The organism is Aurantimonas coralicida DSM 14790, assembly GCF_000421645.1.
GTDB lineage: Bacteria > Pseudomonadota > Alphaproteobacteria > Rhizobiales > Rhizobiaceae > Aurantimonas > Aurantimonas coralicida.
In genome coordinates this window covers 166921-279991 of sequence record NZ_ATXK01000005.1, presented here as the reverse complement: position 1 = coordinate 279991, position 113071 = coordinate 166921, and the positions used below count along the sequence as shown (strand labels likewise).

The window sequence follows — 113071 nt, the reverse complement described above, 5'->3', positions numbered from 1 at the left end:
CTGGGCGAAGAGCTCGCGGGTCAGCCGGATCGCCTGGCGGAACTCGGGAAAGTCGTCCGGATGCGTCATGTAGTTGAAGCGGATCGAGGGCGCAGCGCCCGGATCGTCGCTCTTCAGCCGAATCCGGCCGCGCGACTTGGAGCGCATCGGTCCGACATGGGCCTGGAAGCCGTGGCCGGGGGCCGCGGCCTGGCCGTCATAGCGGATCGCGCCGGGCAGGAAATGATACTGGATGTCGGGATATTCGATCCCCGGTGCCGAACGGATGAAGCCCGCCGCCTCGAAATGGTTGGTGGCGCCGTAACCGGTGTGCATCAGCATCCATTCCAGCCCGACGCGGCCCTTGGCGAAGAGATGCAGATAGCCGTTGAGGGTGATCGGCTGGGTGCAGGATTGCTGGATATAGACCTCCAGATGGTCCTGCAGGTTCTGGCCGACGCCGGGCCGCGCCACCCGGGTGCGGATGCCGACGCGCGACAATTCGGCCGGATCGCCGATGCCCGAATGCATGAGGATGGTCGGGGAATTGATGGCGCCGGCCGCCAGCACCACCTCGCGCCGGGCCCGCACGATGCCGGTGCGCCGGCCCCGCCGGCCGATCTCGACGCCGACGGCGCGGGTGCCCTCGAAGGCGATGCGCGCGACATTGCCATGCACCAGCCGGCAATTGCCGCGGGCCATGGCGGGACGCAGATAGGCATTGGCGGCCGACCAGCGCCGGCCGCGCCAGATCGTCTGCTGCATCGGGCCGAAGCCCTCCGGCTTTTCGCCGTTGTAATCGTCGGTCAGCGGATAGCCGGCCTGTCTGCCGGCCTCGATGAAGGCACCGTAGAGCGGGTTCTCCATGGCGCCGCGCTGGACATTGAGCGGGCCGGACATGCCGCGCCACGCCGGATCGCCGGCCGGCAGCCCGTCGGCACGGGGCTCGGTGCCGCCGCCCTCGAAGCATTCCATCCGCTTGAAATAGGGCAGGACGTCGCCGTAGCCCCAGCCCGCCGCGCCGCTCTCGGCCCAATGGTCGAAATCCTTGGCGTGGCCGCGCACATAGACCATGCCGTTGATCGAGGACGAGCCGCCGATGACGCGGCCGCGGGGCGTCGCCAGCCGGCGGCCGGCCAGCGTCTCTTCCGGCTCGGCCCGGTAGCCCCAGTCGTAGCGCGCCATGTTCATCGGGAAGGACAGCGCGCCCGGCATCTGGATGAAGGGGCCCGCATCGGTACCGCCGGCCTCGACCACGACGACGTCGTAGCGTCCGGATTCCGACAGGCGGTAGGCCAGCGCCGAACCGGCCGAGCCGGAGCCGACGACGACGTAGTCGGCTTCGTCGAGGGTCTTCATGGGGCAATCTCCGCATCGATGACCCGCTCGATCATCCGCACGGCGGCGGCGCGATCGGGCGCGGTGAGGGGTGTCAGGGCCTGGCGCAGCCAGACGCCGTCGATCATGGCGCCGGCGGCAGCGGCGACGGAGACCGCGGCGACCGGGCCGACCAGCGGCTCCAGGCCCGAGATGAGATTGGTCTCCAGCCGCCGGAAATAGACGCGCAGCAGGCGCGCCGCTTCCGAGGAGCGCCGGGCGTAGACGTAGAAGACCAGCCAGGCGCTGATCGCCTCGCGGCGGAACTGGCTTTCGTCGAAGGCCGCCTCGATCACCGCCGAGACGCGCTCGCGCGGCGTGCGCGAGGCGATCAGCCGCCGGGTGACCTCGGCGCGGAACTCGCGCAGCAGCTGGCGCATGGCGGCGATCAGCAGATCGTCCTTGGCGCCGAAATAATGGTGGGCGAGGGCGGGCGAGACGCCGGCCCGCGCCGCGATGTCGGCCATGGTCACTTCGATCGAGCCGGCCTGCTCGACGGCGCCGATCACGGCACCGATCAGCGCCTGGCGACGCTCGGTCTCGATTCCGCCACGGCCGAGGCGGGGCGTTTTCAACTGGGTCATGCCGTAAAGATAATGATGTTGATTGATCAGTCAATCAATTGTGGCGAGGTCCTTGCCCCAGAGGTGGGGGAAGCGGCTGCGGAGCCTGTCCGCCACCCTGTTCAAACCGCCTCTCCTCTGCCTATCATCACGGATGCGCGGCACGCCCTGCGATCCGCCCGGCCTACTTCGGGATCCTGGCATCCCCCAGCGAAAGAGATGTGACATGAGGCTACTGACAGGGGTCGCGGCGATCGCGCTGACGGCGGCAATGGCGGGCCCGGCGCTCGCCGATTACACGCTGACGATCCTGCACACCAACGACATGCACAGCCGGATCGAGCCGATCAACAAGTACGATTCCACCTGTTCGGCCGACGAACTGGCGGAAGCCAAGTGCTTCGGCGGGTCGGCGCGGCTCCTGTCGGGCATCCGGGCGGCGCGCGAAGCCCATCCCAACACGCTGCTCGTCGACGGCGGCGACCAGTTCCAGGGCACGCTGTTCTACACCCGCTACAAGGGCAAGGCCGCCGCCGAGATGATGAACACGCTCGGCTATGACGCGATGACCGTCGGCAACCACGAGTTCGACGACGGTCCGAAGGTGCTGCGGGCCTTCATGGAAGAGGTCGAGTTCCCGATCCTGCTCGCCAATGCCGACATCTCGGCCGAGCCGGAACTGGCCGATACGCTGAAGCCCTCGGCGGTGATCGAGAAGGACGGCGAGACGATCGGCCTGATCGGCGTGACGCCGGCCGACACCGGTGAGTTGTCGAGCGCCGGCCCCAATGTGCGCTTTTCCGATCCCATCGAGGCGGTCCGCGCCGAGGTCGACCGGCTGACCGGCGAGGGCGTGACGAAGATCGTGCTCCTCAGCCATTCCGGCTACGCCGTCGACCAGCGCATCGCCGCGGCCGTCAGCGGCATCGACGTCATTGTCGGCGGCCACTCCAACACACTCTTGTCCAACACCGACGAGAAGGCCGCCGGTCCCTATCCGACCATGGTGCCGAACCCGGACGGCGTCGACGTGCCGATCGTCCAGGCCTACGCCTATGGCAAGTATCTCGGCGAACTGACCGTGACCTTCGACGATTCCGGCGTGGTCACCGCCGCGGTCGGCAATCCGGTGATCATGGATGGCGAGATCGCCGAGGACAGCGATCTCAAGACGCGCATCGAGGAATTGGCCAAGCCCCTGCAGGAGATCCGCGAGAAGGTCGTCGGCCGCACCGAGGACCCCATCGACGGGTCGCGCGACACCTGCCGGGCGCAGGAATGCGAAATGGGCAATCTCGTCGCCGACGCCATGCTGGCCCGTGTCGCCGACCAGGGCACGGCGGTCGCCATCGTCAATGGCGGCGGCCTGCGCGCCTCGATCGACGCGGGCGAGATCACCATGGGCGACGTGCTGACGGTGCTGCCCTTCCAGAACACCCTGTCGACCTTCAAGCTGACCGGCGCCGACATCAAGGCGGCGCTCGAGAACGGCGTCTCCGAGGTCGAGGAGGGCGGCGGCCGCTTCCCGCAGGTGGCGGGTCTCAGATACAGCTGGTCGCGGGCCGGCACGCCGGGCGAGGACCGCATCCGCTCGATCGAGATCCGCGAGGGCGACGGCTACGTGCCGCTCGATCCGGAGAAGACCTATCTCGTCGTCTCCAACAATTTCATGCGCGGCGGCGGCGACGGCTATGGCGTCTTCGCCGAGAAGGGTACCGAGGCCTATGATTTCGGCCCGGCGCTGGAAGAGGTGGTGGTCGAGTATCTCGCCCGCGACAACGCCGCCTATGCCCCCTTCACCGAGGGCCGCATCACCGAGATGCAGTAGGCGCGTCCCGCGCGCCGCGCTATGGGGAAAGGGCCGGCGCCAGCGCCGGCCTTTTTGCGTGAGGGGCGTCGATGACCGAGAGACTGAACAGGATCGGCTGGATCGAGGGACTGGCCGCGCTGGCGATCGTCGTCGCCACGGCGGCGATCCTTCTGGCCATGGGCCGCACGCCGATCTGCGAATGCGGCACGATCAAGCTGTGGCACGGCGTCGTGGTCAGTTCGGAAAATTCCCAGCATCTGTCCGACTGGTACTCGCCGTCGCACCTGATCCACGGCTTCCTGTTCTTCTTCGCCGCCTGGCTGGTCCTGCGCCGCGCCAGCTTCGGCACGCGGCTCATCCTGGCGCTGGTGGTGGAATGCGCCTGGGAGATCGCCGAGAACACCGATGCGGTGATCCAGCGCTACCGCGAGGCGACGATCGCCCTCGACTATTACGGCGACAGCGTCCTGAACTCGGTGGCCGACATCGGCTTCATGGTGCTGGGGTTCTGGCTGGCGAGCCGGCTGCCGATCTGGCTGGCCGTGACCATCGCTTTGGGGCTGGAGATCTTCGTCGGCTGGATGATCCGCGACAATCTCACCCTCAATGTCCTGATGCTGCTGTGGCCGCTGGACGCGGTGAAGGCCTGGCAGGGCGGCGCCTAGGCGCGGCCGGGCAAAAGGCAGCAGTTCAGATAAGTCGGGCAGCGGCGCGTCCCTCGAACGCGCCGCTGCCATCCGTTCGTCTCAGGCCGCGGTGGCGGGTGCCGGTTCGAGCCGTGCGCCGAGCGACTTGGCGGCATCGCGGAACGACACCAGCCGGCGGGCGCTCTCGTCCCACAGGACCAGCTTCACGCAGTTGAAGCTCTGGCGAATGGTGATGCGGCCGAGCCCGTGCAGCTCGGGAAATTCGCGCAGCACCTCCGGCAGGCGGTAGAACGGCACCGTGCTCGACAGGTGATGCACGTGATGGATGCCGATATTGCCGGTGAACCAGCGCAGCACCGGCGGCAGGTCGTAATGCGACGAGCCGTGCAGGGCGGCGTGCTGGAACTTCCACTCGTCGCTCTCCGACCAGTGGGTCTCCTCGAACTGGTGCTGCACGTAGAACAGCCAGACGCCTGCCGTGGCGGCCATAAGGGTGATCGGCAGCTGCACCGCCAGGAAGGGGACGAGGCCCATCGCCCAGATCAGCAGCGCCGCCGGAATGGCAATGCCGAGATTGGTGGCGAGCGTCGAGGTCCAGGGCTGCACGCCGGCGCGCATCAGGCCGACCGGCAGGCGGTACTGGCAGATGAACAGCCATGCGGGCCCGAGGCCGAACATCACCGCCGGGTGGCGGTAGAGCCGGTAGCGGATGCGGCCCCATTTGGTCAGGGCATTATACTCGGCGACCGTCAGCGTATCGACGTCGCCGATGCCGCGCTGGTCGAGATTGCCGGTGGTGGCGTGGTGCACGGCATGGGTGCGGCGCCAGTAATCATAGGGCGTGAAGGTGACGACGCCGATGACCCGGCCGGTCCAGTCGTTGACCGCGCGGCGGGCGAACAGCGAGCCATGGCCGCAATCGTGCTGCAGCATGAACAGCCGCACCAGGAATCCGGCGGCCGGCACGGTGAGGATCAGCCCCCACCAGTGGCCGTGGGTGACCGCGACGGCGGTCAGGGCCCACAGGGCCACAAAGGGGATGGCGGTGACGGCGATCTCCCAGACGCTGCGCGCGGTATCCGGCTTGCGGTACCGTGCAAGCGCTTTGGTCCAGGAGATGGTCTTGGCGTCGGCTGCGGTGCCGACCGTATCGGTGGAGGTCAAGGAGTATCCAAGCTGGGGTGCCCTCGCCGACCGAGCGCCATCGACCGATCGCGGATCGGGCGGCTGGCGGGAAAACGAGGAGAGATGCGGGAGCGAACCGGCTCGCGCTCCTCCGAGGGCAGGGGGTATTCCCTGCTGACGTGTCTATCATCATGGCGCATTGAGGCAAGGTTGCGACGCGTCCGGCCGATCAATTTCCCCGTGACTCGTGTTGCCGCCCTCACGCTGCCTCGGCGGACAGCCCCCGGTGGTCGAGCAGGAACCGCGCGAAGAACGGCAGGCTCGCCGAGCCGATCTCGCGGGCGCTGGCGCCCATCGTCCCGGCGCGGATATCGAGGGGCGTCAGGCCCTGGCGCCTGAGCCGCACCATGGCCCGCCGGGTCGCCTCGACCAGCCGTGCCCGCACGTTCTCGGGAAAGCCGCCGTCGATGACGGCGCATTCGAAATCATAGACCGCGCTGGCGGAGACGATGGCATAGGCGAGGCCGCGCGCGGCGATGCCCAGCCAGTGGTCGAGGACGGTGCCGAGTTCGTCCCAGGCGCCGGCATCCTTCCACAGGACCAGCGGATCGCCGCCCTCGGCCGCGATCATCTTCTCCAGGACATGGATCGAGGCAAAATTGATCAGCTGCTCGAAGCCGTCCAGCCGGACGCCGGCCACCCCTTCGCGGGCGGCGCGCGGCACCGGCATCGAGCCCAGCGCGCCGGCATTGCCGGTGCGTCCCGTGACGAGGTCGCCGCCCATGACGATCCCGCCGCCGACGAAGGCGCCGACGAAGAAATAGACATAGTCCAGCGACGTCGTTGCGCCGAAGACGTTCTCGGCGGCGCAGGCCGCCGTCGCGTCATTGGCCAGATTGACCGGCAGGCCGGTGATCGCCACGAGTTCGGCGACGATGTCGACCCGGCGCCAGGCGTCCATCCGTTCGGCCGGCGCGCCGATCTCCTCGGCCCAGGACCACATTTCGTAGGGCATGGCGACGCCGAGGCCGACGATCCGCAGGCGCAGCCGGGCGTCGATCGCGCTGGCGACCCGCGGCTGCGCCGCGCGCACGAAATCGAGGACGAGGTCGACGTCCGGGTAGGCATAGGTCAACCGTTCGCGCGCCCGCACCACGCCGAGGAAATCCATCAGCACGAGTTCGACCGAGCGGCGGCCGATCTTCAGGCCGAAGGCGAAGGCCCCGGAGGGATTGAGCCGCATCGGGATCGAAGGCTGGCCGACCCGGCCGCGCCGCGGCATGTCCCGCAGCACCAGTTCCTCCGCCTCGAGCGCCCGCATGATGACCGATGCAGTCTGCGCCGAAAGGCCGGTGCGGCGGGCGATCTCGGCCTTGGCGAGCTCGCCGTGCTGGCGGATCAGGCTGAGGACGGTGCGCTCGTTATGGGCGCGCAGCCCGGACTGGTTGGATCCCCGCATGCGGCCGGAGATCGGCGGAAAGTCGGCGGGAACGCCGTCGGCCTGGGGGTCCATGCATCCTCCCTGCGTGCGCTGCGATGGCGCCGCCCGGTCGACGCGACCGTACGGCGACCCATATTCCCACATGGCGCGCAACGGCCGGAGCGTTGCATCGATCCATGCCGCCGTCAATAAATAAATCAACGTGATTTATTATCGTTGACAGCGTTCTCGGCTTGGTGTTTCGTAAGGTCGACGGGGCTGGCGAGGAGGCCGGCCCGCCGCGTTTCACGGCGCGCAATGTCGGCATCGGCCGACGGTTCTGGGAGGTTCTCAACGTGACATTCCGTACGCTACTCGCATCCACCGCCATTGTCGGCCTCGCGGCCCTCGCCACGCCGGCCGCCGCGCAGGACGCCAAGACCAGCGCCTGCCTGATCACCAAGACCGACATCAACCCGTTCTTCGTCAAGATGAAGGAAGGCGCCTCGGCCAAGGCCGAGGAACTCGGCATCGAGCTGTCCAGCTATGCCGGCAAGGTCGATGGCGACCATGAGACCCAGGTCCAGGCGGTCGAGAGCTGCATCGCGGCCGGCGCCAAGGGCATCCTGATCGCCGCCTCCGACACCAAGGCGATCACCGACGTGGTCAAGCGGGCTCGTGACAACGGCGTTCTGGTGATCGCCCTCGACACGCCGCTGGAGCCGATCGACGCGGCCGACGCGACCTTCGCCACCGACAATTTCAAGGCCGGCCTGCTGATCGGCCAGTGGGCCAAGGCGACGATGGGCGACAAGGCCGCCGACGCCAAGATCGCGCTGCTCGACCTTTCGCCGGCCGCGCCGTCGGTCGACGTTCTGCGTGACCAGGGCTTCCTCAAGGGCTTCGGCGTCGACGTGAAGGACGAGGCGACGATCGGCGACGAGGACGACCCGCGCATCGTCGGCCACGACGTGACCGCCGGCAACGAGGAAGGCGGCCGCACCGCGATGGAGAGCCTGCTCCAGAAGGATTCGGGCATCAACGTCGTCTACACGATCAACGAACCGGCCGCGGCCGGCGCTTATGAGGCGCTGAAGTCCTTCGGCATGGAGGAGAACGTCCTGATCGTTTCCGTCGACGGCGGCTGCCCGGGCGTCAAGAACGTCGAAGAGGGCGTCATCGGCGCCACCTCCCAGCAATATCCGCTGGACATGGCGGCCAAGGGCATCGAGGCGATTGCCCAGTATGCCAAGGACGGCACCGTGCCGCAGCCGACCGAAGGGCTCGACTTCTTCGACACCGGCGTCAACCTGGTGACCGATGCGCCGGTGGACGGCGTGGAGTCGATCAGCGTGGCGGAAGGCCTCGATCGCTGCTGGGGATGATGGACGAGCGGGCGGCCTTCGGGCCGCCCCTTTCCATCCCTGCAAACCCGCTTCCACCTTCGCCGAGCCGGCCCGATGCAGGGGCATGGCAGGGCCGACCGGAGTGAGACGACATGAGTGATCCGACCAGCCGGGGAGCGGATTTCGAATCCTCCCTGAAGGACAGCGACGTGACGGTCGCCGCCTTCGAGCGCCGCTCGCGCGGCCCGCTCGACGCGGCCCAGCATTTCCTTCACGGCGCACCGACCATGGTGCCGGTGATCGTGCTGCTCCTGTCGGTCGCCGTCTTCGGCGTGGTCTCCAACAATTTCTTCTCCGCCTTCAACCTGTCGCTGATCATGCAGCAGGTGGCGATCGTCGGCATTCTCGCCGCCGCCCAGAGCCTCGTCATCCTGACCGCCGGCATCGACCTGTCGGTCGCCGCGGTGATGGTGATGATCTCGGTGATCATGGGACGGCTCAGTGTCGAGGCCGGGCTGCCGGTGCCGCTCGCCATCCTCTCCGGCTTCGTCGTCGGCACGCTGACCGGCCTTCTGAACGGCATCCTGGTGACCAAGGTGCGGCTGCCGCCCTTCATCACCACCCTCGGCACCTGGAACGTCTTCCTGGCGCTGAACTATTATTTCTCCAATCGCGAGACGATCCGCAGCCAGACGCTGGATGCCGAGGCCCCGCTGCTGAAGCTGTTCGGCGAGCGCTTCAACATCGGCGGCGCGGTCCTGACCTGGGGCGTCGTCCTGATGGTCGTGATCTTCGTGGTGCTCTGGTTCGTCCTCAACCGCACCGCCTGGGGCCGGCATGTCTACGCCATCGGCGACGACAAGGAAGCGGCGGAACTGTCGGGCATCCGCACCGACCGAACGCTGATCTCGGTCTACATGGTCTCGGGCTTCATCTGCGCCCTGGCGGCCTGGGCCTCGATCGGCCGCGTCGGCTCGGTCAGCCCGACCTCCTTCTTCGAGGCCAATCTGGAATCCATCACCGCCGTGGTGATCGGCGGCATCTCGCTCTTCGGCGGACGTGGCTCGATCATCGGACCGATGATCGGCGCCCTGATCGTCGGCGTCTTCAATTCCGGCCTGCGCCTCGCCGGCGTCGACGTCCTGTGGCAGCTCTTCGCCACGGGCTGGCTGATCATTCTCGCGGTCGCGATCGACCAGTGGATCAGGAAGGTCTCCGCATGAGCACGTCCCAGACACCCGTCCTCTCGGCCCGCGGCATCGTCAAGAACTACGGCCGCGTCACCGCCCTCGATCACGCCGATTTCGATCTCTATCCCGGCGAGATCCTCGCCGTGATCGGCGACAACGGAGCCGGCAAGTCCTCGCTGATCAAGGCGATCTCGGGGGCCGTCAGCATCGACGAGGGCGAGATCCGCCTGAACGGCGAGCCGGTGCGCTTCACCTCGCCCATGCAGGCGCGCGATGCCGGCATCGAGACCGTGTACCAGAACCTCGCACTCTCGCCGGCGCTGTCGATCGCCGACAACATGTTCCTCGGCCGCGAGATCCGCAAACCCGGCTTCATGGGCAAATATCTGCGCATGCTCGACCGCACCGCCATGGAGCGGATCGCCCGCGACAAGCTCTCCGAACTCGGCCTGATGACCATCCAGAACATCGGCCAGGCGGTCGAGACCCTGTCGGGCGGCCAGCGCCAGGGCGTCGCGGTGGCGCGCGCCGCCGCCTTCGGGTCCAAGGTGCTGATCCTCGATGAGCCGACGGCGGCCCTTGGCGTGAAGGAATCGCGCAAGGTGCTGGAGCTGATCCAGGACGTGCGCTCGCGCGGCATGCCGATCGTCCTGATCTCGCACAACATGCCGCATGTTTTCGAGGTCGCCGACCGGATCCATGTCCACCGTCTCGGCAAGCGGCTCTGCGTCATCGACCCGAAGACGGCCTCGATGAACGACGCCGTGGCGCTGATGACCGGCGCCAAGACTCCGGAATCCGACATGATCGCGGCCTGACGGCCGCTACCCTCGTCGGGACGTGCAGCCCTACAGCGCGCCGGCGATGACCCGCGCCAGCCCGAAGGCCCGCTGTTCGATCAGGATCGGCACCTCGCAGACATAGGTCAGCGACTCCCGGCGCTCGTTGAAGATGCGCGTGTCCCACAGCAGCGCCTGCCGGGCGTTCTCGATGTCGTTGTTGCTGGATGCGGGATCGCGCTGCACCTCGGCGAAGTCGGCCGACTGCGCCCGCAGCTTGGCCGCCAGCGCCTTCTGCTTGGCGCCGTAGCGCTCGATGCCGCCCATCACCTCGCTGCGCTCGTTGTTCAGCCGCGCCAGCATGTCGACGAACAGCGCGGTGGCGACGGCCTCGCGCTCGGCCTCCGGCAGGTCGGCGACATGCGCCCGGACCAGCGCTTCGGCCTCGTCCAGCGGCAGGCGGCGGGCCACCACCCGGTCGATCAGCGCCCGCATCTCGGTTGTCCGTTCGACCGTGTCGGCCAAAGCGAGATCGGGTCCCGCCCAGATCTGCGCCGGGGTGATCGATTCCACCCGCCGCTGGACGCAGGGCCAGTCGGTGGTGCCCTTCTCGCCGCCGCGCGCAAAGCTCATCGGATCGGCCGGCGCGCCGTCGCCGGCAGCCGGCTCCCCGTCCGTCTCCGCGGCGTTACCCTCCGGCGCCGCTGCATCGGCCGGCGGGGCATTGGTGGGGGCGGGGCCGGGCACGACGAAGCCCTCCGGCACGGCGCGCGGCGATGCGCCGTCCTGCGCCGCTGCGGTGCCGGCGCCGATGGCGGTCGCGAGGGCCAGCAGCGACACGGTGGCAATCGCGAAGTGACGGGCGGTGAGACGGACGAACATGGGGATCCTCCCTTTATCGCGGCGCGCAATGGCGGCCCGGCATCGGCGGCCGCCGGATGCTGCCTATTGCTGGCGCTTGCGGCTGATCAGCCCGCGCTGTGGGTCGTAGGAGATGATCGCGCCGCCGAGGAAGACGATCGTGCAGCCGACGACGATCGCCAGCGCCGGGGCGTTGAGCTGGCCGTACAGCGCGAAGCGCACCAGCTCGACGGCGTGGGTGAACGGGTTGAACAGGCAGATCTGGTAGAGCAGCGGGCTCGATTCCTGCACCCGCCACAGCGGGTAGAGCGCCGAGGAGGCGAAATACATCGGGAAGATCACGAAGTTCATCACCCCGGCGAAATTCTCCAGCTGCTGCACCAGCGACGACAGGAGCATGCCCAGCGAGCCGAGCATCAGGCCGCTGATGATCAGCGCCGGCAGCACGTAGAGATAGCCCGACCAGTGAGGCTGCACCTCCCAGAACCAGGCGATGGCGAAGAACACGTAGACCTGCAGAATGCCGACGGCGACGCCGGCGCCGAGCTTGGCGACCAGCAGGAACCAGCGCGGCAGCGGCGACACCAAGAGCGTCTTCATCGTCCCGGTCTCGCGGTCGTAGACCATCGAGAGCGACGATTGCATGCCGTTGAACAGGAGGATCATGCCGACCAGTCCCGGCGTGATGTAGACCTCGTAGAGAATATAGGTCTGGTAGGGCGCGGTGATCGACACGCCGAGCACCTGCCGGAAGCCGGCGGCGAAGATGAACAGCCACAGGAGCGGGCGCACCAGGGCCGAGACGAAGCGTTCGCGCTGATGCAGGAAGCGCAGCGCCTCGCGCCCGACGATGCCGCGCAGGCAGATCGCATAGGCCGCGAGCGGAAAGCCGCGGGCCGGCTCGCGGCCGGCCATGTCGGGCGTGGCGCTCATGGCATCGTCTCCGGTTCCACCTTCGGCGTCGCCAGCCCGGTGAGCCGCGAGAAGGCGTCGCGGATCGAGCCGGCGCTTTCCGCCGCCACGACGTCCGGCACCCGGCCTTCGGCCAGCGCCTTGCCGTGATGCAGAACGACAACCCGGTCGCTTTCGTCGATCTCGTCGATCAGATGGGTCGCCCACAGGACGCTGACGCCCTCGTCGGCGACGAGCCGGCGGACCTCGGCGACGATCTCGGCGCGCGAGCGGATGTCGAGCCCGACCGTCGGCTCGTCGAGCAGGATCAGGCGGGGCCGATGCATGAAGGCGCGCACGATCTCGACGCGGCGCAGCTGGCCGCCGGACAGGCTGCGGGCCTTGTCGCCGAGCCGGTCGATCAGCTCCGAGCCCTGCAGGATCTCCGCGATGCGCTGCCGGGCGGCGGCGCGGGACATGCCGTGCAGCGCGGCGTGATAGGTCAGGTTCTGGCCGATCGACAGTTCCAGATCGAGGGTGCGCGCCTGGAATACCACGCCGAGACGGCGCAGCGCCTCGCCGGGATGGCGGTCGAGCGGCCAGCCGAGAATGTCGATCCGGCCCTCGCGCACGTTGAACAGGCGCGTCACCAGCGAGAACAGCGTCGACTTGCCGGCGCCATTGGGGCCGAGCAGCGCGGTGAAGGAACCCTGCGGCACCGTGAAGGACACGTCCTCGAGCGCCTTGCGGGCGCCATAGGCATGGCTGACATGGGCGACGGAAAGGGCAGCGACCCCTGGCTCATGCGGCTTGGTGGCTGAAACCATCGTCATCCGTTGCAATCTGTGCGCCCGCCCGACCTTACCGCGAGGGCTCGGAGAAAACACCCGCCAAAACACCGGCAACCCGCCCGCCGGACCGGCGGGGCGGGCTGCCCGTGATCGTTTGGAAAGTTGCGGATCAGGGAACGACCGTGATCGTGCCCTTCATGCCTTCCTTCTCGTCCAGCCCCTCGACATACCAGTCGTAGCGGCCAGGACGGATGGTCTGGAACTGCACGGTGATCGGGCCCTTGGCGTCGAATTCCAGCCAGGCCGGCGCGCCGTTCATGTGGATCTCGCGATCCTCGATGACGATCTGGTTGTTCCAGACGCTCCGGAAGAAGGCCGGGGCATGGAACTTGTACTCGACGCCGCCATCCGAGACGATGTCCCAGCGATAGGGCTGGCCCGCGCGCAGGACGAAATCCTTGGCGCTGACCGCATAGGGATCGTCACTGGAGCCGATCGTCAGGGGCGTGATGATCTGCGAGGAGAGCGACAGCGGCGGCAGGCCGATCTGGTCGCCGTTGAGGGCGCTGGCCGGCATCATTTCCGAGCCCGGCATCATCTCCAGTTCGCTGGCCGGCGGCACCATGGCGCCGCCATGGGCGTCGTCATCGTCATCGTCGTCATCATCATCATCGTCGTCATCGGCGGTGACGGACGCATTGCCGCTGTCCTGCGCGGCGGCGACGGTCGCCGGCGCAAAGGCCAGGAAGGCCGCCATCAGCGATAGCCAGACTGGTTTCATTCTCTCTCTCCCCAAAACACGGCTGCGGGACGCAGCCCTTCAGATCCTCCCCGCGACGCGCGGCCGGCTATTCGTCCCCCGCCACGGCCACGCCCCAGGGCTCGCGTCCCACCTGCACCGACTTGATGACCTTGTCGGCTGCCACGTCGATGATCGAGATGTCGTTGGAAATGCCGTTGGTGGTGAACAGATGCGTCTGGTCCGGCGAGAAGGCGAGCTGCCACACCCGCTGGCCGACCAGCAGATAGTCCAGCACCTCGTAGGTGTTGCCGTCGATCACCGCGATCCGGTTGGCGGGTCCGAGCGCCACATAGGCCTTGGAGCCGTCGTCGGTGATCCGCACGCCCACCGGCTGGATCGCCTCGGAGCGGATGCCGGGAATCTCGAAGGTGATCTTCTTCTTGATCTCCTTGGTGTCGGCGTCGATCACGCTGACCGTGCCGCCGATCTCGGCGGTCACCCAGACCTCCGACCCGTCGCTCTTGTACTGGGCGAAGCGCGGCCGCGAATCCACCAGCACATTGGCGACGATGCGGTGGGTCTCCCGATCGATGAAATGCGCCATGTTGGTGGTTTCGGAGGTGTTCACGATGATCGCGCCGTCGGGCGAGATCCCCATGCCTTCCGGCTCGACGCCGACCGGGATCTCGGCCAGCCTTGCCCCGGTTTCCAGATCGATGACGGTGACGAGATTGTCGTCCTCATTGGCCGCATAGAGCCGGTCGCCGGTCGCCGAAACGACCAGGAGCTCCGGGTCGGGGCCCGACGGCAGGGTGCGGATGAATTCGTAGGTCTCGGTGTCGTAGACCTGGATCGTGTCGCTGTCGCTGGCGCAGACATAGAGATGCTTGCCGTCGGGGCTGACGGCGATGCCGCGCGGCCGCTGGCCGACCTCGAAGGTGTCGACGACGGCGAAATCGGCCGAGTCGAGCACCGTGATGTCGTTGCCCTTCTCGTTCGACACGAAGATCTTGTAGGCAAAGGCGGGGCTCGCCGACAGAGCGAGCGTGGCGGCGAGCGCCGTCAGGGTCAGTCGTCTCATCTTTCCTCCCGGCGGGGCTGGCCCCGTCTGCGTCTGTCTCGGCGGCCCTCAGGGGCGGCCGACCATACGCCATGCCGACCCGTCCTCGCGAGCCGTGTTTTTCCCGTCGCCCGCCGATCCGTGGCGCGCCGGTCCGTGCCCGTCTGACCGGGCCGTCGCAACCGGCGATGGACGGATGACCCGCGGATCGGCCTCCATTCCGGGACCGCGGGAAAACTGGACCCGGTCGCCCCGGCCCCGCTGCCTTTGGGAGGGGCAGGAAGCCGGGAGACGACCGTTGCAGTGACGCTAGCCCGGCGTCCTTACGGTCGGCAACGGGACAAGTTCCCGTCTTTGTCGCAGGCGGCTTTTACGGTCTTCATGGGGCGTTGGACGATGCCATCCATTGCCGCCTGTCACTGCGGGTCAGCGTTCGGCAGGCCGGTCAGGTGGCGGCGGTCGGGGCCGATTTCTCGATCACGAAGACACTGCGCTCGCCCTCGCGTTCGGTGGTCGCGAGCCGGTAGCCCATCTCGGCGACCAGATTGGGAATGTCGATCACCGCCAGCGGATCGGTGCAGCGCACCTCCAAGAGCTCGCCCGGCGCGATGCCGCCGAGCGCCTTGCGGGTCTTCAGGGCCGGAAGCGGGCATTTCAGCCCGGTGAGATCGAGGATCGTGGTCATGCGGGCGACGATGGGCGAGCGGCGACGGCCCGTCAATCGCCGCGATGGCGCCCGGCGCCGATGACCCCAGCCGGGCCGGGCAAAGAGGCTGATCCGGTATGATATGGCAATCTTGCTTTTACGCTTGTCTGCGAAGCTCGGCGCAGGAGACATCACCAATGTGCCGCGCATGACCGTTCCGCCCGCGTCCGTTCCGAAGCGACGATCCGGCCCGCTTGCGCGCGTCCGGTTCTACGGCTCGCGGCCCGTGATCACCGATGTCGAGCAATTGCTGGCCATGCGGACGCGCGACATCCGCCTGGACGGCGAGATCGGCAAGCTCTTTCGCGATCGCATCTGGTCCCAGTCCGCCAAGATCATCCGGGCCTGGATGATCTGGGTCGCTCTCCTCAACGTCCTGATGCTGACGCTGTCCTGGTTGACGCTGCCGCCGGCGGTGACCCTGTCGATGCTCGTGCCCGGCGCGGTCCTGTCGCCAGTGGCCATCGCGGTCTTCCTGATCTGGCGCAAGCCCCGCGCCCAGCGCCTACAGCGCGTCGCCCTGGTCGTCGGGATGGGGGTCATCCTCCTGGGCGTCGCGCTGATCGGCGAGGCGGCGGGCGGCGGCTATCACGAACGCTATCTGAACATCATGATGGTGGTGGCGATCTCGGCCATCATCATCTTCGGCATCCCGCTGCGCTGGACGGCGGCGATCGCGGCCATCACCGTCTGTCTCTACTGCATCTTCCAGCTCCGCAATCCGGATCTGGGAACCGGCAGTGCCCTCGCGTGGACGCTGTTCTTCGCCTGCGGCATCGGCGCGACCGTGGTGGCCCGGCGCAGCATGACGCTTCTGGCCCAGAAGGCGTTTCTCCTCGACCTGCGCGACAAGACCCGCGTGGCGGAACTCGCCGCCGCGAACGACCGACTCGAGGAACTCGCCCGGACCGATCCCCTGACCGGCGTGGCCAACCGGCGCTGGATGACGGAGATCCTCGACGCGCTGTGGAGCGCGCCGCGGAGCCGCGTGTCCGGCGCTTTGCTGATGTGCGACATCGACGACTTCAAGAACCTCAACGACCGTCTCGGCCATGGCGAGGGCGATCGCTGCCTGATCGAAGTGGCCAGGCTCATCGGCGATTGCGTGCGGCGGGACGGCGACAAGGTCGCCCGTTACGGCGGCGAGGAGTTCCTGGTTCTCCTGCGCGGCGTCGATACGCAGGCGGCACTCGCCACCGCCGAGCGGATCCGTCGCAGCATCGCCGATGCCGGGCTCGCCAATCCGGGGTCGCAGGTCTCGCCCCAGGTGACGATCAGCATCGGTGTCGCGGCATTGGAGCCGGGTGACGGCGACGTCACGCCGCAACAATTGCAGAAACGCGCCGACGAGGCGCTCTATCTGGCCAAGCAGTCCGGCCGCAACCGCGTCGTGCTCTACGGCGCCGATGCGGCCTGCCCGGAACGATCACGGCTGACCGAGGACGCCTGACGGCCTCCCGCAGCCCTCCGCTCGGCCGTCAAATCCGTTTCCGGCAGACGTTCAGGCGGTGGCGCGGGCCGCCGGGGTTCCGCAGGCCGCGCCGCCGGACCGGGCGATCCGCCAGGCGGCGCTGTCGAGCGGCGTGTCGCGCCAGTCGGCCAGAAGGGCCGCCGCGTCGAGGACACCTGCCGGATCGACATCGGTCGCCACATCCATGGCATGCAGCATCGCCACCACGTCCTCGGTCGCCGAATTGCCGGTCGCGCCCGGCGCGTAGGGACAACCGCCGAGGCCGCCGACCGCCGCGTCGAAGGACCGGATGCCCGCCTGCAGTCCGGCCAGCGTGTTGGCCAGCGCCTGGCCGCGCGTGTCGTGCAGATGCAGCTCGAACTCGGTGTCGGGAAACCGGCTCAGCATCAGCGTCGACAGGGCATGGACCTGCTTGGGATTGGCAACGCCGATCGTGTCGCAAAGGCCGATGCGCGGCGCCCCGGCCTCGACGAAGCGGCTGGCGATCTCGGCCACATGCTCCGGCGCGACGGCGCCGTCGAAGGGGCAGCCGAACACCACCGACAGCGAGACGCGGGTCTTCAGGCCGGCCTGCCGGGCCTCGGCCTCCAGCTCCAGCAATTCGGTGACCGAGGCTTCGGTGGTGCGGTTGAGATTGGCGGTGTTGTGGGCGTCGGTCACCGAGACGACCAGCGTGACGCCCCCGGCCCCGGCGGCCATCGCCCGGTCGAGACCGCGGCGGTTGGGGATCAGCGCGAAGGGCGTGATGGGCAGGTCGGCGACGGCGCGCGTCACCTCTTCCGCGTCGGCAAGGTTCGGGATCCATTTGGGATGGGTGAAGGACGTCACCTCGATCTCGGTCAGGCCGGCCGCCGCCAGGCGCCGCACGAGTTCGATCTTCTGGTCGGTCGGCAGGTATTTCGGCTCGTTCTGCAGGCCGTCGCGGGGGCCGACCTCGACGATGCGGACCTTGGCGGGCAGGGACATGGTCATGGCGATACGCTCCTCGAGGTCCATCATGCGCCGCCTGGAAGGGCGCGGGGGTCGGCCGATCCGGCTGCGTCAAGCACACGGTCCGGATCGCTGCGGTTCTACGCCGAAGGCCGCCCGCCTGCCAAGCATCCGCCGGGATGCCGGCGGGTTCGCCCGCGGTGGCGATCGCTGACCCGGCTATGTCATGGCGCCACGACCTCACCGCGCCACAATCGAACATAACAAAATCACATAGGGTGTGTTGCGAATTCCCTGCGGCCTGTTACATCGAGGCGGGATCGCGCGGGCGGTCGGGAAGGGCAGGTCATCGTGAAGCGGGACGATCGCAGGCGCGGCATCGTCGATATCCTCGTCGAGGAAGGCGCGGCGACGCTGGATCGCCTGGCGCTGCATTTCGGCGTCTCGAAGATGACCATCCACCGCGATCTCGACGAACTGGAGGCGGACGGTCTCCTGCGCCGCACGCGCGGTGGCGCAACGATCGAGGCCAGCGGCCAGTTCGAGAGCGATTTCCGCTACCGGGCGCGCATGGCCGCGGCGGAAAAGCGGGCCATCGCGGCGCGGGCGGCGGATTTCGTCCAGCCCGGCATGTGCGTCATGGTCGATGACGGCTCGACGGCGGGAAGCCTGGTGCCGTTCCTGCGCGAGAAGCGGCCGCTGACCGTGGTCACCAACAACATGGCGGTGATCGCCGGCCTTGCCGGCGAGGCGGGGATCGAACTGATTGCGCTGGGCGGAAATTATTCGAAGAAGTTCAACGGCTTCTTCGGCGTGGTGACGGAGACGGCGCTGGCCTCGCTACGGGCCGATATCGTGCTGCTGTCGAGCTCCTCGATCAAGGGCCGGACGGCGTTCCACCAGGACCAGGAGGTGCTGGCCGTCAAGCGGCGGATGATCGCCTCGTCGGCTGAGAGCTATCTGATGGTCGATCATTTCAAGTTCGGGCGCACCGCCCTGCATCTGTTCACCGATCTCGGCGTCTTCGACGGGGTGGTGACGTCGCAGGCCCTGCCCCGCGAAAAGGCCGCCGCGCTCGAAGAGGACGGCATTCGATTGTATCTGGCAGAGGAAGACGCGTGATGGCCGAAGCGCCGCAAGTCTGGATCGGCACGAGCTGGAAGATGAACAAGACGCTGGGCGCGGCACGGCATTTCGCCGAACAGCTCGCGCGAGCGCCCGGCGACGGCCGCATCCAGCGTTTCGTCATTCCGCCCTTCACCGCCCTGCGCGAGGTGAAGGCGATCCTCGCCGGCACCGACGTCAAGGTCGGCGCCCAGAACATGCACTGGGCGGAGGAGGGCGCCTGGACCGGCGAGGTCTCCGCGCCGATGCTCACCGATTGCGGAGCCGACATGGTCGAGCTCGGCCATTCGGAGCGCCGGGCGCATTTCGGCGAGACCGACGAGACGGTGGGGCTGAAGACCGAGGCCGCCATCCGCCATGGCCTGATCCCGCTGATCTGCATCGGCGAAAGCGCCGAGGACAAGGCCTCGGGCCGTGCCGACGCGGTGCTGCGGCGCGAGGTGGAGGCCGCGCTGTCGAAGCTCTCAGAGGCCCAGATGGCCGCGCCGATCCTGTTCGCCTACGAGCCGGTCTGGGCGATCGGCGAGGGCGGCACGCCCGCCGCGCCCGACTATGCCGACGAACGCCAGGCGCGCATCATCGCGGCGACCGAGGAGATCACCGGACGCCGGCTGCCATGCCTTTACGGCGGCAGCGTCAATTCCGGCAATTGCGCCGAACTCATTGCCTGTCCCCATATCGACGGGCTGTTCATCGGGCGGTCGGCCTGGAACGTCGAGGGGTATCTCGACATCCTGTCCCGCTGCGCCGCCACCATCTGAAGAAAGGACGTCCCATGAAACTCGCGATCGCCGGCGACAGCGCCGGAGCCCCCCTCGCCAAGGCCCTTGCCGAGCACCTGACCGGCAAGGCCGGCCTCGAGGTCTCCGAGGTCAGCAATCCACCCGAAGGCGCCGAGAAATTCTATGCCGATCTGTCCGACCGGGTCGCCAGCGGCATTCTCGACGGCACCTATGACCGGGCCATCCTGTGCTGCGGCACCGGCATCGGCGTCTGCCTGTCGGCCAACAAGGTGCCGGGCATCCGCGCAGCCCAGACGCACGACACCTATTCGGCCGAGCGCGCGGCCCTGTCCAACAACGCCCAGATCATCACCATGGGCGCCCGCGTGGTCGGCTCCGAGCTCGCCAAGAGCATCGCCGAGGCGTATCTGGCCTGCGAATTCGATCCCAACGGCCGCTCGGCCGACAATGTGAAGGCGATCGACGCCCTCGACGCCAAATATCACGGCGCCTGACCGGCTCGACCTGCGCGGCGCGTCCCGGATGCGCCGCGCAGGTCCTCAGATCCGCATGCGGCGCGTGTCGCGAAGCAGCGTCGTCACCGCCTCGATCTCCGCCGCCCGCCGTTCCGGCGACCATTTCAGCGCGCTCGCCGCGACAATGGCGATGGCCTCGATGTCGCGCGCCGTGAACAGGCCGGCGACACCGAGATTCAGGCGGCGCAGGACGATGTCCTCCAGCCGCACCACATCCTCGTTGCGGGCGATCCAGTCGATCTCGCGCAGGCTCACCGAGCGGGCGTCCGGCAGCCGGTCGGCATCGACATGGTCACAGATATGGTGGGCGATGGAGAGCGCCGTCGTACCGTAACGCTCCAGCAGGGTCTCCAACCGCGGCTCGTCGAGCCATGTCGCCACGGAGGCCTCGGCGAGCCACACCGAGCGCGCCAGGGGATTGCCCGGATAGTTGCGACCGCCGCCGATCGCCATGTGCTCGGTCGACTGGATGCGGCTGCGCTGAAGACGCCGAAGAACCGCGTCGCTCGCCGTTTCGGCGAACTGGCGATAGGTGGTGAACCGGCCGCCCACCAGCGACAGGATCGGGAAGGGCCGGTCCTCGTCGGCCTCCATGACGGGTATGGACCCGCCGGGGCGCGGCGTCTGGCCGGCCGCGTCGTCCGGCGCCGGCGACGGAACGGTCCTTGCATAGGTGCAGACCGCCTGATCGGCCGCAAAGTCGAGATCCGGCAGGACGGCGCGCAGGGCATCGAGCAGCGCCGCGATGTCCTCGTCCGGACAACGCGCCTCGTCCGGATCGTCGGTGGGGGCGTCCGTCGCCCCGACAAGCACCCGGCCGAGATAGTCCTGCGCGGTCAGGACCCGGCCATCGCCCGTCATCTCGAAACGCAACACCCGGCCATCGAGCTGCCGGCGCAGCGCCTCGTGGTCGAGCAGGATGTGGCTCTGCCGCCGCCCGGCGACTTGCGCCGCGGGCGCGCCGAGAGCGGCGTTGACCTCGTCGATCCACGGTCCCGCCGCATTGACCACCAGCGTCGGGCGCACGGCGAAATCCGTGCCGTCCTCGCTCTCGAAGGAGAGGCCTCCGCCGAAACAGGAGACGAGGCGCGTCCAGTTGGCGGCCCGGGAATCGGGGCAGGCCTCCAGCCCGTCCTTCACCAGCTCGTAGACCAGCCGCTCGGGCGCGGTGATCCGCGCATCCTGGTAGAGGCCGGCGGCGGTGATGTCCGTCGAAAGCTCAGGAAACGTTGCCCCCGCCGCCTGCCGGCTCAGGAGCTGGTGGCGCGGCGTGTCGACGGGCGCCGCGGCAAAGCGGTCGTGAAGGGCAAGGCCGAGCCGGGCGAGGATCGCACCGCGCTGCCGCGGGGCGGTGGGCGTGCCGAAAAGCGTCGCCAGTGCCGCACCCACTCCGCCGAGCCAGGAGAAGACTGGAAACACCACCGGCAGCATGTCGACGAAATGCGGCGCGTTCTTCAGAAGGCGGTTGCGCTCGCTGGCGGCCTGTCTCGCGCCGGCGAGATCGCCGATCTCCAGCTCGGCAAGCCCGCCCTCGATCAGCCGCGAGCCGGCCGCGCTGGCGCCACCGCCGAAATCGCCCCGATCCACGATCAGGCAGCTGACGCCTTGGGCGCAGAGATCGCGGAAGAGCCCGGCGCCGTTCACCCCGGCGCCGAGAATGACGACATCCACGGGATCGCCTTCGACGAGGGGAGGCAGGTCGAAGGGGAACGCAGCGTCGAGATCGTCCGGGGCATCGGGCACGTCGGCCGGAAAGTCCGTGGCATTCATTCCTGCGTCCGGTCCCCCTGTGCCGCCGGTGCGCGACCCGCCGCCCGGCAATCGGCGGGGCCGGAACAGGATAGCCACGCCGGCGCCCCGACTGCAATCGTCCGCGCGCCGTGGCGCGAGCCTTCCGGTCGCAGGATCATCGTCCGAGGCCGGCCACCGCCCCGATCAGGCGACGCGGTGGATGGCGGCGGCGGGCGTTTCGATCGCCTGCCGCGTCTTGACGATCATCAGCGCCGCCTCGGCGGCCTCGCGGCCCTTGGTGACGAAATGCTCGCGGAAGATCGCCTCGTGATGGGCCGTCTCCTGGTAGTGATGCGGCGTCAGCGACACCGACAGGACCGGCACGCCGCTGTCGAGGCCGGCGCGCATCAACCCATCGATCACGGCCTGGGCGACAAAATCATGCCGGTAGATGCCGCCATCGACGACGAGGGCCGCGGCGGCCACCGCCTTGTAGCGGCCGGTCATCGCGAGATCGCGGGCCATCAGCGGCATCTCGAAGGCGCCGGGCACGTCGAAGACGTCGACCTGGTCGGCGGGAATGATCTGGGTGAAGCCTTCGAGGGCGCGCGAGACGATGTCGGCGTGCCAGTTGGCCTTGATGAATGCGTATCGGGTGGGTGCCATGGTGTGATCTCCTTCGCAACGGACACGTCACCCAAGGCGATCACGGACGCGAATACGCGAGGCGTTCGCCTGGCGCGCATTGCGTACGTTCTCTCTCATCCGGACTATGACCGTCGGCTCAGGCATCGCACCTGATCTGCTGACCCCTTCGAAGCCGAAGGGCGCTCGCGGGCTCGCGGCAAGCGCCGCATACCGCCGGTGGGGACTTTCACCCCGCCCTGAGAACGGGTGGAGATAAAGCACCGCCGACGCGTGCGCGCAAGCCGCATGGCACGGGAACGGGCAGGATGTCAGGGCGGATCTCGCGCGATGCGATCATCCCTGCGGGGGCGAAGCAGCGCCACAATCGGGCCAGTCCTGCGGCGCGCTGTCAGCCCTTGCGGCGCCCCGCCTGCAGCGCCGCGACCCGCTCCTTCGTATGGTCGAAGGACACGACGCCGGCATCCGAGCCGAGGCCACTGGCCACCAGCGACGCGACGCCCTGGGCGAAATCGATGGCGGCTTCCGGGTCCATACGGTGGGTCAGCGCGGTGATGAAGCCGGCGTCGAAGGCATCGCCGCAGCCGGTCGTGTCGACCACGTCGATGTCGTAGGCCGGCACATGCAGGCGCGTGCCGTCGGCGGCGGCGTAATAGGCGCCCTCGCCGCCGAGGGTGAAGACGCAGGTTTGCGCGCCCCGGTCGAGATAGAATGCGGCGCAGTCGGCCGGCGTCGTCTGGCCCGACATGTCGCGGGCCTCCTCGATCGAGGGCATGAAATAGTCGATGGACGGCAACAGCGGCAGCACCAGACCGGCGGTCTCCGCACTGGCGGCGATCAGGTCGAAGGTCACCGTGCAGCCGCGGCGCTTTGCTTCTTCCAGGAGCAGCCTGCTGCGCTCGCCGTCGAGAGTCTTCAGGAGGCCGGTGCCGCCCAGATGCAGGATCGGCGCGTCGAAGATCTGGTCGTGGAGGCGCGGCGGGACGTCGAAATGGTCCGAGGCGCCGCGCATGTGCAGGGCCGGGCGTTCGCCATTCGGCCGGATGTTCAGGATCGTCGCCGAGGTCGGAATGCCATCGAGCCGCTGCATGGCGGAGATGTCGATGCCCAGCCGGTCCATCGCGCCGAGGACGAAATCGGCCTTCTCGTCATTGCCGACGGCGCCGACCGCCAGGCTGTTCAGGCCGAGCTTGGCGGTGTTGACCACCACGCCCCCGGCGGTGCCGGCGACGGTCAGGCGGATCTCGTCGATGAACTCGACATTGCCGCGATCCGGGATGCGGCTGACGGGGCGCCCGAGAATGTCGAGGATGTAGAGCCCGACGACGGAGACATCGTAGCGCATGGTCGGCCCTTCCCTGTCAGGAGACGCGGTTGCCGTCGGCAAACAGCATCAGCCGGTCGCGCGGCACCGACAGATGCACGGCGCCGCCGAGCGCCGCCGGCGGCCGGCCGTCGGTGTTCACCTTGACCACCGTCTCGCCGATCTTCGCCTTGGTCAGGTAGCGGCCGGCAATGCCGATCGCCTGGTCGACGAGGATGGCGCCGACGCTGCCCTCGGTGGGCTCGCCGGTCATGCGCACGAGTTCCGGCCGGATGCCGAGGGTCAGCTGGCCGCGCGGCGGGCTGGCCGGCGCCGGCAGCGGTTCGGCGAGGATCGGCGCGTGGATGCCGCGGCTGTCGAGTTCGGCGGGAATGAAGTTCATGCCGGGATTGCCGAGGAACCAGCCGCCGAACTCGGTGGTCGGCTGGCCGTAGAGCACCTGCGGGCGGTCGTATTGCATGATCCGGCCGTCCTTCATCAGGGCGATCCGGTCGGCCAGCGTCATCGCCTCGGTCTGGTCGTGGGTCACGTAGACGATGGTCTGCTTCAGCCGCTTGGTGACCCGCTTGAAGGCGCGGATCAGCTGCAGCTTGGCATTGACCTCGACATTGGTGGTGGGCTCGTCGAACAGGACGATCTCGGACTGGCGCGCCACGGCCCGGCCGACGGCGACCTTCTGGCGGCTGCCGGCGTCGAGCTGCTCGATGAAGGCACCGGCCAGCGGTCGCAGGTCGAGGACGTCCAGAACCTCGTCGACGCGGCGCTTGCGCTCGGCAGTCGAGACGCTGCGGTCGTGGCGCATCGGCAGTTCCAGGTTCTCGGCCACCGACAGGGTCGGGTACATGACCGGATACTGGAAGACCATGCCGACATTGCGCTTGCGCGGCGGCAGCCGGGTCACGTCGCGCCCGCCGAAGAGGACGCGGCCTTCGCTCGGGCGCTCCAGCCCCGCCAGCATGCGCATCAGCGTGGTCTTGCCGCAGCCGGACGGGCCGAGCAGGCAGGCGACCTCGCCGTCGGCGAAGGTCATGTGGACGTCGTCGACGGCGGTGAAGCTGCCGAAACGCTTGGTGACGTGCTCGATGACGATTTCAGCCATGGATGTTCTGTCCCGTTCGAACGCGTTGGGCCTGCGACACGGTCATGGCGCTGCCGCCAGGCGCTGCCCGCTGGTGCCGTCGAACAGCAAGATGTCGGCCGGGTCGATCCGCACGCCGACCGTGCTGTCGAATTCGGGCGGGGCGCGATCGAACAGCGGGATCGCGCTGGTCAGGGAGTGGCCGTCGAGATCGAGATAGACCACCGCCTCGCCGCCGAGATTTTCCACCAGCGTCACCCGCGCCGGCTGGGTGCCGATCGCCGGGCCTTCGGGGTTCAGCCTCACATGCTCGGGCCGGATGCCGGCGATCACCGCGCTGCCCTCTTCAAGGCCGGCGGCGGGATGGCGCAGCGGCCCGGCCGTCACCGTGCCGTCGGTGACGCTGCCGGAATAGAGATTGGCGTTGGGAAAACCGATGAGGTCCAGCGAGCGGGCCCGGGAGGGCTGGTGATAGACCGCGGTTACCTCGCCATCCTGGATCACACGGCCCTGGTCGATGACGGCCAGCCGCTGCGCCATGGTCAGCGCCTCCAGCGAATCCGAGGTGGCATAGAGGAAGGTGGCGTTCAGCTCCTCGCGCAGCGATTTCAGCTCGTCCATCAGCCGCTCGCGCAATTTGTAGTCGAGCCCGACCAGCGGGTCGTCGAGGACGAAGATCTGGGCGTCCTTCAGAAGGCCGCGCGCCACGGCGACGCGCTGCTTCTCGCCGCCCGAGAGCTGGTCCGGCGTCTTGGCCAGAAGATGGGTGATCGACAGGATGCCGGCGGTCCGGTCGACCCGGGCCGCGATCTCGTCCTTGGGAAAGCGCGCCAGCGTCAGCGGATAGGCCATGTTCTGGGCCACCGTCTGGTGCGGGTAGAGCGCGAAGTTCTGCGGCACGTAGCCGATCGGCCGCTCGGCCGGCGGATCGCCGACGATATCGCGGCCCGACAGAAGGATCTGCCCGGCATCGGGCTTTTCCAGCCCGACGAGGATGCGGAACAGGGTCGACTTGCCGGACTGGGGCGGGCCGCACAGGACGGTGAAGCTCTGCGGCGCGACGTCGAGGGTCAGCGCGTCGAGAGCGACGGTCTTGCCGTAGCTCTTGGTGATGCCTTGGAACTGCAGCGACATGGAGATCAGCGACCGAGTTGCGAGAATGTCGGGACCATCAGGATGCCGACCGAGAACACGGCCGCGATGACCAGGAGGACCTTGAGGATGAAGAACAGGCTGGCCCCGGCCGAGGCGTCCTTGCGCAGATTGCCGACGGCGATCTGCAGGAGGGTGGAGGCGACCAGCACGCACAGGCCGACCTTGTAGACCATCAGATTGTAGCGCTGGGCGATCATCAGGATGCCGGCCAGGAGGCCGAAGATCAGGATCGTTTCCAGCCGTTCGGGAAAGGTGCGGGTGGCTTTCATGGTCAGACCTCTCCCCGCACGGTGCCGAAGGTCATCCCGACCAGCAGATATTTCTGGAAGATGTAGATGAAGACCACCGGCACGATGATGTAGACCGAGGTCATGGTCGAGATGAACGTCCAGTTGACGCCGCCGTCGGAATAGGTGCCGACCGACAGGGCATAGGGAATGTTCTGGGTGTTCACGCCGCCGATGATGAAGTTGAAGAGATATTCGTTCCACACGAAGATCAGGTTGAAGATGAAGGCGGCGATCAGGCCGGGCCGGACCTGCGGCATCACCACCTTGAAGATCACGTGGAACCACGAGCCGCCATTGACGATGCCGGTCTCGTCGAAGCGCGTCGAGACGCCGTCGAGGAAGCCCTTCAGGATCCACACCGAGAAGGGGATCGAGAACATCGCGTAGAACAGCATCAGCCAGAGATGCGAATCCTTCCAGCCGAAGGCGACATACATCAGGAAGACCGGCAGGATCACCGCCGGCCCCGGCAGCATGCGGATCGACAGCAGCAGGAACATCAGGAAGTCGGTGCCCTTCGGCCGGAACCGCGAGAAGCAGAAGGCCGCGAGGAACGAGACGACCACGGCGATCAGCACGGCGCCGATCGACAGCACCACCGAATTGGCGATCTGCAGGAAGATCTCGCCACGATTGAACAGGTCGACGTAATTGTCGAGCGTCGGCTTGAAGAACAGCTTCGGCGGCACCGCCAGGATGTCGCTGCGGGTCTTGAAGGACGACATGACGATCCAGGCGATCGGCGCGAAGAAGATCAGCGCGATCAGCCACAGGGCGGCGTAGTACAGCCATTCGCGCAGGCGGCTCATGCTCCGTTCTCCCGGCGGCGACGCAGGCTGAGGACGAAGATGAAGGCGCTGGTCATGGCGATCGATATCAGGAGGAGAAGGACGGCATAGGCCGACGACCAGCCCATGTTGAAGCTTTCGAAGGCCTGCTTGTTCAGCTCCAGCGCCACCAGCCGCGTGGTCTGGCCCGGCCCGCCCTTGGTCATCGGGATGATCAGGTCGAGGGTCTTGAAGCTGTCGATGGTGCGCAGGAGGATGCCGAGCATCATGATGAACTTGCCGTGGTGCCAGATGACCAGGGTCAGACGCCTCAGGAACGGCACGCGGTCGATCTCGGCGGCCTCCAGTTCGGCCTTGGGCACCGAGCCGAGAGCGGCCAGCGTCATCAGCGTCATGAACGGCGTCCACATCCAGCAATCCACCGCCAGCACCGCCCAGAAGGCGAGCTCGGGATTGCCGAGGAAGTCGATCGGCCCGCTGTCGAACAGCGCCCGGCCGAGATAGTTCAGCACGCCGAAGGTCGGGTCGTAGATGAAGCGGAAGAAGGTGCCCGAGGCCACCGGCGTCAGTACCATCGGCGCGAACAGGAGGGTCAGGGCGATGCGCCGGCCCGGCATGTCCTTCGACCCCCAGAACAGGAAGCCGAGCATCGCGCCGAGAAGGGTCTGGATGGTGACGCCGCACAGGACGAATGTGAAGGTCCGCGACAGGTCGAACCAGATGCCGTTCTTGCTGGCGAGGATGGCGAAGAAATTGCGGAAGCCGACGAAGTCCGGCGGCATGCCGCTGGTCAGCGAGAAATTGTAGAAGGACAGGCCGAGCAGCCACAGCGTCGGGATCGTGTTGAACACGATGAAGAAGATCATCACCGGCGCCAGCAGCGTGAGGATCAGCGTGGCGCGGTTGTCGAACAGGCGGGCAAAGGGCCGCCGACGCTGCTGGACGGGGGGCATTATCGGGCCTCGAGCTTGGGACTGGATGGCCGGACGCGGAGGATTTGTCCGCGTCCGGCCGATCGGTGGACCTGCTTACAGCGAGGTCATCGCGCAGCTGTCGGACGGCGCTTCTTTCGCCGTGCCGGAATCGTAGAGGATCTGCTGCTGGGCGCAGGCGATGTAGTCCATCACCGCCTGGGCGTCGGTCGACTGGCCGGTCACGAAGGAGGAATAGCCCTCCTGCTGGACCGACAGCATCTCCGAATATTTCGGGTCATGCCAGAAATCCTGCGAGCGACCGTCCTCGAGCATGAACTTGTAGGTGCGGTTCCACGGGTTGATGTCGTCGAAATCGTCCCGCGACAGGGTCGCCTTGTCGCACGGATTGCCGCCGCGCTTGGCGAATTCCAGCGCCGTCTCGGGCTGGTACCACCAGTTCATGAAGTCGATGGCGACGCGCATCTTCTGCTCGTCGTTGAAGGCGTTGATCACCCAGGGCTGGCCGCCCATGGAATAGATCCGCTTGGGCTCGGCGCCCGGCGCCTGATGCTTGGGCGGCGGCACGACCAGCACCTTGCCCTGCAGTTCCTCGGTGATCATCGCGGGGCCGACGGCGGCCCACTGGATGGTGGCGAAGACCTTGCCCTGGGTGAAGACGTCGATGCCCTCGGCGATGCCGATATTGGTGGCGCCCGGCGGGCAGTATTTCAGCCAGCGCTTGTATTCTTCCAGCGAGGCCGCGTTCTCCGGCGTGTTGAGGACGCCCTCGACCTGGCCGGTCTCGGCGTTCCACAATTCGCCGCCGCGGCTCCACAGGAAGTTGTTGAAGGCGCAGGTCGCGAAGTCGTAGACGCGGCTGTACTGCTGGGCAAAGCCCCAGCGCTGCTCGTCCGGCCGGGTGAAGAAGTCGGCGACCTTCTCGAACTCGTCCATCGTCAGGTTCTCGAAGTCCTCGAAGGTCGAGGGCAGCTCGACGTCGTACTTTGCCTTGAACGCCTCGCGCTCCTTCGGGTCGTCGAGCCAGTCCTTGCGAACGAACAGCGCTTCGACGTCGCCCTCCTGGGGCAGGCCCCAGATGTTCTGGCTGCCGTCGGGATAGGTCATGTAGGTGTCAACGACGGTCTTCGAGTACCAGTCGATGTCGAGCGCCGGGTTCTGCGCGATGACGTCGTTCAGCTGCAGGATCCAGCCCGGCTGGGCGAGTGCGCCGAGCCACTGGCTGTCGGAAATGATGATGTTGAATTCCTGGCTGCGCGTGACCAGCGAGGTCGCGGCCTTCTGGAACAGGTCGGCGAAGGGCGCTTCCTGGAAGTTGAAGGAGACGTCGTAGCCGTATTTCTCCTTCACATATTCGGCGAAGAGCGGCGACATCTTCACGCCCAGCGACGACGGCACCCAGCCGGCGATGCCGAGAATGTTCATCTCGATCGACTGGCCGGCGAGCGGATGGCTCTCCTGGGCGTGCAGCCGGTTGATGAAGGGCGCGCCGAGGACGGTCGACAGCCCGAGGGCGGCGCCGCCTTTCAGAAGGCTGCGGCGCGGGACCATCAGTCCGGAGCCGGCCCGTTTGTCGAATGAATTCGTCATGCCTGTTTCCTCCCAGTTGCAATAGTGGCCGCCGGCGACCCGTGGCGTTCCGGCGCTGCTGTGCAACCGCGTGGCATCGACGGCTGAATCCCTCCCAGGACCGTCGGATCGCGATTGGCAAACCCTATTGGCGACAATATTCAAATCCTATAAGACAAATGTCAAGATGGCTTCCTTGAACACCTCCACAGCGCGCAAGAGCGCCTCCGGTCGGCCCACTGCCGGCGCCACTCCGGTCCCGCTGCCGTTCCGCGACGATCCGCTGCTGTGGGCCGGCTGGCTCTATGCCCGCGACGGCATGACCCAGAACGAGATCGCCAAGGCGATGGGCGTCTCGCGGGCTACCGTGAACGGCTATCTGGCCGAGGCGCGCACCCGCGGCATCGTCACCCTGTCGATGGAGACGTCGCGGCTCAGCGAGCTGATGATCGCCCAGGCGATGAAGGACCGCTTCAATCTCAGCGACTGCATCGTCATTCCCAGCGCCGAGACCGACCAGGGCCTCGACGAGCGGCTGGGCGAGACCGGCGCGCGGGTGCTGCAGCGGCTGATCCGCCCCGGCGACACGCTGGGCATCGCCTGGGGCCGCACGATGATCGCGCTGGCGCGGCGCATGGGGCCGGGCCGGGTTCCGGACCTGTCGGTGATCCAGCTCACCGGCGGCACCTCGGCGCCGGTGGATTTCACCCCCGAACTCTGCGCCTCGCAACTGGCGACGGCGCTCGGCGCGCGCTCGATCAACATCACCGCGCCGGCCGTCGTCTCCAGCGCCGCGGTCCGCGACGTGCTGATGGACGAGCCGCAGCTGCGCGAGCAGTTCGACATGGCGCGCCGGGCCGACAAGGTGGTCTTCGGCATCTGCTCGACTAGGCCCGACAGCACGATCCACGCCAGCGGGCTGGTGCGCCAGGAGGAGCTGGCGCATCCGGCCTTTCACCGGGCGACGGCGGTCGTTGCCGGCCGCTTCATCGACGATCGCGGCGTGCCGGTGCGCGCGCCGCTGGATGCGCGCACCATCGGGCTGACGCTGGAGGAGATCAGCGCGATCAAGGTGCGCATCGCGGTGGCCGGCGGGGCGCGCAAGGTGCCGGCGATCCTGGCGGCTTTGCGCGGGGGCTATGCGAACATCCTGATCACCGACGCGGCCACGGCGCACAGCATTCTGCAGGCGGAGGGGGTGCCCGAGTCGCTCGGCGCCCTGCGAGGAACCAGACGCACACAGCTACAGGGAGGCAATCCAGTGAAGACCAAGAAGCTCATCAACGACCCGAAGAACATCATCGAGGAGATGCTGGACGGGATCGTGAAGGCGCATCCCAACCATGTGCGCCAGCTCGAACACAGCCCGCGCTCGGTGATCGCCGTCGACGGCCCGCGCAAGGACAAGGTGGCGATCGTCATCGGCGGCGGCTCGGGCCACGAGCCGTCCTTCGTCGGCTTCGTCGGCAAGGGCATCGCCGATGCCTGCGCCATCGGCAACGTCTTCGCCTCGCCGCCGCCGGACCCGATCCTGGAATGCACCAAGGCCGTCGATGGCGGCGCCGGCGTCCTCTACATGTACGGCAACTACGCCGGCGACGTGATGAATTTCGACATGGCGGCCGAGATGGCGGCGATGGAGGACATCGAGGTCCGCACGGTGCTCTCCACCGACGACGTCGCCTCGGCGCCGCTCGACCAGAAGGAGAAGCGCCGCGGCGTCGCCGGCAATTTCTTCATCTTCAAGATCGCCGGTGCGGCCGCCGATCACATGTGGTCGCTGGACGAGTGCGAGCGTGTCGCCCGCAAGGCCAACGACCACACCTTCACCGTCGGCGTGGCACTGGCGCCGTGCTCGCTGCCCCAGACCCTGCGGCACAATTTCGAGATCGGCCCGGACGAGATGGAAATCGGCATGGGCATCCATGGCGAGCCGGGCGTGACGCGCGAGCCGCTGCGCACCGCCGACGACGTGACCGACGACATGCTGGAGCGGATCTTCGCCGAGATGCCGGCCAGGAAGGGCTCGAAGGTCGCGGTGCTGATCAACTCGCTCGGCTCGACGCCGCTGATGGAGCTCTACGTGATCAACCGGCGGGTGCACGAGCGCCTCGAGCGCAAGGGCATCGACGTGCACGCCACCTGGGTCGGCACCTATTGCTCGTCGCTTGAAATGGCCGGCATGTCGGTGACGCTGATCCTGCTCGACGACGAGCTGACCGAGCTCCTCGACCATCCTTGCGATTGCGCGATGTTCCGTGCTGGCTAAGCCTCGCCGGACCCCGCCAACCCGATACGGACCATGCCCATGACCATCACCACCCAGCATCTCGTCGCGATGTTCGTCGCGATCGCCGATGCCATCGAGGAACACAAGGATCATCTGTCGGAGCTGGACGGCGTCATCGGCGACGCCGACCACGGCGTCACCATGGGGATCGGCTTCACCGCCGTCCGCGAGGCGCTGGGCCAGCTCGACACCGCCGAGAACGAGCCGGCCGTCGTCTTCAACACCGCCGCCAAGACCTTCCTCAACGCCGTCGGCGCCTCGTCCGGGCCGCTCTATGCCACGGCCTTCATGCGGGCCGGCGCGGCGGCCAAGGGCAAGCCCGAGCTCGACCGCGACGCCATGGTCGAGGCGTTCTGCGCCATGGCCAAGGGGATCCAGGATCGCGGCAAGGCCGAGCGGGGCGACAAGACCATGGTCGATGCCTGGCTGCCGGCCGCCGAGGCGATCGGCGAGGCGGCCGGGCGCGGCGACGATCTGGCCGCGTGCTTCCAGGCGGCCGCCCGGGCCGCCGAGGAGGGCGCCGAGGCGACCAAGGCGATGCGGGCGTCCAAGGGCCGCGCCGCCCGGCTCGGCGACCGCTCGCTCGGCCATATCGATCCCGGCGCCGCCTCGACGGCGCTCATCGTCGGCGTCATGGCGACCCAGCTGACCGGCTGAGCCCGGCTTTACGGCGATCGGGGTATTGCGCTAGCGGCGGACCAGCCCGGCCTCGATCGCCACCCAGACCAGATGGGCGTCGGTGCGCGCGCCGAGCTTGGCCTTGATCTGGTAGTGGTTGTTCTGGACCGTCTTGACGCTGAGGCAGAGCCCGGCGGCGATCTCGTCGGAGGTCATGCCCGAGGCGAGCATGCGCAGGATCTCGGTCTCGCGCGGGCTGAGATCGGCGATCGCCGTCGCACGGCCCTCGACCCGTTCCTCGGCGATCTCCTGGGCAATGTCCGGGCTCATCGCCCGCCGGCCGGCGAGGATCGCCTCGATGGCCTGCACCAGTTCGGCCGGATCGCTGCTCTTCGTCACATAGCCGGACGCGCCGGCCTCGAAGGCCTTCAGCGCGAAGGCCGCGCCCTGGTGCATGGTGAAGATCAGGATGCGGGCGGCGCCGTCCCATTGCCGGATATGCCGCGTCGCCTCGATCCCGCCGGGGCCCGGCAGGGTCAGATCCATCACCACGATGTCGGGCGTCGTCTCGCGGTAGAGGCGATAGGCCTCGCCGGCATCCGCCGCTTCGGCGACCACCGCATAGCCCGGCCGCCGCTCGATCAGCCGGCGATAGCCCTCGCGCACGATCGGATGGTCGTCGACCAGCATGATCCGGGCGGCGCTCATGGCCGCAGCGCCCCGGTGGGGATGGTCGCCGCCACGCGGATGCCGCCCTGTGCCTCGCCGATGGAGAGCGTGCCGCCCAGCGCCGCGATGCGCTCGCGGATGCCGGCGATGCCGAAGCCGGTGCCCCTCTCCAGCGCCTCGGGCCGTCCGCCGCCATCGTCCATGACGGTCAGCTCGACGCCCGGCGCGCCGCCGGCGCTGTCGCGGACGACGCGGACGACAATCCGCCGGGCCGAGCCGTGCCGGGCGGCATTGGTCAGGCATTCCTGCACGATCCGGTAGAGGTTCAGCGCCGCCGCGTCGTCGAGGCCGGTGAGGTCGCCCTCGGTTTCCAGAACGAAGCGGGTTCGCCCGCCAAGGCTCGCCTCCCAGCCATGCAGCATGGTGCGCAGGCTCGGCTCGAGGCCGAGCTGGTCGAGGTCGGGCGGCCGCAGCCGGACGAAGGCACCGCGCAGCGTCGCCATCATCCGCTTGACCATGCGGCCGATCGCGCGGGCGTCCTCGGCGATGTCGTCGCGCCCCTGCGGCGAGGCCGCCTCCAGCGACGCAGCCATGGCGCCGGCGGCGGTCAGGCACTGGCCGAACTCGTCGTGCAGTTCGCGGGCCAGCGTGCGGCGCTCATCCTCCTGCACTTCGAACAGCTTGCGCATCAAGACCGCGCGCTCGGCGGTGGAGCGTTCCAGCCGGCTGGCGAGGCGATTGACGGCGATGGCGAGGCGGCGGAACTCGGCGGTGCGGAAGGAGGGCAGCCGGCTGCCGATGTCGCCCATCTCCAGCCGTTTCAGCCCGTCGACGATCGCCTGCACGGGAAGCAGCGCATGGGCGATGGCAAGGCTCGACAGGGCGATCATCGCGGCCGCCAGCGCCAGGGCAAGCGCCGCCGCGATCCGCACCTGCTGCCAGATCCGCGTGGCCGCGGCGACCGGATCGAAGCTGGTGCGCAGCCGCCGCCCGTCCTCGCCGAAGATGCGCACCTCGCGTTCGACCGCCGCCGGATGCCGGAAGCCTGCGGCCAGCGCGGCGCGAAACCAGCCCGGCGCGACCGAGCCGAAGGCGTTCCAGCCCGAGCACAAGCGACGCGTCCCGCCGTCGCGCTCGGTGAAGGCGACGCAGGTGCCGGGGGTCATCACCGAGACGATCTCGATGGAGCGCCGCGCGATATGGGTCGATTCCACGCCGCCGCTGCCCAGCATGTAGATGCGCTCGAGCTGGAAGGCGACGCGGGTCTCGGTGGCCTTCAGCTCGGTCCGGATCGCCGCCTGGGTATCGGCGACGACATAGACGATCGCGCCGGCGAGGCACACGCAGGCGACGCCGAAGAGCCGCAGGATCAGCCCCATCATCAGGCTCATGGCGATCGCTCCCCCTGTCGATCCGACGATCAGGCCCAAGCTGGAGCCCCGCCGCAAGGGGGGCGCGACCGATCGGGCAAATTGCCTGTGTGCGGCCGGGCGTGATGCCCTACCCAAGACCCGATGCATCCGACATAGTGCCGGCGTCCGGGTGGAGTGGCACCGGCCCGCGGCGCCGACGTGAATCTATCGGGATATGAGTGCCATGCAGGATGCAACCGCGGTCTCGCGCGACGCCGAACCCGCTCTGTCGAATGACGGGCCGGATGGCGGCGACGCCCATGCCCTCTCGGCCCTGCAGCGGGCCGTCGAGACCGGCCTGATCGGCCACCAGCCCCTTGTCGAACGCCTGATGATCGGGCTCCTGACCGGCGGCCATCTGCTCATCGAGGGCGCCCCGGGCCTTGCCAAGACCCGCGCCGTCAAGCGGCTGGCCGACGGGCTGGAATCCTCCTTCTCGCGCATCCAGTGCACGCCCGACCTGATGCCGGCCGACCTGACCGGCACCCAGGTCTTCCGCCCCGAAAAGGGCGTCTTCGAATTCGTCCAGGGCCCGGTGTTCCACTCCCTCGTTCTCGTCGACGAGATCAACCGCGCCCCGCCCAAGGTGCAGTCGGCCCTGCTCGAGGCGATGGCCGAGGGGCAGGTGACCGCCGGCGGCACGACCTATGCGCTGCCCGATCCCTTCATGGTGGTGGCCACCCAGAACTCGATCGAGCACGAGGGCACCTTCCCGCTGCCCGAGGCCCAGCTCGACCGCTTCCTGATGCATGTCCTCGTCGACATGCCCGACGCCCGCTCCGAGCTCGCCATCCTCGACCTCGTCGAGCGCGAGGCGAGCGGCAGCGAGGCGGCCATGCCGCATCCGGTGACCAGCGCGGCGATCGTCGCCGCCCGGCAGGCCGCCGCGAAGGTGCATCTGGCGCCCGCCCTGAAGGACTACATTGTGCGCCTCGTCATGGCGACGCGCGAGGACCGGCCGGCCCCCGACATCCGCAAGGCGATCGAGCATCCGGTGTCGCCGCGCGGTACGCTGGCGCTGGCAGCCTCGGCCAAGGCCCGTGCCTATCTGCGCGGCCGCGACTACGCCGTGCCGGAGGATGTGAGCGAACTCGCGCCGGACATTCTCGCCCACCGCATCGTGCCGACCTGGCGGGCCGCGGCAGACGGCGTCACGGCGCGCAGCCTCGTCGCCCGGCTCGTCGACCTCGTCCAGCCCCTCTGATGAGCCGCATCGTCCCGCCGGCGGACCAGGCTGGCATCGCCGTCGATGCCGACGCGCTGTTCCGGCTGCGCCATTACGTCCGCCACATCCCCGAGCAGCGGCTGGCCCCGACCGGCCGGCCCGGCGGCTTTGCCGGCAAGCGCCGCGGCAACGGGCTGGAGATCGTCGACGTGCGGCCCTTCTCGGAGGGCGACGACAGCCGCCATCTCGACGCCGCGACAACGGCCCGCACCGGCCGGCCGCATGTGCGCACCTTCCGCGACGAACGCGAGAAGACAGCGCTGCTGGTCGCTGATTTCCGCCCGGCCATGCTCTGGGGCACCCGCCGGCGACTGCGCTCGGTCGCGGCCGCCGACGCCCTGATGCTGGCCGGATGGCGTGTCGTGCAGGCGGGCGGCCGTGTGGGACTGCTGGCCCTCGGCCTCGGTGAGCCGGCTTATGTCGCGCCCCAGGCCCGCGAGAAGGGCATGGCGGCGATCGCCGGCGGTCTCGCCCGCGCCCATGCCATCGCGCTCGAACGGGCGGCCGCCGGCCATCTCGACGACGCGCCGCTCGACCGGCTGCTGGAACCCGCCGGCCGGCTTGTGCCGCGGGGCGGCACGCTGTTCCTCGCCACCGGCCTCGACGTGCCGGGCACGGATTTCGACGGTCTGGCGCTGGCCCTGCGCCGCCGGGCGCGGATCGTCACGATCCTGGTGCGCGACGCTTTCGAGGAGGTCCCGCCGCGCGGTGCCTATCCGTTCCTGTCCGGCGATGCGCCGGCCGGGCTGACAGGCCTGCGCTGGGCCTTCGTGTCGGGCGCGGACACGGCCGCGAGGTCCGATCCGCGCCGCGAGCGGCTGGAACGGCTCGGCGCGGAGGTGCGCATCGTGGCGGCCGATGCCGAATACGACAGGATGGCCGAGGCTCTGGAGCGCGACGATGTCGACCGATCCTGATCTCGTCGCCCGGCTGCGCCCGGTGCGGCTGCCGGCCGATTTTGCCGCCTTCGACGGGTCCGAAGTGCTGGCCGCCGCGGCGCTCGGCATCCTCGCCGGGCTTCTGCTCCTGGCGCTGCTGCATCTCGTCACCCGCCGGCGCGACACTGCGCTGACCATGGCCCGGCGCGAGATCGCCGCCGCGCGCCTTTTGCCGGCCGAGGATCGCCTGTTCCGGCAGGCGGCGCTGATCGACCGGCTGCGCCGCGACGCCGCGCCGGCAAGGCCTGGCACCAGGCCCGATTCCGGCGCAATCCTGCGCGAAGACATCGGTGCCTCCCTCTACCGGCCGGGCACCACGCCCGATCTCGACGCCATCGACGCGGCGATCCTGACGATGGCCCGCGGCCGCCGGCGTCTGCGGGCGAGGGCATGACCATGTGGAGCTTCGCCACCCCCTACGCGCTGCTTCTCTTGCCGCTGCCCTTCGCCGCGCTGCTGCTCCTGCCGCCGCGCCAGGCCGCGACCGGCGCGCTGGTCGTGCCCGGCTCCATCGCGGCGCGCTTGGCCACCGGGGCGGCGGACGGCATGCGCGCCCGCGTCCGCCAGCTCCTGCCGGCGCTCACCTGGATCGCGCTGGTCGTGGCGCTGGCCGGCCCGCAGCAGCTCGAAGCGGTCGAGGCCCTGCCGGCCAGCGGCCGCGACCTCGTCCTCGCCATCGACCTGTCCGGCAGCATGGAGCAGGAGGATTTCGTCCTCGACGGCAAGACCGTCTCCCGGCTCGACGCGGTGAAGGCGGTGGCTCGTGATTTCGTGCGCGCCCGAGCCGGCGACCGTGTCGGGCTGGTGATCTTCGCGGAGACCGCCTATTTCGCCGCACCGCTGACCTTCGACGTCGAGGCGGTGGGCCACCTCATCGACCAGGCGACGATCGGCATTTCCGGCCGGTCCACCGCGATCAGCGACGGGCTGGGCCTCGCCCTGAAACGGCTCGCCCGCTCCGATGCACGCTCGCGCGTCGTCGTCCTTCTGTCCGACGGCGTCAACAATGCCGGCGCCGTCCAGCCGCGCGATGCCGGATCGCTGGCCGAGCGGCTCGGCATCCGCGTACACACCATCGCCCTCGGCCCTGCCGATCTGGAGACCGACCCCAAATCCCGCGACGCCGTCGATACCGCGACCCTGCGGGCCATTGCCGAAACCAGCGGCGGCGAGACCTTCCGGGTCCGCACCACCGACGATCTGCGGCAGGTGGCGCGCGCCATCGACGCGCTGGAGACCAGCGCCTTCGAGCGGCCTGCGGCCGAAATCTACAGTTCCTACTGGATCTGGCCGGCCGGTTTCGGCTTCCTCTGCGCCCTCGGCCTCGTCATCGGATGGAGGCGCGGCGCATGAGCCTGCCGGGCGATCTTCTGTTGCTGCGGCCCTGGTGGCTGGCGGTCCTGGTGCTGACCCTCGTGGCCGGCGTCGTCTTCGCCCGCCGATCGCGGGGTCTCGCCGGCTGGGAGCGCGCCGTCGACCCCGCCCTGATGGCGGCGCTGTCGCGGCTGGGCCGGCTGGTGCCAGGCAGTGCCCGCCACGCCTTTTTGGCCATCGCCGTCGCCGGCCTGGTGGCGCTGGCCCTCGTCGGCCCTGCCCAGCGCGATAGCGGCGCGCCCACCTTCCGCAATCTCGACGGCATCGTCGTGGCGATGGACCTGTCGCGCTCCATCGCGGAAGGCGGCAGCCTCGACGACGCCGAGGCCGCCGCGCAGCTTGTCCTGCAGCGGGTCGGCACCCGCCCCGTCAGCCTCATCGTCTATGCCGGCGAAGCCTATGTGGCGACGGCCTTCACCACCGATCCGGCGGCGCTCGGCTCCATCGTCGCCGTCCTCGACGGCGAGACGGTGCCCGACCCCGGCAGCCGCAGCGACCGGGCGCTGGCGCTGGCCCGCCGCACGCTGGCGGAAGCGCAGATCCTGCGCGCCGACGTCGTGCTGGTCACCGACGGGGAGGGGCTCGGCCCCGCCGCCTTCGACGAGGTGGCGGCCTTGCGCGCCGACGGCGCTTTCGTCTCGGCGATCCATGTCGCGCCGAGCCAGCGCCCCGGTGACATGCCGCCCCCCGATCCGGCGGGGCTGGAGCGTCTGGCCGCCGCCGGTGAGGGCTTCTTTGCCGACGCCACCACGCCGCTCGCCGTCGCGGACGGGATCGGCCGGCGCCGTTCCGATGCTCTGGCGGAAGGCGACTACGCGGTGCTGCACTACACCGATTATGGCCGTTATCTCCTCGTGCTGGCGCTGTTTCCGGCGCTCGCCCTGTTCCGCAGGAGCGTGTGATGCGGCGCTGGGTTCTGCCATTCCTCGCGCTGGTCGTGGCCGCATGCGCTACGCTCGCCGCCGGTCCCGCCGCCTTCGGCCGGCTGGCGCTCTCCACCGGTCTGCCGGGATTGGCCGCCAGCCTGACCACCGAGCCGGCGGTGCGCGGGGTCGCACTCTACCGTGCGGGCCGATACGCCGAAGCCGACCTGGCGTTTCGCGAGGCCGGCTCCGAGGCCACCTACAATCGCGGCGTCGGGCTTGCCGCGCTCGGCCGCTACGCGGAAGCCGTCGCCTATTTCGACGCCGTGCTGTTCGCCGATCCGTCCGATGCCGACGCCCGCTTCAACCGCGCCCTCGTCGCGGCCCGCATCGACCCGTTGGTCGGTGAATCCAACGACATCGACGGCATCGCCGCCAATATCGAGGCCGAGGACGCCGCCGCCCAGCCGACCAAGCGCGACGTGCCCAAGGCGCTCACACTGGCCGAGCAGCGCTCCGTCGTGCGGCCGCGCACCGGCCAGGGGGTCGTCGCCAGCGAGGACTGGCTGACGACGCTGCCCGACGATCCCGGCGCCTTCCTGAAGCTGCGGCTGCGCGCCGAGCATCAGCGCCGGCAGGATCTTGGCATCGCCAACCCGCCGGAGGACACCGCATGGTAGGACGGCTCCTGCTCACGCTGTCACTGCTCCTCTTTGCCGCGGCTGGCCCCGCCGGAGCGGCGCCGCAGGTGTCGGCGCGCGACGCGCGGCTGGCCGTGGTGGTCGATGCGATGCCGGCGGACCCCTATGAGGACGAGATGGTGCTGGTCACCATTCGCGGCCTCTACGACGTGACCATCGCGCTGGAGACGCTGGTCCAGCCGGATCTGCGCAATTTCTCCTGGATGCAGCTTGGCCGCGACAGCTGGACGACACAGCGCATCGACGGCCGCCAGCTGACCGTCTTCGAGCGGCGGCTGGCAATCTTCCCCGAACGCGGCGGCGACCTGACCGTCGGGGCCTTTACCCACCGGCTGACGCTGGTCGCCAACAATGGCGAGCGCTTCGTCCACAATGTCGTCTCCGAGCACGTCACCATCACCGCCATCCCGCGCCCGGCCACAGAGGGCGGCTGGTGGCTTCCGGCCCGCTCGCTGAGCTACAGCGACGAATGGGACATGGACCCGGCCATGCTGGCCAATGGCGAGACCGCGACGCGCACCGTGACGATCGTTGCCGAAGGGGTGCCGCCCGGCTCGCTGCCACCGCCGCCCCGGATGATCGCGCCCTGGCTGATCTCCTTCATCGCGCCCGAACGGCGCAGCGTCGAACTGACCGAGAACGGGCCGGTGTCCACCGTCGTCTGGCAATGGCGCATGCGGCCGGTCTCCTCGCAGCCAGGCCGGCTGGAGGCCTTCCACATTCCCTGGTTCGATACCACGACGCGGGAAATGCGCGACGCGGTGCTGAAATCCCAACGCATCGCCTTCGCCGCGATCGCCGAGGAGCCCGAGGCCAGCGGCTGGTCAGGCCTCATCGCCCGCAGTGCACCGCTTCTGGCAGGGCTCGGAAGCTGCTTGCTCGTCTTGCTCCTGGCACTGCCGGGCCGGCGCCTGGTCGCGCCCGCCGAGATCGGCCGCCGCCTGCGCCGGTTCCTGCCGGACCGCAACGCCGTGGCGCTTCGCCGGGCCGCCGCCCGCAACGATCCCCGGGCCACCCGCGCCGCCGCCGCCGGCCTGTCGGGAGCGCGCGGCGAACTGCCCGCCGACGCCCGGACGGCCTTCGCCCGCCTCGACCGTCACCTCTACGGCCCGCAGCCATCTCCGGCGGTCGACCTCAAGGGTTTCGCACGCCAGATTTTTCTCGCGCAAAGGCTGCGCCGCCAGCGGGGATGACCCCGCTGGAAGTCAACTCATAAGTGGCCTGGCGCTCCCTGCCTGTATAGCGCCTGAGTGGCAGTGCCGAGTTGCGCGCCCGTGGCCTACTTACTTACCCGCGAGCCGGAACAAGGCGCTGCGGGCCCGCGACAGAAATCGCCGGGGCATCGGAGAAGCCGCGCTTCTCCCCGGCGCCAACACAGAATACTCGTAGAGTTGTCGCGATAGGCGCTGCGCTTCTTCGTAGACGCGGTCCGATAGCTGCGACGTGCGGCTTCCTGCCTCGGCCGCCAGAAGCCGCGCCTCGAGCCGGGCAAGCCGGGTATCAGTCCCGATCTGGTCGAGCCTCCTGAAAATCGCGTCCGGCAGGCTGATCGTGCTGGGCGTGCCGAACCGCGCCACCGGCCGGACCGTGATCTGATCGCTGATCGGCGGCATGTCGGGGACCTCGGCGCCCGGCAGCGAGAATGCCGGTTGGGTCGAATCATGGAAACGCTTCGCCGACGTCAGATACGGCTCCACGTCCTGTCCGCGATAATGCTTCTGCACGGCCATGCGGTGATGCGTCGTGGCTACGCCCTTTTCGGCGATGCAATAGGTCGATCCGTAGCCCGGAACGCGCACATAGGCCGCTTCCGCCACCGGCCCGTTCGGCGTGTCGATATAGGGATGGTAGTGGAAGAGATCGACGCTCTGCCCGAGCTTCGGGTCGTCGAAGGGCATGTCGCAGCGCGACGCATAGACCTTGGCGTCGGCGAACTCGTTCACCAGGCAATAATCCATGATCCAGTCGGGCGTGATCTTCACATAGGCCGACGGGAAACCGTTCGACCAGGCGAAGATGAACATCCGGCCGCCCGGGCGCAGCATCTTCGTCATGTTGCGGACCATCGACAGGGGATCGAAGACGTTGTCGAGCGAGCCGCCATCGATGATGAAGTCGAACCGGCCGATCAGCTCTTCCGGCACCTCGCCGCAGACGTCGAAGATGTAGTCGGCGCCTTCATACGGGCTGATGTCCGCGACGAAGTACGTGTCATTGCCCATGGCCCGGAACAGCGAGGCGTCGAGGATCGGATGCTCGCCCTCGCCATGATGCGTGTTCAACGTGTCGGGTTCGAAATCGGTGCGGACGGGCGTCACGCCGTGCCGCGCCATCATCGCGAGAATCTCGTCCGGGCTCGGTGAGATATGTTGTCGCCCGACCGCCAGCACTTCGCCGGTGATCGGCTTGTGCGCGTGTTCGTGGATCAGCAGCTCGACCTCGATATGCCCCATACCCATGGACGTTCCACCTTATTGTTTTGAGATGTCGGTCCGGTCGCCGCACATGGAGCGGCCCGCAACTGGGGCGGGAGCACTGCACCGCCCGGTTGAGATAGACATGTAAGGGACACTTACGTCAATGACGGCTTCAGCCGGGAGCGTGATCACCCCGACCACCATATTCGGTAGGCCCGAGGTCCCCGGTGTTTTGCCATAAGAGTCAGGAGCTTGCGCCACAGGAGACTTTTCGCCGGGACGGTTCAGGCGCGAAGTTTTCGCGCGCCGTTCGGGACGCCGGCACGGGCGCCGGCATCGCCCGGCAGGTCCGGTCCCGCCAACCGCTCGAGCCTGGCGGCCTGAAGCGCCGAGAGCGTTCCGAGCAAGGCGCCGAGGGCGAGGACGGCGAGGATCGCCTGGCGCAGGCCGGCGGGGCCGGTAAAGACATGGTCGCTGAACCATCCGACCGTCAGCGGCCCGAGCCCCAGCGAGACCATCGTGACGATGAGGACGAAGAGGCCCGTGGCCCGGCCACGCAAGCCCGGTGGCGTCATCCGCTGGATCGCCACGAGCCCCGCCGGCGTCGTGAAACCGAGGCAGAAGGTGATCGCCGCAAGGGCGCAGAGCGCGACAACGAGGTCGGCCGAGAGGCAGAAGACCGCGCCGGCGAACAGCGCCGCGGGCAGGGCGACGATTGCGGCCCAGGCCGACGGGGCACGCACCCCCCGCCGTGTCAGCGCATCGATCGCCCAGCCCCCGAAGACGTTTCCCGCCGGGCCGAAGCCGACCACGATCGGGCCGAACAGGAGACCGCTGGCGGCCGGGGTCAGGTCGAAGCCCCTGACCAGCAATGTTGGGCCCCATGCCGCCGTGACCTGGACCAGCAGGATCGCCGCCGCCGAGGCCCCGAGATAGGCCAGATACGTTCCCCAGCGGCCGGCGGCGGCGGCGAACATGCCCGGCGGGCGGGGCGCGTTGCCCTGGCTGCGCGGTGTTTCGTCCATGGCCGAAAGCCAAGCGAAGGCGACGAGGTTGAGGATCAGCGAGAGGAGCAGCAGGGTGCGCCAGGGCGCAAGGCTCGCCAGGGGACTGCCCGGCCCCCACAGGCCGATCCAGCCGAGCGCCACGCCACCGCCGAGGAGCGCCAGTCCCCGGCCGAACGTCGCGGCGGAGGTGAAGACGGCGATCGGCTTGCCGATCCCGCGGCCGGCGAAGCTGTCGGCGAGGAGGCTGGTCGCGGCCGGCACGAGCGCCGCCTGGCCGAGGCCCACCAGCATGCGCGCCAGCACCAGTTGCGGATAGGATTGCGCCAGCGCGCAGGCGACCGTTCCCACGGTCCAGGCGAGGATGCCCGCCTGGATGATGCGGCGCCGGTCGAACCGGTCGACCAGATAGCCGAGCGGGACGATCGCGGCGGCATAGAGCAGGACATAGGCCGTGCCGTGCAGGAACCCGAGCTGGGTGTCGCTTAGTCCGAGCTCTGTCTTGATCGGACTGAGGACGAGGCTGAGGAGATGCCGGTCGAGCGAGGAGACCAGATGCACCATGGCCAGGGCGAGCGCCAGGTTCCACGCCGCGTTCGGCCCCGCCCGCATGACAGGCTTCATGAAGTTGAGGCTTGCGCCCGCATGTTGAGCGAACTGACCCAGGGCGCGAAGCCGTCGCGTCCCGGCACCGCCATCACCGCAGCCGGCGAGGCGGGGCCACCCTGGCGTCGCCGGAATTGTCCGGGCGGCATGGCGAAGACCTCGCGAAAGGTCCGGCTGGCATGGCTTTCGCTGGCAAAACCGCAGGCGAAGGCGAGTTCGGCGATGCTGCGCATGTCGCGCCGTTGGCTGAGCAGCGCGCGAAAGCGATGCACCCGGCGCCGCCGGATGTAGCTCGCGACACCGCCATGGGGCTTGAACATCTCGTAGAGCCGCGAGCGGGAAATGCCGGCCTTCGCGGCGATCACGGCCGGGTCGAGATCGTGCCGCGACAGCCCCTCCTCGATCAGCTCCTGGGCGAGCTTCAGCTTGCCCCGCGCCTCGGCGCTGGCGGTGCCGTCGTCCTGGCGTAGCGTGATCATCAGGAGCTCGGAGAAGATGCCGACCATGCCGTTGACGGCGTCGGCCGACAGCGTGCGGGCATTGCGGGTCAGCGACGCCATGAAGTCCGCCAGGAGCGCACCGCGCTCGGCGCCCAGGACGCGGCCGTGCAGATCCTGGCCACCCAGATAGGCGCGCTCGACGACGTATCGCGCCACCGAGAAGGTCAGGACATGGGCGTTCCCGCAGCGATTGCCGTAGGGCCGCCCGGTATCGAGGATGATGATCTCGCCGGGCCTGACGGTCGCAGCCCCGTCGGCGGTCTCGACGACCAGCACGCCGGAGAGGTTGAGCTGCATGACAAAATGTTCGAAACCGTCCTGCCGGATCCGCTGCGCCGACCGTTCATGGGCGACGTCGTTCAGCCAGCGCTCGAAAATGACCAGCTCGCCCAGCGGTCGCGCCTCGAACTGCGCGGCAAAGCCGGCGCCGAGACGGGTCACTTCGGTGCCGCCGGCATAGAGATCGCGATAGGCTTCGAAACGGTCTTTCAGGGCGAAGGTGTCGCTGGAAAAACGCAGGACGGGAACGTCGGGTCGTGCGCGCCCATCCTCACTCGTCGACACCGGTCACTCCCCGCCACATGCAACGTCCCCAATCGTGTCTAAGGGGAAAATCCGTTCAATCGCAATGGCTCAGAGGCGAAATGCCGAAGGGGTGACCGGCCTGCACCGATCGGGACGTGGAGGGGCGCCGGGGACCGCCCGCCGGAACGCTCAGCGCGCGGCCGCGGACCGGCGACGCGTAACGCGCCGAATGACCAGCGCCGCGGCGCCGGCGAGGATCAGGACGACGAATTGCCAGACGGCCACCATGGCGACGACGATGGCGTTCTGGCCATCCGGCGCCGCGAAATGCAGGGCATGGGCGTCGAGTGCGGCGCCACCGGCCGTGCAGATCAGGAGAAGGGCGAGAAGAACGCTGCGAAACCGGCCGGATGTTGCGAAGACCAGCCCGGCAAGGCCGGCGACCGGCGCGATGCAGGCAGGCAGCATCAGCGCGCTGAAGCCGATGTCGGACGCCATGGTCAGGGCGCCGGCGACAAGGAACTCGCCGGTCAGATAGAGGCTGTAGAGCGCCAGCGTCGTCAGCGCCAACGGCCGGGCGAGGGCCCGGCGCGCTGGTGAATTGTTCGGACCCATCAACTGGGCCGGACCGGGGGGCGCAAGGCGAAGGGCGGCACCGGCAAGCCTAGTTGGGGTAGGTATAATAATAGAGGGCGCACATGTCGGCGTCGCTGCCCGGAATGTCCTGGGTGTCGAAGACGGCAACCGCGACGTCGCTGTCGCTGCCCCAGCTTGCGACATAGGTCACCGGTCCCGAGCCGCAGAGCCGGTTCCCGTTGAGCAGCACCGGATCCATGGGCGCCGCGACGGAATAGACCGAGGCGTTGACGGTTTCGCCGTCCACCACGAAGCTGTCGCCCACCAGTTCATCGAAATCGAGACGGGTCCCGTCGGCGAAGACCATGCTGAAATCGTCCATCTCGACATCGCCGGTGATCGCCATCGCCGTGGTGCTGGTGGCGAGTAGAGTCTCGGCCAGGACGATCGACGTGGCGCCGACGAGGAGCGCGAAGCCGACGGAGCCGGCAATCAGAACGGGGCGGTTCATGCGGATTTCCTCGAGGTAGGGGGATGATTGGCGGCTCGAATGGCCCCGCGCCGGATGTCGCGGTTCAGTTGCAGCTCGACAGGATGCCGTCGACGCTGACGCCGCCTTCGTGACAGAAGATGCCGCCCCAATGGAAACCGGTGCCGCGCGCCGTGGCGACCCGGAACCATTTGTAGCCGTCGAACCAGATCCCGGTGTCTTCCAGGATTTCGATCTCGTCGCCGTCTCGCAGCGAGGCGATCCTGCGGAAATCCATCCCGGGCCCTTCGCGCAGGATGCCGCCATAGGAAAAGCCGAGCATCATGCCGGAGGGCAGGGATGCCGACCCGCCGCCGACGCCGGCTTCACGCTCCATCTCCACCATGGTCTGCAGGTCGCCGACGCATTCGTTCGGAATACCGGACCAGAAATCCGGCTCGCTGCTGCAGTCGGTCATGCTCAGGACACCGTCCCGGTCGCCGCAGGTCAGCCGGGCCTGCTGCTCGCACCACGGATCGAGCGCCTGTGCGGCAGCGGGACCGCTCGCATGGAAGGTCGATGCCAGCATGACGGCCGCGCAGAGTGTGACGAATTTCATCGGCTGGATACCTGTCGGAACGTGGACGTCCGGCGCCACCGGTCGGCGCGTTGCGCGCGTCAATTGACGTAGACGTAGAGGTAGCCGGGATAGACCTCGACGCAGATGCGCGGCGTTCCCCGGACGATGGCCCGCAGAACGCTGGGGTCGGTCTGGCCATTGTCGAGCATGGCCGGAATCTGGGCGCGGGCACTGCTCGAGCCGAACGTGCTGTCACCCTGATCGCCGCGGTCGCGATAGCCGAATTTGTGGAAATTGGCCCGATCCTGACGCAGGATCGAGGCCGCATCCGTCAACTGGAAGCCATCGGAGGCCGACTTGTCGTTCTCGGTGATCGTCGTGCAGAATTCGTCGACGATGCCTTGCGCGGCCGCGGGCGACGCCAGCGCCAGGCCGGCGACCACGAGAATACCGCGGATGGTTGAGGTCATGGTCGTCGCCTCGTTCGGGTGGGGGCTGGACATGAATGCCGCGCCGAGCGGCACGGAACAGTCGAAGCCGGTGTCCGGTATCAGGCAAGTCTAGGCGGGGCGCCGCACCTGCGGAATGCCTGTCCATCCCGCTCTTTGGCCTGTGCGTCCATCCTCGGAGCGCATCGCCTCAGTTGCGCGGCACGACGATCTGGTTGCCGTAGATCGCATCCGCCCGCATCTCATCCGAAGGCGGGTCGAAACACTGGCCGATCAGCACGAACCATCCGGACGGAAAGCTGGGCTGGTCAAAGGTGATGATGGCCTGGCCGAAAGCCGCCGACCGGGTCCCGTCGGGGCCGGTCAGCGTTGCGGCGCAGTCGGAATCGCCGCTGGGACCGATCCAGTAGCCGTGGAATGTGCCGCGATCGTCGATCGCCGCAGACAGCCCCGGAACATACAGGCGCACCCGCTGCCGCGAGCGGCCGACGGGATAGCTGAGCACCGAGACGCCGTTGACATCGTCGTCCCAGGTGACCTCGCCGCCACCGGGCAGGACCCAGGCTTCGTCGGCGAGTGCCGGCGCCCCGCAAAGGGCCGCGCCGATGAGCGCGGCGAACACTCTCTTCTGCATGGGAACGCTCCGTTCGAGAGGGGACCTGCTGTCGCTGCACTGGACCGGAACCCGCCATGGCGGCGAACCGGTGCCGGATCGTCAGTTGATCGAGGGCAGGGCGGGATCGGCGAGGCAGGCGTTCAGCGGGCGCGGCTGCAGCCGGTCGATCCGCACCACGTTGGCGCTGCGGTGATCGACGACCCCGTCGAAACAGGCGCACCCATAGCCGTAGGAGCCATTGGTCTCGACCCATTGGTCGGCGGCGAATTCCGGCCAGGAGATGTCGTGGAACCGGTTGCCGAGATCGCGGCCCTGTTCGGAGAGGGTCCAGGTGCCGTCGGCATCCGTCAGCCAGAAATTTGCCGGTGTCGGATTGGCCAGCCAGCCGCAGCGACGCTCGGCCATCTCGCGCACCCCGTTGGCGGCCATGCGGACCGGGGTGTCCGCCGAAACAGGCGCGGCCACCGTCAGCGGGGTCTGGCCGGCCGGCGCGGAGACGGAGGATCCGGCAAGCATGACGGTGCAGAGGGCAAGGCGGAGGGCCCCGCGACGAAATTCGGACACGCGTTGTCACTCCCGGTTTCCGGTGCGCCGGCAGGATTGCCGCGACCGGAGAATCTGTGCGCGGCGGGCGACGGTTCGTTCACCGCATTCCCGTCTCGCGCTGCGCCGCCATCATCGGCAGTGGCGGCGGTCGCGGCAATGCCTCCGCGTCCCGCATCCATGCCCCAGAATTTCAGGGCCTCGAGCCGCCGCACCGTGGAGCGGCCTGCGCGACAGAGGCCGCCGGTGCTGGCCGGCAACACTGCCGGCGGCGGCGTCCTGTCACTCTTGCGCTGCGACGCCGGCATCCCCATTCCAAGGGGATCAGCGCCAGACATTCGAGGATATGACGATGGAGCCCACTCGCTCTGCAGGCCGGGTCGATTCCTGCGACACCGGGACCTGGCCGCTCCATCGCACGCGGCTCCTCGACTGGCTGGTGCGCGAGACCCAGGACGAGCGGTTCATCGACGACATCTTCCAGCAGCTCTGCGACCGCCTGCGGGCGGGCGGGCTGCCGGTGGCCCGCGCCACGGTGCATTTCCGCATCCACCATCCGCAATGGCTGGGCGCGCGCATCCTGTGGCGCCACAATACGCCCGACGCCGATATCCAGACCTATCAGCACGGCGCGCTGGAAACGGCGGAATATCTCGAAAGCCCGATCGCCGCGGTGCATGGCGGCGCCAGCGAAGTGCGCCTGCGCCTCGCCCGGGAGCCGGCGGCCGCCGACGAATACTCGCTGTTCGGCGAGCTTCGCGCCGAGGGCATGACCGACTATGTCGCCTGGCCGCTGGAGCACACGTTCGGCCGGCGCCATGTGGTGTCCTTTGCCAGCGATGCGCCGGAGGGCTTTTCCGACGCCGAGCTCGCCTTCCTCGCCGACCTCCTGCCGGCTTTCGCCTTGGTCAGCGAGATCCGGCTGAAGAACCGGCTCGCGCGCACCCTCCTGGAGACCTATGTCGGCCCCCATGCCAGCGACCAGATCCTCGCCGGCGCCATCACCCGGGGCAGCGGCACCACGGTCGCAGGCGCGATCATGGTCTGCGACCTTCGCGACTTCACCCGGATCTCCGAGCTGTGGCCGCGCGACGACGTGATCGAGCTCCTGAACGGCTATTTCGACGCGATCTGCGAGCCGGTCGAGCGCCATGGCGGCGAGATCCTGAAATTCATCGGCGACGGCCTGCTGGCGATCTTCCCCCTCGACCGGCCGACCGCCTGCGACGACCTTTTGAAGGCCCTGGCCGAAGCGCAGCAGGCGATGGATGTCCTCAATGCCGGCCATGTCGCGGCCGGCCGGGAGCCGTTGCGCTATGGCGTCGGCATCCATGTCGGCGACGTGATGTACGGCAATATCGGCTCGCGCAACCGTCTGGACTTCACCGTCATCGGCCCGGCGGTCAACGCCGCCGCGCGCCTGGAAAACCTGACCAAGACGGTGCAGCGGCCGGTGCTCCTGTCGCGGGCCTTCGCCGAGCGGGCGAGCTGCAGTTCGGCCCTCGAAAGCCTCGGCAGCTTCCCGCTGCGCGGCGTCGGCGAGGACATGGAGGTCTTCGCCTTCTCCGGCGCCGGATGCGATTCGGCTGTCATCACCGAAACGGCCGTCGCAGCGGCGTCGTAGCGCTGCCGCACGTCGCCCGCCGCCCGGCGCGTTCAGCCGCCGGCTGGCGCCACCGCGCGGCGGTAGAGGTGCCAGCTGGCGTGGCCCAGCACCGGCAGCACGACGGGCAGGCCGATCAGCAGCGGCAGCGAGGCCGCGAAGACCAGCCCCGCCACCATCAGGCCCCACAGAAGCACCGTCCCGGGATTGTGCAGCATCACCCGCACGGAGGTCGCCATCGCTTCGGCGACGCCGCCATGGCGGTCGAGCAGCAGCGGAAACGAGACGACGGTGATGGCCAGCGTCACGAGCGCGAAGCCGAGGCCGACCAGATTGCCGACGCCGATCAGCGTCCAGCCGCGCGTGGTGGTGGGCAGCTCGCCGAGAAACGCGCCGTAGGACGTCGTCACGAACAGGCTGCCATAGAGCCAGATATAGATCGCCTGGGCCGCATAGAGCCAGGCCGCGAAGATCAGCAGCAGCAGGCTCGCCAGACCGAGGATCGACGGCAGCGCCGGCGAACGCAGCACCTCGAAGGCGTCCGACCAGCTTGCGTCGAGCCCGCGCTCGCGCCGCCGGCTGATCTCGTAAAGCGGGATCGCCGCCACCGGGCCGATGAGGGCAAAGCCTGCGACCAGCGGGAAGATCAGCGGCAGGACGTCCTGATCCGCCGCCCAGACGCCGATCGCCAGGCCCATCAGCGGATAGACCAGGCACAGGAAGGCGTAATGGGTCGGCCGCGCCGTGAAATCGGCGATGCCGGCCTTCAGGCAGGCGACGAGATCGGCCGCGCCGATCCGCCGGATGTCCGGGCCGATTGTCTCTGCGGAATGCGGGATGCTTGGTGCGGTCGTCATCGTCCAGCTCCTTTCAGAAGTGGTCGAATGAAGCGAAACGGCCGGGCCTGAGCGCCTGCCGGCCCGTCGCCGCCGCTCGTGCCGCAAGGGTACACCCGAAGGCGAAAACGGTCCATCGCGATCCGGATTGTGAGGCAATCGCGCATCACGTTTTCGTTCACGTCACACGCCCGTTTGCGGTGGATGCGACCGGTGCGCAGCCGGCACAAGTCAATCCCCAGATTTACGGACTTGCCGATCCCGCCATATCCGATAGCTCCGAAAACGTGCTGACGGAGGCTGCAGGGATTCGCGCGAATTCTGCGGTGATGCCAGCAACGGGCCGCATCGTGGCTGGATCAGCCAGGAGTTCACACGATATTTGTGATCGAAAGGCGAGGTTATACTGCGACATGGGCACGGATGACTTCCGCAGCAGGATATTCGCGCTTGGCCAGCGGTTCCATGCCCGCTTTCCGGGGCAGATGACCGAGATCGAGACGACCCTGGCGACCGCGACCGCCGACCCCGCGGCCGTGGTCTCCCTGCGCATGGCGCTGCACGCCATGGCCGGTAATGCGCCGACCCTCGGCTTTCCGCAGATCGGCGCGGAGGCCCGGCGGCTCGAAGCCGTGATCGCCCCGGCCGCCGAAACGAACCGCAGCCTGACGGACGATGAGATGCGACAGGTCGAGGACGGCCTCGAAACCCTTCGCGCGCTTCGGGACGAACAGAACGAGACCTATTCATGATGCTTGCCCGCAAGACGGTCGCAGTCGCGATCTCGGTCATGGCCTGTGCGGCCGCCTCCGGAACCGCGATGGCCCAGACCGCACCGGGGGGGCAGACGGACCAGAGCGGGCAGGCCGTGCAGGGCGCACCGGCGACGACGCCGACCGGGACCGCGGCCTCCACGAACGACCCGGCGACGCGCGCAGCGGGCGTGCGGCGCGTCATCGGCCTCGGCGAACTCGGTTTCGACGAGGGTTTGCAGTTTTCCGGGCTGAACGGCGAGCGCGAACTGTTCTTCCCGGTCGTGGCGGAGGCCGCGAAGGACATGGTCCTGCGCCTGTCGCTGCGCTCGCAGAGTGCGTTTGCCAGCCGGCGCAGCATGCAGGTGCTGGTCGGCGACCGGATAGTCTTCGCGCGCGGGCTCGGCAACGAGGACGAGAGCTTCACCGTCGAGAAGGCCATCGATCCGGCCAGCGTCGAGAACGGCTTCGTCAAGGTGACCCTGCGCTATAGCGGGGCGATCACCGAGGATCGCTGCGTCGACCAGCGCGTCGCCGGCGACTTTCTGTCGGTCTTGCCGGATTCGGCTTTGGAAGTGGCGCTCGATCCGGCAGCGCTCGACACAATCGACCGCGTCCTGGCGATGATGCCGGACGACGTCGTCATCCGCATGCCCGAACGCGACCTGCGCGAAGCCGAGATGGCGGCGCTGATCCGCATCAACGCGGCGCTCGTCGCCCGCAACGCCCGTGTCACCTTCGACCGCGCGGCCGATCCGGCGGCGGCGGACGGCTCCGGGGACGCGCTGTGGACGACCGGCACGATCGCGCTGGGCTTCGAACCGCCGGCCGACGCCGGCCCCGCGCTCGCCGGCGCGGGCGGCCTGTCCGTGCTGTCTCTCGGCAGCGCGCCCGGCCTGCTGGTCAGCGGCGACCGTCCCCAGGCCGCCGCCGAGCTGCTGTCGTCGCGCTGGCAGGCCCTGGCGCTCGGATCGTCCCTGTCGGTCGCGGCGGCAAACGATGGCGAGGACGCGGCTTCGGCGACCAGCTTTGCCGATCTCGGCATCCCGCTCACCAGCGCCAGCCTGGTCGATCAGGTCGTCTTCGACGCCGCCTTCCTCGGCTCGCAACTGCCGGCCGGCACGCGCCCGTCCCGGCTCGATCTCGATCTGGCGGTGGCGACCGACACCCGCGGCTCGAACGTCACCATCGCCGCCTTCCTCAACAACTACCTCTTGGCCAGCACCACCTCGCCGGGCGGCAATCCGGTGACCCTGTCGGCATCGATCCCCGCCGGGCTCGCCGGCCGCGAGAACGCGCTGCGGGTTCTGGCCCAGCGCCAGCCCGATACCGGCGATTGCGCCAACCCGCCGCAGGGCTTTCCCGTGCAGCTTCTGCCGACGAGCAGCATCGAGACGACCGCGCTCGGCCGGCCAGCGGCGGAGTTCTTCGAGGCGACCTCGGCCTTCGGTTCCGGCGTCACGGTCTTCATGCCCGAGGCCGCCGCCGGCTCGCTGAAGGGAGCCGCCGCCGCCTCGCTGGTCGCCGGCATGATCTCGGCAGAGACGCCCTTCGATCTGCGCTACGGCCCGGTCGGTGACGCGCCGCAGGCGCCGTTCATCCTCGTGGCGGACACGCTGCCGGAAGGGATCGACAGCCCCGTCCGCTTCGACGAGGGGCGCGTCCGCCTGACCGATGCCGGGGGCGATCCGCTGCTCGATATCGGCGGTCTCGACGACTACACCATCGTGCAGATCGTGCGGGCCGGCGATGTCACGGGGCTCTGGATCCGGCCCGACGCCGATGCGGCGTCCGGCGACGCGGCCGCGCCGATCGTGCCGGTCGCCCTCGACCGGGGTGACGTCGCCCTCGTCGACGAAGCCGGCCTGGCCTTCGCCTTCTCGACCACGCGCGACCAGCTGGTGCAGGTCACCTATCCCGATCGCCTGTCGCTGACGGATCTGGCGCGGCAATACTGGCCGTGGATCATCGGCGCGCTCTGGATCGTCGGCACGCTTGTCTTCGTCACCCTCCTGTCGCGCATCTACCGGCGTCGCCGGGCCGGCTGACAGCGATGGCGTTGAGCGCAACCGACGTCGCGATCGGCAACCGTCTCGTCCAGAAGCGGCTCATCACGCTGGCCCAGCTGGACGAGACGCGCACCCGCGCCGAAGCCTGGAATGTCAGCCTGATCGACGTTCTGTTGACGCGCACCTGGGCCCGGCCGCTCGAACTCTACCGGACCGTCGCCGAGCATTTCGATCTGCCCTTCGTGAACCTGATCGACGAGCCGCCGGACGACGCGCTGCTCGATCCGGCCGACCATGACGACTGCGCCCGCAACCTCGTCCTGCCGTGGCGCCGCGTGAACGGCCGGCTGCAGATCGCGACGGCCCGGCCGGGTCCGGAGGTCATTCTCTTCCTGCGCCGCAAGTTCGGCCCGGCCTTCGACCTCGTCGTCACGTCGAAATTCGACATCGTCTGGTCGCTGCAACGGGTGTTCCGCGAGGACCTGTCTCACCGGGCGGTCTACGAGCTCGCCGAGATCGACCCGGAAATGTCGGCCCAGCGGGTCATTACGACTAACCAGATCGTCGGCGCCTATGGCCTGTTCACGCTGCTGGCCGTCGGCTTCTATCTCGCGCCGCTCGGCACGCTGATCGCCATCAACTGCCTGGTGACGCTGTTCTATCTCGGCAATTTTGCCTTCAAGGCCGGCCTCGTCTGGTATGGCGGCTTCGGCCAGTCCCGCCGCCGCCGCACCATCGAGGTCGACGCGCGGCTGCTGCGCGAGGCGGACCTGCCAGTCTACACGATCCTGGTGCCGATGTTCCGGGAGCCCGAAGTGCTGCCGATCCTCGCCCACGCCCTGCGCAATCTCGACTATCCGCTGGCCAAGCTCGACATCAAGATCGTCCTGGAGGAGACCGACGACGAGACGATCGATGCGGCCAAGGCCCTCGGGCTGGAAGGCATCTTCGAGATCGTCCGGGTGCCGGCCTCGATGCCGCAGACCAAGCCGAAGGCCTGCAATTACGCGCTGAAATTCGCCCGCGGCGATCTCCTCGTGATCTTCGACGCCGAGGACAAGCCGGAGCCCGACCAGCTGCGCAAGGTCGTCGCCGCCTTCCGCCGGAGCGAGCCGAACACCGCCTGCATCCAGTGCCGCCTGAACTACTACAATGCGCAGGAAAACTGGCTGACGCGCATGTTCACGCTGGACTACGCGCTGTGGTTCGACCTGATGCTGCCGGGCCTCGAACGTCTCGGTGTGCCGATCCCGCTCGGCGGCACCTCGAACCATTTCAAGATCGACGTCCTGCGCGAACTGCACGCCTGGGACCCGTTCAACGTCACCGAGGACGCCGATCTCGGCATCCGCATGACCCAGAAGGGCTACCGGGTCCGGGTGATCGATTCCACCACCTTCGAGGAAGCCAACTGCAACACCGGCAACTGGATCCGGCAGCGCTCGCGCTGGATCAAGGGCTACATGCAGACCTTCCTTGTCCACACCCGGCGGCCGCTGCATCTGATCCGCACCATCGGCCCGCTCGGCGTCGCCGGCTTCGTCTTCTTCATCGGCGGCACCATGCTGTCGGGGCTGCTCAACCCGATCTTCTGGCTGATCTTCGCCGGCTGGCTCCTGACCGAGACCACCGGCTTCGACGCGCTGTTTCCGCAGACGATCCTGTATTTCGCCCTGCTGAACCTCCTCGCCGGCAATGGCCTGTTCATCTACCTGACGATGATCGCGCCCTTCCGCCGCGGCTGGCTCGAACTCGCCCCCTACGGCATCACCGTCGTCTGGTACTGGGTGCTGACCTCGATCGCCGCCTACAAGGGATTGTGGCAGCTCATCGTCAATCCGTTCTACTGGGAGAAGACCCAGCACGGCATTTCCAAGTTCACCGCCAACGAGCTGGAACAGGCCAAGAGCGCCGACGGGGAGAAGCCCAAAGCGGCGACGGCGGTGGCGGCATGATCGCCGCCCTGCGCCTCCTTGCCATCTGGGCCGTCTTCTTCCTGGTCTGCCTCGCCGCGCTGCTCTGGACCGCCGCCCATGGCTATGTCTCGTCCGGCGTTCTGGCCTCCTCGGGGCAGGCGATCCTCGCCGCCGAGGGGCGCGACAGCTTCGGCGCGGTCGCCACGGCCTATCCGCCGCTGCCCTATCTCCTGTCGCTGGGCACCGCGCTGGTCGGCGATGCGTCGCAACTGCCGGCGCTGACGGCTGCCGCGCTGGCCGGCGGCCTGTTCGCGGTCGTCGTCGCGTCGAGCCTCGGCAGCGCCGGCATCGGGCGGGTTACCACCGCCATCATCACCCTGCTTCTGGTCGCCAACCCGCTGTTCCTGCGGGCACTGGCGGACGGGCCAGGCCTGGTGCTGCTGATCACCTCCGTCTTCATGTTCGCCGCCGGCTTCATCGGCCTGCGGGCGGACGGGACCGCCTCGAACGTGATGACGCTGGCCTTCGCCCTGGCGCTGATGGCCTTCTCGCATCCCTATGGCATCGCGCTCGCGCTGGCCGCCCTGCCGCTCCTGGCGCTGGCCTCCGCACCGCATCTCATCGAGCGCACGCCGGGCAGCCTCTACCTCTCGCTGCTCTTCCCGCTCGGCTTCGCCTTCCTCGCCTTCGCCTATGTCGGGCAGGTCTTCGCCGACGCGCCCTGGGCGTTTCTCGGCACGCTGGCCGCGCCTTTTGACGCCTATGCGCTGCCGCAGACACCGGGCGCGGCGGCCCTGCGCATGATCGGCGGGCTGGTGCTGTGCGCTCCGGTCCTGATCTTCGCCACCGTGCGGGCCGGCCGCAATCCGGCGCTGTTCGTGCCGATGATCGCGCTTTTGAGCCTGCCGATCCTCGGTTTCGCCCTGTCGGGCCTCCTGGGTGCCCGCTTCGATCCGACGGTGGCGCTGGCGCCGGTGCTCGGCCTTGCCGCCGCCTTCACCATCTTTGCCTCGGGCAACAGCCGGCGCATGATGCGCACCAGCCTGTTTCTCGCCGCCGGCCTCGTCGGCAGCGTTTTCTGGCTCGCCGACAATCCGACCGCCGACACCGCCGCGTGGCGCGATGCGGCACTCGGACGGTCCGAGGCCGCGCCGACCCCGCTCGGGCAGCTCGCCGGCTTCCTCGCCTCCCGGTCGGAGATCCTCGTCGACACCAATGCCTATCCCGAACTGGTGGCGCTGCGCGGCACCGGTGCCGGCCTTGTCGTGCCGGGCTCGACGCGCTTCGAACTCGATCTCCTGGCGGCCCGGCTGCAGACGCGTTTCGTCGCGGTCCGCGACCCGGCGGCCGACATCGTGGTGCGCGATCGCATCAACCAGGCGTTTCCGCGACTCTTCCGCAACGGTGCCCGCGATTATGGGCTCGTTTACCATTTCGAGGGATGGCGGGTGTATGAAAGACTGGTCCGCGATGCACGCCGGCCGGAACCGGAGCCGCAGCCTGCCGGATGAGACAGGGGCGGCCGCGGCGGCCCGCACCGCGCCCGCGCTGTAGCGGGGACGGGACGGGCCGGGCGCGTTCAAGGGGGAAGTGATGCGCATACTGGTGGTCGACGATTCCGAGGATGCCCGGGACATCATGGCCGTCACCCTGTCCTCCGGCGGCTACGAGGATCTGACCTTCGCCACCTCCGGGCAGGAGGGGCTGGATCGGCTAGTGCAGGGCGGCAGCGGGCCGGATGGCGCCTTCGACCTCGTGCTGCTCGACGTGATGATGCCGGGCATGGACGGCATCGAGGTCTGCGCGCGCATTCGCGCCGACGCCCGGCACCAGGATCTGCCGATCCTGATGGTCAGCTCCCTCAGCGATTCCGAATCCCTCTCCCAGGCCTTCATCGCCGGCGCCAACGATTACGTCACCAAGCCGATCCATCGGCTCGAGCTCCTGGCGCGGGTGCGCAGCATCGCCCGCCTTCGCGGCGAGCGCGATCTGCGCCAGGCCCGCGAGGCCGAGCTTCTGGAAACCGGGCGCAAGCCAGAAGCCGGCAGTCGCGCCGGCAACATGACCCTCGTCGATCCGCTGACCGGTCTTCTCGGCTGGGAAACCTTCGAGGCGCTGGCCCAGCGGGCCCCCGCCGCCGACGCGCCCCGCTTCGGGGCGCTGGCCTGGCAGATCGACGATCTGGACCGGCTGCGCGTTCGCGATGGCGACCAGGCGGCGCGCGATCTGATCAAGAGCACCGCACGCGTCCTGCAGGCGCTGCCGGCCCGCATCGGCGATCATCTGGCACATTACGACGACGGCATCTTCGTCGCCTTTGCAAGGAACTGCACCGAAGCCGAACTGGCGGAGCTCGCCGCGCGCGCGCGCTCCGGCGTCGCCGGCACCGGCACGACCTTGAGCGTCGGCACGGTCATCTCCGACGGGCGCGAGCGGACCCCGCGCGACGTGGTCGCGGACGCGATCGCCGCGGCCGAGCGCGCCGCCGAGGATGGCGGCGACCGCGTCGTCACCCGCACCGCGCTGCTCGTCCCATGATCGGCGCGGTCGCCCTGCGGGCGCTGCTCGCCGCCGCGGTTGTTGGAGCCGGTACGGCCGCGGCGCATGCCGGCGCCTGGACCCAGGCGAAGGGCCACGGTCAAATCATCGTCTCGGGCACCTATACGGATTCGCCCAAGGGCTTCGACGACGATGGCAACGCCGTCGATATTCCCGACTATCGCAAGTTCGAGCTGAACACGCTGATCGAATACGGCATCACCGACGCGGTGACGGCAATCCTGCAGCCGCAGATCCAGTCGGTCGATATCGGCCAGCCCACGGACGCCGCGCGCTTCGGGCTCGGCTATTCCGAGCTGGGCGGCCGCGTCCGGCTGTGGTCCGACGACGTCTCGGTGCTGTCGGGACAGGTCGTCGCCCGCATTCCGGGCACCTATGATGACGACGATCCGGCCTCCATCGGCAACACCGATCCCGAACTCGACATGCGGATGCTCTACGGCCGCTCCTTCGGCATCGGAAGCTGGTCGTCCTTCCTCGACGTCCAGCTCGGCTATCGCGCCCGCTTCGGCGACCCGCCGAGCGAGTTCAAGGCCGACGTGACCTTCGGCACCCGCCCCGCCGACGATCTCCTGCTTCTGGTCCAGTCGTTCAATTCGATTGGCGACGGCAGCGAGAAATCGTTCTTCGTCAGCGGCAGCGAACACAAGCTGCAGCTCAGCGGCGTCTGGGACGTCAATGAAAGCTGGTCGCTGCAGCTCGGCGGCGTCGCCACCATCGCCGGCGAGAACGCCCTGCGCGAACGCGGCCTCGTTGCCGCGGTCTGGCACCGGTTCTGAGCCGTCCGGCGGCTCAGCAGCCGCCGCGCCACTGGCAGAACAGCACGCCTTCGGCCAGTTTCCCCTGCACCGTGAAATCGGTGTCGGTCCGCCCGCCGGCGTCGGGATCGGTGAACCACCGCCAGACCCAGGCGCCTTCGACGACGGCCGGGTCGAACTGGCAGTGCCATTCGGCGATCACTGCCGCCTGCAGGACGTCGTCGGGCGCCGCGTCGCGTTCCTCGGCGCTCTCCCAGGGCTTGGCCGCAGCGCCCACGGCCGACCGCAACCCGTACTCCGCCACCCAGACCTTCCGCCCGCTCTTCCGTGACACGGCCGCGATGCGGTCCAGCTGATCGGCCATCGCTGCCGCCCAGTCCTGACGTGCGTCGTCGGCGCCGAGCGGCGGATAGAGGCTGACGCCGATCCGGTCGAGCTGCGCCCAGAAGGGCACCGTCTCGGCCTCGTCGGCATTGTGGGCGACATAGACGAGCGTGCCGGGGAAGATCGCCCTGATCTCCGCAATCAGCCCCGGCCATTCCGGCCGGCCTGTGGATTGCACCAGCTCGGTGCCGACGGCGAGGGAGGTGGCGCCCGCATCCGCCGCCACCTGCGCAATGTCGATCAGCGCCGTGCGGTAATGGCCGAACCAGGTGGCCCACGCCGCATCGTCGGGCATGGCGATGGCGCCGGCCCATGTCTCAGGCACCCACACATGCGGCTTGACGAAGGCGTCGAGCCCCGCCGCCTGGGCCGCCGCGATCGCCACGCGCAGCTCGTCGAGGCTCATGTCGGACCCGAGCCCGATTTGCGGATCGCCCGGCCCCGGCTGCCAGAGGAACGGCACGATCGCCACGTTGTCGGCGCCGAGCTTTGCCAGCCGGGCGAGGCTCTCGCGGCTGGCCGGCGATCCGAAGGGCGCATTCTCGGTGCGGATCAGATTGACGCCGTTGGTCTGCAAGCGCGGCTCCCCGGAACAGGCCGGCGCTGAAACAGCGGCCCCTGTCGTCATCGTCAGCGCGATCCCTGCCGCGAGCAGGCGGCATCCCCAGGCGCCGGCCGGAGCCAGCCAGCCTGTCGCGCACCGCGCCGGGCGCCTGCCGATACCCTCCGCGCAGCGGCGTCCCGCATCTGTCGTCGCTCGCAAGCCCAAACCGGCACCACTCCCTCGATCGCAGCCCGCCGATGTGCGGCGACCGCGTCCCGATCATTATGCCCGCCGAACCCTCCGCCGGACCAGCGCCGATACCGCTGATCGCGCGATCGTGTGGCGCGATGCCGGGACGCGGAGGCGTGCCGGTCTTCCCGCCCACTAGCCAAACGGAGGCGATTTATCAGACGCCTGGGTACGGCATGCCGCGCGCCGGGCTTGAGCCTATGCGACCGGGCGAGGACGCTTGGCCGGTATCAGGACGGAGGGGCGAAAGCATGCAGGACGAGCGGTGGCGCGACGACGAGCGCGACGTGGAACCCCGCCAGGCCACGCCGGCGGCCCTGTCGCTCTATCGCGCCTTTGAGCGCCCGGCCCAGATCGTCCTCGTGGTGTGCCAGATGCTCCTGGGGCTGGGCCTTGCCATCGCGCTGATCCTCAAGCTCTACATGCTGCTGTTCACCGACAGCGTCTGCGTCGTGGATGCCGCGAGCCTCGGCAACATGATCCGCTGCACGCCGGCGCTGGCGCTGCTGGGGCAGACGCTGATGCTGGTCGCCGCCTTCCGCGTCGCCGCCCTGTTGTTCTCGCGGCGTCTCGACGGGCTGTTCGAGGCGCTCGCGCTGGGCGTTGCGGGCGCCCTGATCCGCATCGTCTCGACCCTGCCGTCGGACGGGCCGGTCTGGCAGCAGACGCTGATGATCGCCGCTCTCGTCGCGGTCGGCGGCGCGCTGGTGCTCGGCCAGCGCCTCGGCGGCCTGTCGCAGCGTGACCCGGCGGACCGACAGTAAGCGCCAGGGTGCAAAAAAAAGATCGCAGGATACGCCAGCGCACTTCCGGTGATCGGTCTTTCGGCCGGCTCGGTCAGGCTTGGCATTCGGGCGGCCCGTCTCAGGAGCGGCGTGGTGCGGACCGAAGTCTATGGGAGGATAACAGATGAAAACTACATGGATGTGCGGTTTATCGACACTCGCCCTGCTTGCCGCCGGCGCAACGCAGGCTGTGGCGCAGGATAGTTCCGACCCGGTCAAGATCGGCGTGCTGGTGACGCTGGAAGGGACCTATACCGTACCGGGCCAGGACGGCGTGCGCGGCCTGGAGGCGGCGCTGAAGGCGGCCGACTACCAAGCCGGTGGCCGCAAGATCGAGGTCATCACCCAGTCCACCGACACCACGCCGGACAGCGCCACCCGCGGCGCCCGCAAGCTGGTCGACCAGGACGGCGTCGACATCGTCATCGGGCCGTTGTCCGGCTCCGAGGGCATCGCGATCCGCGACTATTCCAAGACCCGGCCGGACGTCACCTTCATCAACGGCATCTCCGGCGCCATGGAGACCACCTACGTCACGCCGTCCGAGAATTTCTTCCGCTTCAACATCGACGGCGCGCAGTGGTCGGCGGGTCTCGGCGAATACGTCTTCAACGAGAAGGACTACAAATACGTCGCCACCATCGGCGAGGACTATTCCTTCATCTACACCCAGGTCTTCGGCTTCGTGACCGAGTTCTGCCGGGCCGGCGGCGAGATCACCGACCGGTTCTGGGTGCCGCTGGGCACTAAGGATTTCGGCTCGATCATCGCGGCGCTGCCCGATGACGTGGACGCCATCTATCTGGGCCTGGGCGGCGGCGACGCCGTCAATTTCCTCAACCAGTATCAGCAGGCCGGTGGCCAGGCGAACCTCATCGGCGGCTCGATCATGGTCGACGGATCGGTGCTGTCGTCGGAAGGCAGCGCCAAGCAGGCCCTGATCGGGGTGCCGTCCTCGGGCCCGCAGGCCGACACCTGGGACGATCCGCGCTGGCAGGAATGGGTGAAGCTCTATCAGGACAGCTTCCCCGAGAGCGATCGCTTTCCGACCCCGTCGCTGTTTGCGACCGGCTACTACAACGCGACCAGCGCGGCGCTCCAGTGCCTGAGCACGGTGGAGGGCGACCTCTCCGACGGCCAGACGAAGTTCCGCGACTGCCTGTCGAACCTCAAGCTCGAGGCGCCGAACGGCGACATCACCCTCGACGAGAACCGCCAGGCGATCGGTGCGAACTTCGTAACCGAAGTGGTGGAACTCGACGACGGCACGCTGGCCAACAAGATGGTCCGCAAGGTCGACGACGTGAACCAGACGCTGGGCATCGAGAAGGCCGCCTTCGATGCCATCGGCCTGCCGAGCCGCGACGTTCCGGCCTGTCAGAAGTCCTACTGACGCGAAAGCCAGCGGCCCGGGTGCGCATGCGCCCGGGCCGCCGTCTTCCCGACATATCGCATCGGCCGGGGCAATGACGCTCATCACCTATCCCACGCGCGTGCACTTTGCCGACGCCGTTCTCGCCGAGGCGCTGCATTCGGAGATCGAGAGCATGGCGCTGCTCGCACCGCTGCTGATCGTCCCCGACGCGCCCGACGCCGCCGAGAGCCGCGAGGTCATCCTGTCCGGCCTGCCGGTCGCAACCGACATCCTGTCCTTCGATCTCGCCGAAACGGCCGATCTGTCGACCGCCGCGGTGGCGCTGTGCGAGCAGTTCGCCGGCCAGCGCGTCGACACCATCATCGCCTTCGGGGCCGCGCGGGCGATCGAGCTCGGCCGCAAGGCCCGCAAGATGCTGTCGCAATTCGGGCCGCGGCCCAAGCTCTATGCCGTACCGGGCATCGACGGCCTGCCCGACCCCTGCCGGCGCAATGTGGAAAGCTGGCGCAGCGGCCTGCCCGACGTCCTGATCTGCGACCCGACGCTGATCCTTTCCGCCGGTCCCGAGGACAATCTGCGCTCAGCCCTGCGCAGCCTCGTGCGCAGTCTCGAATCCTATCTGGCCTCCACCTACAATCCGACCGCCGACGGCATGGCGCTCGACGCCTTCAGCCGCAGCGTCGCCAATTTGCCGCGGCTCGCGGCGGCCCCCGACGTCACGGTCAGCCGCGAGCTGATGGCCGCCGGCCTCAATGCCGCGCTGAGCCAGCAGAAGGGGCTGGGCCCGGCCCAGATGCTGGCGGTGGTGCTGGCCGCCCAGCATTCCGGCCTCGATGCGCTGGCCGCCGCGCGGCTGCTCCTGCCGGGAACGCTGGCGGCGATGGAGGCCGAAGTCGAGCGCACCGATCTCCTCGGCCGGATGATCGGTGCCGGCGCGGATCGGCGCGAGGGCGCCGCGACGGAGCGGCTGTCGGCCTATCTCGGCGCGATCCCCAGCCTTGCGCCGCGCCTGTCGGATCTCGGGCTGACGCCGGACGATCTCGACGAGGCGGTGTCCGAGGCCGAGCGCGCCGACATCCTGCCGAAGGGCGCTGCCCGCACGGTGCTGGAGGGGGTCTTTTGAAGCCGTTGCTGATCGCCGGGGAATGGGTCACGACCTCCCACGCCGTGCCCAATGTGAACCCGTCCGACGTCTCCGACATCGTCGATGTCCATGCCCAGGCCGGCCGGTCCGAGGCGGAGGCCGCCATTGCCGCGGCGAGCGCCGCCGCTCCCGCCTGGGGTCGCACCGATCCGCAGACCCGGTCCGACATCCTGCACCGGGCCGGCGAGGAGGTGCTGCGCCGGTCCGACGAACTCGGCCGCCTGCTGGCCCGCGAAGAGGGCAAGGTGCTGCGCGATGCGATCGCCGAAGTGGCGCGGGCCGGTCGCATCCTGCGCTATTTCGCCGGCGAGCCGCTGCGCACCGGCGGGCAGTTCCTGCCGTCGGTCCGTCCCGGCGTGAATATCGAGATCACCCGCGAGCCGGTCGGCGTCGTCGGCATCATCACGCCGTGGAACTTCCCGATGGCGATCCCGGCCTGGAAGATCGCGCCGGCGCTCGCCTGGGGCAACACGGTGGTGTTCAAGCCCGCCGAACTGGCGCCCGGCTGCGCCTGGGCGCTGGCCGATATCCTGCAACGCGCCGGATTGCCGGCCGGCGTCCTCAACCTGTTGACCGGTCCGGGCTCGGTCGTCGGGCAGGCGATGCTGGACGACGCCCGTGTCGATGCGATCAGCTTCACCGGCTCGCAGGCGACCGGTGCGCGGGTCATGGCCGCCAGCGCGCCGTTGCAGCGCAAGGTGCAGCTGGAAATGGGCGGCAAGAACCCGCTCGTCGTCCTCGACGACGCCGATCTCGACCGCGCCGTCGCCGCGGCGGTGGACGGCGCCTATTTCTCCACCGGGCAGCGCTGTACCGCCTCGTCGCGGCTGATCGTGACCGAGCGCATCCACGACCGCTTCGTCAGCGCCGTCGCCGAGCGCCTTGCCGGGCTGCGGACCGGCCACGCGCTGGAGGAAGGCACCGACATCGGTCCGGTCGTCGACGCAGCGCAGCTTCGCATCGACGAGGCGGCCATCGCCCGCGCCCGCGCCCAGGGCGGCAGCCTGCGGGTCGGAGGAGACCGCGTGACGCAGGCGACCAAGGGCTTCTTCCTGTCGCCGGCCCTGATCACCGAAACGACCAGCGACATGGCCATCAATCGCGAGGAGGTGTTCGGCCCCGTCGCCTCCGTCATCCGGGTGCGCGACTATGACGAGGCGCTGGCCACCGCCAACGATACCGATTTCGGCCTGTGCGCCGGCATCTGTACCGAGAGCCTGAAATACGCCAGCGATTTCAAGCGCAACGCACGCGCCGGGATGGTCATGGTCAATTTGCCGACCGCCGGCGTCGACTATCATGTGCCGTTCGGCGGGACGCGGGCCTCGAGCTTCGGGCCGCGCGAGCAGGGGGCCTTCGCAGCGGAATTCTACAGCACCGTGAAGACGGCCTACACCGCCTCTTAGGCACGTTTGAAGCACTCGCGACCGTCCTGCGCTGTATACCGCAAAGTCTGTTTCTTTGTTCTTCGAACTTGTCTGGCCGCGCGGAACATGGCCCGATAATTGGCCGGTCGAAGCGGAGGGAGAAGCCGCGCGGCCGTCGTTGATCGGGAGGATCACGAAATGAGCCATGCTATCGCGGTGTGTCACGGCGCCTTCGGCCGTGCCGCGCTGTACGAGCTTGATCGCACCATCACCACCCATGCCCATCGCGAGGGGCATCTGGTGTTCTATGTCGGCGGCGATGCCGCCAGCCTGATGGTGCACAATGCGCGCAGCGACCTGACACCCGGCCATGCCGTCGCGGTCAGCCCGTGGGAGCCGCACTCCTTCCACGTGCCGGAAGGCCGGATCAACATCTGCCTCGTTCTCTACATCAAGCCGATGTGGTTCCTGGAAAACAGCGACATGGCGGAGTTCTCGCTGTCCTTCGGTCGGTCGCGGCTGACCCTCAACCAGAGGCAGCGCGAATTGCTGACCCGGATCACCGTCCTGTTGATGGGCAACGAGAACGCCATGGCGTTCGACGAATTGCTGTTCACCCTGACGCAGGAGTGCTTCAGCCTGTCCTGGGACCAGCGCCACGGACGCCGCCCCTCGGCCCTGCGCCGGTTCTCCGACTTTCGCGTGCGCCGCTCGCTGCGGCTGATCCAGGAGAAGGTCGGCGAGGAGATGCCGATCGACGAGGTCGCCCGCTCCGTCGGCCTGTCGCGCCCCCATTTCTTCAAACTGTTCAAGCAGTTCATGGGTGTGACGCCGAATGTCTACATCAACACGCTGCGCTCCGAAAACGCCATTTCGGACCTTCTGAGCACGCCCAAATCGGTGACCGACATCGCCTTCGATCTCGGATTTTCCAGCCAGGCGAGCTTCACCCGGTTCTTTTCCTCCAATGTCGGCATCGCGCCGAGCGAATACCGCCGGGTGGCGCATGTGACGTCGGGCGCTTTTCCGATGATGGGGGACCGCACCAGACTATCGGGTATGCCGCCGAGCCCCCGCCCGAACTAGCATCTGTCCCTGAAGAGCCATTGGCTCGGGGGAGATGAGCCGTGATCTTTGTGACGCGACCTGAGGTTTGCCAGGCACGGACCGGCCGGAGGGCCGAGACGTGAGGGTCTTTGCGACCCGGCATCCGATCTGGACCGCGATCCTGGCGATCCTGGCGGTCGTCCTCCTGTGGGCGATCTTCGCCGTCTGGCCCGAGGGCCTCGAAGACGTCATCGGTCGCAAGAAGATCTTCCTCAACGCGCTGTTCAACGGCGTCACCCTCGGCGGGCTCTACTTCCTCGTCGCGTCGGGCTTCACCCTGATCTTCGGCCTGATGCGCAACGTCAATCTCGCCCATGGCTCGCTCTACCTGATCGGCGGCTATGTCGGCTTCTACACCGCCGACATCACCGGCTGGTGGCTGCTGGCCTTCCCGGTGGCCTTCATCATCGTCGGCCTGATCGGCGTTCTCATGCAGATCTTCGTCTTCCGCCGGATGGAGGGGGAGGATCTGCGCCAGACCCTCGTGACCATCGGCATCTCGATCGTTCTGGCAGACCTGATGCTGTGGAGTTTCGGCGGCGATTTCTACAACATCACCCCGCCGCAATGGCTGTCGGGGCCGCTCGATACCTTCTTCACCACCGGCTACGACCGGCGCGGCGAGCTGATCTTCCTGCGCTATCCGTCCGTGCGCATCGTCATCTTCCTCGCCGCCGTGGTCGTCGGCCTCGCCATGTGGCTGATGCTCAACCGGACCCGGATCGGCATGCTGGTGCGCGCCGGCGTCGACGATCGCGACATGCTGTCGGCGACCGGCGTACGCATCCAGCTCGTTTTCGCTTGTGTCTTCGCCTTCGGGGCCGGCCTTGCCGGGGTCGCCGGGGTGGTGGGCGGCACCTTCCAGTCGGTCGCGCCGGGCGAGGATACGCGGTTTCTCCTCGCCTCCCTCGTCGTCGTTATCGTCGGTGGTATGGGCTCGATCCCCGGCGCGGCGCTCGGGGCCCTGTTGATTGGCATGGCCGAGCAGTTCGGCTCGGTCTACTTTCCGACCTACGCGGTGGTGCTGACCTTCCTGATCATGGTCGTGGTGCTGGCCTTCCGGCCCTACGGCCTCCTGGGGCGCGCCTAGATGGTGGCGATCGACAGGCCCTCCGTCACGGCGCGGCCCTCGGGCCTCGAGCGGGTGCCCGCGGCCTACTGGGTGGTCGGGCTGCTGCTTCTGGTGATGCCGGCCTTCGCCTCGGGCTTCTTCCTGTTCCAGATCATGGGCTGGGCCTTCGTCCTCGGCCTCATCGCCCTGAGCCTGATGTTCCTCGCCGGCTATGGCGGCATGGTCAGCCTGGCGCAGATGTCCTTCGCCGGACTGGCCGGATACCTCGTCGCGATCTTCGGCGTGAGCGGCGTCAGCGCGGTCTCGCAGGGCTGGCCTTGGTGGCTGGTGATCCCGCTGTCGCTGGCGATCACCATGCTGTTCTCCACCGCCGTCGGCTGGCTCGCCGTGCGGACCGAGGGCATCTACACGATCATGATCACCCTCGCCATCGCGGCGGCGTTCTTCTACTTCACCCGCCAGAACTACGACGTCTTCAACGGCTTCTCGGGTTTCAACTCGGTGCTGCCGCCGCAGCTGTTCGGGGTGAACTGGCGCGAGTCGGTGCCGTTCTACTATCTGTCGCTGTTCTGGGCGGCGGTGGGTTATTTCGCCGTCCTCTACATCAGCCGCGCGCCCTTCGGCCTGGCGCTGCAGGGCGTGCGTGACAATCCGCGCCGGATGGCGGCACTGGGCTACAACGTCACCGCGCACCGGGTGGCGGCCTATGCCTTCGCGGGACTGATCGCCGGTGTCGGCGGCATCCTCCTGACCTGGCAGAGCCAGCAGATCTCGCCCGGCACCGTCGGCATCCAGCCGGCCATCGACATTCTCGTCATCGCCGTCGTCGGCGGGTTGCGCCATCCGATCGGGGCCTTCATCGGCGCGCTGATCTACGTGCTTCTGAAGACCTTCTCCACCGACGTCCTGATCTCGCTCGGACTGTCGGGCGAGCGCTTCCAGCTCCTGGTCGGTATCGGCTTCCTGGTCGTCGTGTTCTTCTCGCCCGACGGCTTTCTCGGCATGTGGGACAAGTTCCGTGAGAGCCGCAATCGCGATCCGCTGACCGGCACCGACCGGAGGCAGGCGCCATGAGCGCCGCCGCACCCTCGCGCGGCGCCAGCGCCGACTACGCCCTCGAACTGCGCGGCGTCTCGAAACGCTTCGGCGCCCTGGAGGCGCTGGGCGGCATCGACCTGAAGGTGCGCCCCGGCGAGCGCCACGCGGTGCTCGGCTCGAACGGCGCCGGCAAGACCACCCTGTTCAACTGCATCACCGGCGATTTTCCGCCGACCACCGGCGCGATCCGCTTCTTCGGAGAGGACGTGACCGAGTTTCCTGCCCAGGAGCGGATCCGGCGCGGCCTGCGGCGCACCTACCAGATATCGCTGCTATTCAGCGGGCTGAGCGTCCGCGACAATGTCTATCTGGCCTGCCGCGGCGTCTCGCGCGGCCGGTTCTCGTTCCGCCGGCCGGGCAATCGCGACGCGCTGGTCGCCACCGCCGAAGATCTCGTGCGCACGGTCAATCTGGGCGACGTGATGGACCAGACCGTGGCCGATCTCAGCTACGGGCAGCAGCGCCAGCTGGAGATTGCCATGGCGCTGTCGGGGGCACCGCGCTTCATCCTGTTCGACGAGCCCGCCGCCGGCCTGTCGCCGACCGAGCGGCGCGAACTGATCGGCATCCTGACCGGCCTGCCGGGCCATGTCGGCTTCATCATCATCGAGCACGACATGGACGTGGCCCTCAGGGTCAGCGAGCGGGTCACGATGATGCACAACGGCCGTGTCTTCAAGGAAGGCAAGCCGGCCGAGATCGAGGACGATCCCGAGGTCCAGGCGCTGTATCTGGGAGGTGGGCATGGCTGAGGGTACGCCCATCCTCGAGGTCCGCGACCTCAACGTCTATTACGGCCACAGCCACGCCCTGCAGGGCGTGAACCTGCGCATCGGCGGCGGCATCCTGTCGGTCGTCGGCCGCAACGGCATGGGCAAGACCACCCTGTGCAAGGCGATCATGGGCCTGGTGCCGGTGCGCGCCGGGTCGATCGCGCTGGCCGGGCAGGCCATTGCCGGACGCACTCCGGCCGAGATCGCGCGCATGGGGGTCGGCTACGTCCCGCAGGGGCGCCGCCTGTGGCGCTCGCTGACGGTCGACGAACATCTGCAGCTCGTCGCCACCAAGGGCGGCGCCTGGACGCCGGAGCGCATCTATTCGGTGTTTCCGCGCCTGGCCGAGCGCCGCAGCAATGGCGGCGGGCAATTGTCCGGCGGCGAACAGCAGATGCTCGCCATCGGCCGGGCGCTGCTGCTCAATCCGCGTCTTCTGGTGATGGACGAGCCGACCGAGGGCCTTGCCCCGGTGATCGTCAACCAGGTCGCCGAAATGCTGGTCCGTCTGGGCGAGGAAGGCGACATCGACGTCCTGGTGATCGAGCAGAATATCGGCGTCGCCTGTTCCGTCGCCGACCGCGTCGCGATCATGATCAACGGCAAGGTCGACCGGGTGATGGAGGCGAGCGTTCTCGCCGCCGACCGTGACTTGCAGCAGGCGCTTCTCGGCGTCGGACGCCACGCCCATGACGAGACGCCGGGGCCCGATGCGCCGCGCCGCGAGGCCGCGACGCCGGCCGAGAGCGGCCCGGTCCGCATCTATCTGTCCAATCCGAAGCTCCCGACCCGCTGGTCGGCGAACGTGCCTGTCCATGTCATCGAACGCGCCGCGCGCACCGTCACGACGCCGGCCGAGACCCCGGCCACGGCAGGCCGGCCGATGGCGCCCGCGGCGACGCGGGGCGGCACCGTCTATGTCTGCGGAACGCTCGACACCAAGGGTGCCGAGCTGCGCTACATGCGCGACATCGTCAAGGCCGCCGGCCTGCGCGTCGCCATGGTCGACCTGTCCACCAGCGGCAAGCCGTCGGGCGCCGATATGCCGCCCAATGTCGTGGCGGGTCACCATCCGCGCGGCGCCGCCGGCGTCTTCACCGGCGACCGCGGCAGTGCGGTGGCGGGCATGACCCTCGCCTTCGAGCGCTGGATGCGGGCCCAGACCGATGTCGCGGGGCTTCTGGCAGCCGGCGGGTCGGGTGGCACGGCCCTGGTGGCGCCGGCCTTCCGCAGCCTTCCCGTCGGCGTGCCCAAGCTCGTCGTCTCGACCGTCGCCTCCGGCAACACCGCGCAATATGTCGGCGCCTCCGACATCACGCTGATGCCGTCCGTCGCCGACGTGCAGGGGCTCAACACCATCACCCGGCAGGTCCTGGCCAATGCCGCCAATGCCGTCGCCGGCATGGTGAAGACGCGGGCGAGCGCGGCCCCGGCAGCCGACCGCCCGACGGTGGGCCTGACCATGTTCGGGGTCACCACGACCTGCGTCCAGGCCGTCGTGAAGGAGCTGGAGGCAGATTATGACTGCCTCGTCTTCCACGCCACCGGCACCGGCGGGCGAGCGATGGAAAAGCTCGTGGCGAGCGGCATGCTCGGCGCGGTCCTTGACCTGACCACCACCGAGATCTGCGACATGGTCGCCGGAGGCGTCTTTGCGGCCGATGAGACCCGGTTCGATGCGATGATCGCCAGCGGGCAGCCCTATATCGGCGCCTGCGGCGCCCTCGACATGGTCAATTTCAACGCCCCCGAAACGGTGCCCGAGCGCTATCGCGACCGTCTCTTCTACGAGCACAATCCGCAGATCACCCTGATGCGGACGACGCCGGCGGAAAACGCCGAGATGGGCCGCTTCATCGGCGAGAAGCTCAACCGCATGAACGGTCCGGTGCGGTTCTACCTGCCCGAGGGCGGCGTCTCGGCGCTCGATGCGCCGGGCCAGCCCTTCTGGGACCCGGCCGCCGATCGCGCGCTGTTCGCCGCGCTGGAAGAGACGGTGCGCCAGACCGCGTCCCGCAAGCTCGTTCGCGTCCCCCACAACATCAACGACCCGGCCTTCGCGGCGGAGATCCTGCGCAGCTTCCGCAGCCTGCATTCGCGCCCGCAAAGCCCGTCGAAACTGTCCCGGAGAGCCTGACCATGCACGACCGCCAGACCCTGATGACGAGATTTCGCGCCATGCGCGACGCGGGCGAGCCCATCGTCGGCGGCGGTGCCGGCACCGGGCTGTCGGCCAAATGCGAGGAGGCCGGCGGCATCGACCTCATCGTCATCTACAATTCCGGCCGGTTCCGCATGGCCGGGCGCGGCTCGCTGGCCGGCCTGATGCCCTATGGCGACGCCAATGCCATCGTCATGGAGATGGGCAACGAGGTCCTGCCGGTGGTCAAGCGCACGCCGGTCCTGGCCGGCGTCTGCGCCACCGACCCGTTCCGGATGATGGATCGCTTCCTCGACGAGGTGAAGGCGGCGGGCTTTTCCGGCGTCCAGAACTTTCCGACCGTCGGCCTGATCGACGGCAGCTTCCGCGCCAATCTCGAAGAGACCGGCATGTCCTACGCGCTGGAGGTCGAGATGATCCGCCTCGCCAATGCGCGGGACATGCTGACGACCCCTTACGTGTTCTGCGAGGACGACGCCCGCGCCATGGCGGCGGCCGGCGCCGACATCATCGTCGTGCATCTGGGCCTGACCACCGGCGGCGCGATCGGCGCGGCAACCGGGGTGGCGCTGCAGGATGCGCCGGCGGTGACCGACCGGCTGGCGCATGCCGCGCTGGAGGTCAATCCGGACGTGCTGGTCCTCGTCCATGGCGGCCCGGTCGCCCAGCCCGAGGACGCCGAATACGTCCTCGCCAACACCACCAATTGCCACGGCTTCTACGGCGCCTCCTCGATGGAGCGGCTGCCGACGGAAATCGCGCTCACCGAACAGACGCGACGGTTCAAGATGATCGGCCGCAAGGCCGAAGCGGGGAGGGATCAGTAATGACCGGCGAACTCATCGGACAACTCATCCTGTGGCTCATCCTGGCCGTCATCGTCGTGTTCATCCTCTACTGGGTGATGAACTGGCTCTACCGGCGGTCGACCAAGGAAATCGCCTTCGTGCGGACCGGTTTCCTCGGCGAGAAGGTGGTCATCGACGGCGGCGCCTTCGTCTGGCCGATCGTCCACGACATCACTCCCGTCAACATGAACTCGATGGACCTCAACGTCACGCGCGAGCGTGAGCGGGCCCTGATCACCAAGGACCGGATGCGGATCGACGTGGAGGCGTCCTTCTATGTCCGCGTCGCCCAGACCAGGGAGGGCGTGACCCTGGCCGCCTCGACGCTCGGTCGCCGCACGCTGGAGCCCGAACGCATCCACCAGCTTCTGGAGGGCAAGTTCGTCTCGGCGCTGCGCACCGTCGCGGCGGAGATGACGATCGAGGAACTGCACGAGCATCGCGGCGACTATGTGCGCCGGGTCATCGCCACCGCGCAGGAGGGGCTCGACAAGAACGGGCTCGAACTGGAAAGCGTCGCGATCCTCGACATCGACCAGACCGAGATCGAGTTCTTCAATCCCTCGAACCGCTTCGATGCCGAGGGCCTGACGAGCGTCATCGAGGCGATCGAGAGCCGGCGCAAGATGCGCAACGACATCGAGCAGGAAACCTCCCTCCTGATCCGCGCCCGCAATCTGGAGGCCGAGAAGCAGTCGCTGGGGATCGAGCGCGACAGCGAGAACGCCCGGCTGGAGCAGGAGCGCGAGATCGAGTTCCGCCGCGCCCAGCAGCGCGCCGACCTGGCCCGTGAACGCTCCGAACGCGAGAAGGAGGGCGAGGAGGCCACCCTCCTGAACCGCGAGGCCATCGAGAAGGCCCGCATCTCCAACGAGCGCAGCATCGCCGAGGCGCGCATCGCGTCCGAACAGACGATCCGCCAGCACGAGATCGAGCGGGCCCGCATCATCGATGAAGCGGAGATCACGACCCGCGAGGCCATCGAGAAGGCCCGCATCCAGCAGGAGCGCGTCCTGTCGGAAACCCGCATCACCTCGACGCGCGACACCGACGCCGCCGAGATCGCCGCGCGCGAAGCGATCGAGAAGGCGCGCATCGCCCAGGAGCGCGAGCTGACCCGCGCCCGCATCGAGAAGGACCAGGACACCCAGTCCAACGAGATCGCCCGCAAGCGCGCCGTGGACGAAGCCGAGATCAGCGCGAAGGAGAGCGTCGAGAAGGCCCGTATCGCTCAGGAGAACGAGGTCAGCGAGGCCCGCATCTCGCTGGAGCGTGCGACGCGGGAACGCGAGATCGCCCGCAATCTGGCGATCGAGGAGGCCGAGATCGCCGCCCGCGAAGCGGCCGAGAAGCTGCGCATCATCCAGGAACGCGCCGTCAGCGCCGCCCGCATCGCCTCCGACCGCGAGACCCGCTCGCTGGAGATCGAGCGCAAGAAGGCGCTGGAAGAGGCGGAGATCGCGTCGCAGCAGGCGACCGAGGCCGCGAAGATTGCCCGCGAGAAGACCCTTGCCGCCGAGCGGATCGCCTCCGAACAGGAGACCCGCGCGCTGGAGATTGCCCGCCGCCGCCTGCTCGACGCCGCCGAGATCGAGGCCGCCGAGGCCACGGCCAAGGAGCGTATCGGACAGGAGGAACGGGTCCGCGGTCTGGAGATCGCCCGCAACCGCGCCATCGACGAAGCCGAGATCGCGTCGCGCGAGGCGGTGGAGAAGGCCCGGATCGCCACCGAGGCCCGCACCTCGGTCGAGCGGATCGAGAGCGAGGAGCGCACCAAGGAGCGCGATCTGGCCCGCGAACAGGCGGTGGCCTTCGCCGACACTGCCAAGCAGGAGGCCGTCGAGGCCAAGCGCATCGCCAAGGAGAAGAAGCTCGCGGCCGAGCGCATCGCCTACGAGCAGGACATGCGCGAGCGCGAAATCGCTCGCAACCGCGCCGTGGACGTTGCCAGCGTGACGGCGCAGGAGGCGATCGCCACGGCCCGGATCGCCGAGGAGAAGCGCACCCGCGCTGCCGCCATCGACCGCGACACGGAAATCCGCTCCCGCGAGATCGAGCACCAGGAGGCCATCGAGGCCGCCGAGATCAGTTCGCGCCGTCTGGTCGAGGGCCAGCGGATCGAGAAGGAGGCGGAGACCACGGCCGAGAAGATCGCCCGCGACCGCCGCATCCGCGAGCTGGAGATCGAGCGCAACAAGGCGATGGATGCCGCGCAGATCGCCGCCGACGAGGCGATCGAGGCGGCCCGCGTCTCCAAGGCCAAGACGGTCGATGCCGAGAAGATCCTCGCCGAGCAGGATCTCGATTCCCGCAAGCTCGAGCGCCGCAAGGTGCTGGAGCAGCTCGAGATCGCCCGCATGCAGGCGCTGCGCGAGGCCGAGATCGCCAGCCAGGAAGAGGTCGAACGCGCCAAGATCGCCTCGGAGCGCGGTCTCGACGACGCCCGCATCGGCCATCAGGCCGAGCGTCGCAAGCTGGAGATCGCCCGCGAACGGGCTGTCGAGGAAGCGACGATGGAAAAGACCATCGCGCTCTATCGCAAGTCGCTGGATGAAAGCGCCGCCGCGGTCGAGGCCGAGAACGCCCGCGCCCGTGCCGTCGAGGCCAGCGAGAAGGTCAAGACCACGGCCGAAAGCGAGGTGGCACGACGCGCCAAGACGGTCGGCGTGACCGGCGCCGAGCTGGAAGCCGAGCGCAAGCGGATCGGCGCCGAGGCCGAGAAGATCCGTGCCGCGGTCGAGGCCGAGGCGCAGAAGCTGATCAACGAGGCCGAGAACGTCCTGACCGACGGCGCCCGCGCCAGCCTGTTCAAACGCAAGATGCTGGAGCATGTGGAGGGCATCGTGGCGGCCAGCGTCAAGCCGCTGGAGAAGATCAACGACATCCGCATCATGCAGCTCGGCGGGTCGGGGACACAGGGCCTCGACTGGGCGAATGGCGGCGGCAGCGGCAATGGCGCCAGCGGTGGTGGCGGCGGGCAGGGTCCAAGCCCGACGGACGAGGTGATGAACTCGGCCCTGCGCTACCGCGTCCAGGCGCCCTTCGTCGACAGCCTCCTCTCCGACATCGGCATCGACGGGGCGAACATCGCCAAGTCCGACATCTTCCGCAACGCCTCCGACATGACCCGCGCGGCGTCGGAAGCGGCGCGGGCCAAGGCGCCGAAGGTCGCCGCCGACAAGAAGGAGGGCCGCTGACATGGCAAGGGTCTATGTCAGCTCGGTCATTCCGGCCGAGGCGTCCCGCGTCTGGGAGCGGATCCGCGACTTCAACGCGCTGCCGAAATGGCATCCGCGCATTCGCGACAGCCGCATCGAGGACGCCCTGCCCTCCGACAAGATCGGCTGCATCCGCAGCTTCCACCTGCAGAGCGGCGACAACATCAGGGAGCAGCTCGTCGGCATGTCGGATTACGACCTGTTCGTCACCTACGTCATGCTCGACGGCCCGCAGCCCTGGTCCGACTACATGGCGACGCTGCGCCTGACGCCGGTCACCGACACGGGGCACTGCTTCGCCGAATGGTCGGCCGAATTCAGCTGCGATCCCAAGGACGAGAGCGATCTCGTCACCGGCACCGGCCGCAACGTGTTCCAGGGCGGTTTCGACGCGCTCAAGCGGCATTTCGGGGGCTAGGCGGCGCTCATGGTTCACGTCGTTCGCAGCACCGTTCTGGAGGCGCCGGTCGAGGCGGTCTGGGAGATCGTGCGCGATTTCAACGGCCACGACCGCTGGCACCCGGCGGTCGCCACCAGCCAGGTCGAGCGCGGCCGCGTGACCGACCAGGTGGGGGCCGTGCGCCGCTTCCGGCTCGAGACCGGCGAGGAGCTGCGCGAGCAATTGCTGACCCTGTCGGATGCCGAGATGTCGATGACCTACTGCCTGCTCGATACGCCGATCCCGCTGCTCAACTACGTCGCCCACATAAGGCTGTCCCCGGTCACCGATGGCGACGCCACCTTCTGGCACTGGGAAAGCCGCTTCGACACGCCGAAGGGCCGGGAGGCCGAGTTGGGGGCCGCGGTCGGCGACGGCATCTATGTCGCCGGCTTCGAGGCGATCCGAACCGAGCTGGGGGCCTGACATGCTGAGCGTTCAGACCTGCGCGACACTTGAAGAGGCGGCCCGGCAGATGGGCGATCGCACCCGCTTCCTGGCCGGCGGCACGCTGGTGATGCGCGGCGTGAATTACGCCGATCCGTCCTTCGACCGGATCGTGCGGGCCCGCACCATGCCCCGCGAGATCCGCTCCGACGGCACCGGCCTGAGGATCGGCGCCGGCGCGACCATGGCCGATCTTCTCGCCGCGCGCGACGCCGAGATCCTGCATCCGGTAGCCCGGATGATCGGCGGGCCGGCCGTCCGCAACATGGCGACGGTCGGTGGCAATCTCTTCGCGGCGCATCCCTATGGCGACCTGGCCACCGCGCTGCTGGCGCTGGATGCGCGGGTCGAGATGGCCGGTGGTGCCACCGAGCCGATGGAAACCTTCCTTGCCGGCCGCGACCGCCAGCGCGGACTGGTGACGGCGGTCATCCTGCCGCGCGCCACGGCCTCGGAATTCCGCTGGGCCAAGATCAGCCGGGTCAAGCCGAAGGGCGTGTCGATGCTGTCCATCGCCGCCTGGCTGCAGGGCGGCAGTCGCATCACCGACGCGCGGATCGCCTTCGGCGGCATGGGGCCGACCCCGCTGCGCGCCAAGGCGGCGGAACGCGCGTTGCGGGACCGCACACTGGACCCGGCCGGCATCGAGGGCGCGCTCGCCGCCTGCCTCGACGGGCTGGCCCCCGCCGACGACGCCCTGGCGAGCGAATGGTACCGGCGCGAGGTCGCCCCGGTGCATCTGCGGCGCCTGTTGCTGAGGGAGGCGCGCTGATGGCCAAGACACCCGTCCGATTCACGTTGAACGACGCCGAGACCGCGCTGTTTGTCGACGAAGGCGCCAACCTGATCGACGTCCTGCGGCGCGGCGCCGGCGATCTGTCGCCCAAGCAGGGCTGCGCCCAGGGCACCTGCGGCGCCTGCACCGTGCTGATCGACGGCCAGCCGCATCTGGCCTGCCTGACACTGGCCGAAACCGTCGAGGGGCGACGCATCGACACGACCGGCGGGCTGGCCGGCGGGCCGCAGCTCCACCCGCTCCAGACGGCCTTCATGGAAGAGTTCGCTGCCCAGTGCGGCTTCTGCACCAGCGGCATGCTGATGGCCGCCAAGGCGCTGCTCGACCGGCAGCCCAGCCCCAGCCGCGACGAGGTGGCCGAGGCGATCTCCGGCAATCTGTGCCGCTGCACCGGCTACGAACCCATCATCGACGCGGTCATGAGGGCGAGCCAGCGGATGAGGGGCGCGGCATGACCAGCATCGAGTTCCGCAAGGACCTGTTCGCCGACGAACGCGACGACACGCTGAAGGAGATCGGCCAGCCGACCATCCGGCAGGACATTCTCGGCCATGTCACCGGGCGCACGCCCTATTACGACGACCATCTGTTCGACGGCCTGTTGCACATGCGCGCCGTCCGTTCGCCCCACCACCATGCGCGCATCCGCTCGATCGACACGCGCGAGGCCGAGCGGATGCCGGGCGTGCGCCGGGTGGCGACCGCCAGGGATGTGCCGAACAACCTCAACGCGCTGCTGTCGCTGATCAATTTCGGCAAGGACGACGAGCCCCTCTGCGCCCATGACAAGGTTCGCTACAAGGGCGAGACGGTGGCCTGGGTGATCGCCGACACCGAACGCCTGGCGCGCGAGGCGGTGGCGCAGGTGCGGGTGGACTACGAGGTGCTGCCCCATGTCCTCGACCCCGAGGAGGCGCTGAAGCCCGGCGCGCCGGTAGTCAACGAAGTCTATCCCAACAACAGCTTCGACTATCACGAGCGCTACGATCACCAGAAGCTGCGCTTCGGCGACGTGAACGCGGCCTTCGCCCGCGCCGACCATATCGTCGAGGCCGAGTACCAGATGTCGCCGATCGAGCAGGCGCCGATCGAGACCTGCGGGGCCATCGCGGCGCCCGAGCAGAACGACCGCTATGTCTGCTACACCAACACGCAGGCGCTGTTCTTCTCGCTCGGCACCACGGCCAAGCTCCTCGACATCCCGTCCTCGCGGCTGCATTTCATCGGCGGCACGGCCGGCGGCGGCTTTGGCGGCAAGGTCGACAGCATCGTCGAGCCGACCGCCGTTCTCGGCGCGATCCTGACCGGGCGGCCGGTGCGCTTTGCCTGGGACCGGGAAGAGGAGATGCAGGTCGGCGCGCCGCGCGGCGCCGAGCGCTGGCGGCTCAAGGACGGCGTGATGGCCGACGGGCGCATCGTCGCGCGCGAATTCACCGGCTTCTTCGACAGCGGCGCCTATACGCGCCTGTCCTCCTACGCCATCGTCAAGGGCACCGGCCATCTGCCGGGCCCCTATTTCATCCCCAATGTGGCGTCCAACGTCTATTGCTGCGTCACCAATCGCACCCCGGCGACGGCGATGCGGGGCTTCGGCATCACGGCGGTGGATTTTGCCATCGAATGCCAGATGGACCGTGTCGCCGAGGCCGTCGGCATGGACCCGATCGAGCTGCGCATCCTCAACGCCTATCGCGACGGCGACATGAAGGCGCATCGGCGCAAGGCCAAGAACACCGCGCTGATCGAATGCTGCCAGGTGGCGGCGGGCAAGGCGCAATGGCCGCTGTCCGGGGAGGCGATGGCGCAATCGTCGCTGACGGGCGGCGGCACGCCGGAGCGGGTGGCGATCCCCGAGACGGTGACCGACGACGAGGGCCGGATCGGCGAGCGCCGGGCCGGGCGCACGGCCTCGACCGCCCCTTCGAAAAACGGCCGCGGCCGGGTGCCGGCCGGCCAGCATGGCGCGACCATCGTCGCGGCGCCGCCGCAGAACCCCGACATGCAGATCGAGGCGGACCGCATCGGCCACCGGATGGGTAGCGAGACGCCGCCTGCCGCAATGGGCCCGGCCTCCGGCGCCGCACAGCCTTCCGCGCCCTATCGGCCGGCGTCCCAGACCGGCGGCGGTATCGTGCCGCCCCGGCCGACACCGCCCCCAGCCGCGCCGTCCCCGGCCGCGCGATCTGCTCCGCCGCCCGCGTCACCATCCTACGGCACGCAGCCGGCGCCGGGCTCGCCGCCCGCCTCGACAACCGGGGCGCCGCACGATGCGCATTACCAGCGGCCGGCACCGACCGAACCCGAGCCCTATCGGCCCGACAAGCCGTTCTCCCGCGGTACGCGCCGTCCCGGCAGTTCGCCCTTCCTGTCCGGCACGCGGAGGCGATGACATGACCATTCACAAGGGCAGGGGCTTTGCCTGCATCAATTATCCGATCGGCATGAATCTCGGCGGCGACCCGTCGCAGGCGCTGGTTCATTCGACGCCCGACGGCAAGTTCATGGTGGCGCTGTCCGCCATCGATCTCGGCCAGGGAATGAAATCCGTGTCGCGCCAGATCGCCGCCGAAACCCTCGGCGTGCCGATCGAGGACGTCTATGTCGACACCGCCGACAGTGACACCGGCCCGCACGACATGGGCTCCTTCGCCTCGCGCGGTACGCACCGGGTCGGCAATGCGGTGATCCGGGCGAGCGCCGAGGCGCGCCGGCAGATGCTGGAGGCGGCGGCCGAGGAGATGGAGGTCGATGCCGGCGACCTGACGACCGACGGCAAGGGCAACATCCACGTCAAGGGCGCGCCGGGCCGCGCGATCACCGTCGCCGAAACGGCCATCGCCGCGCAGTTCAAGCAGGGCCGCACCCTGTCAGGACGCGGCATCTTCCTGATTCCGCCGTCGAGCGCCGACCCCGAGACCGGTGAGATGACGCCGGTGACCTGTTTCGCCCATGCGGCCCTCATCATCGACCTGGAGGTGGACGACGAGACCGGCGAGGTCGAGGTGAAGGAGATCAACTCCGCCTATGAGGTGGGGCGGGCGCTCAATCCGAAACTGGTCGAGCAGCAGCTGATCGGCGGGGCGTGGATGGGCGTCAGCCACACGCTCTACGAGACCACCGAGCCCTATTATCCCGATCGCCGGCACGGGGCGACGGACTTCAACCACTATCTGATGCCGGGGCCGGCCCAGGTCGTGCCGCACCACATCGCCGTCCTGGAACGCCCGGCCGAGGATGCGCCCTTCGGCGGCAAGGGGCCGGGCGAAATGTGCGCCAACCCCGTGCTGCCGGGCATCGCCAATGCCATCTACGACGCGATCGGCCTGCGCTGCGACACGCTGCCGATCACGCCGGAGAAGATCCTGCGCGGCCTGCGCGAGATGGGCGGCGCCCGGCCGCCGGCCCGCTCGAAAGGACGCGCCGCCTGATGGTGACCCGGGCGACCATAGCCGGCATCTCGTCTCCCGCGGAGCTGCAGACGGCGCTCGACGGCGCCCAGTACATCGCCGACGACGCGCTGGCGACGGCCGCCTATCTGGCGCTGGCGCTCGGCAAGCCGCTGCTTCTGGAAGGCGCGCCGGGGGTCGGCAAGACCGAGGCCGCCAAGGCGCTCGGCGGCGTCCTCGGCCGCAGCGTCATCCGGCTGCAATGCTACGAGGGCATCGACGCGGCCTCGGCGCTCTACGAATGGAACTATCCAAGGCAGATGCTGGCCATCCGGCAGGCGGGTCAGGACTACGTCAATCTCTATTCCGAAGATTACCTGCTCGAACGGCCGCTGCTGGCGGCGCTGCGCAATCCCACCGGCACGCTGCTGCTGATCGACGAGATCGACCGGGCGGATCACGAGTTCGAGGCGTTCCTCCTGGAGTTCCTCTCCGACTTCACGATCTCGATCCCCGAGACCGGCACGGTGCGCGCGGCGCAGCCGCCGGTCGTGGCGTTGACGTCGAACCGCACCCGCGACCTGCACGAGGCGCTGCGGCGCCGCTGCGTCTATCACTGGATCGACTATCCCTCGCCGGAGCTCGAAGCCCGGATCGTCATGACCCGCGCCTCGCGCGTCGCCGAAGCGACGGCCCGGGCCGTGGTGGCCTCGGTGGGCCTCTTGCGACAGGAGCCGCTGGCCAAGCCGCCAGGTGTCGCCGAAACCGTCGAATGGGCCGAGGCCGCGACGCTTCTGAATTCGCAGGGCGCTCGCTGGCCCGACGCCTTCGCGCGCGCGATCGGGGTGGCGCTGAAGGACCATGACGACCTCTCCTACGTGCGGGACCGGCTGGCGGCGATCCTGCCGGGCGAGGCGGCATGACCCCGCGCGCGCTCGATCCGTTCCTGCGCTTCGCGCCGTCCCTGCGGCAGGCCGGTTTTGCGGTGTCGCCCGACCAGACCGTGGACTTCATCGCGGCGGTTGGCGTTCTCGGCCCGCGGGACATGACCGACATCTGGCGCGCCGGGCGGGCGCTGTTTTCCGTGCCGCCCGAACGCGTGGCCGAATACGACGCGATCTTCCGCGCCGTGTTTCTCGATCAGGTCATCCGGGCCCCGACGGAGACCGAGGACGAGGAATCGGAAGCCCACGAGCCGACCGGCGGAACGCAGGACATCGAAGCCGGGGACGAGGAGAGCGAGGCGGGGGCGGATGCGACCGAGGCCGAGCGCCTGACGTCGCGCAGCATCGCCAGCCGCGACGACGCGGCCGCAGCGCGGCTCCTGCGGCAGGCGCCGGCCGCGCTGCCGCGCCGCCTGTCCTATCGCCGGCGCGCAACCCGGCACGGTGACCGGATGGATCTGCGCCGGACCCTGCGCGAGGCCGCCCGCCGCGACGGCGAGGTGCTGCGCCTGCACGAGACGCGCCGCAAGTTGCGCCAGCGCCGGGTTCTGCTGCTGATCGACGTCTCCGGCTCGATGAAGGCGCAGAGCGAGGGCATGATCCGCCTCGGCCATGCGCTGGTGCAGGCCGCCGACCGGGCGGAAGTGTTCACGCTGGGCACCCGCCTCACCCGGATCACCGCGGCCCTGAAGCCGGCCGACGCCGAACAGGCGCTGCCCCGCGCCGCTGCGGCCGTTGCCGATTTCGATGGCGGCACGCGGATCGGCGAAGCGCTGCAGGCCTTTCTCGCGGTGCCGCGCTACGCCGGCTTCGCGCGCGGCGCGGCGGTGACCGTGGTGTCGGACGGGCTCGAGCGCGGCTCGCCGGCGGCCATGGTCGACGCAGTCAACCGCCTCTCCCGCATCGCCTGGCGGGTCGACTGGCTGTCGCCGCTGGCCGCCGATCCGCACTACGCCCCGCGCACCGCGGGGCTGCAGATGATCCTACCCGTCCTCGATCATCTCGGCGACGGCGCCTCGCCCGGCCGGGTGGCCGATCACTTCCTCGAATATGCGAGACGAAAATGATCGACGCGCATCATCACATCTGGCGCCAGGTGGACCTGCCCTGGCTGATCGGCCCGGAACAGCCGCGCATCTTCGGACCCTACCGCGCGATCATGCGCGACTATTCGATCCGCGAATACCAGGCCGACCTCGCCGGCACGGGCATTGCGAAATCGGTCTATGTGCAGGCCAACTGGGCCCCGAACTGGGCCGCCGACGAGGTCGCCTGGGTGCAGGAAATCGCCGAGGAGCACGGCACCATCGCCGGCATCGTCGGCTATGCGGACTTCACCGAACGCGACGTGACCGCCCAGCTCGACAAGCTCAAGCGCCACGACCGGATGCGCGGCATCCGCCAGCAGCTCCACTGGCACGAGAACCCGCTCTACCGCTTCGCCAGGACCCCCGATCTGGCCCGCGACGAGACCGTGCAGAAGAACGTCGCCCGGCTCGCCGACTATGGCTGGAGCTTCGACCTGCAGGTGTTTGCGGGCCAGATGGAAGGCGCCGCCGAGCTCGCCCGGGCCTGTCCCGAGGTGACCTTCATCCTGCAGCACGCCGGCATGAAGGAGGACCGGTCGGAGGCGGGCGACGCGGCCTGGCGCGACGGCATGAAACGGCTGGCCGACTGCCCGAACGTCGTCACCAAGCTCAGCGCCTTCGGCACCTTCATTCATCGCAACGATCCGGCCTTCATCGAGGAGATGATCCTCGCGACCGAAAAGCTCTTCGGCGCCGAGCGCTGCATGTACGGGTCGAACTTCCCCATCGAGAAGCTCTGGACCTCCTACACCGAGCTGTTCAACGCCTTTCGCGCCGGGGCGAAGTCCCTGTCCGCGAAGAAGCAATCCGCGATCTTCAACGACACCGCAGCCCGCATCTACCGGCTGTAGACGACACAAGGGGGGAGACCATCATGGCCTTGCAGATCCACATCCTCGACTATGGCGACATCGAGCTGGAGACGAGCTTCCTCGTCCTCGGGCACGAATGCGGCCGCACCCGCCGGGTGCCGGTCTACGGCTTTCTCATCACCGGCGGCGAATATCCGATCGTGGTGGACACCGGCTACCGCGACAACGCCATCATGGAGAGCCTCGGCATGCGCGGCCTCCAGTTCCACGAGAACATGATCGAGAACCAGCTCGCCCGGCACGGTCTGAAGCTCGGCGACATCCGCTACGTGCTGCACACCCATCTGCATATCGACCATGCCGGCAAGGACGATCTGTTCCCGATGAACACGACCGTGGTCATCAACCGGCGCGAGATGGAGTTCTCGGTGTCGGGGATCATGTTCCCGCAATATCCCAAGCCCGACATCAAGCATCTGGTCGACCGCATCTACGAACCCGAGGCGATGCGCTTCCTCGACCTCGACATCACCGGAGCCGAGGAGATCATCCCGGGCGTCTGGTGCGAGCCGGCGGGGGCCCATACGGAAGGCTCGATGAACGTCATCGTCGAGACCGCCGAGGGCCTCGCCTGCATCTGCGGCGACGTCATCTACGACTTCAACGACCAGATCGTGAACCACGTCCACACCAACAACTGGATGGAGCCGCGCGTCACCGGCAACCATTCCGAATCGAAGCGGGCCGAGAAGGGCGCGATCAAGAAGCTGCTGAACAACTACACCTTCCTGCTGCCCATCCACGACCGGCCGGCGAAGATCGAGCGCCAGAAGGTGGTCGGGCGGCTCGGCATGACGGTGCCCGGCCCGATGACCGAGACCCTGCCGAACCGTCCCTGGTTCCCGGTCTGACTTTGCCGGCTCACCGGAGTGCAGGGGCATGAACCGCGCCGCCGGTCCGGCGCGACCGGCCGGTGCCGAGAGCGGCATTCATTCGCGACGAGAGGGGCAAGGCCATGGCACATGAAGCGATCTCGGACGGCTTCTTCCGCGACATCGTCGAGGAACACGCCCCCGTCCGCCTGCTGGGGACCGGCTTCACCTTCACCGAGGGGCCGCTGTGGCATCCGGTGAACGGCAACCTCATCTTCTCCGACATGCCCGCCGATACCCGCCGCCAGTGGACGCCGGGGCAGGGCGTTGCCGTTATCCAGAAGCCGACCAACAAGGCCAACGGGATGACCTACGACGCCGAGCTGAACCTTCTGGTCTGCGAGCATTCCACCTCTTCCGTCGCGCGCATCGCGCCCGACGGGACCCGCACCGTCCTCTGCTCGCATTATCAGGGGCGCGAGCTGAACAGCCCCAACGACATCGTCGTCGGCAATGACGGCGCGATCTGGTTCACCGACCCGACCTATGGCCGCCGGGAGCATTTCGGCGTGCCGCGCCCGCTGCAGCTCGGCTTTCAGGGCGTCTATCGCCTCGCGCCAGGACATGTTCCGGGGGACGAGCCCGAACTGGTCGTGGACCGCTATCTGTTCAGCCAGCCCAACGGCCTCACCTTTTCGCCCTGCCAGCGCTGGATGTGGGTGAACGACACCGAGCAGGCCAATATCCGCCTGTTCGACGTGACGGCGAAGGGGCTGGAGAATGGCCGGCTCTTCGCCGGCGGCATCCAGGACCGGCTGAAGCCCGGCCTGCCCGACGGGATGAAGGCGGACAAGGACGGCAACATCTACGTCACCGCCCCCGGCGGCGTCTGGGTCTACTCGTTCCATGGCGAACTGATCGGCAAGATCAACTGCCCCGAGATGGTCGCGAACCTGCACTGGGGCGGCGACGATTGGTCGACGCTGTTCCTGTGCGCGACCTCGTCGCTTTATTCGGTCCAGACCCTGACCCGTGGCCGCGATGAACCCTTCATGTATCCGCGCACCACGCCGCGGCGTGCCACGCCGGCCCCGACACCATCCCCCGCGCCGTCGTCCGCGCGGGTGGCTGCTCCGGCGCTGAACCTTCGTCCGCGGCTCGATGCCCGGATCGACCCGGCGCGTACCGCCCTGATCCTGCAGGACCTGCAGAACGACGTGATCATCGACGGCGGCGCCTTCGCGGCTTCCGGCGCGCCCGACCATGCCCGTGCCCAGAACGCCGTCGCCAACGCCGCGCGGCTGGCCGAGGTGGCGCGCCGGCGCGGCATCATGGTGCTGCATGTCTGGATGCTGATCGAGCCGGGCGCGCCCTATCTCGCGCAGCATGCCGAACTGATGAAGGGTCTGAAGCGCGAGAATGCCCTGGTGCGCGGCACCTGGGGCGCAGCGCCGGTCGATGGTCTCGCCCCGCAGGCCGGTGATCTGGTGGTCGAGAAGATGAGCATGAGCGCCTGGGAGACGTCGCGGCTGGAAGCCTATCTGCGCCATGGCGGCCGCGACACGATCATCAATTGCGGCGCCTGGACCAACATGAGCGTCGAGCACACCGCCCGCACCGGGGCAGACAAGGGCTTCCACATGATCGTGCCGCAGGATGCCTGTTCGACCATGAATGCCGACTGGCACCAGGCCTCGATCAACTACGCCATGCAGAACGTCGCTACAGTGACGACGACCCAAGGCGTCATTGACGCACTGGGGTAGAACGGCGCGGATACGGCTGTCCGATCCGCGTCTCATCCGCCGGGACCGAAGGTCTCGAAGTGGATTCGGCCGGGATCGACGCCGCCGGCTTCGAGGCCCGCATGAATGTCCGCGAGAAAGCGCTCGGGACCGCAGAGCATGTAGTCGGCATCCGCACCTGCATGGAGGGCGATGAGGTCCGCGGCCGTGATCCGCCCCGCTTTGTCGAAGTGAACGCCCGGCGCGTCCGCGGCCTCCGGGGCGCTGTAATAGACAAGCCGCTCGATGGGCGCGCTCGTCGCGGCCAGCGCGTCGATTTCGGCAGCAAAGGCGTGGCTGCGCCGGTTTCGGGCGCCGTGGACGAACCGGATCGGCCGGCCCGATCGGCGTTCCACGGCGGCATGCAGCATCGAGAGCATCGGCGTCACACCGACCCCGGCGCTGACCAGCACCAGCGGGCTGTTGCCGGGCGGAGCCTGGAAGGCACCCGCCGGCGGCCCCGTCATGATCGTGTCGCCCACAGCGACCTGATCGTGGAGGAAGCGCGAGGCGATCCCCCGGTCCTCCCGCTTGACGCTGATGCGGTGATGATCGGCCGCTGGGCTGCCGGACAGCGAATAGCTGCGCCGCACCGGGCCCGCCTGTCCGGGAACCCTCAGTGCGACCGGCAGATGCATGCCCGGCTGGAACGGCGCCCGCGGCCCGCCGTCCCTCGGGGCGAGATGAAACGAGGTGATGGCATCGCTTTCGACGACCCTGTCGATCACCGTCATTCCCAGCGTCTCGACGCCGTCCCGGCGCCAGCGCAGCGACAGGGCACCTTGACGCTCCACCACGCGATCGATCGCGACGCGGATCATGCGCTGCGCCTGCGGATCGTCGCTGCCGGCCGCATCCCACTCGATCTGCGCCCGCCCGGCGATATGCAAAAGGCTGCCGGTCTCGAAGGCCACGAACAGCAGCCCGACCCGCGGATCGCGGATGAGATTGCCGATCGTGTTGAAGAAATTGTTGCCCGGATAGTCCGGGATCTGCAGGGAGCCGTCCGTCGCGACCTGCACGAAACCCGGCTCGCCGCCGCGATGCGAGGCATCGAAGCCGCCTGCCGTGCGGCGTTTGTCGGCCCCGACGCCCGAGCCGATGAAGAGCGTATCCGCCGCCGCGATCCAGGCCGCGTGGGATGGCTGCAGCCGGTCGAAGTGTCGGGCGGGAGGGGCCTGGCGGGCGTCGACCCGGTGCCATTCCCGCGCGTGGATATATTGCGGGCAATTGCCGAAGCTCTGGTGGACCTCGACGACATAGCCCGTCCCGTCGGGGTGGATGAACCCGTTCAGGCGGTTGCGCCGGCGACTGGCCAGCGCGATGCCGAGCATGCCGATCTCGCTGCCGGAGGCGAGGGTGGCGGCCAGCGGGTCCGCCCGGTCGAGGGTGGCCGCCAGCCGCAACTGGCGCGGGTTCGGCGAGGTGGCAAAGCCTTCCGGCCCCTCCATGATCGACACCCAGGGCTGGCCGGTTTCGTCGCCGCCCGCAATGACAAGGAACGGCAGCGAGGCGAAGAAGGCCCGATGCTGCTCGGGCATCCGGTCGCGGATGAAGCCAGCGGCCGCGGCCGCGACGTCACCGACGCCGGCCCGGCGCTGCGCTTCCAGTTCGCCTGCGTGGAAGGTGGGGAACGCCATCGGGCTCCTCCTGGGGTTTGCAGCGGATCGTGTACGGGCGGCCTGCCTGTCGGTGTCAGGCGAGCGCCGGCGACCGGGCCATGCCGATGAAGTCCGGGAGCGCCTCGATCCGGGCGAGCCAGGCGCGAATCTGGGGGTAGGGCGCGAGGCTGACGCCGCCCTCCGGCGCATGGGCGATGTAGCTGTAGCCCGCCACGTCGGCGAGGGTCGGGCGATCGGCGGCCAGCCAGTCGCGGCCGTCGAGATGGTTTTCCATCACGGCGAAGAGCGCATGCGCCCGCGCTTTCGCCAAATCGTGGTCGAGCCTGGCGCCGAAGAGGGTCACCAATCGCGCCGCGCAGGGGCCGGAGGCGATCTCGCCGGCGGCAATGGACAGCCAGCGCTGAACCTCCGCCGCCTCGACCGGCGTACGGCCGCCCCACGCCGGGCCGTCGCCGTAGCGCAAGGCGAGATAGGTGATGATGGCGTTCGAATCCGCCAGCGTGACGCCATTGTCCTCGATCGCCGGCACCTGTCCGAGCGGGCTGAGCGCCAGGAAATCCGGCTGCTTGTGGGCGCCATTGGCCATGTCGAGGTCGACCGTCACATAGGGCCGCCCGAGGAAGCGGAGCATCAGCTCCACCCTGTGGCAATGGCCGGATTTCGGGTTGCGATAGAGGGTCACCGGTCGGGTGGCGGAAGAGCTGTCCTGGCGCATGGATCGCGTTCCTTCGGAAGGGCGTGGCTTGCGTCTCGCCGACAAGCTAGCGATGCTCGTCTTCCGCAAGAATAGGCGAAGTCTGCAGCGCACTGTTGCAGTTCTCGAAGCAATGGAGCCCGGGGTGGATCGGCTGCAGTCTCTCCGGATGTTCGTTGCCGTCGCCGAGGCGGAGAGCTTTGCCGGTGGTGCCCGGACCCTGGGCCTGAGCAGCCCGTCGGCCACGCGGGGCGTCAACGCCCTAGAGACGAGGCTCGGCGCCCGGCTGTTCACCCGCACGACGCGCAAGGTTCGGCTGACGGATGTGGGGCGGCGATATCTGGGGGAGGTGCGGGAAATCCTCGCCCATCTGCAGGCCGCCGACGAGGCTGCGTCCGGCGCAGCCGGCAAGCCGGTCGGGCAACTTCGCATCACCTGTCCGCAGGAGTTCGGGCGGATCTACATCGCGCCGTTGCTGACCGGGTTCCTGGACGCCTTTCCGGGGATGAGCGCCGAGGTGCTGATGCTCGACCGGGTCGTGAATCTGGTCGAGGAAGGGATCGATGTCGCCCTGCGGATCGGTCCCCTGGCGTCCTCCGATCTCGCCGCGGTGCGGATCGGCCAGGTCCGCCGGGTGGTCTGCGGGGCGCCGGCCTATTTTGCCGAGCACGGAATTCCGCAGGACCCGGCCGATCTGGCGCGCCACCGCCTCGTCGCGACCATGCCCGATGGTCCGGCCCGGGCGTGGCGGTTCGGCCCGAACGGAACCCGGATCGTCAGGGTGGAGCCGCGCCTGACGGTCAGCAGCGTGGCCGCCTCGATCGCCATCGTGCGCAGCGGCTGGGGCCTGTGCCGGGTGCTGTCCTACCAGATCGGGCCCGATCTGGAGGGCGGAACCCTGCAGACGGTGCTCGCCGATCACGAGCCCGAACCGCTGCCGATCCATCTCGTCCACGTCGAGGGCCGCCGGGCCGCCGCAAAGGTCCGCGCCTTCGTCGACTTCGCCGCCGACCGCCTGCGTCAGGTCGCGGTGCTGAGATGATTCAGGCCGTCGCCCAACCGCATCTGCTCGCATGGAGAGAAAGCGAGGCGGGCTGATCCGCCTCCGTGAGTGACACGCCGATCAGACCCAGCCTGCGAACGCGGAACTGCCGGGCCGCCCCACTCGAAATGAGGCAAATGCTGCGGACGACTGCCGCGTCAGTCCGTGCGAGCCGTCAGAGCCACTCCCGCGCCTGCTCTTCGGTCGGGAAGGTCGGATGCGCCGGGGCAGCCACTTCGCCGGCCTGAACGTCATGAATGGTATCCTGCCCCCAAAACATGGGCGTCCAGATGCCGTCGGGCTTCCTGATCTCGAATCTGTAGATCGCGCGCTCGCCGTTCTCGGCGATCAGCGTGTCGTTCCGCGTCTGCTCGACTTCGTGTTCTGCCATGGTCATCTCCGCGTTGCGTCGGAGGTTATATGAGTCTGCGACAGCGACGAGGCCAGCCGCGTCGAGACGACTGGCACCGCAATGTTGATCGCCACCGCCGCCGCTCTGCGCGGACCATCGCGCCGGATCCGGGATCCCCGCGCGGTTCGCCAGCCGATCGGAACAATGCGGAACAGGAGGAATTTCGCTGCAGAAGGAGGACGAGATGGCGAAGTTTTCCGAAGGCGACCATGTCAGCTGGAATTCCGAAGCCGGTCATGTGACCGGGAGGATCCTCAGGGTTCACCATGCCGATTTCGACTACAAGGGCCACCGTCGCCGTGCGTCGAAAGATGACGCCCAATACGAGATCGAGAGCGACAAGACCGACCACATCGCGGCGCATAGGGAGAGTGCGCTGACGAAGGTGGATTGATGGTCGCGCAGTTCACGACCATCGGTCATTCGAACCGCAAGCTCGAGGAGACCATCCGGATGCTGCGGGAGGCCCGGATCGGCCTCCTCGTGGACGTTCGCTCCTTCCCACGCTCCCGCAGCAATCCGGTCTACAATATCGACAACTTCGCGGATGAGCTCGGACGGGTTCAGATCGGCTATCTGCACGCGCCCGACCTTGGCGGTCGACGTCGCAAACAATCCGGCGTCGATAAATGCTGCAATGCCATGTGGCGCCTCCAGAGCTTCCACAATTACGCGGACTACGCCCTCGGCGAAGCATTCGCGTCTGCGTTCGAGGACCTTGTGAGCCGTGGTCGTGATCAGCGGATCGCCATGATGTGCTCGGAGGCGGTCTGGTGGCGCTGCCACCGCCGGATCATCACGGACTATCTCCTGCTCAACGGACACTCTGTCGATCACCTGATGGCCCCCGGCCGCATCGACCCCGCCACCCCCACGCCGGGAGCGGAGAAGACGGGAGACGGAAGAATCGTCTATCCGGCCCAGGTACCTCAGGATCAGCGATGAATCCCGTCACGGAACCCCGATCCGATCGGCCGGGCCATGCGCGAGAACACCCCACCGGTGACGTCTTGCTCTCCGAGGCGTACCCGCGCGCCCTCTCTGAGCAGGTCGAGGCGAACGACGCGACGATCCGCATCGTCGGCGAGGCGGCGATACTCGAGCAGGTGATGTTCGGGACGGCGAGCCGTGCAGAAAGCAAAGCCGCTGGCGCTTCGATGTTCGCAGATCTGTACGGAAGTGGTGCACCCGACAGGATTCGAACCTGTGACCTCTGCCTTCGGAGGGAATATGGCTAGCTCCGCCAAAAAGCGCAAGGAGCCGCCAATGCCCGCCTATCTCTCTGTAAACGCTAAACAATTTGAATTCCTTCTCCGCCGAAGCTACTCTTCTCCCCGCCACAGTTTTCGCCCGCGTGCTTACGTGGTGCTTACGCGAGAGGAAACGGTAGGGTCGGAGGAAGCCCATGCCTAAGCTCACTAAACGGGTCGTCGACGCCGCAGACAGTCGCGAAAAAGATTACGTCATTTGGGACGACGAGCTGCCCGGTTTCGGCCTCAGAGTGTTCGCCTCCGGCAAGCGCAGCTACGTCATTCAGTATCGGCTCGGTAAGCGATCGAGACGCTTTACGATTGGCCTGCACGGCGTCTGGACTCCCGAGCGGGCCCGCCAGGAAGCGAAGGTGCAACTGGGACGTATCGCTAAAGGCGAAGACCCTGCAGAAGAGAAGCAGCTCGACAATAGGGCGATCACGGTCAAAGAGCTGTGCGACCTCTACCTCGCCGACCTGAACGCCGGCCTCATTCTCGGAAAAGGCGGGCGCCCCAAGAAGCCAGGCACGATCGCCTCGGACATTGGCCGAATCCACCGGCACATCGTCCCCTTGCTCGGTTCCCGACGGGTGAAGGATCTGACCAAGGCCGAAGTCAACAAGGCCATGAAGGACATCATGGCGGGCAAGACGCGCCTCGTTGCCAAGACGAAGAAGCTGCGAGGAAAATCGATCGTCAAGGGCGGAGCAGGGACGGCTACCCGTACGATCGGCCTGTTCGGCGGAATTCTCACCTACGCCGTGGATGCTGGCATTATCGAAGTGAACCCTGCCCACGGTGTGCGGCGACCGAAGGACAGCGTCCGCGCTCGGAGGCTCAGCGAGGCCGAATATCGCGTGCTTGGCCAGTTGCTCGCTAAAGCGGCCGAAAACGAGAAATATGAGGTTTCGGTCGAATTGATCCGCCAGCTTGCGCTGACCGGCTGCCGCCGAACCGAAATGGTCACTCTGACTTGGGCAGAAGCTGATACCGATTCAAGCTGCTTGCGACTGACGGACAGCAAAGAGGGAAGGTCGATCCGCCCAATCGGCCTGCCCGCCGTGGAATATCTTGAGAAGCGCCGGAAAGTGAGAGCAGGCACCTACGTCTTCCCGGGACAAGGAGGTGATAACGCTTTCGGAAGCTTGCCGAACCATTGGGAGCAGATATTCGACGATACGCCGCTCGCCGACATCACGCCTCATGTCCTGCGACATAGCTTCGCCAGCATCGCAAATGATCTTGGTTTCACGGAGGTCACCATCGCTGCTTTGGTTGGTCATTCGAAGGGCTCCGTCACCAGCAACTACATTCACACGCTCGACACGGCACTGATCATGGCCGCCGATACCATCTCCGGCTACATCCAGGGCCTCCTGGACGGCATTGAATTCAAGCAGACGGCCTATGCCGTGGATCGGGATTCTCGCCGCGCAGCACTCGCTCGCTTCTTGCAACAGGCTGCTGCACCGGACGCCGCCGGCGCGGCAAATGACGAGCAACGCGCCGCGGCATAATGCGTAGCAAGTGGCAGTCGTACTCTAGAACGGGGAATGCCGCCCCTTGCATGTCAGAAAAACCTGCCTTATTTTCTGACACATGAAAACGGTAAACGCCTCAGTCCCCGACCGGGTCATGAAACGCGTCCGCGCTAGCGGACGTGGCAGCGTTTTCACGCCTAGCGACTTCCTCACAGTTGCCGCCCGCTCCTCTGTCGATCAGGCACTTTCTCGATTGGTGAAGGGCGGACAGCTCCGGCGGCTTGCACGTGGGCTCTACGACTTTCCCAAGCTGCACCCGAAACTTGGGGCGTTGTCACCCGCGCCGGACGATGTCGCCCACGCTCTTGCGCGGGAGACCGGCTCGCAGGTGCAGATCGCCGGAGCGCGCGCAGCGAACGCGCTCGGCCTTTCGACCCAGGTTCCGGCACAAAGCACTTATCTGACCGACGGCCCGTCGCGGCGCGTCGTGCTGGGAAAGCGCATCGTCGACCTTCGCCACGCCTCGCCCAAGCATCTGATCGCACCGGGCAGCCCCGCCGGGACGGTGGTTCAGGCGCTTCGTCATGTCGGCCCCGTTCGGGCGGCTGACGTCGCGCAGGTCGCGGCGCACCGGCTTTCGGCCAACGACAAGAAGACGTTGGCCTCAACCGCCCTTCAAGCGCCCGCCTGGATGCGGCCCACGCTCGTCTCGATTGCCCACGCAGCGGTGGCCGATATCGATGGATGATGTCGCTCGCCTTCCCACCGACGATCGCGCAGCTCTCTTCGGGGAGACCGGCGCCCGGCGGGGCGTCGCCAATACGATCATCGAAAAGGACTTCTGGGTATGTTGGAGCCTGAAGCGCCTGTTCGGTCTACCGAAGGGCACCACTGCAACCCTCGTTTTTAAGGGCGGCACGTCGCTCTCAAAGGCATTCAACGGTATTCGCCGGTTCTCCGAGGACATCGACTTGTCGTTCGACCGTGCCGAACTCGGATACACCGGCGAGCGCGACCCCGATAAGGAGGGGATCAGCAAGAAGCAGGCGGCTCGGCTGATCGACGACCTGGTCAGCGATGTCGAGCAGCACATCGCCGAGAAACTTCTCCCAGCGCTTCGCGCCGCGATCGTCGGCCAACTCGGCGAGCCGACCGAAAGCGAGTGGTCGCTAGAGATAGACGCCGGTGACGCGCAGACCGTCAACTTCCACTATCCGACCGCGCTCCCTGCCGCCGAATACGAAGGCATGGCCTACATCACGCCGCGCGTAAAATTCGAGCTCGGCGCGCGCGGCGATCCCTGGCCGACCGAGGAAAAAGTCATACGCCCCTACGCGGCCGACGACTATCCGGACTTCTTCACCGATGCCGACACCAGCGTAACGGTGCTGTCAGCGCGGCGGACTTTCTGGGAAAAGGCAACCGCTCTCCATGCGGAAGCGCATCGCCCCGCCGCGTCACCGACGCCGCAGTATTTCTCTCGGCACTACTACGACCTCGCCATGCTCCTCGACACGGATGAGGGCCAAGCCGCCGTTGCCGACTTCAATCTACTGGCGCAGGTCGCGCATCACAAAACCACCTTCTTTCGTTCGAACTGGGCCAGCTACGATAAGGCTCGGCCAGGCACACTCCGGCTGACGCCGACCGACGCGCGCGTGAAAGACCTGAAAGCAGATTATCGGGCGATGGCGCCGATGATGTTTGACCAAACACCGCCGTCATTTGACGATATACTAGAAAAAATTGCTGCACTCCAAGACGTCATTAACAGCTAAGTAGGCACTCGCCCCGGGGGAATGCTCATCAACGCCCTTCGATCCTTTGACCGAGACCATGGCAACGTTCGCGCGCGGACAGGCGTAGGCTATGAGCGCTAGTTACCCGACCAGAATTATTCTGGCCTTTCGGAGCGGCGGAGTGTGCGCATTTCCGAATTGCGGCAAGCACCTCACCTACGACGCCCAGGTGGGAGACGATACCTATGTCGGCGAGGCCGCGCACATCCGTGGTGAGAAGCCGACCGCTGCCCGTTATGACGCGTCGATGACCGATGACGAGCGCGATAACGTCCGGAACCTCATCTATCTATGCACCGATCACCACACGATCATCGACAAGGTCGAGGCCGATTGGCCGACCGCGACCCTTCTGCAACTGAAGGAGAGCCACGAAAAGCAGGTCCGGCAAGCCATGGAAGAGGCCTTTGCTGACGTCGCCTTCCCCGAATTGCAGAACGCCGTCTCTTGGGTTGCGAGCCAAGCGCCGGCCCCAAATGGCTCTTTCGATCTCCTCGCTCCGGAGGAGAAGATCAAAAAGAACGCGCTCTCGAATGGATCTCGTCACATCATCGCCGCGGGACTGACCTCGCGCGCCACCGTTGCCGAGTATGTTGAAGCGGAAGCTCAACTCGATCCTGACTTTCCTGAGCGGCTGAAGGCCGGCTTCCTTGAAGAATATTATGCTCGCCGGAAAGAGGGCCATAAGGGCGACGAGCTTTTCGAGTTGATGTGCGCCTTTGCCCAGCGCGGTCTGCGTCGACAAGCCGATAAGACCGCAGGCATCGCTGTTCTCATCTATCTCTTCGAAATCTGCGACGTGTTTGAGAAATGATTCTTCCGACCAAACATATCCCGCAGAACGAGGCGCTGATCGGCGTCGGCGCCACGCTGCTCGCGCATCTCAGCATGCCCATGACCGTTTCGGGCCTGTGGGAGCGTCTGCGCACGGAACCGAACGTCGGGAACTTCGAGCGGTTCGTGCTGGCATCGAACCTCCTCTATCTGATCGGTGCGATCGAGATCCGGGACGGCCTTATCGTCAGGACCGCCTCATGATCAGAGCCGTTCGCGCCAACCAGAAAGGCTTTCACACCGCGTTCCTTCAGCCGGGTGTCAATCTTATCCTGGCCGACCGATCCACCTCGGCCGGTGATAAGGACACGACGAACGCTCTCGGCAAATCGACGCTCATCGAGATCATCGATTTCTGCCTCGCCAGCAATACCTCACCCGGAAAAGGGCTTCGCATCGAGGCTTTGCAGGGTTGGGCGTTCACGCTGGAACTCTCCCTGTCCGGCCGCGATGTCGCTGTGACGCGAGCGACCGATACACCCGGATTCTTCGCCATCGAAGGAGCCACCGACGACTGGCCTGTCCGGCCAACGCCGAACAAGGAAGGCGTTCCGGGTCTCGACGCTAAGAAATGGCGAGCCGTTCTTGCCTGGGCGCTATTCGGTATTAGCGATCTGTCGGCGGAATCCGGATACAAGCCCTCGGCGCGGTCGCTGCTTTCCTACTTCGTGCGCAACCAGACAGCCGCCTACAACATCCCCTTCAAGCATTTCGACAATCAGAAGACTTGGGACATTCAGGTCCACAATGCTTTCCTTCTCGGCCTGAATTGGGAGAAGGCCGCGACTTGGCAGCAGCTCAAAGATCAAAAGAACGCGCTCGATGCGCTCAAACAGGCGATCAAGACCGGAGCCGTCGACGGCGAACTGGCCTCGCTCGGTGAGCTCGAAGCCGAGCGCCTGCGCCTTTCAACCCAGCTTGAGCGTGAACGCGAGGCGCTGTCGAATTTTCGCGTTCTTCCGCAGTACCGTGAAATCGAGACTCAGGCGAACCTTCTGACCAGCGAAATCCATAGCCTGGTCAACGCCAATATCGTGGATAAGCGCCGGCTCGATCGCTACCGTGACTCGTTGGTGAGCGAAGACGCTCCGACCGAGGACCGTCTGGAAGCCCTTTACGGCGAAGCGGGCATCGCCCTACCTGGCGCCGTCAAGAAGACGCTGGCGGATGCGCGGGCATTCAACGCCCAGATCATCGCCAATCGCCGTGAGTTCATCGCCGGCGAGATTGCCGCGCTGGAAGCTGCCGTCAGCGAGCGTGAGACCGATATCGCGAACCTGACGGATCGCCGTGCCAACTACCTCAGCGCGCTTGCGGGACAAGGCGCGCTGGAGGAACTGACGCAGTTACAGGAGTTGCATGCAGCCACCCGGCTGAAGGTCGACGAATTGACCAACAGGATCACTCAGCTTCGTCAGATGACCACCAAGGCGGACACGATCAAGGTCGAGACCGTCGAGCTGAAACGCGCGACAACCCTCGACTATGAAGAGCGGCGTGCGCTGTGGTCCCGGGCGCTCAGCCTCTTCTCGGAATTCTCGGAGAGCCTCTACAAGTCGCCCGGCCGCCTGGTCATCGATATCGACGACACGGGCTACAAATTCGACGTCGAGATCGCGGGCAGCCCAAGCGAGGGCATTAGCAAGATGAAAATCTTCTGCTACGATCTCATGCTGATCTCGTTCGCGCGCCAGCGTGGTCTCGGGATCGACTTCCTGATCCACGACAGCACAATTTTCGACGGTGTTGACCCGCGGCAGCGCGCCCATGCTTTGGAACTTGCCGCCGCGATGGCTGCAAAACACGGCTTCCAGTACATCTGCACACTCAACACCGACATGGTTCCTGTGGGCGACTTTACGTCAGGCTTTGACTACGAGAGCCTCGTCCGCCTCCGGCTCACCGATACTGATCCGACCGGAAGCCTCCTTGGGTTCCGTTATTGAGCGAGGGGCGACATGAAGCACGATCGTGCCCATAGCGCGTCCCCAGCATGAGATCTGTGCCGTTCACCCGACCCACGCTGATCGCCGCCGTTGAGTTGCTGGAGCAACACAGCCAGGCACGGTTCAACCAGATGGTCCTCCGCCTCGGCCTGGAGGACGAGATTTCCACCAGCACCTCCCTCAGCGTCGCCAACAAGTGCGCCTTGCTAGGCCGGATCGTTGTGCAACGAGCCGAGGCCGTGCTCGACACGCTCGAAGGTAGCATGACCCTTGGCGAGGCGGTAATCCGGCAAGCCGCGCAGCTAGCGCAACAACACGCTACGCACGCTCTGCAAACGGCCTTCGCACGTGGCCTTGCGCGTGATGGATATGTTTTGACGTGGGACGACTACGGGCCGAACGCGTCCATCCGCGCGGCGCTGCCCGGCGACATCCACCTCCCCCAAACGGACGACGAGGTGCATCAGCTTCTCAAGTCATTCGGCTTCACAACTCCTCTCGGTCATCTCGAACAGGCGATCGAAGCGCATACCCGCGGCGATTGGGCGGCTTGCAACAGCCAGCTCCGGACCTTCCTGGAAAGTCTGTTCGACGACATCGCGCGCAACGTGCGACCACAGGAAGCGGGTCAACGGCCCAGCTCAGAAAACCGGCGCGCTTTGCTCGCTGAGATTGGCTTCCTTGCCACGGATCGCAACGAGTGGACCCAAGACGGCAAGAACTACGTCAACGGCCTCTTCAAAATGCTCCACACGGAGGGTTCGCATCCGGGCCTCTCGGATGAAGACCACAGCACCTTCCGCCTGCATGTCGTTCTTGTCACCGCCAGGACCTTCCTGCGGCGACTCGCCTATGGTCAGTGAGCCCGATATGGCGTTCTTTTCACAAGATCAGTTGGAAGCGATCGCCGGCGCGCTTGGCGACACTGCAGAAGGCCTGACCGGGCCGGAGATCGAGCACCTGCTTGGGTCGTGCAAGATTGCCGATCCGGGACCTATGACGAAGCGCGTCCGTATCTATAACGCCTTCGCAGGATGCCAGAATACCAAACGCAACCGCACCAATATCCTTGAGTTCATCCGGCTCGCCATGAAGCCGGCGCGTTACAGCCGCGAGCCGCACCGCTATGAGCCTATGCGGGCTCGCCTAAACCTAGCGTTGGCATTCGCAGGACTTGTGGTCGATGAGTCCGGCGAGCTGAAATCGGCGGATGTCGCCCAGACCCTACCTGAGGCTCAGCGGCGCGCGCGCGACTTGCGAGCAGACCTTGAAGGTCGCGGTGTGCACCCGGACGTCCTGAAATTCTGCCGCGCCGAGCTTCTCGCCGACAATTACTTTCATGCGGTGCAAGAAGCGGTCAAAAGCGTCGCTGATAAGATGCGATCGCGGACAGGGCTCTCCGATGACGGCGCTACGCTCGTCGATCGGACACTTGCCGGGAGTCCGCCGATGCTTGCGATCAACCCGCTATCCACCGCAAGCGAGCGGAGTGAGCAAAGCGGGTTCGCAAATCTGGTCCGTGGCACCTTCGGCATGTTCCGCAACCCCACTGCACATGAGGCGCGCATCCATTGGGCTATGTCCAAAGAAGATGCCGAAGACCTGCTCACAATCGTGTCGCTCATCCACCGCCGGCTCGATGCCGCCCATATGCCGGCGCGCACATGACCACGAAGGGCGCCGACGGCGGACAAGACGATGACCCCGAGCTGGAATCCGATCGGATCGGCCGCATCGGCGAGCGCCATTTTGAGCTGCTCTGCGAACGCGCCGGGCTCTTCTGCAACAAGAGTACCGTCGACATTATGGGCTGGGACTTCATCGTGGAGTTCCCAATGGGATCAGGCGGACAATCGTCGCTACCGCTCGATCGGCGCCAGACCAATGCCGCCCGGGTCCAACTGAAGTCGACGCTCGGCCGCACCGGAAACCGCATCCGACTCAGCCTGTCCGCCATTGATCGCCTCGCCAAGGATCCTCGGCCGGCGCTGGTCATCGTCTTCCGAATGCGGGCCGATGGTGAAATCCAGTCGGCTTACCTCGTCCATCTCATCGGCAACGAACTCGCCCGGGTGCTCAAGCGATTGCGATTGGCGGAGGCTCGAAAAGCGCACGACATCAATCATGTCGACATCAGCTATGACTATGAGAAAGTCGGACAGCGTTTCGAGCCGACCGCCGCCGGCCTCTCGTCGGCCTTGTCGGCCGCCTGCGGACAAGATCCAGGCGCCTATACCGCGAAGAAGCAGCGTCAGCTCGATGAACTCGGCTATGAGAACGGCCAGTTCGAAGCCGAGGCGCTACTCCAGATCGAGGGGCCGGAGCATTTCGCCAACCTGCTGCTCGGTCTTGCGCCCCTAAAACCGCACCGCTTGCGTGTCTACGATAGCCGCTTCGGCATCCGCCTTCCGTATCAAGGCACGCTATTTGACGACATCGAGGAACTTCGACTGACGCCGCCGTCGCTCGGATCATGCGAGATCGCGATCCGAGGCCCCGGGTTCGCGCAGGCGGCGCGGTTCGATGGCGAGATGTTCATCGGTCCGCCGATCCTCGAACCGCATGGACCCGAACTGCTCGTCCGCAGCCGGGACTTCATCATTCGGCTCACCCCTCCCGCGCTCAGGTTCGAAAGCGTCGGCTCCATCGACGATTTGGAATACACGCTCGAAGAGTGGGCGGAACTACTGCGCGGCCTGACGCTCATGGCATCCGAGCGATCGACGCTAACCATTTCTGGGAACAGCCGGATCCCCCCGATTACCTTCCCAGTCAATGAACCGCTCACAGGCCCATATCTCGACGAGGTGCCACTCATCTCGACCTTCGTGGATGGTTGGCTGCGCTTGCTAACCAACGCCGGCCTGCGCTTGACCGAGCGCTTCAAATTCGATGCGTTCTGGGCGGCCAATGACGCACGTATGGTTGTGGACATCCTGCTCAATCCTCGCCCGGACGCGCGATTCGAGTTCCAAAGCCTCGACGTCGAGGAGAGTGGGCCCCCACCCGCAGGCCTCTACTTCAACAGCATGTCATTCGCCGGTACGAGCATCAGCTTCAGCGCCAAGGTCTTCTTCGAGGAGACCGACGACGTCGAATGGCGGTATCGCTCAACGCGGTTTGAAGCTTTCGATGTTCGCCCGGTCGTCGACGACCTCGAGGAATATGGGCTCGATCAGGCTGCCGCCGCCGACCTAAAGCTCATCATCGACCCGCGCAACATCACCATGACGCCGCGTGCCGACGCTAACGGCGCCTTGCCCAAACAAGGCTGAACGGCCGCTATCAACAGCTTGAGGCGCGTGCGCCGCTGGTCCTTTGACGGCGCAGAATCGACCTTGACTCTCGCAGCTGAAATCTAGAACAAATAGGGAACATGATGACGAACCCCTATCCGGAGGTAAACTGGGAGCGTGCGGCCCGAGCCCGCCATAGAGTCTTTGCGCGCGCAGATCGAGAAGATCGAAGGCAGAAGCCGGCGTGCCAAATCGGTTCTCCCGTTTGGGATTGCCGACGTCGACTCACGACTCCCGGGTGGCGGGTTGGCGCTCGGCGCGCTGCATGAGATCGCCGGCGGTGGGAATGGCGCGGTCGATGGCGCCGCAGCAGCCTTGTTCAGCGCGGGCGTCGCGGCTCGAACCAAGGGCAAGATCCTCTGGTGTATCACCCGTCCGGACCTGTTCGCGCCGGCGATCGCTCAGGCAGGTCTTGCGTCCGATCGCGTAATCTATCTCGAAGCCGGTGATGACAAGACCGTGCTGGCCTGCATGGAGGAAGGGCTGCGCCATGGTGGCCTCGGGGCGGTTCTCGGTGAGGTGGCGCGGCTTTCCATGACAGCCTCGCGCCGCCTGCAGTTGGCGGCCGAGGGAAGCGGATCGATCGGGATCGCGCTGCGGCGTTGGCGACGACAGACCGAGGCCACTGATTTCGGCCAACCCACCGCCGCGATGACACGCTGGCGCGTGTCTATGGTGCCATCGACACCCCTACCTGTTCCGGGCGTAGGGCGTGCCCGCTGGCTGGTCGAACTGATCCGCGCACGCGCGGGCGAGAGTGCAGATTTCGAGTTGGAGGCGTGCGATGACACGGGTCGTCTCGCTCTTCCTGCCGAGTTGGTCCACCGACCGGCTCCGGCGGAAGGCTGGCGACGCGGCGCCTCCGGCTGAGGCGCCGCTCGTCCTGATTGGCCGGGAAGGAAACAGGCGGGTGGTGCTGGCGGCGAATGCCGCTGCAGTGGCCGCCAGCCTTCGCCCCGGCATGCCTGTGACCAAGGCTCAGGTTCTGGTGCCAGACCTCATCGTGCAAGATGCCGAGCCGGCAGCCGATGTGGAGGCACTTGACCGGCTAGCCACCTGGCTCCTGCGCTACGCGCCTGTCGTGGCCCCTGATTCTCCAGACGGGATCATCATCGACTCGACCGGAGCCGATCACCTTCACGGCGGCGAAACCGCCATGCTGGAGGGCCTGATCGGAAGGCTGGCCATGTCCGGCATCGCCGCTCGCGGCGCGATCGCCGACAGTTGGGGCGCGGCCCACGCCTTGGCCCGGTTTGCAGCCCGCCCGACGATGATCGCTCCTGAACGTCATGATGCATCGCTGTTGGAACCGCTTCCGCTGGCCGCGCTGCGTATCGACGCTTCGATCGTCGCGGCGCTGCGGACGCTCGGCTTCGAAACCATCGGCGATATCCTCGCGCAGCCGCGCGCGCCGCTCACCCTGCGCTTCGGTCCATCGATCGGCCGTCGTATCGATCAAGCGCTTGGCGACCTGTCAGAGCCGATCGATCCGGTTCGACCCGCCGACCTGATCGAAGTGCGCCGGTCGTTCGCGGAACCGATCGGCGCGGCGGAGACCATCGCCCGCTACATCGCCAAGCTCGTCGATCAGCTATGCGACCGCCTCGAGGCAGCTGGTCTCGGCGCACGACGCCTCGACCTCATCTGCCACCGTGTCGACAGTCGCTCACAGGCGGTCCGGGTTGGAATGGCGACGCCGGTCCGGGATGCAAAGCGCCTGACGCGCCTCCTATGCGACAAAATCGAGACGATCGAGCCCGGCTTCGGGATCGAGGTGATGACGCTTGCGGCCAGCGTCGCTGAGCCGATCGAGCGTCGGCAGACCGTCAGTTCGTTGATCGAGGAGAGTGTGCCGGACGTCTCGGACCTGATCGATACGCTTATGAACCGGGTGGGTGAGCAGGCGCTCTATCGGCTGGCGCCGGTTGCGAGCGACGTTCCGGAACGCTCCGTTGGCCGCATTCCGGCGATGGCCGCCGATACGGGCGCAGCATGGCCCGGCCATTGGCCGCGCCCCTCGCGTCTGCTGGCCCATCCGGAGCAGGTCGAGACTGTAGCGCTCTTGCCTGATCATCCGCCCGTTTCATTCACCTGGCGCGGCGTGCGTCGCCGACTGCGCCGGGGTGATGGACCGGAGCGCGTGTTCGGAGAGTGGTGGAAACGCGACGCCGAATTGGTCGCCGTCCGAGACTATTTTCGGGTCGAGGACGACGCCGGCGAACGCTACTGGCTTTATCGTGCCGGTGACGGCGAAGACACGGCGACGGGGTCGCACCGCTGGTTCATCCACGGGGTCTTCGGATGAGCTCACCTCGCTACGTCGAACTGCAGGTCACCTCACACTTCAGCTTCCTGCGCGGCGCGTCCTCCTGCGAGGAACTGTTTGCGCAAGCGGCCTTGGCTGGGATCGAGGCCGTCGCCATCGTCGATCGGAATTCGCTCGCCGGCGTCGTCCGTGCTCATGAAGCGGCCAAGACGACCGGCGTTCGCCTGATTGTCGGTTGCCGGCTCGACCTCGCCGATGGCACATCCGTGCTGGTCTATCCAACGGATCGATCCGCTTATTCGCGCCTTTGCCGGCTTCTATCCCTCGGTAAGAAACGAGGCGGCAAGGCCAAGTGCATTCTCGAATGGCCTGATGTTGTCGCCTACGGCGACGGCCTGATCGTCGCGCTCGTACCCGACCTGGCGGATGACGAGTGCGAGTTCCGGCTGCGGCGATTGCGGGACGCTTTCGGCGACAGAGCCTATCTCGCGCTCACCTTGCGCCGCCGGCCAAACGATCAGCTCCGACTGCATGAGCTTTCGAACATGGCCACACAGATGCGCGTGCCCACCGTGGTGACGAACGACGTCCTCTTCCACGAGCCGGCCCGGCGGATCCTGCAGGACGTAGTCACATGCATCCGGCACAACGTCACGATCGATACGCTTGGCGATCGGCGAGAGCGACATGCCGATCGCTACATCAAGCCGCCGGACGAAATGCATCGTCTGTTCAGCCGCTATCCCGAGGCCCTTGCCCGGACGCTGCAGATCGCGGACCGCTGCCGCTTCAGCCTCGACGAGCTTGCCTACCAGTATCCGGAAGAGCGCGACGATCCCGCACTCACGCCCCAGCAGACGTTGGCGAAGCTCACCTGGGAGGGCGCGACTGAACGCTATCCCGAGGGCGTACCCGAGAGCGTGACCGCCGCCCTCCAGCATGAGTTGCGGTTGATCGAGAAGCTGGACTACGCGCCTTATTTCCTGACCGTGAACTCCATCGTTCGCTTCGCGCGGTCAAAGGACATTCTGTGTCAGGGTCGTGGGTCGGCCGCCAACTCCGCCGTCTGTTACGTTCTTGGCATCACTTCGATCGATCCTGGCCGCAACGACCTGCTGTTCGAGCGTTTCATCTCCGAGGAACGGCGCGAGCCGCCCGACATCGACGTCGATTTCGAACATGAGCGGCGCGAAATCGTCATGCAATGGGTGTTCGAGACCTATGGCCGGGAGCATGCCGCGCTGTGCTCGACCGTCATCCGGTATCGCACCAAGGGTGCGTTGCGGGACGTCGGCAAGGCGCTCGGACTGCCCGAAGACCTGATCGGCACGCTGTCGTCGCAGGTGTGGGCGTGGTCAGAGGAAGGCGTCGAGAAGCGCCACGTCGAGGAGTTGAATCTCAACCTCGCAGACCGGCGCCTTCGGATGACGCTCGATCTTGCCCGGCAACTGATGGGCGCTCCGCGCCACCTCAGCCAGCACCCTGGCGGCTTCGTGCTCACCCATGACCGCCTCGACGATCTCGTGCCGATCGAGCCCGCGTCGATGGTCGATCGTCAGGTCATCGAATGGGACAAGGACGATATCGACGCTCTCAAGTTCATGAAGGTCGACGTCCTGGCGCTCGGCATGTTGACCTGCATTAAGAAGGGGCTCGATCTGCTCGCCGAGCACAAGGGCGTAAACCTCGATCTGGCGACCATCCCTGCGGAGGATCCACGCACCTATGCGATGATCCGGAGGGCCGATACGCTCGGCACCTTCCAGATCGAAAGCCGCGCGCAGATGTCCATGCTGCCGCGCCTGAAACCGCGGACCTATTATGACCTCGTCGTTCAGGTCGCCATCGTTCGGCCTGGGCCGATCCAAGGCGACATGGTTCACCCTTATCTTCGGCGCCGCGAGGGGCTGGAGCCCGTCCACTATCCAAAGGCGGAGCTCGAGAAGGTTCTGGGCAAGACGCTCGGCGTTCCCCTGTTCCAGGAGCAGGCGATGCGCGTCGCGATCGAATGCGCCGGGTTCACGCCCGGGGAAGCCGACATGCTGCGCAAGTCGATGGCGACCTTCAAGTTCACCGGGGGTGTATCGCATTTCCGGGACAAGCTGATCGCCGGCATGGTGGCCAATGGCTACGACGCTGCCTTCGCCGAGCAGACCTTCAAGCAACTCGAAGGCTTCGGCTCTTACGGCTTTCCGGAAAGCCACGCAGCCTCTTTTGCGCTTATCGCCTACGCGTCGGCCTGGCTGAAGTGCTGGCACCCCGACGTTTTCTGCGCAGCGCTCCTGAACAGCCAGCCCATGGGGTTCTACGCGCCGGCCCAGATCGTGCGTGATGCGCGAGATCATGGCATCGAGGTGCGACCGGTGTGCGCCAATGCGTCCCGTTGGGACTGCACGCTCGAGCCGATCGATGATGACGGCCGATTTGCTGTTCGGCTCGGTCTGCGCATGGTCAAGGGTCTGGCGAACGCCCATGGCGCGGCGATCGTCGCTGCCCGGGCGGGACATCCCTTCATGTCGGTGGACGATCTCTGGCGCCGAGCTGGCGTGCCCGTGGGCGCGTTGACGCACATCGCTGAGGCAGACGGTTTCCGGCCGCCCTTTGGTCTTGCTCGTCGGGAAGCGCTCTGGGCGATCAAAGCCCTTCGGGATGCGCCATTGCCGCTCTTTGCTGCGGCCTCGGCCCGCGAAACGGAAATCGTGCCCGAGATTGCCGAACCGGCCATCGTCCTCCGACCCATGACGGCCGGTGGCGATGTCGTCGAAGACTACCGCCACGTCAGCCTCTCTCTACGGGATCACCCCGTATCCTTCCTAAGGCACGACCTGCGGCGACGCCGAATGGTCACCTGCCTCGAAGCTATGGAGGCGCGTGACGGCCGGTGGCTCGAAGCGGCCGGCATCGTGCTGGTCCGACAGCGGCCAGGGTCTGCCAAGGGCGTCATGTTCATAACGCTAGAAGACGAAAGCGGCATTGCGAACCTCGTGATCTGGCCAAAGGTCTTCGAGCAGAACCGTCGCACGATCCTGTCCGCGGGTATGATCGCGGTGCGCGGTCGCGTGCAGCGCGAGGGTGAAGTGGTCCATCTCGTCGCCCAGCGGCTCACGGACCTCTCCGCCGATCTGGCGAGCGTCGGCGATCGAGAGACCGCCTTCCCGTTACCGCATGGTCGCGGCGACGAGTTTCACCATGGCTCGCCGACGCCCGATCCACGTGGCTTGCCGCCCCGGACCGTTCGGCCGCGCGACATTTTCATCCCAGACCTCCATCTGGACACGATCAAGGTGAGGACGAGAGACTTTCGTTGAGCGCAGACTTGGCACTGAGTCGTCAATCTCTGGCCTTCGCGGCCACCGTCCGAGCTCGCCACTCCCATACGGCTTCGTCGTTCCGATGCACCCAGTCAGCCAACTTCTCCACCTCGTCGATGGCCGCCATCAGCTTTTCCCGACTGACTTCGATCGTGAGGCGTCGCCATCCCCCCAGGTCCTCCTCGTCGACAGGCTCTGCGGGATTCGTGAAGAACGGGTTCGGATGCTTCTCGACCGTTCGTTCATTGTGCGTGGTTTGGAACGAGACGAAATCCTGGCCATGGGCGAAGTCGTTACGGGCCAGGATCACCTGTTCGATGACGTCGAACCTGACGGGGCACATGCTGAACGTCTCGCCCATCACATGCTCGATGATCTGGCGATAGGCCTCGACCTTCCCTAGTTTGAACAAGGCTACACGTTCTTTCGGGTCAACAAAGGCGATGCCGATCTCGCGCTCAAGCTCGGCGAAGTAGAGGCTCAACGTATCGGCGAGCAGCGATACCGCGAGCATCCCGACCAGTTCGCGAGTTTGGTCCGCCTGCATCCATTCGGCGAGGAACGGTGGCTCCGGGTCGTCGGTTTCCGGATTGAAGTAAGGTGGCTCCCATGGCCGGACCTCTTCCTCGATATCCCGCTTCAACTGCTCGAAGGGCACGCGGCCTTTGTCATAGAACAGCCGGATGATGTCGGTGCGTTGCCGCATCCAGTAGGACAGATCCATCAGTCCTCCTGGACGATGTCGAGAAAGGCGCGAGCCCAAACCGATTGCAAATCGGCTTGGGCGCAATGCACGCGCTCAAAGCCCTTGCGCTTCGCATCCAGCAACGTGAGGACGCGTTGCTCCATCTTGTAGGCGGCTTCGCGGTTCTTCATCCGCTGTCGGAATTTCACAGTCCATTGCTCCAGTCCGCCGAGTTCAATGGGAATGTGCTGATTTACGGCGGCGCAGCGTTCGTCGATGTCGTCGGCCCACCCGATCTTCCAAACGTTGCGGCTGCCAAACTGCAATGCATAAGCCCAGGCCTCGCCGTCCGTGCCTGAGCGATCGACGTTATAGCTGGCATCGGTGGGGCGCGGACCGGTGGTGTTCCTAAGCGCGTCATTCAGGCGCCGCATCCGTGCGAGGGCCGGCAGCGGGGGCAAATCGATCTCAACGGCGTTCAGTGCGAGGGCAGCGGCGACATCGGCTGGATCGTCGATCTCCTCCACGCCTGCGGTTGCAACCATCGTCAGTTGTCGAGACAACAGCTGGGTCAAGACTGGCGCGGGTTCGAACTGCCAGACGCGAGTGGTCGCGACGGCATGCGGAAACTTGAAGTTGCCGGCAGCGTCGAAGTCCCTCGGATCAAGCGCCTCGCGCTCGACGAGATCGAGCGTGCGCAAGGGCTCGAATCCTATCTCAGCCATCCCCAGGATGCGGCCCTGATGCTCCGGTGCGGTCCGCTCCGTCTGTGTTCCCACGAACACCAGCCGGTCGCCGCGCTTTGCTAGGGTCAGCAGCCGCCCGAGATTGCCTTTGACGCCGAAGGTCGCAAGAGGCAGCCGCGCGAAGCCAAAACCCCATACTCTCGTGGCGAAGAGCTTCATCCGCTATTCCGCCACTGCCGCCGAGCGAATTTTACGCAGGGTCCCGGTGGTCGGCACCCTTACAGCAAACCAGTCAGTCGTCATGGCGTCTGCTTGTTCCTGCTGCCACGTCCGCCCGCGGCGCGTGACGACATGATCTCCGGGTGCGTTGAGCCGATCATTGATGACGATGCAGTTCAGTGCCGGCAGGTCATTGGCCACACAAATGTCGCCGACCACTCCAAGTTGCCGATTGAGCGTGATACCGGCCCGGCGATCCATCCCCATGGCCTCGGCAAGATCGCCGTAGGTGATGACGGTCGGGCGACGCGGATTGCGCGTGGACGACATGACCGTAGACACCAGGATCAGCCAGACCTGCTGAGCCCTGACATGAACGGGATCTCCGGTCTTGAAGTAGCGAAGGGGTGGGGCAAGATCATCGGGCATCGCGCTCTCCTGCATTGATCGTGCAAAATTGCACGCCGGAGGCGGTATTGCAAGAGACGTGTCGTTTCGATCGACCAAGGCGGCGAGAGCTCGCCGCAACCCTCTTTTCAGGAGTTACGCTTCTGCGGGAATACGTGTTTCTGGCGCGCCTCTTACGCCACCGAAGTACGGCGCTTCGAAACGCGCTCATTCGGACGAGACAATGTTTGATTGGCATAGAGAGGAGACGTTCCGGCGCCGGACGCTGCATGCCGGTAGAGCAAAGTGCTCGTCGCATCGTGATCGGCGGGGTATGCGAATGCGTAGCCCTGACCAAGCGCACAGCCCATCGCCCAAAGCTGACTCGCCTGAACCTCGGTCTCAATGCCAACCGCGACCACGGCCACGCCGAGACGGCGGGCGATCTCGATTAGCCCTTCCACGATGATGGTGCTCGGATCGTCAGGCCACAGCCGGGCGACGAATGCCCTGTCGATCTTGATGATATCGACCGGCACATTCACCAGATGCGTCAGCGAGGCGTAGCCCGTGCCGAAGTCGTCAAGGGCTACGCGCACCCCGGCCGCACGCAACACCTCGATCTCCCGCGCTACGACGCGATCATTCCGCCCGAGATAGACGTCCTCGCTTATCTCCAACACGATCTTGTTCAGCCCGATGCCGGCTTTGGAGAAGGTCTCGGAGACCTTCTTGGCGAGGCTGCCCGTGTAGAAATCCGCTGTCGACACGTTCAGGCTGACCTGCTCGACGAGCAGTCCCGCGTTTTGCCAATGACCTACGTCGGCAGCGACGATCGCCATCATGCGGGCCGTCAACTCGGAGGCGACATGAGCGTCAGTCGTTGCTTCGTGGAAAGAGCCGGCAGGAAGAAGATCGCCGCTTCGCGATCGCAGTCGGCACAGGGCTTCGAGCCCCACGATGAGGCCGGTGTCCAGCCTCAGGATCGGCTGGTAGTGCGCCTCGATACGATCCTCGGCCGAGGCTTCCGAGACATCCCGGATCGCGGCGCGCCGGCTCGTAATCCGTGAGCCGATGCCAGGCCAGTAGCGAACGAAGCCGCCACGGCCCGTCTCCTTCGCATGGTAGAGCGCGAAGTCGGCCGCTTCTCCGACGCTCGTCGCTGTGCGTTCGGTCTTGCTCAACGTCGCGCCGCCGATGGTCGCGCGAGGTACAACGGTGTGTCCGTCGCAGTCCGCCGCCACCTCGAGCTCGTCGAAGACGCGTTCGGCCGCAGCATTCAGGTCGGCGACATTTGCCGGCTGCTGGAGGATGACCGCGAATTCGTCGCCTCCTATCCGATAGGTGACGTCCGGCGCCATCGCGCGAGCGATACGCGCCGACGCGGCACGGATCAGAGCGTCGCCCGCCAGATGGCCGAACGTGTCGTTGACGATCTTGAGGTTGTCGAGGTCGATGATGAACAGTGCCCACGACCCGACATCGTCGCAGCGAAGCTGAGTCATCGCGCCGTTATAGGCTGCCCTGTTGGCCAAGCCCGTCAGTGCATCGACATTCGCTCGACGGTCCCGATCGAGCGTACTCTCGTGTCTGCGGAAGGCCGTCTCGCAGAGTTCCACGCAAGCTTCAGCCACCTCTCGCTCGACATCTGCGACCTGACGCGCACCGTGAAAATAGAGGTTCATCACCGCTAGCGTGTCGCCTGCCGCCCCAAGCACAGGCAGTGACCAACACGCCGATACACCAAGCCCGTGAACGATCGCCGCACTATGGGAGGCGCGAGGGTCGGACGCGAGATCCTCCAGGAGCACTGGCTGGCGTAAAGACGCGGCTCTCCCGGGTACATCGGTGTCGGCGCCGATCGCAACCCCGTCATGCGCCTGGCTGTAGGCCTCCGGGAAGCTCGGTGCCGCTAACGGCCGCATCATGCCCGTTCGATCGATGGCGAACACCGAACAGAGCACACCGGGCCATGTCTTTTCGACCCGCAAGCAAAGTTGCCGCATCGTGTCGAAGAGCGGCTCACCGTTCGCGATCATCCGTAGAATTTCGTTTTGAAAGCGCAGCAACGACGGGTCACCCAGGAACACACTTCGCCAAGGCTGACGGTAATCGGAGTTCGCTTAACGGCTGACCTCTGAACACGATAAACATTTCATTATCCTTCAAGGGGGGAAGGCTTTCCCCTACGGCCGAGCCCAAGGTCTCTGCCGACCCCTTCTGGGGGGAGACCCCGCAACGCCCCCCCGAGAGTGAGAGTGCGGACCGGATTGCCGTGACGGGTTGAGAGCTGGGAGAGAGGCTTCCGGCGCCCGTCGCGGAGATCCGCGATGTCCAGACGAACTGCTTTGCCACGTCCAGGCCAGAACCGGGCGAGCCTTTACGACGAGATCACCGATAAGATCGTCGCCGAGTTGGAGGCCGGTCGCGTGCCTTGGGTCCAGCCGTGGGGAACGACGGCCGCAAAGGCCCCGCTTGCCATGCCGAGAAACGCCGCCACCGGCCGGCACTATTCGGGGATCAATATCCTGATCCTTTGGGGCGCCGTGGTCGAACACGGCTTTCCGGGCCAGAGCTGGCTCACCTTCCGTCAAGCACTGTCGCTTGGCGGCAATGTCCGCAAGGGCGCGCGCGGCACGACCGTCGTCTATGCGGACCGCTTCACGCCGGAGGACGAAAAGCGCCGCGCCCGCGAGAGCGGTGACGACGCGCAGGCGATCCCGTTCCTTAAGCGCTTCACCGTGTTCAACGCAGCCCAGTGCGAAGGACTGCCGGAAGACGTCGCGATCGATGCGCCCCCGCCGCCGCAAGGGATGATCGAACCACAGGTCGAAGCGCTGATCCGCGCCTCAGGCATAGACTTTCGCATCGCAGGTGATCGGGCGTTCTACGTGCCTGCGCTCGACTATGTGCAGGTCCCTCCGCCACAAGCCTACTTCGAGCCGATCAACTGGCACCGCACGGCCCTGCATGAACTCGGACACGCGACGGGTCACTCGAGCCGAGTAGGCCGCGACCTGACCGGCGGCTTCGGCACCAAGAAATACGCATTCGAGGAACTGGTCGCCGAGATGAACGCGGCCTTCTGCTGCGCTTCGCTCGGCATCGTGCCCACCGTCCGCCACGCCGACTATATCGGCTCGTGGCTGCAGGTCCTGCGCGAGGACAACCGCGCCATCGTTCGGGCCGCAAGTCAGGCGAGCAAGGCGGCCGACTGGCTGCTGGCCCATGCGCCTGAGGGCGCTGCCCACGTCGTCACCGCAGATGAGCTTGAAAGGAGGGTGGCATGAGCAAGGTCTCGTACCCGCTTCGGGTCTTCTTCGATTGCTCGACCGCTCACCTGTCGGAGGCGTCGAGCACCTATCTGAATGTTCACGCCGCTCAGGGCGACGAGCTTGTCGCGGCGACGCCATACGGCTGGTTTATCTGGGTCGGAGAAGGCGACCGCGATAGTCTCCCTGCCGATCTTGTGAGGATCACCGAATACGCGCGGCGCCTCGGCGCGGAATACATCCTGTTCGACCGAGATGCGCCTGAGGATGAGGGGCTTGCCAAATTCCTTGATCGCGCCGCTGTCCTTCCGGCGTCTCACCGGGCGCACCCAGAAATAGAGTGAGAGGGAGGACGGGGTTTCCGTGACGGGTTGGAGGTCGAGAGAGAGGCTCTCGGCCGCCCGTCGCGGAGTACATCCCGATGGCTGTTGCAGCTCAAAAGATCGTCCTATCGCCCTCGCGCGACATCCCCTTCAACAAGCTGGTCCTGAGCCAGTCGAACGTCCGACGCATCAAGGCCGGTGTCTCGATCGAAGACCTAGCGGCCTCGATCGCCCGGCGCGGCCTGATCCAGAGTATCAGCGTCTTCCCCGTCGTCGATGCCGAAGGCAACGAGACCGGCATGTTCGAGGTGCCGGCCGGCGGACGCCGGTTCCGGGCGCTGGAACTGCTGGTGAAGCAGAAGCGCCTCGCCAAGGTGTCGCCTGTGCCGTGCGTAGTGCGCGAGCGCGACAGCGCGATCCTCGCGGAAGAAGTCTCGCTCGCCGAGAACATCGAGCGCGCGCCGCTCCATCCCCTCGACCAGTATCGCGCCTTCCAGGACATGCGCGACAAGGGCATGACCGAGGGGGAGATCGCCGCAGCCTTCTTCGTGCAGGCCCAGGTCGTCAAGCAGCGGCTGCGGCTCGCTTCGGCGTCGCCCGCGCTGCTCGAGATTTATGCCGAAGACGGCATGACGCTGGAGCAACTCATGGCCTTCACAGTGTCGAGCGATCACGCCCGTCAGGAGCAGGTCTGGGACGCGATCAAGGACGCCTGGTCGAAGGAGCCTTATCAGATCCGGCGCATGCTGACCGAGACAACCGTCCGCGCCTCGGACAAGCGCGCGGTTTTCGTGGGCATCGAGACCTATGAGGCGGCGGGCGGCGTCGTCATGCGCGATCTCTTCCAGTCCGATGATGGCGGCTGGCTGCAGGACGCGAGGCTGCTCGACCGCCTGGTCGCCGAAAAGCTCAGGGCTACTGCCGAGACGATCGCCGGCGAAGGCTGGAAGTGGATCGAGGTCGCTGTCAGCTTTCCCTACGACACGACGCGCGGCCTGCGGGAATTGCAGGGCGAGCCGCTCGACCTTTCGGCCGAGGAGCAGGCGACCATCGAGGCGCTCAATGCCGAGTATCAGAAGCTCGAAGCCGAGTATGAAGGCGCCGACGAACTGCCGGACGAGGTAGACCAGCGCCTCGGCGAGATCGAGACGGCACTAGCCGCCTTCGAGACCCGGCCGGTGCGCTACGAGGCGGACGATATCCCTCGCGCGGGCGTCTTCATCAGCATCGCCCATGACGGCAGCGTCGCCATCGACCGTGGCTACGTGCGGGCGGAGGATGACGCGCCGATCGATCCCGAGGTCGAGACCGGCGTGGACGCCGACGGCGATCCGGCCGAGCCGTCGGTGCAGAGGGCGGTCATTACCATCGGCGGCCAGCCTGCCGAGCCCGAGGACGACGAGGATGACGGCGTCATCAAGCCGCTGCCGGAGCGTCTGGTGATCGAGCTGACGGCCTATCGCACGCTCGCGCTGCGCAACGCCGTCGCGGAGAACCCGCACGTCGCCATGACGGCGCTCCTCCACAAGCTCGTCTCGGACACCTTCATGACCCGCATGTATACGGGCGCCATGGAAGCCGGGGTGAAGCACGTCTTCTTCCCGGCCCAGGACGATGCGCTGAAGGACAGCCCGTCCGCCCGTGCGGTGCAGGACCGCCACGCCGCCTGGGCGGGTGATATCCCGAAGGACGATGCTGCCCTATGGGACTGGCTCGCCGACCTGGATGAGCCCAGCCGCATGGCTCTTCTCGCGCATTGCGTCAGCTACGGCGTGAATGCGCTCTATGAGCGGCCGAACCCGCACAGTGGCAGCGGTGTATCCCAGCATACCCTCGACATGAGGCTTTCGCAGGCCGACCGCCTGACGATGGCGACAGGCCTCGATCTGGTCGAGGTCGGCTGGCGGCCGACCTTCGGCAACTACCTGAACCGGGTGACAAAGCCCCGCATCCTGCAGGCGGTCCGCGAGGGCGCCGGCGAGCAGGCCGCGCAACTCATCGACCATCTGAAGAAGGGCGACATGGCGAAGGAGGCCGAGCGCCTGCTGGCGGACACCGGCTGGCTGCCGGAACCGCTTCGCGTGGTCACCGAGGTCGAGGCGTCGACGGCGGAAACCCAGACCAGCGGCGAGGATGACAGCGCAGCGCTGCCTGACTTCCTCGCGGGCGATGACGAGGAGGCCGCCGGCGAAGACGATGAACGCCACCTCGTCGCGGCCGAATGATCGTGCAGGCGGGGCGGCTTCGGCCGCTCCGCCGATTCCCCCAATCGAGGAGCTACGTCATGTCGCAATCCAGCCCGCCGCCCCGGCGCGTCGTCTTCCAATATCTCGTTCCCGTGCAGGTCGAGGTCGAGGACGGGCTCGTCGCCTGCGTCACGGTCATCGACGAGACGCCAGTCCGCGATCCCGCCATCGTCGAGGGCGATCCCGCCTATCTCAGCGAGGCGGTGCAGGCCGCCG

At 67.4% G+C, this 113071-nt stretch carries 106 protein-coding genes, 1 pseudogene and 1 riboswitch (2 of these 108 running past the window's edge); of the genes and pseudogenes, 67 read left to right on the top strand and 40 right to left on the bottom strand.

Annotation, left to right across the window (positions count from 1 at the left end; translation table 11 throughout):
* Both betA and betI read right to left on the bottom strand, forming a co-directional pair.
* Positions 1-1338 carry the 5' portion of a choline dehydrogenase gene (betA, locus tag H536_RS0113370; RefSeq protein WP_024350954.1) on the bottom strand. The gene continues 366 nt to the left of window position 1, outside the view, so only the first 1338 of its 1704 coding nucleotides appear in the window; it begins with the start codon at positions 1336-1338; its stop codon lies off the left edge, out of view.
* Positions 1335-1931 carry a choline-binding transcriptional repressor BetI gene (betI, locus tag H536_RS0113365; protein ID WP_230787013.1) on the bottom strand — a complete coding sequence of 199 codons (597 nt, stop codon included), beginning with the start codon at positions 1929-1931 and terminating at the stop codon, positions 1335-1337. Before betI ends, betA begins: the two co-directional genes overlap by 4 nt.
* 214 nt (positions 1932-2145) lie before the next feature.
* Here betI and H536_RS0113360 point away from each other — a divergent pair, with 214 nt between their 5' ends.
* Both H536_RS0113360 and H536_RS0113355 read left to right on the top strand, forming a co-directional pair.
* Positions 2146-3747 (top strand): bifunctional metallophosphatase/5'-nucleotidase, encoded by a 1602-nt coding sequence (locus H536_RS0113360; RefSeq protein ID WP_024350952.1) that lies wholly within the window; start codon positions 2146-2148, stop codon positions 3745-3747.
* A 71-nt stretch (positions 3748-3818) separates the two neighbouring features.
* Positions 3819-4394, top strand: coding sequence for a DUF2585 domain-containing protein (locus tag H536_RS0113355; RefSeq protein WP_024350951.1), 576 nt, complete (start codon positions 3819-3821; stop codon positions 4392-4394).
* Positions 4395-4475: 81 nt separating this feature from the next.
* Here H536_RS0113355 and H536_RS0113350 read toward each other — a convergent pair whose 3' ends face one another.
* On the bottom strand, positions 4476-5540 hold the full coding sequence (locus H536_RS0113350) for a fatty acid desaturase (protein ID WP_024350950.1): 1065 nt from the start codon (positions 5538-5540) through the stop codon (positions 4476-4478).
* 220 nt (positions 5541-5760) lie between these two features.
* The gene (locus H536_RS0113345) at positions 5761-7014 is read right to left on the bottom strand and encodes an ROK family transcriptional regulator (protein WP_024350949.1); all 1254 of its coding nucleotides are present in this window, start codon (positions 7012-7014) and stop codon (positions 5761-5763) included.
* A 263-nt stretch (positions 7015-7277) separates the two neighbouring features.
* Between H536_RS0113345 and H536_RS0113340 the strand changes: the two genes are divergently transcribed.
* The 3 genes from H536_RS0113340 (at position 7278) to H536_RS0113330 (ending at position 10275) form a co-directional block, all read left to right on the top strand.
* The gene (locus H536_RS0113340; RefSeq protein WP_024350948.1) at positions 7278-8306 is read left to right on the top strand and encodes a sugar ABC transporter substrate-binding protein; all 1029 of its coding nucleotides are present in this window, start codon (positions 7278-7280) and stop codon (positions 8304-8306) included.
* Positions 8307-8419: 113 nt separating this feature from the next.
* On the top strand, positions 8420-9490 hold the full coding sequence (locus H536_RS0113335; protein ID WP_009211325.1) for an ABC transporter permease: 1071 nt from the start codon (positions 8420-8422) through the stop codon (positions 9488-9490).
* Positions 9487-10275, top strand: a complete 789-nt coding sequence (locus H536_RS0113330; protein ID WP_024350947.1) for an ATP-binding cassette domain-containing protein — start codon at positions 9487-9489, stop codon at positions 10273-10275. The genes H536_RS0113335 and H536_RS0113330 overlap by 4 nt, the downstream gene beginning before the upstream one ends.
* Before the next feature lie 30 nt (positions 10276-10305).
* On the opposite strand, the gene H536_RS0113325 is transcribed toward H536_RS0113330, so the two are convergent.
* From H536_RS0113325 to H536_RS0113300, 6 genes are all read right to left on the bottom strand, one after another.
* Positions 10306-11118: a hypothetical protein gene (locus H536_RS0113325; protein WP_024350946.1), complete on the bottom strand. Its 813-nt coding sequence runs from the start codon at positions 11116-11118 to the stop codon at positions 10306-10308.
* Between the two features lie 63 nt (positions 11119-11181).
* Positions 11182-12030, bottom strand: a complete 849-nt coding sequence (locus H536_RS0113320; protein ID WP_024350945.1) for an ABC transporter permease — start codon at positions 12028-12030, stop codon at positions 11182-11184.
* The gene (locus H536_RS0113315) at positions 12027-12815 is read right to left on the bottom strand and encodes an ABC transporter ATP-binding protein (protein WP_024350944.1); all 789 of its coding nucleotides are present in this window, start codon (positions 12813-12815) and stop codon (positions 12027-12029) included. The genes H536_RS0113320 and H536_RS0113315 overlap by 4 nt, the downstream gene beginning before the upstream one ends.
* Positions 12816-12948: 133 nt before the next feature.
* Complete coding sequence (locus tag H536_RS22625; protein ID WP_244495427.1) at positions 12949-13560, bottom strand: cupredoxin domain-containing protein; 612 nt, start codon at positions 13558-13560, stop codon at positions 12949-12951.
* A 67-nt stretch (positions 13561-13627) separates the two neighbouring features.
* Positions 13628-14602 carry a YVTN family beta-propeller repeat protein gene (locus H536_RS0113305; protein ID WP_024350942.1) on the bottom strand — a complete coding sequence of 325 codons (975 nt, stop codon included), beginning with the start codon at positions 14600-14602 and terminating at the stop codon, positions 13628-13630.
* A gap of 424 nt (positions 14603-15026) precedes the next feature.
* A complete protein-coding gene (locus H536_RS0113300) occupies positions 15027-15266 on the bottom strand; it encodes a sulfurtransferase TusA family protein (protein WP_024350941.1) in 240 nt (79 codons plus the stop codon).
* A gap of 169 nt (positions 15267-15435) precedes the next feature.
* Between H536_RS0113300 and H536_RS0113295 the strand changes: the two genes are divergently transcribed.
* The gene (locus tag H536_RS0113295; RefSeq protein WP_024350940.1) at positions 15436-16737 is read left to right on the top strand and encodes a GGDEF domain-containing protein; all 1302 of its coding nucleotides are present in this window, start codon (positions 15436-15438) and stop codon (positions 16735-16737) included.
* Between the two features lie 51 nt (positions 16738-16788).
* Here the strand turns inward: H536_RS0113295 and H536_RS0113290 are convergent, their stop codons facing one another.
* Positions 16789-17757, bottom strand: a complete 969-nt coding sequence (locus H536_RS0113290; protein WP_192844232.1) for a hydroxymethylglutaryl-CoA lyase — start codon at positions 17755-17757, stop codon at positions 16789-16791.
* Positions 17758-18039: 282 nt separating this feature from the next.
* On the opposite strand from H536_RS0113290, the gene H536_RS0113285 reads away from it, so the two are divergent.
* Genes H536_RS0113285 through derI form a run of 3 tightly spaced genes read left to right on the top strand, consistent with a single transcriptional unit; the run spans position 18040 to position 20050 of the window.
* Entirely contained in the window at positions 18040-18810 is a 771-nt protein-coding gene (locus tag H536_RS0113285) for a DeoR/GlpR family DNA-binding transcription regulator (RefSeq protein ID WP_024350938.1), read from the top strand.
* Complete coding sequence (locus H536_RS0113280) at positions 18810-19574, top strand: triose-phosphate isomerase (RefSeq protein ID WP_024350937.1); 765 nt, start codon at positions 18810-18812, stop codon at positions 19572-19574. Before H536_RS0113285 ends, H536_RS0113280 begins: the two co-directional genes overlap by 1 nt.
* Positions 19575-19588: 14 nt before the next feature.
* Positions 19589-20050 (top strand): D-erythrulose-4-phosphate isomerase, encoded by a 462-nt coding sequence (derI, locus tag H536_RS0113275; protein ID WP_024350936.1) that lies wholly within the window; start codon positions 19589-19591, stop codon positions 20048-20050.
* Positions 20051-20095: 45 nt separating this feature from the next.
* Here the strand turns inward: derI and H536_RS0113270 are convergent, their stop codons facing one another.
* The 9 genes from H536_RS0113270 to H536_RS0113230 all read right to left on the bottom strand — a co-directional run bounded on the left by H536_RS0113270 (position 20096) and on the right by H536_RS0113230 (position 29604).
* Positions 20096-21841 (bottom strand): glycerol-3-phosphate dehydrogenase/oxidase, encoded by a 1746-nt coding sequence (locus tag H536_RS0113270; RefSeq protein WP_024350935.1) that lies wholly within the window; start codon positions 21839-21841, stop codon positions 20096-20098.
* 165 nt (positions 21842-22006) lie between these two features.
* On the bottom strand, positions 22007-22468 hold the full coding sequence (locus H536_RS0113265) for a 6,7-dimethyl-8-ribityllumazine synthase (protein ID WP_024350934.1): 462 nt from the start codon (positions 22466-22468) through the stop codon (positions 22007-22009).
* An 83-nt stretch (positions 22469-22551) separates the two neighbouring features.
* Positions 22552-22698: riboswitch (FMN riboswitch) on the bottom strand.
* Positions 22699-22838: 140 nt separating this feature from the next.
* Positions 22839-23792, bottom strand: a complete 954-nt coding sequence (locus H536_RS0113260) for a carbohydrate kinase family protein (protein WP_024350933.1) — start codon at positions 23790-23792, stop codon at positions 22839-22841.
* Positions 23793-23808: 16 nt separating this feature from the next.
* Positions 23809-24870 (bottom strand): ABC transporter ATP-binding protein, encoded by a 1062-nt coding sequence (locus H536_RS0113255; protein ID WP_024350932.1) that lies wholly within the window; start codon positions 24868-24870, stop codon positions 23809-23811.
* A gap of 42 nt (positions 24871-24912) precedes the next feature.
* Complete coding sequence (locus H536_RS0113250; RefSeq protein ID WP_024350931.1) at positions 24913-25983, bottom strand: ABC transporter ATP-binding protein; 1071 nt, start codon at positions 25981-25983, stop codon at positions 24913-24915.
* Positions 25984-25988: 5 nt separating this feature from the next.
* Positions 25989-26273 carry a hypothetical protein gene (locus H536_RS0113245; protein ID WP_024350930.1) on the bottom strand — a complete coding sequence of 95 codons (285 nt, stop codon included), beginning with the start codon at positions 26271-26273 and terminating at the stop codon, positions 25989-25991.
* A 2-nt stretch (positions 26274-26275) separates the two neighbouring features.
* Entirely contained in the window at positions 26276-27103 is an 828-nt protein-coding gene (locus H536_RS0113240; RefSeq protein WP_024350929.1) for a carbohydrate ABC transporter permease, read from the bottom strand.
* Positions 27100-28035: a carbohydrate ABC transporter permease gene (locus H536_RS0113235; RefSeq protein WP_009211305.1), complete on the bottom strand. Its 936-nt coding sequence runs from the start codon at positions 28033-28035 to the stop codon at positions 27100-27102. Before H536_RS0113235 ends, H536_RS0113240 begins: the two co-directional genes overlap by 4 nt.
* A gap of 75 nt (positions 28036-28110) precedes the next feature.
* Positions 28111-29604, bottom strand: coding sequence for an ABC transporter substrate-binding protein (locus H536_RS0113230; RefSeq protein ID WP_024350928.1), 1494 nt, complete (start codon positions 29602-29604; stop codon positions 28111-28113).
* Between the two features lie 166 nt (positions 29605-29770).
* On the opposite strand from H536_RS0113230, the gene H536_RS23770 reads away from it, so the two are divergent.
* Positions 29771-31852, top strand: a complete 2082-nt coding sequence (locus H536_RS23770; RefSeq protein ID WP_081651922.1) for a bifunctional sugar-binding transcriptional regulator/dihydroxyacetone kinase subunit DhaK — start codon at positions 29771-29773, stop codon at positions 31850-31852.
* Positions 31853-31891: 39 nt separating this feature from the next.
* Entirely contained in the window at positions 31892-32530 is a 639-nt protein-coding gene (gene dhaL, locus H536_RS0113215) for a dihydroxyacetone kinase subunit DhaL (RefSeq protein WP_024350927.1), read from the top strand.
* A gap of 30 nt (positions 32531-32560) precedes the next feature.
* On the opposite strand, the gene H536_RS0113210 is transcribed toward dhaL, so the two are convergent.
* Both H536_RS0113210 and H536_RS0113205 read right to left on the bottom strand, forming a co-directional pair.
* Positions 32561-33199 carry a response regulator gene (locus H536_RS0113210; RefSeq protein ID WP_024350926.1) on the bottom strand — a complete coding sequence of 213 codons (639 nt, stop codon included), beginning with the start codon at positions 33197-33199 and terminating at the stop codon, positions 32561-32563.
* On the bottom strand, positions 33196-34551 hold the full coding sequence (locus H536_RS0113205) for an ATP-binding protein (RefSeq protein ID WP_024350925.1): 1356 nt from the start codon (positions 34549-34551) through the stop codon (positions 33196-33198). The genes H536_RS0113210 and H536_RS0113205 overlap by 4 nt, the downstream gene beginning before the upstream one ends.
* A 205-nt stretch (positions 34552-34756) precedes the next feature.
* Between H536_RS0113205 and H536_RS0113200 the strand changes: the two genes are divergently transcribed.
* The 7 genes from H536_RS0113200 to H536_RS0113170 are packed head-to-tail and all read left to right on the top strand — an operon-like array spanning position 34757 to position 40866.
* Positions 34757-35776: an AAA family ATPase gene (locus H536_RS0113200; RefSeq protein WP_051141596.1), complete on the top strand. Its 1020-nt coding sequence runs from the start codon at positions 34757-34759 to the stop codon at positions 35774-35776.
* Complete coding sequence (locus H536_RS0113195; RefSeq protein WP_024350923.1) at positions 35776-36714, top strand: DUF58 domain-containing protein; 939 nt, start codon at positions 35776-35778, stop codon at positions 36712-36714. The genes H536_RS0113200 and H536_RS0113195 overlap by 1 nt, the downstream gene beginning before the upstream one ends.
* Complete coding sequence (locus H536_RS23310; RefSeq protein WP_024350922.1) at positions 36698-37129, top strand: hypothetical protein; 432 nt, start codon at positions 36698-36700, stop codon at positions 37127-37129. The genes H536_RS0113195 and H536_RS23310 overlap by 17 nt, the downstream gene beginning before the upstream one ends.
* Positions 37126-38088 (top strand): VWA domain-containing protein, encoded by a 963-nt coding sequence (locus H536_RS0113185; RefSeq protein WP_155898477.1) that lies wholly within the window; start codon positions 37126-37128, stop codon positions 38086-38088. The genes H536_RS23310 and H536_RS0113185 overlap by 4 nt, the downstream gene beginning before the upstream one ends.
* On the top strand, positions 38085-39011 hold the full coding sequence (locus H536_RS0113180) for a vWA domain-containing protein (RefSeq protein ID WP_024350920.1): 927 nt from the start codon (positions 38085-38087) through the stop codon (positions 39009-39011). The genes H536_RS0113185 and H536_RS0113180 overlap by 4 nt, the downstream gene beginning before the upstream one ends.
* Positions 39011-39652: a tetratricopeptide repeat protein gene (locus H536_RS0113175; protein ID WP_024350919.1), complete on the top strand. Its 642-nt coding sequence runs from the start codon at positions 39011-39013 to the stop codon at positions 39650-39652. Before H536_RS0113180 ends, H536_RS0113175 begins: the two co-directional genes overlap by 1 nt.
* On the top strand, positions 39646-40866 hold the full coding sequence (locus H536_RS0113170; protein WP_024350918.1) for a BatD family protein: 1221 nt from the start codon (positions 39646-39648) through the stop codon (positions 40864-40866). Before H536_RS0113175 ends, H536_RS0113170 begins: the two co-directional genes overlap by 7 nt.
* Positions 40867-40956: 90 nt before the next feature.
* Here the strand turns inward: H536_RS0113170 and H536_RS0113165 are convergent, their stop codons facing one another.
* The 9 genes from H536_RS0113165 to H536_RS0113120 form a co-directional block, all read right to left on the bottom strand.
* Positions 40957-42132 carry a class I SAM-dependent methyltransferase gene (locus tag H536_RS0113165; RefSeq protein WP_155898476.1) on the bottom strand — a complete coding sequence of 392 codons (1176 nt, stop codon included), beginning with the start codon at positions 42130-42132 and terminating at the stop codon, positions 40957-40959.
* 242 nt (positions 42133-42374) lie between these two features.
* Positions 42375-43718 (bottom strand): MFS transporter, encoded by a 1344-nt coding sequence (locus H536_RS0113160; protein ID WP_081651919.1) that lies wholly within the window; start codon positions 43716-43718, stop codon positions 42375-42377.
* The gene (locus H536_RS0113155; protein ID WP_024350915.1) at positions 43715-44764 is read right to left on the bottom strand and encodes a helix-turn-helix domain-containing protein; all 1050 of its coding nucleotides are present in this window, start codon (positions 44762-44764) and stop codon (positions 43715-43717) included. The genes H536_RS0113160 and H536_RS0113155 overlap by 4 nt, the downstream gene beginning before the upstream one ends.
* Before the next feature lie 150 nt (positions 44765-44914).
* A complete protein-coding gene (locus H536_RS0113150; RefSeq protein WP_155898475.1) occupies positions 44915-45340 on the bottom strand; it encodes a hypothetical protein in 426 nt (141 codons plus the stop codon).
* Between the two features lie 49 nt (positions 45341-45389).
* Positions 45390-45812, bottom strand: coding sequence for a hypothetical protein (locus H536_RS22615; protein WP_024350913.1), 423 nt, complete (start codon positions 45810-45812; stop codon positions 45390-45392).
* Between the two features lie 64 nt (positions 45813-45876).
* A complete protein-coding gene (locus tag H536_RS0113140; protein WP_024350912.1) occupies positions 45877-46389 on the bottom strand; it encodes an SH3 domain-containing protein in 513 nt (170 codons plus the stop codon).
* Positions 46390-46448: 59 nt separating this feature from the next.
* Positions 46449-46820 (bottom strand): DUF2059 domain-containing protein, encoded by a 372-nt coding sequence (locus H536_RS0113135; RefSeq protein WP_024350911.1) that lies wholly within the window; start codon positions 46818-46820, stop codon positions 46449-46451.
* Between the two features lie 169 nt (positions 46821-46989).
* Positions 46990-47421: a hypothetical protein gene (locus tag H536_RS0113125; RefSeq protein ID WP_155898474.1), complete on the bottom strand. Its 432-nt coding sequence runs from the start codon at positions 47419-47421 to the stop codon at positions 46990-46992.
* A gap of 93 nt (positions 47422-47514) precedes the next feature.
* The gene (locus H536_RS0113120; RefSeq protein ID WP_051141595.1) at positions 47515-47979 is read right to left on the bottom strand and encodes a DUF4087 domain-containing protein; all 465 of its coding nucleotides are present in this window, start codon (positions 47977-47979) and stop codon (positions 47515-47517) included.
* Positions 47980-48304: 325 nt separating this feature from the next.
* Here H536_RS0113120 and H536_RS0113115 point away from each other — a divergent pair, with 325 nt between their 5' ends.
* A complete protein-coding gene (locus H536_RS0113115) occupies positions 48305-49582 on the top strand; it encodes an adenylate/guanylate cyclase domain-containing protein (RefSeq protein WP_024350908.1) in 1278 nt (425 codons plus the stop codon).
* Positions 49583-49614: 32 nt separating this feature from the next.
* Here the strand turns inward: H536_RS0113115 and H536_RS0113110 are convergent, their stop codons facing one another.
* Positions 49615-50418, bottom strand: coding sequence for a DUF2189 domain-containing protein (locus H536_RS0113110; protein WP_024350907.1), 804 nt, complete (start codon positions 50416-50418; stop codon positions 49615-49617).
* A gap of 179 nt (positions 50419-50597) precedes the next feature.
* Between H536_RS0113110 and H536_RS24390 the strand changes: the two genes are divergently transcribed.
* From H536_RS24390 to H536_RS0113080, 6 genes are all read left to right on the top strand, one after another.
* Positions 50598-51149, top strand: a complete 552-nt coding sequence (locus tag H536_RS24390) for an Hpt domain-containing protein (protein ID WP_156421787.1) — start codon at positions 50598-50600, stop codon at positions 51147-51149.
* A complete protein-coding gene (locus H536_RS0113100; protein ID WP_024350905.1) occupies positions 51146-53197 on the top strand; it encodes a hypothetical protein in 2052 nt (683 codons plus the stop codon). The genes H536_RS24390 and H536_RS0113100 overlap by 4 nt, the downstream gene beginning before the upstream one ends.
* Positions 53198-53202: 5 nt before the next feature.
* On the top strand, positions 53203-55113 hold the full coding sequence (locus tag H536_RS0113095) for a glycosyltransferase family 2 protein (RefSeq protein ID WP_024350904.1): 1911 nt from the start codon (positions 53203-53205) through the stop codon (positions 55111-55113).
* Positions 55110-56585, top strand: coding sequence for a hypothetical protein (locus tag H536_RS22610; protein WP_024350903.1), 1476 nt, complete (start codon positions 55110-55112; stop codon positions 56583-56585). The genes H536_RS0113095 and H536_RS22610 overlap by 4 nt, the downstream gene beginning before the upstream one ends.
* Positions 56586-56667: 82 nt before the next feature.
* Positions 56668-57612: a response regulator gene (locus H536_RS23300; RefSeq protein WP_024350902.1), complete on the top strand. Its 945-nt coding sequence runs from the start codon at positions 56668-56670 to the stop codon at positions 57610-57612.
* Complete coding sequence (locus tag H536_RS0113080; RefSeq protein ID WP_024350901.1) at positions 57609-58412, top strand: hypothetical protein; 804 nt, start codon at positions 57609-57611, stop codon at positions 58410-58412. Before H536_RS23300 ends, H536_RS0113080 begins: the two co-directional genes overlap by 4 nt.
* Positions 58413-58425: 13 nt before the next feature.
* On the opposite strand, the gene H536_RS0113075 is transcribed toward H536_RS0113080, so the two are convergent.
* A complete protein-coding gene (locus tag H536_RS0113075) occupies positions 58426-59352 on the bottom strand; it encodes a glycoside hydrolase family 113 (RefSeq protein ID WP_024350900.1) in 927 nt (308 codons plus the stop codon).
* A 467-nt stretch (positions 59353-59819) separates the two neighbouring features.
* Here H536_RS0113075 and H536_RS0113070 point away from each other — a divergent pair, with 467 nt between their 5' ends.
* From H536_RS0113070 to H536_RS0112965, 22 genes and pseudogenes are all read left to right on the top strand, one after another.
* Complete coding sequence (locus tag H536_RS0113070) at positions 59820-60332, top strand: hypothetical protein (RefSeq protein ID WP_024350899.1); 513 nt, start codon at positions 59820-59822, stop codon at positions 60330-60332.
* A 145-nt stretch (positions 60333-60477) separates the two neighbouring features.
* Positions 60478-61746, top strand: coding sequence for an ABC transporter substrate-binding protein (locus tag H536_RS0113065; RefSeq protein ID WP_024350898.1), 1269 nt, complete (start codon positions 60478-60480; stop codon positions 61744-61746).
* Positions 61747-61819: 73 nt separating this feature from the next.
* Positions 61820-62851: a dehydroquinate synthase/iron-containing alcohol dehydrogenase family protein gene (locus H536_RS0113060; protein WP_024350897.1), complete on the top strand. Its 1032-nt coding sequence runs from the start codon at positions 61820-61822 to the stop codon at positions 62849-62851.
* Positions 62848-64278 carry an aldehyde dehydrogenase family protein gene (locus H536_RS0113055; protein ID WP_024350896.1) on the top strand — a complete coding sequence of 477 codons (1431 nt, stop codon included), beginning with the start codon at positions 62848-62850 and terminating at the stop codon, positions 64276-64278. The genes H536_RS0113060 and H536_RS0113055 overlap by 4 nt, the downstream gene beginning before the upstream one ends.
* A 159-nt stretch (positions 64279-64437) precedes the next feature.
* A complete protein-coding gene (locus H536_RS0113050; protein ID WP_024350895.1) occupies positions 64438-65325 on the top strand; it encodes a helix-turn-helix transcriptional regulator in 888 nt (295 codons plus the stop codon).
* A gap of 100 nt (positions 65326-65425) precedes the next feature.
* The gene (locus tag H536_RS0113045) at positions 65426-66436 is read left to right on the top strand and encodes a branched-chain amino acid ABC transporter permease (protein ID WP_024350894.1); all 1011 of its coding nucleotides are present in this window, start codon (positions 65426-65428) and stop codon (positions 66434-66436) included.
* Positions 66437-67492 carry a branched-chain amino acid ABC transporter permease gene (locus tag H536_RS0113040; protein WP_024350893.1) on the top strand — a complete coding sequence of 352 codons (1056 nt, stop codon included), beginning with the start codon at positions 66437-66439 and terminating at the stop codon, positions 67490-67492.
* Positions 67489-68268, top strand: a complete 780-nt coding sequence (locus H536_RS0113035; protein WP_024350892.1) for an ABC transporter ATP-binding protein — start codon at positions 67489-67491, stop codon at positions 68266-68268. Before H536_RS0113040 ends, H536_RS0113035 begins: the two co-directional genes overlap by 4 nt.
* Positions 68261-70426: an ABC transporter permease gene (locus H536_RS0113030; protein WP_024350891.1), complete on the top strand. Its 2166-nt coding sequence runs from the start codon at positions 68261-68263 to the stop codon at positions 70424-70426. The genes H536_RS0113035 and H536_RS0113030 overlap by 8 nt, the downstream gene beginning before the upstream one ends.
* Positions 70427-70428: 2 nt before the next feature.
* Complete coding sequence (locus H536_RS0113025) at positions 70429-71277, top strand: phosphoenolpyruvate hydrolase family protein (protein WP_029703199.1); 849 nt, start codon at positions 70429-70431, stop codon at positions 71275-71277.
* Positions 71277-74495 (top strand): flotillin family protein, encoded by a 3219-nt coding sequence (locus H536_RS23295; RefSeq protein ID WP_024350889.1) that lies wholly within the window; start codon positions 71277-71279, stop codon positions 74493-74495. The genes H536_RS0113025 and H536_RS23295 overlap by 1 nt, the downstream gene beginning before the upstream one ends.
* 1 nt (position 74496) lies before the next feature.
* Positions 74497-74934, top strand: coding sequence for an SRPBCC family protein (locus tag H536_RS0113015; protein ID WP_024350888.1), 438 nt, complete (start codon positions 74497-74499; stop codon positions 74932-74934).
* Positions 74935-74943: 9 nt separating this feature from the next.
* The gene (locus H536_RS0113010; protein WP_024350887.1) at positions 74944-75381 is read left to right on the top strand and encodes an SRPBCC family protein; all 438 of its coding nucleotides are present in this window, start codon (positions 74944-74946) and stop codon (positions 75379-75381) included.
* Position 75382: 1 nt separating this feature from the next.
* On the top strand, positions 75383-76174 hold the full coding sequence (locus tag H536_RS0113005; protein WP_024350886.1) for an FAD binding domain-containing protein: 792 nt from the start codon (positions 75383-75385) through the stop codon (positions 76172-76174).
* Positions 76174-76653, top strand: a complete 480-nt coding sequence (locus H536_RS0113000; protein ID WP_024350885.1) for a (2Fe-2S)-binding protein — start codon at positions 76174-76176, stop codon at positions 76651-76653. Before H536_RS0113005 ends, H536_RS0113000 begins: the two co-directional genes overlap by 1 nt.
* Positions 76650-78194: pseudogene (locus H536_RS0112995) on the top strand (xanthine dehydrogenase family protein molybdopterin-binding subunit); the annotation flags it as partial. The gene H536_RS0113000 and the pseudogene H536_RS0112995, both read left to right, overlap by 4 nt.
* Before the next feature lie 394 nt (positions 78195-78588).
* A complete protein-coding gene (locus H536_RS0112990; RefSeq protein ID WP_024350883.1) occupies positions 78589-79626 on the top strand; it encodes a xanthine dehydrogenase family protein molybdopterin-binding subunit in 1038 nt (345 codons plus the stop codon).
* Positions 79626-80507 (top strand): AAA family ATPase, encoded by an 882-nt coding sequence (locus tag H536_RS0112985; RefSeq protein ID WP_024350882.1) that lies wholly within the window; start codon positions 79626-79628, stop codon positions 80505-80507. Before H536_RS0112990 ends, H536_RS0112985 begins: the two co-directional genes overlap by 1 nt.
* A complete protein-coding gene (locus H536_RS0112980) occupies positions 80504-81595 on the top strand; it encodes a vWA domain-containing protein (protein ID WP_024350881.1) in 1092 nt (363 codons plus the stop codon). The genes H536_RS0112985 and H536_RS0112980 overlap by 4 nt, the downstream gene beginning before the upstream one ends.
* Positions 81592-82467, top strand: a complete 876-nt coding sequence (locus H536_RS0112975; protein WP_024350880.1) for an amidohydrolase family protein — start codon at positions 81592-81594, stop codon at positions 82465-82467. Before H536_RS0112980 ends, H536_RS0112975 begins: the two co-directional genes overlap by 4 nt.
* A gap of 23 nt (positions 82468-82490) precedes the next feature.
* Complete coding sequence (locus H536_RS0112970) at positions 82491-83339, top strand: N-acyl homoserine lactonase family protein (protein WP_024350879.1); 849 nt, start codon at positions 82491-82493, stop codon at positions 83337-83339.
* Positions 83340-83443: 104 nt separating this feature from the next.
* Positions 83444-85066, top strand: coding sequence for an isochorismatase family protein (locus tag H536_RS0112965; protein ID WP_024350878.1), 1623 nt, complete (start codon positions 83444-83446; stop codon positions 85064-85066).
* Positions 85067-85098: 32 nt separating this feature from the next.
* Here the strand turns inward: H536_RS0112965 and H536_RS0112960 are convergent, their stop codons facing one another.
* A complete protein-coding gene (locus tag H536_RS0112960) occupies positions 85099-86724 on the bottom strand; it encodes an FAD-binding oxidoreductase (RefSeq protein WP_024350877.1) in 1626 nt (541 codons plus the stop codon).
* Positions 86725-86779: 55 nt separating this feature from the next.
* On the bottom strand, positions 86780-87421 hold the full coding sequence (locus H536_RS0112955; RefSeq protein WP_024350876.1) for a glutathione S-transferase: 642 nt from the start codon (positions 87419-87421) through the stop codon (positions 86780-86782).
* Between the two features lie 124 nt (positions 87422-87545).
* Here H536_RS0112955 and H536_RS0112950 point away from each other — a divergent pair, with 124 nt between their 5' ends.
* Entirely contained in the window at positions 87546-88442 is an 897-nt protein-coding gene (locus H536_RS0112950) for a LysR family transcriptional regulator (RefSeq protein ID WP_024350875.1), read from the top strand.
* Positions 88443-88617: 175 nt separating this feature from the next.
* On the opposite strand, the gene H536_RS0112945 is transcribed toward H536_RS0112950, so the two are convergent.
* On the bottom strand, positions 88618-88839 hold the full coding sequence (locus tag H536_RS0112945) for a hypothetical protein (protein WP_205620015.1): 222 nt from the start codon (positions 88837-88839) through the stop codon (positions 88618-88620).
* 199 nt (positions 88840-89038) lie between these two features.
* Between H536_RS0112945 and H536_RS0112940 the strand changes: the two genes are divergently transcribed.
* The 15 genes from H536_RS0112940 to H536_RS0112870 all read left to right on the top strand — a co-directional run bounded on the left by H536_RS0112940 (position 89039) and on the right by H536_RS0112870 (position 105034).
* On the top strand, positions 89039-89248 hold the full coding sequence (locus H536_RS0112940) for a hypervirulence associated TUDOR domain-containing protein (protein ID WP_024350873.1): 210 nt from the start codon (positions 89039-89041) through the stop codon (positions 89246-89248).
* Positions 89248-89799: a DUF488 domain-containing protein gene (locus H536_RS0112935; protein ID WP_024350872.1), complete on the top strand. Its 552-nt coding sequence runs from the start codon at positions 89248-89250 to the stop codon at positions 89797-89799. Before H536_RS0112940 ends, H536_RS0112935 begins: the two co-directional genes overlap by 1 nt.
* Positions 89796-90092, top strand: a complete 297-nt coding sequence (locus tag H536_RS22600) for a hypothetical protein (RefSeq protein ID WP_024350871.1) — start codon at positions 89796-89798, stop codon at positions 90090-90092. Before H536_RS0112935 ends, H536_RS22600 begins: the two co-directional genes overlap by 4 nt.
* 167 nt (positions 90093-90259) lie before the next feature.
* On the top strand, positions 90260-91621 hold the full coding sequence (locus H536_RS0112925) for a tyrosine-type recombinase/integrase (protein ID WP_024350870.1): 1362 nt from the start codon (positions 90260-90262) through the stop codon (positions 91619-91621).
* Positions 91622-91739: 118 nt separating this feature from the next.
* Entirely contained in the window at positions 91740-92333 is a 594-nt protein-coding gene (locus H536_RS0112920; protein ID WP_024350869.1) for a DUF6088 family protein, read from the top strand.
* A complete protein-coding gene (locus H536_RS0112915; RefSeq protein WP_024350868.1) occupies positions 92326-93363 on the top strand; it encodes a nucleotidyl transferase AbiEii/AbiGii toxin family protein in 1038 nt (345 codons plus the stop codon). The genes H536_RS0112920 and H536_RS0112915 overlap by 8 nt, the downstream gene beginning before the upstream one ends.
* 91 nt (positions 93364-93454) lie before the next feature.
* Positions 93455-94198, top strand: coding sequence for an HNH endonuclease (locus H536_RS0112910; RefSeq protein ID WP_024350867.1), 744 nt, complete (start codon positions 93455-93457; stop codon positions 94196-94198).
* Positions 94195-94422 (top strand): ABC-three component system middle component 6, encoded by a 228-nt coding sequence (locus H536_RS0112905; RefSeq protein ID WP_024350866.1) that lies wholly within the window; start codon positions 94195-94197, stop codon positions 94420-94422. Before H536_RS0112910 ends, H536_RS0112905 begins: the two co-directional genes overlap by 4 nt.
* Positions 94419-96164 carry a DUF2326 domain-containing protein gene (locus H536_RS0112900; RefSeq protein ID WP_024350865.1) on the top strand — a complete coding sequence of 582 codons (1746 nt, stop codon included), beginning with the start codon at positions 94419-94421 and terminating at the stop codon, positions 96162-96164. Before H536_RS0112905 ends, H536_RS0112900 begins: the two co-directional genes overlap by 4 nt.
* A gap of 47 nt (positions 96165-96211) precedes the next feature.
* Positions 96212-97027 carry a hypothetical protein gene (locus H536_RS0112895; RefSeq protein ID WP_024350864.1) on the top strand — a complete coding sequence of 272 codons (816 nt, stop codon included), beginning with the start codon at positions 96212-96214 and terminating at the stop codon, positions 97025-97027.
* A 7-nt stretch (positions 97028-97034) separates the two neighbouring features.
* Entirely contained in the window at positions 97035-97832 is a 798-nt protein-coding gene (locus tag H536_RS0112890) for a TIGR02391 family protein (protein ID WP_024350863.1), read from the top strand.
* The gene (locus tag H536_RS0112885; protein WP_024350862.1) at positions 97829-99439 is read left to right on the top strand and encodes a hypothetical protein; all 1611 of its coding nucleotides are present in this window, start codon (positions 97829-97831) and stop codon (positions 99437-99439) included. Before H536_RS0112890 ends, H536_RS0112885 begins: the two co-directional genes overlap by 4 nt.
* A gap of 138 nt (positions 99440-99577) precedes the next feature.
* The gene (locus H536_RS0112880; protein WP_024350861.1) at positions 99578-100330 is read left to right on the top strand and encodes an ImuA family protein; all 753 of its coding nucleotides are present in this window, start codon (positions 99578-99580) and stop codon (positions 100328-100330) included.
* A complete protein-coding gene (locus H536_RS0112875; protein WP_024350860.1) occupies positions 100245-101765 on the top strand; it encodes a Y-family DNA polymerase in 1521 nt (506 codons plus the stop codon). Before H536_RS0112880 ends, H536_RS0112875 begins: the two co-directional genes overlap by 86 nt.
* Complete coding sequence (locus H536_RS0112870) at positions 101762-105034, top strand: error-prone DNA polymerase (protein WP_024350859.1); 3273 nt, start codon at positions 101762-101764, stop codon at positions 105032-105034. Before H536_RS0112875 ends, H536_RS0112870 begins: the two co-directional genes overlap by 4 nt.
* 22 nt (positions 105035-105056) lie before the next feature.
* On the opposite strand, the gene H536_RS0112865 is transcribed toward H536_RS0112870, so the two are convergent.
* From H536_RS0112865 to H536_RS0112850, 4 genes are all read right to left on the bottom strand, one after another.
* Positions 105057-105761 (bottom strand): hypothetical protein, encoded by a 705-nt coding sequence (locus H536_RS0112865; RefSeq protein ID WP_024350858.1) that lies wholly within the window; start codon positions 105759-105761, stop codon positions 105057-105059.
* The gene (locus H536_RS0112860) at positions 105761-106627 is read right to left on the bottom strand and encodes a GIY-YIG nuclease family protein (protein WP_024350857.1); all 867 of its coding nucleotides are present in this window, start codon (positions 106625-106627) and stop codon (positions 105761-105763) included. Before H536_RS0112860 ends, H536_RS0112865 begins: the two co-directional genes overlap by 1 nt.
* Before the next feature lie 3 nt (positions 106628-106630).
* Positions 106631-107056, bottom strand: coding sequence for a hypothetical protein (locus tag H536_RS0112855; protein WP_024350856.1), 426 nt, complete (start codon positions 107054-107056; stop codon positions 106631-106633).
* A 152-nt stretch (positions 107057-107208) separates the two neighbouring features.
* Positions 107209-109053, bottom strand: coding sequence for a putative bifunctional diguanylate cyclase/phosphodiesterase (locus H536_RS0112850; RefSeq protein WP_081651914.1), 1845 nt, complete (start codon positions 109051-109053; stop codon positions 107209-107211).
* A gap of 291 nt (positions 109054-109344) precedes the next feature.
* Between H536_RS0112850 and H536_RS0112845 the strand changes: the two genes are divergently transcribed.
* From H536_RS0112845 to H536_RS0112830, 4 genes are all read left to right on the top strand, one after another.
* Complete coding sequence (locus tag H536_RS0112845; protein WP_024350854.1) at positions 109345-110304, top strand: ArdC family protein; 960 nt, start codon at positions 109345-109347, stop codon at positions 110302-110304.
* Complete coding sequence (locus H536_RS0112840) at positions 110301-110630, top strand: DUF5983 family protein (protein WP_024350853.1); 330 nt, start codon at positions 110301-110303, stop codon at positions 110628-110630. The genes H536_RS0112845 and H536_RS0112840 overlap by 4 nt, the downstream gene beginning before the upstream one ends.
* Before the next feature lie 77 nt (positions 110631-110707).
* Positions 110708-112834 carry a ParB/RepB/Spo0J family partition protein gene (locus H536_RS0112835; RefSeq protein ID WP_024350852.1) on the top strand — a complete coding sequence of 709 codons (2127 nt, stop codon included), beginning with the start codon at positions 110708-110710 and terminating at the stop codon, positions 112832-112834.
* Between the two features lie 59 nt (positions 112835-112893).
* Positions 112894-113071, top strand: partial view of a hypothetical protein gene (locus H536_RS0112830; protein WP_024350851.1) — the 5' portion only. Its footprint extends 41 nt past the window's final position; 178 of the gene's 219 nt are visible here — the first part of the coding sequence; its start codon is at positions 112894-112896; its stop codon lies off the right edge, out of view.

Excerpts from the sequence above, each read along its gene's own strand:
- H536_RS0112905 (WP_024350866.1), top strand. The coding sequence starts at position 94,195 with ATGATTCTTCCGACCAAACATATCCCGCAGAACGAGGCGCTGATCGGC.
- H536_RS0113115 (WP_024350908.1), top strand. The coding sequence starts at position 48,305 with ATGACGATGGAGCCCACTCGCTCTGCAGGCCGGGTCGATTCCTGCGAC.
- H536_RS23295 (WP_024350889.1), top strand. The coding sequence starts at position 71,277 with ATGACCGGCGAACTCATCGGACAACTCATCCTGTGGCTCATCCTGGCC.
- H536_RS0113180 (WP_024350920.1), top strand. The coding sequence starts at position 38,085 with ATGAGCCTGCCGGGCGATCTTCTGTTGCTGCGGCCCTGGTGGCTGGCG.
- H536_RS0113140 (WP_024350912.1), bottom strand. The coding sequence starts at position 46,389 with ATGAAATTCGTCACACTCTGCGCGGCCGTCATGCTGGCATCGACCTTC.
- H536_RS0112875 (WP_024350860.1), top strand. The coding sequence starts at position 100,245 with ATGACACGGGTCGTCTCGCTCTTCCTGCCGAGTTGGTCCACCGACCGG.
- H536_RS0112900 (WP_024350865.1), top strand. The coding sequence starts at position 94,419 with ATGATCAGAGCCGTTCGCGCCAACCAGAAAGGCTTTCACACCGCGTTC.
- H536_RS0113280 (WP_024350937.1), top strand. The coding sequence starts at position 18,810 with ATGGCCGAAGCGCCGCAAGTCTGGATCGGCACGAGCTGGAAGATGAAC.
- H536_RS0112955 (WP_024350876.1), bottom strand. The coding sequence starts at position 87,421 with ATGCGCCAGGACAGCTCTTCCGCCACCCGACCGGTGACCCTCTATCGC.
- H536_RS0112960 (WP_024350877.1), bottom strand. The coding sequence starts at position 86,724 with ATGGCGTTCCCCACCTTCCACGCAGGCGAACTGGAAGCGCAGCGCCGG.
- H536_RS0113060 (WP_024350897.1), top strand. The coding sequence starts at position 61,820 with ATGACGCTCATCACCTATCCCACGCGCGTGCACTTTGCCGACGCCGTT.
- H536_RS0113025 (WP_029703199.1), top strand. The coding sequence starts at position 70,429 with ATGCACGACCGCCAGACCCTGATGACGAGATTTCGCGCCATGCGCGAC.
- H536_RS0113245 (WP_024350930.1), bottom strand. The coding sequence starts at position 26,273 with ATGAAAGCCACCCGCACCTTTCCCGAACGGCTGGAAACGATCCTGATC.
- H536_RS0113325 (WP_024350946.1), bottom strand. The coding sequence starts at position 11,118 with ATGTTCGTCCGTCTCACCGCCCGTCACTTCGCGATTGCCACCGTGTCG.
- H536_RS0112975 (WP_024350880.1), top strand. The coding sequence starts at position 81,592 with ATGATCGACGCGCATCATCACATCTGGCGCCAGGTGGACCTGCCCTGG.
- H536_RS0112980 (WP_024350881.1), top strand. The coding sequence starts at position 80,504 with ATGACCCCGCGCGCGCTCGATCCGTTCCTGCGCTTCGCGCCGTCCCTG.
- H536_RS0112890 (WP_024350863.1), top strand. The coding sequence starts at position 97,035 with ATGGCGTTCTTTTCACAAGATCAGTTGGAAGCGATCGCCGGCGCGCTT.
- H536_RS0113335 (WP_009211325.1), top strand. The coding sequence starts at position 8,420 with ATGAGTGATCCGACCAGCCGGGGAGCGGATTTCGAATCCTCCCTGAAG.
- H536_RS0113065 (WP_024350898.1), top strand. The coding sequence starts at position 60,478 with ATGAAAACTACATGGATGTGCGGTTTATCGACACTCGCCCTGCTTGCC.
- H536_RS23770 (WP_081651922.1), top strand. The coding sequence starts at position 29,771 with ATGGCTTCCTTGAACACCTCCACAGCGCGCAAGAGCGCCTCCGGTCGG.
- H536_RS0113320 (WP_024350945.1), bottom strand. The coding sequence starts at position 12,030 with ATGAGCGCCACGCCCGACATGGCCGGCCGCGAGCCGGCCCGCGGCTTT.
- H536_RS0113235 (WP_009211305.1), bottom strand. The coding sequence starts at position 28,035 with ATGCCCCCCGTCCAGCAGCGTCGGCGGCCCTTTGCCCGCCTGTTCGAC.
- H536_RS0112835 (WP_024350852.1), top strand. The coding sequence starts at position 110,708 with ATGGCTGTTGCAGCTCAAAAGATCGTCCTATCGCCCTCGCGCGACATC.
- H536_RS0113250 (WP_024350931.1), bottom strand. The coding sequence starts at position 25,983 with ATGTCGCTGCAGTTCCAAGGCATCACCAAGAGCTACGGCAAGACCGTC.
- H536_RS22610 (WP_024350903.1), top strand. The coding sequence starts at position 55,110 with ATGATCGCCGCCCTGCGCCTCCTTGCCATCTGGGCCGTCTTCTTCCTG.
- H536_RS0113315 (WP_024350944.1), bottom strand. The coding sequence starts at position 12,815 with ATGGTTTCAGCCACCAAGCCGCATGAGCCAGGGGTCGCTGCCCTTTCC.
- derI (WP_024350936.1), top strand. The coding sequence starts at position 19,589 with ATGAAACTCGCGATCGCCGGCGACAGCGCCGGAGCCCCCCTCGCCAAG.
- H536_RS0113260 (WP_024350933.1), bottom strand. The coding sequence starts at position 23,792 with ATGCGCTACGATGTCTCCGTCGTCGGGCTCTACATCCTCGACATTCTC.
- H536_RS23300 (WP_024350902.1), top strand. The coding sequence starts at position 56,668 with ATGCGCATACTGGTGGTCGACGATTCCGAGGATGCCCGGGACATCATG.
- H536_RS0112940 (WP_024350873.1), top strand. The coding sequence starts at position 89,039 with ATGGCGAAGTTTTCCGAAGGCGACCATGTCAGCTGGAATTCCGAAGCC.
- H536_RS0112990 (WP_024350883.1), top strand. The coding sequence starts at position 78,589 with ATGACCATTCACAAGGGCAGGGGCTTTGCCTGCATCAATTATCCGATC.
- H536_RS22615 (WP_024350913.1), bottom strand. The coding sequence starts at position 45,812 with ATGAACCGCCCCGTTCTGATTGCCGGCTCCGTCGGCTTCGCGCTCCTC.
- H536_RS0112945 (WP_205620015.1), bottom strand. The coding sequence starts at position 88,839 with ATGACCATGGCAGAACACGAAGTCGAGCAGACGCGGAACGACACGCTG.
- H536_RS0113070 (WP_024350899.1), top strand. The coding sequence starts at position 59,820 with ATGCAGGACGAGCGGTGGCGCGACGACGAGCGCGACGTGGAACCCCGC.
- H536_RS0113175 (WP_024350919.1), top strand. The coding sequence starts at position 39,011 with ATGCGGCGCTGGGTTCTGCCATTCCTCGCGCTGGTCGTGGCCGCATGC.
- H536_RS0113005 (WP_024350886.1), top strand. The coding sequence starts at position 75,383 with ATGCTGAGCGTTCAGACCTGCGCGACACTTGAAGAGGCGGCCCGGCAG.
- H536_RS0113290 (WP_192844232.1), bottom strand. The coding sequence starts at position 17,757 with ATGATGGACCTCGAGGAGCGTATCGCCATGACCATGTCCCTGCCCGCC.
- H536_RS0112920 (WP_024350869.1), top strand. The coding sequence starts at position 91,740 with ATGAAACGCGTCCGCGCTAGCGGACGTGGCAGCGTTTTCACGCCTAGC.
- H536_RS0112935 (WP_024350872.1), top strand. The coding sequence starts at position 89,248 with ATGGTCGCGCAGTTCACGACCATCGGTCATTCGAACCGCAAGCTCGAG.
- H536_RS22625 (WP_244495427.1), bottom strand. The coding sequence starts at position 13,560 with ATGAAACCAGTCTGGCTATCGCTGATGGCGGCCTTCCTGGCCTTTGCG.
- H536_RS0113345 (WP_024350949.1), bottom strand. The coding sequence starts at position 7,014 with ATGGACCCCCAGGCCGACGGCGTTCCCGCCGACTTTCCGCCGATCTCC.
- H536_RS22600 (WP_024350871.1), top strand. The coding sequence starts at position 89,796 with ATGAATCCCGTCACGGAACCCCGATCCGATCGGCCGGGCCATGCGCGA.
- H536_RS0113195 (WP_024350923.1), top strand. The coding sequence starts at position 35,776 with ATGAGCCGCATCGTCCCGCCGGCGGACCAGGCTGGCATCGCCGTCGAT.
- H536_RS0112870 (WP_024350859.1), top strand. The coding sequence starts at position 101,762 with ATGAGCTCACCTCGCTACGTCGAACTGCAGGTCACCTCACACTTCAGC.
- H536_RS0112845 (WP_024350854.1), top strand. The coding sequence starts at position 109,345 with ATGTCCAGACGAACTGCTTTGCCACGTCCAGGCCAGAACCGGGCGAGC.
- H536_RS0113030 (WP_024350891.1), top strand. The coding sequence starts at position 68,261 with ATGGCTGAGGGTACGCCCATCCTCGAGGTCCGCGACCTCAACGTCTAT.
- H536_RS0113200 (WP_051141596.1), top strand. The coding sequence starts at position 34,757 with ATGCAGGATGCAACCGCGGTCTCGCGCGACGCCGAACCCGCTCTGTCG.
- H536_RS0113205 (WP_024350925.1), bottom strand. The coding sequence starts at position 34,551 with ATGAGCCTGATGATGGGGCTGATCCTGCGGCTCTTCGGCGTCGCCTGC.
- H536_RS0112855 (WP_024350856.1), bottom strand. The coding sequence starts at position 107,056 with ATGCCCGATGATCTTGCCCCACCCCTTCGCTACTTCAAGACCGGAGAT.
- H536_RS23310 (WP_024350922.1), top strand. The coding sequence starts at position 36,698 with ATGTCGACCGATCCTGATCTCGTCGCCCGGCTGCGCCCGGTGCGGCTG.
- dhaL (WP_024350927.1), top strand. The coding sequence starts at position 31,892 with ATGACCATCACCACCCAGCATCTCGTCGCGATGTTCGTCGCGATCGCC.
- H536_RS0113230 (WP_024350928.1), bottom strand. The coding sequence starts at position 29,604 with ATGACGAATTCATTCGACAAACGGGCCGGCTCCGGACTGATGGTCCCG.
- H536_RS0113255 (WP_024350932.1), bottom strand. The coding sequence starts at position 24,870 with ATGGCTGAAATCGTCATCGAGCACGTCACCAAGCGTTTCGGCAGCTTC.
- H536_RS0113305 (WP_024350942.1), bottom strand. The coding sequence starts at position 14,602 with ATGAGACGACTGACCCTGACGGCGCTCGCCGCCACGCTCGCTCTGTCG.
- H536_RS0113080 (WP_024350901.1), top strand. The coding sequence starts at position 57,609 with ATGATCGGCGCGGTCGCCCTGCGGGCGCTGCTCGCCGCCGCGGTTGTT.
- H536_RS0113040 (WP_024350893.1), top strand. The coding sequence starts at position 66,437 with ATGGTGGCGATCGACAGGCCCTCCGTCACGGCGCGGCCCTCGGGCCTC.
- H536_RS0112925 (WP_024350870.1), top strand. The coding sequence starts at position 90,260 with ATGCCTAAGCTCACTAAACGGGTCGTCGACGCCGCAGACAGTCGCGAA.
- H536_RS0113240 (WP_024350929.1), bottom strand. The coding sequence starts at position 27,103 with ATGAGCCGCCTGCGCGAATGGCTGTACTACGCCGCCCTGTGGCTGATC.
- H536_RS0112850 (WP_081651914.1), bottom strand. The coding sequence starts at position 109,053 with ATGATCGCGAACGGTGAGCCGCTCTTCGACACGATGCGGCAACTTTGC.
- H536_RS0113270 (WP_024350935.1), bottom strand. The coding sequence starts at position 21,841 with ATGAATGCCACGGACTTTCCGGCCGACGTGCCCGATGCCCCGGACGAT.
- H536_RS0113135 (WP_024350911.1), bottom strand. The coding sequence starts at position 46,820 with ATGACCTCAACCATCCGCGGTATTCTCGTGGTCGCCGGCCTGGCGCTG.
- H536_RS0113095 (WP_024350904.1), top strand. The coding sequence starts at position 53,203 with ATGGCGTTGAGCGCAACCGACGTCGCGATCGGCAACCGTCTCGTCCAG.
- H536_RS0113330 (WP_024350947.1), top strand. The coding sequence starts at position 9,487 with ATGAGCACGTCCCAGACACCCGTCCTCTCGGCCCGCGGCATCGTCAAG.
- H536_RS0113185 (WP_155898477.1), top strand. The coding sequence starts at position 37,126 with ATGACCATGTGGAGCTTCGCCACCCCCTACGCGCTGCTTCTCTTGCCG.
- H536_RS0113015 (WP_024350888.1), top strand. The coding sequence starts at position 74,497 with ATGGCAAGGGTCTATGTCAGCTCGGTCATTCCGGCCGAGGCGTCCCGC.
- H536_RS0113165 (WP_155898476.1), bottom strand. The coding sequence starts at position 42,132 with ATGGGTATGGGGCATATCGAGGTCGAGCTGCTGATCCACGAACACGCG.
- H536_RS0113295 (WP_024350940.1), top strand. The coding sequence starts at position 15,436 with ATGACCGTTCCGCCCGCGTCCGTTCCGAAGCGACGATCCGGCCCGCTT.
- H536_RS0112985 (WP_024350882.1), top strand. The coding sequence starts at position 79,626 with ATGGTGACCCGGGCGACCATAGCCGGCATCTCGTCTCCCGCGGAGCTG.
- H536_RS0113010 (WP_024350887.1), top strand. The coding sequence starts at position 74,944 with ATGGTTCACGTCGTTCGCAGCACCGTTCTGGAGGCGCCGGTCGAGGCG.
- H536_RS0112895 (WP_024350864.1), top strand. The coding sequence starts at position 96,212 with ATGAGATCTGTGCCGTTCACCCGACCCACGCTGATCGCCGCCGTTGAG.
- H536_RS0112860 (WP_024350857.1), bottom strand. The coding sequence starts at position 106,627 with ATGAAGCTCTTCGCCACGAGAGTATGGGGTTTTGGCTTCGCGCGGCTG.
- H536_RS0113300 (WP_024350941.1), bottom strand. The coding sequence starts at position 15,266 with ATGACCACGATCCTCGATCTCACCGGGCTGAAATGCCCGCTTCCGGCC.
- H536_RS0113035 (WP_024350892.1), top strand. The coding sequence starts at position 67,489 with ATGAGCGCCGCCGCACCCTCGCGCGGCGCCAGCGCCGACTACGCCCTC.
- H536_RS0112885 (WP_024350862.1), top strand. The coding sequence starts at position 97,829 with ATGACCACGAAGGGCGCCGACGGCGGACAAGACGATGACCCCGAGCTG.
- H536_RS0113265 (WP_024350934.1), bottom strand. The coding sequence starts at position 22,468 with ATGGCACCCACCCGATACGCATTCATCAAGGCCAACTGGCACGCCGAC.
- H536_RS0113100 (WP_024350905.1), top strand. The coding sequence starts at position 51,146 with ATGATGCTTGCCCGCAAGACGGTCGCAGTCGCGATCTCGGTCATGGCC.
- H536_RS0113000 (WP_024350885.1), top strand. The coding sequence starts at position 76,174 with ATGGCCAAGACACCCGTCCGATTCACGTTGAACGACGCCGAGACCGCG.
- H536_RS0112965 (WP_024350878.1), top strand. The coding sequence starts at position 83,444 with ATGGCACATGAAGCGATCTCGGACGGCTTCTTCCGCGACATCGTCGAG.
- H536_RS0113355 (WP_024350951.1), top strand. The coding sequence starts at position 3,819 with ATGACCGAGAGACTGAACAGGATCGGCTGGATCGAGGGACTGGCCGCG.
- H536_RS0112865 (WP_024350858.1), bottom strand. The coding sequence starts at position 105,761 with ATGGATCTGTCCTACTGGATGCGGCAACGCACCGACATCATCCGGCTG.
- H536_RS0112840 (WP_024350853.1), top strand. The coding sequence starts at position 110,301 with ATGAGCAAGGTCTCGTACCCGCTTCGGGTCTTCTTCGATTGCTCGACC.
- H536_RS0113160 (WP_081651919.1), bottom strand. The coding sequence starts at position 43,718 with ATGAAGCCTGTCATGCGGGCGGGGCCGAACGCGGCGTGGAACCTGGCG.
- H536_RS0113150 (WP_155898475.1), bottom strand. The coding sequence starts at position 45,340 with ATGGGTCCGAACAATTCACCAGCGCGCCGGGCCCTCGCCCGGCCGTTG.
- H536_RS0113210 (WP_024350926.1), bottom strand. The coding sequence starts at position 33,199 with ATGAGCGCCGCCCGGATCATGCTGGTCGACGACCATCCGATCGTGCGC.
- H536_RS0113360 (WP_024350952.1), top strand. The coding sequence starts at position 2,146 with ATGAGGCTACTGACAGGGGTCGCGGCGATCGCGCTGACGGCGGCAATG.
- H536_RS0112970 (WP_024350879.1), top strand. The coding sequence starts at position 82,491 with ATGGCCTTGCAGATCCACATCCTCGACTATGGCGACATCGAGCTGGAG.
- H536_RS0112910 (WP_024350867.1), top strand. The coding sequence starts at position 93,455 with ATGAGCGCTAGTTACCCGACCAGAATTATTCTGGCCTTTCGGAGCGGC.
- H536_RS0113050 (WP_024350895.1), top strand. The coding sequence starts at position 64,438 with ATGAGCCATGCTATCGCGGTGTGTCACGGCGCCTTCGGCCGTGCCGCG.
- H536_RS0113110 (WP_024350907.1), bottom strand. The coding sequence starts at position 50,418 with ATGACGACCGCACCAAGCATCCCGCATTCCGCAGAGACAATCGGCCCG.
- H536_RS0113170 (WP_024350918.1), top strand. The coding sequence starts at position 39,646 with ATGGTAGGACGGCTCCTGCTCACGCTGTCACTGCTCCTCTTTGCCGCG.
- H536_RS0112915 (WP_024350868.1), top strand. The coding sequence starts at position 92,326 with ATGGATGATGTCGCTCGCCTTCCCACCGACGATCGCGCAGCTCTCTTC.